105 protein-coding genes, 2 tRNA genes and 2 pseudogenes are annotated in these 115,343 nt (G+C 37.5%); 75 read left to right on the top strand and 34 right to left on the bottom strand.

Features of this window, described 5'->3' with window-relative positions; all coding sequences use genetic code 11:
- The first annotated feature begins 34 nt into the window (after positions 1–34).
- The 6 genes from JZO76_RS05415 (at position 35) to JZO76_RS05440 (ending at position 6,342) form a co-directional block, all read left to right on the top strand.
- A tRNA-Pro gene (locus JZO76_RS05415) sits at positions 35–108 on the top strand.
- A gap of 71 nt (positions 109–179) precedes the next feature.
- A tRNA-Arg gene (locus tag JZO76_RS05420) sits at positions 180–253 on the top strand.
- 407 nt (positions 254–660) lie between these two features.
- A complete protein-coding gene (locus JZO76_RS05425; protein ID WP_206903170.1) occupies positions 661–1,128 on the top strand; it encodes a CtsR family transcriptional regulator in 468 nt (155 codons plus the stop codon).
- Positions 1,129–1,133: 5 nt separating this feature from the next.
- Positions 1,134–3,632: an ATP-dependent Clp protease ATP-binding subunit gene (locus tag JZO76_RS05430; RefSeq protein ID WP_206903171.1), complete on the top strand. Its 2,499-nt coding sequence runs from the start codon at positions 1,134–1,136 to the stop codon at positions 3,630–3,632.
- Positions 3,633–3,887: 255 nt separating this feature from the next.
- Positions 3,888–4,811, top strand: coding sequence for a peptidase U32 family protein (locus JZO76_RS05435; protein ID WP_206903172.1), 924 nt, complete (start codon positions 3,888–3,890; stop codon positions 4,809–4,811).
- 286 nt (positions 4,812–5,097) lie between these two features.
- Positions 5,098–6,342 carry a peptidase U32 family protein gene (locus JZO76_RS05440; RefSeq protein WP_206903173.1) on the top strand — a complete coding sequence of 415 codons (1,245 nt, stop codon included), beginning with the start codon at positions 5,098–5,100 and terminating at the stop codon, positions 6,340–6,342.
- Positions 6,343–6,603: 261 nt separating this feature from the next.
- Here the strand turns inward: JZO76_RS05440 and gloA2 are convergent, their stop codons facing one another.
- A complete protein-coding gene (gene gloA2 / locus JZO76_RS05445) occupies positions 6,604–6,990 on the bottom strand; it encodes an SMU1112c/YaeR family gloxylase I-like metalloprotein (protein WP_206903174.1) in 387 nt (128 codons plus the stop codon).
- Positions 6,991–7,283: 293 nt separating this feature from the next.
- Between gloA2 and gor the strand changes: the two genes are divergently transcribed.
- Positions 7,284–8,633, top strand: a complete 1,350-nt coding sequence (gene gor, locus JZO76_RS05450) for a glutathione-disulfide reductase (RefSeq protein ID WP_206903175.1) — start codon at positions 7,284–7,286, stop codon at positions 8,631–8,633.
- A gap of 502 nt (positions 8,634–9,135) precedes the next feature.
- On the opposite strand, the gene JZO76_RS05455 is transcribed toward gor, so the two are convergent.
- Both JZO76_RS05455 and JZO76_RS05460 read right to left on the bottom strand, forming a co-directional pair.
- Complete coding sequence (locus JZO76_RS05455; RefSeq protein ID WP_206903176.1) at positions 9,136–9,870, bottom strand: ABC transporter permease; 735 nt, start codon at positions 9,868–9,870, stop codon at positions 9,136–9,138.
- Positions 9,867–10,574 (bottom strand): ABC transporter ATP-binding protein, encoded by a 708-nt coding sequence (locus tag JZO76_RS05460; protein WP_206903177.1) that lies wholly within the window; start codon positions 10,572–10,574, stop codon positions 9,867–9,869. The genes JZO76_RS05455 and JZO76_RS05460 overlap by 4 nt, the downstream gene beginning before the upstream one ends.
- Before the next feature lie 103 nt (positions 10,575–10,677).
- On the opposite strand from JZO76_RS05460, the gene JZO76_RS05465 reads away from it, so the two are divergent.
- The 4 genes from JZO76_RS05465 (at position 10,678) to JZO76_RS05480 (ending at position 13,492) form a co-directional block, all read left to right on the top strand.
- The gene (locus JZO76_RS05465) at positions 10,678–11,421 is read left to right on the top strand and encodes a polysaccharide deacetylase family protein (protein WP_206903178.1); all 744 of its coding nucleotides are present in this window, start codon (positions 10,678–10,680) and stop codon (positions 11,419–11,421) included.
- On the top strand, positions 11,421–12,389 hold the full coding sequence (locus JZO76_RS05470; protein ID WP_206903179.1) for an ABC transporter substrate-binding protein: 969 nt from the start codon (positions 11,421–11,423) through the stop codon (positions 12,387–12,389). Before JZO76_RS05465 ends, JZO76_RS05470 begins: the two co-directional genes overlap by 1 nt.
- Positions 12,390–12,545: 156 nt before the next feature.
- The gene (locus tag JZO76_RS05475) at positions 12,546–12,857 is read left to right on the top strand and encodes a PadR family transcriptional regulator (RefSeq protein WP_206903180.1); all 312 of its coding nucleotides are present in this window, start codon (positions 12,546–12,548) and stop codon (positions 12,855–12,857) included.
- Positions 12,857–13,492 carry a DUF2812 domain-containing protein gene (locus JZO76_RS05480; RefSeq protein ID WP_206903181.1) on the top strand — a complete coding sequence of 212 codons (636 nt, stop codon included), beginning with the start codon at positions 12,857–12,859 and terminating at the stop codon, positions 13,490–13,492. The genes JZO76_RS05475 and JZO76_RS05480 overlap by 1 nt, the downstream gene beginning before the upstream one ends.
- A gap of 107 nt (positions 13,493–13,599) precedes the next feature.
- On the opposite strand, the gene JZO76_RS05485 is transcribed toward JZO76_RS05480, so the two are convergent.
- The 4 genes from JZO76_RS05485 to JZO76_RS05500 all read right to left on the bottom strand — a co-directional run bounded on the left by JZO76_RS05485 (position 13,600) and on the right by JZO76_RS05500 (position 17,886).
- Entirely contained in the window at positions 13,600–14,586 is a 987-nt protein-coding gene (locus JZO76_RS05485) for a polyprenyl synthetase family protein (protein ID WP_206903182.1), read from the bottom strand.
- Between the two features lie 81 nt (positions 14,587–14,667).
- A complete protein-coding gene (locus JZO76_RS05490; RefSeq protein WP_206903183.1) occupies positions 14,668–15,216 on the bottom strand; it encodes a Gx transporter family protein in 549 nt (182 codons plus the stop codon).
- Between the two features lie 16 nt (positions 15,217–15,232).
- On the bottom strand, positions 15,233–15,652 hold the full coding sequence (locus JZO76_RS05495; protein ID WP_206903184.1) for a NusG domain II-containing protein: 420 nt from the start codon (positions 15,650–15,652) through the stop codon (positions 15,233–15,235).
- A gap of 206 nt (positions 15,653–15,858) precedes the next feature.
- Positions 15,859–17,886, bottom strand: coding sequence for an NAD(P)/FAD-dependent oxidoreductase (locus tag JZO76_RS05500; protein WP_206903185.1), 2,028 nt, complete (start codon positions 17,884–17,886; stop codon positions 15,859–15,861).
- 260 nt (positions 17,887–18,146) lie between these two features.
- Here JZO76_RS05500 and JZO76_RS05505 point away from each other — a divergent pair, with 260 nt between their 5' ends.
- The 4 genes from JZO76_RS05505 to menA all read left to right on the top strand — a co-directional run bounded on the left by JZO76_RS05505 (position 18,147) and on the right by menA (position 23,320).
- The gene (locus tag JZO76_RS05505; protein WP_206903186.1) at positions 18,147–19,301 is read left to right on the top strand and encodes a peptidoglycan-binding protein; all 1,155 of its coding nucleotides are present in this window, start codon (positions 18,147–18,149) and stop codon (positions 19,299–19,301) included.
- 353 nt (positions 19,302–19,654) lie between these two features.
- Positions 19,655–20,590, top strand: coding sequence for an extracellular electron transfer flavoprotein PplA (gene pplA, locus JZO76_RS05510; RefSeq protein WP_206903187.1), 936 nt, complete (start codon positions 19,655–19,657; stop codon positions 20,588–20,590).
- A 539-nt stretch (positions 20,591–21,129) separates the two neighbouring features.
- Positions 21,130–22,212: an FAD:protein FMN transferase gene (locus tag JZO76_RS05515; protein WP_206903188.1), complete on the top strand. Its 1,083-nt coding sequence runs from the start codon at positions 21,130–21,132 to the stop codon at positions 22,210–22,212.
- A gap of 151 nt (positions 22,213–22,363) precedes the next feature.
- Positions 22,364–23,320, top strand: a complete 957-nt coding sequence (gene menA / locus JZO76_RS05520; protein ID WP_206903189.1) for a 1,4-dihydroxy-2-naphthoate polyprenyltransferase — start codon at positions 22,364–22,366, stop codon at positions 23,318–23,320.
- A 144-nt stretch (positions 23,321–23,464) separates the two neighbouring features.
- Here menA and JZO76_RS05525 read toward each other — a convergent pair whose 3' ends face one another.
- A complete protein-coding gene (locus JZO76_RS05525) occupies positions 23,465–24,427 on the bottom strand; it encodes a biotin--[acetyl-CoA-carboxylase] ligase (protein WP_206903190.1) in 963 nt (320 codons plus the stop codon).
- 924 nt (positions 24,428–25,351) lie between these two features.
- On the opposite strand from JZO76_RS05525, the gene rpoB reads away from it, so the two are divergent.
- Together rpoB and rpoC are read left to right on the top strand one after the other, a co-directional pair.
- Positions 25,352–28,966 (top strand): DNA-directed RNA polymerase subunit beta, encoded by a 3,615-nt coding sequence (rpoB, locus tag JZO76_RS05530; protein WP_206903191.1) that lies wholly within the window; start codon positions 25,352–25,354, stop codon positions 28,964–28,966.
- Positions 28,967–29,089: 123 nt separating this feature from the next.
- On the top strand, positions 29,090–32,740 hold the full coding sequence (rpoC, locus tag JZO76_RS05535) for a DNA-directed RNA polymerase subunit beta' (protein WP_277988641.1): 3,651 nt from the start codon (positions 29,090–29,092) through the stop codon (positions 32,738–32,740).
- A gap of 301 nt (positions 32,741–33,041) precedes the next feature.
- Here rpoC and JZO76_RS05540 read toward each other — a convergent pair whose 3' ends face one another.
- Positions 33,042–33,758 (bottom strand): prepilin peptidase, encoded by a 717-nt coding sequence (locus JZO76_RS05540; RefSeq protein WP_206903193.1) that lies wholly within the window; start codon positions 33,756–33,758, stop codon positions 33,042–33,044.
- 139 nt (positions 33,759–33,897) lie between these two features.
- Here JZO76_RS05540 and JZO76_RS05545 point away from each other — a divergent pair, with 139 nt between their 5' ends.
- The 14 genes from JZO76_RS05545 (at position 33,898) to JZO76_RS05610 (ending at position 48,203) form a co-directional block, all read left to right on the top strand.
- Positions 33,898–34,605, top strand: a complete 708-nt coding sequence (locus tag JZO76_RS05545; RefSeq protein WP_206903194.1) for a DUF5105 domain-containing protein — start codon at positions 33,898–33,900, stop codon at positions 34,603–34,605.
- 189 nt (positions 34,606–34,794) lie between these two features.
- Complete coding sequence (locus JZO76_RS05550) at positions 34,795–35,262, top strand: Dps family protein (protein WP_206903195.1); 468 nt, start codon at positions 34,795–34,797, stop codon at positions 35,260–35,262.
- A 596-nt stretch (positions 35,263–35,858) separates the two neighbouring features.
- Entirely contained in the window at positions 35,859–38,519 is a 2,661-nt protein-coding gene (locus JZO76_RS05555; protein ID WP_206903196.1) for a pectate lyase-like adhesive domain-containing protein, read from the top strand.
- A gap of 8 nt (positions 38,520–38,527) precedes the next feature.
- On the top strand, positions 38,528–38,878 hold the full coding sequence (locus JZO76_RS05560) for an LPXTG cell wall anchor domain-containing protein (protein WP_206903197.1): 351 nt from the start codon (positions 38,528–38,530) through the stop codon (positions 38,876–38,878).
- A 28-nt stretch (positions 38,879–38,906) separates the two neighbouring features.
- Positions 38,907–39,575 carry a WxL domain-containing protein gene (locus JZO76_RS05565; RefSeq protein ID WP_206903198.1) on the top strand — a complete coding sequence of 223 codons (669 nt, stop codon included), beginning with the start codon at positions 38,907–38,909 and terminating at the stop codon, positions 39,573–39,575.
- A 62-nt stretch (positions 39,576–39,637) separates the two neighbouring features.
- Entirely contained in the window at positions 39,638–40,417 is a 780-nt protein-coding gene (locus tag JZO76_RS05570; RefSeq protein WP_206903199.1) for a WxL domain-containing protein, read from the top strand.
- A 19-nt stretch (positions 40,418–40,436) separates the two neighbouring features.
- The gene (locus JZO76_RS05575) at positions 40,437–41,138 is read left to right on the top strand and encodes a WxL domain-containing protein (RefSeq protein WP_206903200.1); all 702 of its coding nucleotides are present in this window, start codon (positions 40,437–40,439) and stop codon (positions 41,136–41,138) included.
- A gap of 178 nt (positions 41,139–41,316) precedes the next feature.
- Complete coding sequence (locus JZO76_RS05580) at positions 41,317–42,414, top strand: DUF916 and DUF3324 domain-containing protein (RefSeq protein WP_206903201.1); 1,098 nt, start codon at positions 41,317–41,319, stop codon at positions 42,412–42,414.
- A complete protein-coding gene (locus JZO76_RS05585; RefSeq protein WP_242595800.1) occupies positions 42,392–43,156 on the top strand; it encodes a class A sortase in 765 nt (254 codons plus the stop codon). Before JZO76_RS05580 ends, JZO76_RS05585 begins: the two co-directional genes overlap by 23 nt.
- 21 nt (positions 43,157–43,177) lie before the next feature.
- Positions 43,178–43,765, top strand: coding sequence for a hypothetical protein (locus JZO76_RS05590; RefSeq protein WP_206903203.1), 588 nt, complete (start codon positions 43,178–43,180; stop codon positions 43,763–43,765).
- Positions 43,749–45,224, top strand: coding sequence for a helix-turn-helix domain-containing protein (locus JZO76_RS05595; RefSeq protein WP_242595815.1), 1,476 nt, complete (start codon positions 43,749–43,751; stop codon positions 45,222–45,224). The genes JZO76_RS05590 and JZO76_RS05595 overlap by 17 nt, the downstream gene beginning before the upstream one ends.
- Positions 45,225–45,465: 241 nt before the next feature.
- A complete protein-coding gene (locus JZO76_RS05600) occupies positions 45,466–45,993 on the top strand; it encodes a GNAT family N-acetyltransferase (RefSeq protein WP_206903204.1) in 528 nt (175 codons plus the stop codon).
- 96 nt (positions 45,994–46,089) lie between these two features.
- Entirely contained in the window at positions 46,090–47,409 is a 1,320-nt protein-coding gene (locus JZO76_RS05605; RefSeq protein WP_206903205.1) for a putative DNA modification/repair radical SAM protein, read from the top strand.
- 41 nt (positions 47,410–47,450) lie between these two features.
- On the top strand, positions 47,451–48,203 hold the full coding sequence (locus JZO76_RS05610) for a TIGR03915 family putative DNA repair protein (RefSeq protein ID WP_206903206.1): 753 nt from the start codon (positions 47,451–47,453) through the stop codon (positions 48,201–48,203).
- Positions 48,204–48,843: 640 nt separating this feature from the next.
- Here the strand turns inward: JZO76_RS05610 and JZO76_RS05615 are convergent.
- The 4 genes from JZO76_RS05615 to JZO76_RS05630 form a co-directional block, all read right to left on the bottom strand.
- On the bottom strand, positions 48,844–50,208 hold the full coding sequence (locus JZO76_RS05615) for a hypothetical protein (protein WP_206903207.1): 1,365 nt from the start codon (positions 50,206–50,208) through the stop codon (positions 48,844–48,846).
- Positions 50,205–50,774, bottom strand: coding sequence for an RNA polymerase sigma factor (locus JZO76_RS05620; protein ID WP_206903208.1), 570 nt, complete (start codon positions 50,772–50,774; stop codon positions 50,205–50,207). Before JZO76_RS05620 ends, JZO76_RS05615 begins: the two co-directional genes overlap by 4 nt.
- A 414-nt stretch (positions 50,775–51,188) precedes the next feature.
- The gene (argH, locus tag JZO76_RS05625; RefSeq protein WP_206903209.1) at positions 51,189–52,580 is read right to left on the bottom strand and encodes an argininosuccinate lyase; all 1,392 of its coding nucleotides are present in this window, start codon (positions 52,578–52,580) and stop codon (positions 51,189–51,191) included.
- Positions 52,581–52,881: 301 nt separating this feature from the next.
- Positions 52,882–54,096: an argininosuccinate synthase gene (locus tag JZO76_RS05630; protein WP_242595801.1), complete on the bottom strand. Its 1,215-nt coding sequence runs from the start codon at positions 54,094–54,096 to the stop codon at positions 52,882–52,884.
- 462 nt (positions 54,097–54,558) lie between these two features.
- Here JZO76_RS05630 and rplM point away from each other — a divergent pair, with 462 nt between their 5' ends.
- Together rplM and rpsI are read left to right on the top strand one after the other, a co-directional pair.
- Positions 54,559–55,005 (top strand): 50S ribosomal protein L13, encoded by a 447-nt coding sequence (gene rplM, locus JZO76_RS05635; protein WP_303754245.1) that lies wholly within the window; start codon positions 54,559–54,561, stop codon positions 55,003–55,005.
- A gap of 15 nt (positions 55,006–55,020) precedes the next feature.
- Positions 55,021–55,413: a 30S ribosomal protein S9 gene (gene rpsI, locus JZO76_RS05640; protein ID WP_206903211.1), complete on the top strand. Its 393-nt coding sequence runs from the start codon at positions 55,021–55,023 to the stop codon at positions 55,411–55,413.
- Positions 55,414–55,504: 91 nt separating this feature from the next.
- On the opposite strand, the gene JZO76_RS05645 is transcribed toward rpsI, so the two are convergent.
- Positions 55,505–56,692 carry a tyrosine-type recombinase/integrase gene (locus tag JZO76_RS05645; protein ID WP_029487383.1) on the bottom strand — a complete coding sequence of 396 codons (1,188 nt, stop codon included), beginning with the start codon at positions 56,690–56,692 and terminating at the stop codon, positions 55,505–55,507.
- Positions 56,693–56,739: 47 nt separating this feature from the next.
- Positions 56,740–57,030, bottom strand: a complete 291-nt coding sequence (locus JZO76_RS05650; protein WP_003128904.1) for a helix-turn-helix domain-containing protein — start codon at positions 57,028–57,030, stop codon at positions 56,740–56,742.
- A gap of 218 nt (positions 57,031–57,248) precedes the next feature.
- Between JZO76_RS05650 and JZO76_RS05655 the strand changes: the two genes are divergently transcribed.
- The 10 genes from JZO76_RS05655 (at position 57,249) to JZO76_RS05700 (ending at position 68,044) form a co-directional block, all read left to right on the top strand.
- Positions 57,249–58,073 carry a helix-turn-helix domain-containing protein gene (locus tag JZO76_RS05655; RefSeq protein ID WP_029487384.1) on the top strand — a complete coding sequence of 275 codons (825 nt, stop codon included), beginning with the start codon at positions 57,249–57,251 and terminating at the stop codon, positions 58,071–58,073.
- A 187-nt stretch (positions 58,074–58,260) separates the two neighbouring features.
- Positions 58,261–58,608, top strand: a complete 348-nt coding sequence (locus tag JZO76_RS05660) for an ArsR/SmtB family transcription factor (protein WP_016173357.1) — start codon at positions 58,261–58,263, stop codon at positions 58,606–58,608.
- Positions 58,586–58,960, top strand: a complete 375-nt coding sequence (gene arsD, locus JZO76_RS05665) for an arsenite efflux transporter metallochaperone ArsD (protein WP_029487385.1) — start codon at positions 58,586–58,588, stop codon at positions 58,958–58,960. The genes JZO76_RS05660 and arsD (JZO76_RS05665) overlap by 23 nt, the downstream gene beginning before the upstream one ends.
- A gap of 34 nt (positions 58,961–58,994) precedes the next feature.
- Entirely contained in the window at positions 58,995–60,722 is a 1,728-nt protein-coding gene (arsA, locus tag JZO76_RS05670) for an arsenical pump-driving ATPase (protein ID WP_029487386.1), read from the top strand.
- A 91-nt stretch (positions 60,723–60,813) separates the two neighbouring features.
- Positions 60,814–61,872, top strand: coding sequence for an ACR3 family arsenite efflux transporter (gene arsB / locus JZO76_RS05675; protein WP_016173360.1), 1,059 nt, complete (start codon positions 60,814–60,816; stop codon positions 61,870–61,872).
- A 10-nt stretch (positions 61,873–61,882) separates the two neighbouring features.
- The gene (arsB, locus tag JZO76_RS05680) at positions 61,883–62,968 is read left to right on the top strand and encodes an ACR3 family arsenite efflux transporter (RefSeq protein WP_016173361.1); all 1,086 of its coding nucleotides are present in this window, start codon (positions 61,883–61,885) and stop codon (positions 62,966–62,968) included.
- A gap of 14 nt (positions 62,969–62,982) precedes the next feature.
- Positions 62,983–64,644 (top strand): FAD-dependent oxidoreductase, encoded by a 1,662-nt coding sequence (locus JZO76_RS05685; RefSeq protein WP_029487387.1) that lies wholly within the window; start codon positions 62,983–62,985, stop codon positions 64,642–64,644.
- Positions 64,645–64,938: 294 nt separating this feature from the next.
- A complete protein-coding gene (locus tag JZO76_RS05690) occupies positions 64,939–65,874 on the top strand; it encodes an ABC transporter ATP-binding protein (protein ID WP_016173364.1) in 936 nt (311 codons plus the stop codon).
- The gene (locus JZO76_RS05695; protein ID WP_016173365.1) at positions 65,867–66,637 is read left to right on the top strand and encodes an ABC transporter permease; all 771 of its coding nucleotides are present in this window, start codon (positions 65,867–65,869) and stop codon (positions 66,635–66,637) included. Before JZO76_RS05690 ends, JZO76_RS05695 begins: the two co-directional genes overlap by 8 nt.
- 339 nt (positions 66,638–66,976) lie before the next feature.
- Positions 66,977–68,044 (top strand): Fic family protein, encoded by a 1,068-nt coding sequence (locus JZO76_RS05700; protein WP_179189236.1) that lies wholly within the window; start codon positions 66,977–66,979, stop codon positions 68,042–68,044.
- Positions 68,045–68,907: 863 nt separating this feature from the next.
- On the opposite strand, the gene JZO76_RS05705 is transcribed toward JZO76_RS05700, so the two are convergent.
- The 5 genes from JZO76_RS05705 to JZO76_RS05725 form a co-directional block, all read right to left on the bottom strand.
- Positions 68,908–70,143: a tyrosine-type recombinase/integrase gene (locus tag JZO76_RS05705; RefSeq protein WP_137598940.1), complete on the bottom strand. Its 1,236-nt coding sequence runs from the start codon at positions 70,141–70,143 to the stop codon at positions 68,908–68,910.
- A gap of 68 nt (positions 70,144–70,211) precedes the next feature.
- The gene (locus tag JZO76_RS05710; RefSeq protein WP_048603186.1) at positions 70,212–70,487 is read right to left on the bottom strand and encodes a helix-turn-helix domain-containing protein; all 276 of its coding nucleotides are present in this window, start codon (positions 70,485–70,487) and stop codon (positions 70,212–70,214) included.
- A 16-nt stretch (positions 70,488–70,503) separates the two neighbouring features.
- Positions 70,504–71,535 (bottom strand): replication initiation factor domain-containing protein, encoded by a 1,032-nt coding sequence (locus JZO76_RS05715; protein ID WP_206903212.1) that lies wholly within the window; start codon positions 71,533–71,535, stop codon positions 70,504–70,506.
- On the bottom strand, positions 71,510–72,076 hold the full coding sequence (locus JZO76_RS05720; protein WP_242595802.1) for a hypothetical protein: 567 nt from the start codon (positions 72,074–72,076) through the stop codon (positions 71,510–71,512). The genes JZO76_RS05715 and JZO76_RS05720 overlap by 26 nt, the downstream gene beginning before the upstream one ends.
- Positions 72,077–72,561: 485 nt before the next feature.
- Positions 72,562–72,849 (bottom strand): hypothetical protein, encoded by a 288-nt coding sequence (locus tag JZO76_RS05725; RefSeq protein ID WP_206903213.1) that lies wholly within the window; start codon positions 72,847–72,849, stop codon positions 72,562–72,564.
- An 86-nt stretch (positions 72,850–72,935) separates the two neighbouring features.
- Here JZO76_RS05725 and JZO76_RS05730 point away from each other — a divergent pair, with 86 nt between their 5' ends.
- From JZO76_RS05730 to JZO76_RS05770, 9 genes and pseudogenes are all read left to right on the top strand, one after another.
- Positions 72,936–73,295 (top strand): hypothetical protein, encoded by a 360-nt coding sequence (locus JZO76_RS05730; protein ID WP_206903214.1) that lies wholly within the window; start codon positions 72,936–72,938, stop codon positions 73,293–73,295.
- Positions 73,292–73,750 (top strand): hypothetical protein, encoded by a 459-nt coding sequence (locus tag JZO76_RS05735; protein WP_206903215.1) that lies wholly within the window; start codon positions 73,292–73,294, stop codon positions 73,748–73,750. Before JZO76_RS05730 ends, JZO76_RS05735 begins: the two co-directional genes overlap by 4 nt.
- Before the next feature lie 202 nt (positions 73,751–73,952).
- Positions 73,953–74,360: a hypothetical protein gene (locus JZO76_RS05740; protein WP_173104006.1), complete on the top strand. Its 408-nt coding sequence runs from the start codon at positions 73,953–73,955 to the stop codon at positions 74,358–74,360.
- A gap of 263 nt (positions 74,361–74,623) precedes the next feature.
- Positions 74,624–76,030: a cryptochrome/photolyase family protein gene (locus JZO76_RS05745; RefSeq protein ID WP_137614762.1), complete on the top strand. Its 1,407-nt coding sequence runs from the start codon at positions 74,624–74,626 to the stop codon at positions 76,028–76,030.
- Positions 76,031–76,155: 125 nt separating this feature from the next.
- Positions 76,156–76,752 (top strand): TetR/AcrR family transcriptional regulator, encoded by a 597-nt coding sequence (locus JZO76_RS05750; RefSeq protein WP_173104005.1) that lies wholly within the window; start codon positions 76,156–76,158, stop codon positions 76,750–76,752.
- A gap of 17 nt (positions 76,753–76,769) precedes the next feature.
- Positions 76,770–77,834 (top strand): ABC transporter permease, encoded by a 1,065-nt coding sequence (locus JZO76_RS05755; protein ID WP_206903216.1) that lies wholly within the window; start codon positions 76,770–76,772, stop codon positions 77,832–77,834.
- A gap of 12 nt (positions 77,835–77,846) precedes the next feature.
- Positions 77,847–78,536: an ABC transporter ATP-binding protein gene (locus JZO76_RS05760; protein ID WP_206903217.1), complete on the top strand. Its 690-nt coding sequence runs from the start codon at positions 77,847–77,849 to the stop codon at positions 78,534–78,536.
- Positions 78,537–78,545: 9 nt separating this feature from the next.
- Positions 78,546–78,953 (top strand): DUF2871 domain-containing protein, encoded by a 408-nt coding sequence (locus tag JZO76_RS05765; RefSeq protein WP_137614766.1) that lies wholly within the window; start codon positions 78,546–78,548, stop codon positions 78,951–78,953.
- 283 nt (positions 78,954–79,236) lie between these two features.
- Positions 79,237–80,366, top strand: a pseudogene (locus JZO76_RS05770) (IS110 family transposase).
- Positions 80,367–80,541: 175 nt separating this feature from the next.
- Here JZO76_RS05770 and JZO76_RS05775 read toward each other — a convergent pair.
- A complete protein-coding gene (locus JZO76_RS05775) occupies positions 80,542–81,858 on the bottom strand; it encodes an ISL3 family transposase (RefSeq protein WP_206903218.1) in 1,317 nt (438 codons plus the stop codon).
- A gap of 243 nt (positions 81,859–82,101) precedes the next feature.
- Between JZO76_RS05775 and JZO76_RS05780 the strand changes: the two genes are divergently transcribed.
- The 5 genes from JZO76_RS05780 to JZO76_RS05800 are packed head-to-tail and all read left to right on the top strand — an operon-like array spanning position 82,102 to position 86,834.
- Entirely contained in the window at positions 82,102–82,509 is a 408-nt protein-coding gene (locus JZO76_RS05780) for a DUF2177 family protein (protein ID WP_137614767.1), read from the top strand.
- A gap of 5 nt (positions 82,510–82,514) precedes the next feature.
- Positions 82,515–84,296: a DAK2 domain-containing protein gene (locus JZO76_RS05785; protein ID WP_137614768.1), complete on the top strand. Its 1,782-nt coding sequence runs from the start codon at positions 82,515–82,517 to the stop codon at positions 84,294–84,296.
- Positions 84,293–85,066: a DUF1295 domain-containing protein gene (locus tag JZO76_RS05790; RefSeq protein ID WP_197745903.1), complete on the top strand. Its 774-nt coding sequence runs from the start codon at positions 84,293–84,295 to the stop codon at positions 85,064–85,066. The genes JZO76_RS05785 and JZO76_RS05790 overlap by 4 nt, the downstream gene beginning before the upstream one ends.
- A gap of 38 nt (positions 85,067–85,104) precedes the next feature.
- Positions 85,105–86,172 (top strand): ABC transporter permease, encoded by a 1,068-nt coding sequence (locus JZO76_RS05795; protein ID WP_206903219.1) that lies wholly within the window; start codon positions 85,105–85,107, stop codon positions 86,170–86,172.
- Between the two features lie 11 nt (positions 86,173–86,183).
- Positions 86,184–86,834, top strand: a complete 651-nt coding sequence (locus JZO76_RS05800) for an ABC transporter ATP-binding protein (RefSeq protein ID WP_206903220.1) — start codon at positions 86,184–86,186, stop codon at positions 86,832–86,834.
- A 4-nt stretch (positions 86,835–86,838) separates the two neighbouring features.
- Here JZO76_RS05800 and JZO76_RS05805 read toward each other — a convergent pair whose 3' ends face one another.
- The 4 genes from JZO76_RS05805 to JZO76_RS05820 all read right to left on the bottom strand — a co-directional run bounded on the left by JZO76_RS05805 (position 86,839) and on the right by JZO76_RS05820 (position 88,974).
- Complete coding sequence (locus JZO76_RS05805; protein ID WP_206903221.1) at positions 86,839–87,030, bottom strand: hypothetical protein; 192 nt, start codon at positions 87,028–87,030, stop codon at positions 86,839–86,841.
- 406 nt (positions 87,031–87,436) lie between these two features.
- The gene (locus JZO76_RS05810; RefSeq protein ID WP_170178040.1) at positions 87,437–87,613 is read right to left on the bottom strand and encodes a hypothetical protein; all 177 of its coding nucleotides are present in this window, start codon (positions 87,611–87,613) and stop codon (positions 87,437–87,439) included.
- A gap of 115 nt (positions 87,614–87,728) precedes the next feature.
- A complete protein-coding gene (locus JZO76_RS05815; protein WP_206903222.1) occupies positions 87,729–88,175 on the bottom strand; it encodes a hypothetical protein in 447 nt (148 codons plus the stop codon).
- Positions 88,176–88,431: 256 nt separating this feature from the next.
- Positions 88,432–88,974: a helix-turn-helix domain-containing protein gene (locus JZO76_RS05820; protein ID WP_206903223.1), complete on the bottom strand. Its 543-nt coding sequence runs from the start codon at positions 88,972–88,974 to the stop codon at positions 88,432–88,434.
- 329 nt (positions 88,975–89,303) lie between these two features.
- Between JZO76_RS05820 and JZO76_RS05825 the strand changes: the two genes are divergently transcribed.
- The 3 genes from JZO76_RS05825 (at position 89,304) to JZO76_RS05835 (ending at position 91,419) form a co-directional block, all read left to right on the top strand.
- Entirely contained in the window at positions 89,304–90,299 is a 996-nt protein-coding gene (locus JZO76_RS05825; RefSeq protein ID WP_137613986.1) for a sigma-70 family RNA polymerase sigma factor, read from the top strand.
- Between the two features lie 5 nt (positions 90,300–90,304).
- Positions 90,305–91,054 carry a hypothetical protein gene (locus JZO76_RS05830; protein ID WP_174784470.1) on the top strand — a complete coding sequence of 250 codons (750 nt, stop codon included), beginning with the start codon at positions 90,305–90,307 and terminating at the stop codon, positions 91,052–91,054.
- Between the two features lie 149 nt (positions 91,055–91,203).
- Positions 91,204–91,419 carry a hypothetical protein gene (locus JZO76_RS05835; protein WP_033918655.1) on the top strand — a complete coding sequence of 72 codons (216 nt, stop codon included), beginning with the start codon at positions 91,204–91,206 and terminating at the stop codon, positions 91,417–91,419.
- A gap of 314 nt (positions 91,420–91,733) precedes the next feature.
- Here the strand turns inward: JZO76_RS05835 and JZO76_RS05840 are convergent, their stop codons facing one another.
- The 4 genes from JZO76_RS05840 to JZO76_RS05855 all read right to left on the bottom strand — a co-directional run bounded on the left by JZO76_RS05840 (position 91,734) and on the right by JZO76_RS05855 (position 94,813).
- On the bottom strand, positions 91,734–93,029 hold the full coding sequence (locus JZO76_RS05840; RefSeq protein ID WP_206903224.1) for a site-specific integrase: 1,296 nt from the start codon (positions 93,027–93,029) through the stop codon (positions 91,734–91,736).
- Positions 93,030–93,094: 65 nt separating this feature from the next.
- Positions 93,095–93,370, bottom strand: a complete 276-nt coding sequence (locus JZO76_RS05845) for a helix-turn-helix transcriptional regulator (protein WP_206903225.1) — start codon at positions 93,368–93,370, stop codon at positions 93,095–93,097.
- A gap of 39 nt (positions 93,371–93,409) precedes the next feature.
- Entirely contained in the window at positions 93,410–94,255 is an 846-nt protein-coding gene (locus tag JZO76_RS05850) for a rolling circle replication-associated protein (protein WP_206903226.1), read from the bottom strand.
- Between the two features lie 207 nt (positions 94,256–94,462).
- Positions 94,463–94,813, bottom strand: a complete 351-nt coding sequence (locus tag JZO76_RS05855) for a hypothetical protein (RefSeq protein WP_206903227.1) — start codon at positions 94,811–94,813, stop codon at positions 94,463–94,465.
- Between the two features lie 178 nt (positions 94,814–94,991).
- On the opposite strand from JZO76_RS05855, the gene JZO76_RS05860 reads away from it, so the two are divergent.
- The 4 genes from JZO76_RS05860 (at position 94,992) to JZO76_RS05875 (ending at position 99,020) form a co-directional block, all read left to right on the top strand.
- Positions 94,992–95,855: a helix-turn-helix domain-containing protein gene (locus JZO76_RS05860; RefSeq protein ID WP_206903228.1), complete on the top strand. Its 864-nt coding sequence runs from the start codon at positions 94,992–94,994 to the stop codon at positions 95,853–95,855.
- Between the two features lie 243 nt (positions 95,856–96,098).
- Positions 96,099–97,082 carry an ABC-three component system protein gene (locus JZO76_RS05865; RefSeq protein WP_206903229.1) on the top strand — a complete coding sequence of 328 codons (984 nt, stop codon included), beginning with the start codon at positions 96,099–96,101 and terminating at the stop codon, positions 97,080–97,082.
- Entirely contained in the window at positions 97,069–97,299 is a 231-nt protein-coding gene (locus JZO76_RS05870) for an ABC-three component system middle component 6 (RefSeq protein ID WP_206903230.1), read from the top strand. Before JZO76_RS05865 ends, JZO76_RS05870 begins: the two co-directional genes overlap by 14 nt.
- Positions 97,290–99,020, top strand: a complete 1,731-nt coding sequence (locus JZO76_RS05875) for a DUF2326 domain-containing protein (RefSeq protein WP_206903231.1) — start codon at positions 97,290–97,292, stop codon at positions 99,018–99,020. The genes JZO76_RS05870 and JZO76_RS05875 overlap by 10 nt, the downstream gene beginning before the upstream one ends.
- A 425-nt stretch (positions 99,021–99,445) precedes the next feature.
- On the opposite strand, the gene JZO76_RS05880 is transcribed toward JZO76_RS05875, so the two are convergent.
- The 3 genes from JZO76_RS05880 to JZO76_RS05885 all read right to left on the bottom strand — a co-directional run bounded on the left by JZO76_RS05880 (position 99,446) and on the right by JZO76_RS05885 (position 102,144).
- Positions 99,446–100,495, bottom strand: coding sequence for a tyrosine-type recombinase/integrase (locus tag JZO76_RS05880; protein ID WP_147658564.1), 1,050 nt, complete (start codon positions 100,493–100,495; stop codon positions 99,446–99,448).
- Between the two features lie 105 nt (positions 100,496–100,600).
- Positions 100,601–100,798, bottom strand: coding sequence for a hypothetical protein (locus JZO76_RS14160; protein WP_002372025.1), 198 nt, complete (start codon positions 100,796–100,798; stop codon positions 100,601–100,603).
- Positions 100,799–100,887: 89 nt separating this feature from the next.
- Positions 100,888–102,144 (bottom strand): replication initiation factor domain-containing protein, encoded by a 1,257-nt coding sequence (locus JZO76_RS05885; RefSeq protein ID WP_071857949.1) that lies wholly within the window; start codon positions 102,142–102,144, stop codon positions 100,888–100,890.
- Between the two features lie 161 nt (positions 102,145–102,305).
- Here JZO76_RS05885 and JZO76_RS05890 point away from each other — a divergent pair, with 161 nt between their 5' ends.
- Positions 102,306–103,118 carry a helix-turn-helix domain-containing protein gene (locus tag JZO76_RS05890; RefSeq protein ID WP_147658565.1) on the top strand — a complete coding sequence of 271 codons (813 nt, stop codon included), beginning with the start codon at positions 102,306–102,308 and terminating at the stop codon, positions 103,116–103,118.
- A 220-nt stretch (positions 103,119–103,338) separates the two neighbouring features.
- On the opposite strand, the gene cadA is transcribed toward JZO76_RS05890, so the two are convergent.
- Positions 103,339–105,456 (bottom strand): cadmium-translocating P-type ATPase CadA, encoded by a 2,118-nt coding sequence (gene cadA / locus JZO76_RS05895; protein WP_147658567.1) that lies wholly within the window; start codon positions 105,454–105,456, stop codon positions 103,339–103,341.
- Positions 105,453–105,812 carry a Cd(II)-sensing metalloregulatory transcriptional repressor CadC gene (gene cadC / locus JZO76_RS05900; protein ID WP_002406511.1) on the bottom strand — a complete coding sequence of 120 codons (360 nt, stop codon included), beginning with the start codon at positions 105,810–105,812 and terminating at the stop codon, positions 105,453–105,455. The genes cadA and cadC overlap by 4 nt, the downstream gene beginning before the upstream one ends.
- Positions 105,813–106,072: 260 nt before the next feature.
- Here cadC and arsR point away from each other — a divergent pair, with 260 nt between their 5' ends.
- The 10 genes and pseudogenes from arsR to JZO76_RS05950 all read left to right on the top strand — a co-directional run bounded on the left by arsR (position 106,073) and on the right by JZO76_RS05950 (position 114,458).
- Positions 106,073–106,423 (top strand): As(III)-sensing metalloregulatory transcriptional repressor ArsR, encoded by a 351-nt coding sequence (gene arsR, locus JZO76_RS05905; protein WP_010750088.1) that lies wholly within the window; start codon positions 106,073–106,075, stop codon positions 106,421–106,423.
- Positions 106,401–106,766, top strand: coding sequence for an arsenite efflux transporter metallochaperone ArsD (gene arsD, locus JZO76_RS05910; RefSeq protein ID WP_061724874.1), 366 nt, complete (start codon positions 106,401–106,403; stop codon positions 106,764–106,766). The genes arsR and arsD (JZO76_RS05910) overlap by 23 nt, the downstream gene beginning before the upstream one ends.
- 13 nt (positions 106,767–106,779) lie before the next feature.
- A complete protein-coding gene (gene arsA / locus JZO76_RS05915; protein ID WP_206903232.1) occupies positions 106,780–108,507 on the top strand; it encodes an arsenite efflux transporter ATPase subunit ArsA in 1,728 nt (575 codons plus the stop codon).
- Between the two features lie 55 nt (positions 108,508–108,562).
- Positions 108,563–108,904, top strand: coding sequence for an arsenite efflux transporter metallochaperone ArsD (gene arsD / locus JZO76_RS05920; RefSeq protein WP_277988642.1), 342 nt, complete (start codon positions 108,563–108,565; stop codon positions 108,902–108,904).
- Positions 108,905–108,959: 55 nt separating this feature from the next.
- Positions 108,960–110,000, top strand: a pseudogene (gene arsB / locus JZO76_RS05925) (ACR3 family arsenite efflux transporter); the annotation flags it as partial.
- A 9-nt stretch (positions 110,001–110,009) separates the two neighbouring features.
- Positions 110,010–111,092, top strand: coding sequence for an arsenite efflux transporter membrane subunit ArsB (gene arsB, locus JZO76_RS05930; RefSeq protein ID WP_061724878.1), 1,083 nt, complete (start codon positions 110,010–110,012; stop codon positions 111,090–111,092).
- Between the two features lie 2 nt (positions 111,093–111,094).
- Positions 111,095–111,502, top strand: coding sequence for an arsenate reductase (thioredoxin) (gene arsC, locus JZO76_RS05935; RefSeq protein WP_010750094.1), 408 nt, complete (start codon positions 111,095–111,097; stop codon positions 111,500–111,502).
- 818 nt (positions 111,503–112,320) lie between these two features.
- Complete coding sequence (locus tag JZO76_RS05940) at positions 112,321–112,836, top strand: hypothetical protein (protein ID WP_206903233.1); 516 nt, start codon at positions 112,321–112,323, stop codon at positions 112,834–112,836.
- 306 nt (positions 112,837–113,142) lie between these two features.
- The gene (locus tag JZO76_RS05945) at positions 113,143–113,385 is read left to right on the top strand and encodes a hypothetical protein (RefSeq protein WP_206903234.1); all 243 of its coding nucleotides are present in this window, start codon (positions 113,143–113,145) and stop codon (positions 113,383–113,385) included.
- 53 nt (positions 113,386–113,438) lie between these two features.
- Positions 113,439–114,458: a hypothetical protein gene (locus JZO76_RS05950; protein WP_206903235.1), complete on the top strand. Its 1,020-nt coding sequence runs from the start codon at positions 113,439–113,441 to the stop codon at positions 114,456–114,458.
- Positions 114,459–115,343 lie beyond the last annotated feature (885 nt).

The following is a 115,343-nucleotide window of genomic DNA, read 5'->3' on the forward strand; positions in this document are numbered from 1 at the left end:
CTCCTCTTGGGCGCGTAGTCTTTTTATTTTTTATCGGGAAGTAGCTCAGCTTGGTAGAGCACTTGGTTTGGGACCAAGGGGTCGCAGGTTCGAATCCTGTCTTCCCGATTTTTTTATTTTAGGCTTTATTTCTAAATGAATTTAAGCTATAATGTTGTCAGACTTAATTTAATATTTATGCGCCCATAGCTCAACTGGATAGAGTGTTTGACTACGGATCAAAAGGTTAGGGGTTCGACTCCTCTTGGGCGCGTCTTAACGAAATCATATTAAGGATTTCGTTTTTTTGTATATCAAAATAGTTCTATCAAGGTCAAAATATTATTAGCTATGATAAAAAAATAATATGATTTTGTTTAAAAAATAGACAAGCTAGTAAATTATTTAGTGAATTGTAAGAAAAAATAGTATGTGATTAGCTCAAATTAATGTATGAATATTCATTGTGTTAGATTTTTTACTTTTGTGAAAGTTGCGGTAAAATAGAGAAGTAACTTTTATTTCCTATAAAAAAGTTACGAAGCAGTTCGTGTGTACGTGTTTTACTTTTTCTTCCGCTAATTCTTAAAGGAATGTTGTGATTCAGTCATGTTCCTTTAATTATCCAGCTAAGTTGGGTATAATTAAGGTCAGAATTAGTCAAGGGAGGGAAATCGCATTATGAGTCGTCACAACACTTCTGATTTAATTGAAGCTTATTTGAAAAAAATTTTGGAAGATAGCGAAATGATTGAAATCCGTCGCACCGAGATGGCTGATTTATTCAACTGTGTACCATCCCAAATTAATTATGTCATTAATACGCGTTTCACAATTCAACGGGGCTATGTTGTTGAAAGTAAGCGCGGTGGCGGTGGCTATATTAGAATTGAAAAAATCAAAATTTCTGACAATCATCGCTTTTTAGAGCAAGTAGATCAACTTTTTGTCGATACACTAGGTGAAAAAGATGCTTTAGCCATTATTCAAAAGCTATACGAAGAAGATATTTTAACCAAAACAGAAGGTAATTTAATTTTAGCGGCTTTGGCTAAAAGTACGCTGGGACGTTTTAAAAATGAAAATGAAATTCGAGCTGGCATGTTACATGCAGTGCTAGAGCGATTAAGTTATGAGGATAGGAAGTGAGTCAGATGGATGAATTATTTACAGAAAAAGCCAAGGCGGTCTTGACGATTGCTCAAGAAGAAGCAAAAACTTTCAAACATCAGTCAGTCGGTTCAGAACATCTACTGTTGGCTTTGATTATTGAACAAGATGGTATTGCTGGAAAAGTTTTACGGGAAATGAGCGTTACTGAAACAGATGTTAGAGAAGAAATTGAGCATTTAACTGGCTATGGCACGATGAAATCTTATCCGGCTGGAGTTTACTTACCGTATTCACCACGAGCAAAACAAATTTTTGCCTATGCAGGTGACGAAGCAAAACGCTTAGGCGCTCCGAATATTGGTACAGAGCACTTACTACTGGGACTTTTACGCGATGATGAAATTCTTGCTTCTCGCATCATGGTCAACCTTGGTTTGAGCTTAGCTAGAATGCGCCAACTTTTGAAAAAGAAAATGGGCGTAAGTGAAAGCAAGGCACCCAATAACGGGTTAGGAGGACGCCGCAGACAAGCGCCTCAGGGTACAAAAGGCATGCAGCAAGGTACGCCGACGCTAGACGGCTTAGCTCGGGATTTAACGAAGCTTGCCAGAGAAAACCGCCTCGATCCCGTGGTAGGCCGCAGTAAAGAAGTAAAACGTCTGATTCAAATCCTCTCGCGCAGAACGAAAAATAATCCTGTTTTAGTGGGTGAACCTGGTGTTGGTAAAACAGCTATTGCAGAAGGTTTAGCGCAACAGATTGTACGGGGCGAAGTTCCGGAAGATATGCAGCAAAAACGTTTGATGATGCTGGATATGGGTTCTCTTGTAGCGGGTACGAAATATCGTGGTGAATTTGAAGACCGGATGAAAAAAATCATTGATGAAATTTATCATGACGGGCAAATTATCTTATTCATCGACGAGCTGCATACTTTGATTGGTGCCGGCGGAGCTGAAGGGGCCATTGATGCTTCCAATATTTTGAAACCGGCTTTAGCTCGTGGCGAGTTACAAACAATTGGTGCCACCACGCTAGATGAATATCAAAAGTATATTGAAAAAGATTCTGCATTGGAACGTCGTTTTGCTCGTGTGCAAGTCGATGAGCCAACGCCAGAAGAGGCCGAAGAGATCTTAAGAGGCTTGCGTCCTCGTTACGAAGAACATCATGGTGTTGAAATCTCTGATGAAGCATTACATGCGGCTGTCCAGTTGTCTGTTCGCTATATCAATTCGCGGCAGTTACCAGATAAGGCAATTGATTTAATGGATGAGTCTTCAGCAAAAGTGCGTTTGGATAAAGCAGATGAACCTTCTGAAATTATCGGTTTGCAAGAAGACATTGCAAATCTGATGAGTGAAAAAGAAGAAGCAATTCAAAATCAAAACTTTGAAGCGGCAGCTCGTTTACGCCAAAAAGAGAAAAAGTTAAGTCAACGTTTGGCAGAATTAGCCTTTGCGGAAACAAAAGAAGCCTCTGGTTTTGCTGACCGTGTGACAGCAGAAGATGTCGCAACTGTCGTTTCTCAGTGGACAGGTGTACCGTTGCAACAAATGGAGAAAAAAGAAAGCGAACGCCTCCTAGATTTAGAAAAAATTCTCCATCAACGGGTAGTGGGCCAAGAAGAAGCAGTTAAAGCTGTCGCACGTTCGATTCGTCGTGCTAGAAGTGGCTTGAAAGATCCAAATCGTCCAATTGGTTCCTTCATGTTTTTAGGACCAACTGGTGTTGGGAAAACCGAATTGGCCAAAACGCTAGCAGAAGCGATGTTTGGCAGTGAAGATGCACTGATTCGCGTGGATATGTCAGAATTTATGGAAAAATACAGTACGAGCCGTCTGATTGGTTCTCCTCCAGGTTATGTCGGGTATGACGAAGGTGGACAATTAACAGAGAAGGTTCGTTCTAAACCATATTCTGTTATCTTGTTGGATGAAGTTGAAAAAGCGCATCCAGATGTCTTTAATATTTTGTTACAAGTATTAGACGATGGGCATTTGACCGACTCAAAAGGACGTAAAGTTGATTTTCGTAATACGATTTTGATTATGACCTCCAATATTGGAGCTACGCAAATTCGTGAAGAAAAAAATGTTGGTTTTAACGTAACGGATTTAACAAAAGATCATGGGGCTATGCAAAAACGTATTTTAGAAGAATTGAAAAAAGCTTTCCGCCCTGAATTTTTAAACCGAATTGATGAAACAGTTGTCTTCCGTTCATTAGGAGAAGCTGAAATTCAACAAATCGTGAAAATCATGAGTAAATCCATTATAAAACGCTTGGCCGAACAAGATATTCAATTGAAAATCACACCTGCTGCCAATGAAGTTATCGGTAAAGCTGGTTTTGATCCAGAATATGGCGCTCGTCCAATCAGAAGAGCACTGCAAAAAGAAGTGGAAGATCGTTTATCTGAAGCGTTATTATCTGGCCAAATTCATTTGGGGGATAATGTTACAATCGGTGCTAAAAAAGGGAAAATCACCTTAACAGTAAAAGAACCTACTGAAGGGAAAAAATTGCAAAACGTTTAAAAATGCAGCCTCCAAATGTTAGTAATTTTCTAACATTTGGGGGTTTTTGTGTTCAGTTCTCTTTTAACGATTTTTTAGTAAAGTTTTGTTTTATCCATTTTACTTTCAGGGGATAAATTACCAGACTTATTAGCGTTTTGTTGTATTTTTAAAATCCAATCAGGGAATCTTCTAAAAATAGTAGGATTTTTGATTGCTACTTCTAAAATTCCACACCCTGTGATAAGATAATTGAGTTATCAAAGGGGGAAGAAGATGATTGAATTAATCACAACGGTAGCCTCTGTTGACCAAGCCAAAAAATTACTAGCAGCTGGTGTGGACACCATCTACTTTGGGGAAGAAACGTTTGGTTTGCGGTTACCTTATTCATTTTCACGCAAAGAACAAAGGCAATTAGTAAATTTAGCCCATGCTGCCGGGAAAAAAGCAGCAATTGCCGTCAATGGCATTATGCATCCGGAAAAAATGAAGTTAGTACCGGAGTATTTAGCTTTTGTAAAAGAAAGTGGTGCCAATCAAATTGTGGTGGGAGATCCTGGTGTCGTCTATGTGATGACGCAAAATGAAAACTTGGCGACGCCTTTTATATATGATGGGGAAACCTTAGTGACCAGTGCGCGTCAAATTAATTTTTGGAGTAAAAAAGGTGCTGTTGGGGCTGTTTTAGCCAGAGAAGTACCTTTTGCGGAAATGGTAGAAATGGCGCCACAATTAGCGGTACCGGCGGAAGTTTTAGTTTACGGTGCAACCTGTATCCATCAATCAAAACGGCCACTTTTACAAAATTATTATAATTATACGCAGCAAGATGAGCGTACAAGTCGTGAACGCGATTTGTTCTTATCGGAACCAAAAAAACCTGAAACCCATTACTCAATCTTTGAAGATAGTCATGGGACGCATATTTTTGCTGATAATGATTTGGATTTGATGAAAGAAGTAGGACAGTTGGCCCAAACTGGTTTTACAACGTGGAAACTGGATGGATTGTTTACCGATGAAGCCAATTTTGTTGCCATTGCCGAATTATTTGTGGCCGCTAAGGCAGCCATCTTAGCTGGGACGTGGGACGAAGCACAAGCTGCAGCATTAGATGAAAAACTGCAGACCTTGCATCCTGAAAAGCGCGGATTAGACACTGGTTTTTATTATTTAGATCCAAAAGCGATTCGCTAAAAAGCAAGCGAAACTATTTACGATAAATGAAGTAAAAAAGGCCAGAAAGTTCAACAATAAGTAAAACTAGTGATAAGCAAAATGCGTTTACACTATTTTTGCCTAATTGCTCACTTTCTAAGCGAACCTTTTTCACATCTAAAGAAATCGAGTTGTCAAAAGTCCTGCCAACTGGGTATTAAGCCACCCAACGTGCATGCCAAAAGGCGGCATACAATTGGTTTTACTTAATACCAGTTGGCAATTCGGATGTTGACAACATCTAAAGCAGGAGTGACAAAAAGACATGACAAAGAGAGTCTTGAAGCGGCCGGAGGTTTTGGCTCCGGCGGGAACTTTGGAAAAATTGAAAACGGCGATTCATTATGGCGCCGATGCTGTTTATATTGGCGGGAACGCGTATGGTTTGCGAAGCCGCGCGGGGAATTTTAGTTATGAAGAAATGGCAGAAGGTGTAGCTTTTGCTAAAGAACACAATGCCAAAGTATACGTAGCGGCCAATATGGTTACCCATGAAGGGAATCAAGAAGGTGCGGGAGAATTTTTCCGCGAGTTGCGGGATGTCGGAATTAGTGCGGTGATTGTATCTGATCCGGCATTGATTGAAATTTGTGCAACAGAAGCGCCGGGTCTTCCGATTCACCTTTCAACGCAAGCCTCTGCCACAAATTTTGAGACATTGGAATTTTGGAAAAATGAAGGCTTAGAGCGGGTCGTTTTAGCACGGGAAGTTTCAATGGCAGAAGTTGCTGAAATTCGCAAAAATACTGAAATTGAGATTGAAGCCTTTATTCACGGGGCAATGTGTATTTCATATTCAGGCCGGTGTACATTATCGAACCATATGTCCATGCGGGATGCCAATCGCGGCGGCTGTTCACAATCTTGTCGCTGGAAATATGAATTATACGATATGCCCTTTGGTACAGAGCAACACCGCAGTTTAACGGATAAAGGAAATGTAAATGAAGAATTTTCCATGAGTGCTGTCGATATGACGATGATTGAGCACATTCCAGATTTAATTGAAAACGGCGTGGATAGTTTAAAAATTGAAGGGCGCATGAAATCTATTCACTATGTTTCCACCGTTTCAAACGTGTACAAAGCGGCGGTGGACAGCTATATTGCAGATCCAGAAAATTATGTTTGCAAACAAGAGTGGATCGACGAACTATGGAAAGTGGCACAACGAGAGCTTGCAACGGGTTTTTATTACCATACACCAACGGAAAATGAACAGCTCTTTGGCCCAAGACGTAAAATTCCGCAATATCAGTTTGTCGGCGAAGTCATGGCCTATGATCCTACAACAAAAATTGCTACGATTCGCCAACGAAATCACTTTTCTGTCGGAGATGAAATTGAATTTTATTCACCAGGCTTTAAACATTTTGAACAATCAGTGGCTTGTATGAAAAATGATGAAGGGGAAATGATCGACCGGGCCCCAAATCCGATGATGATTTTAACGATGCCTGTTGCCCAAGCTGTTGCGGTGGGGGATATGATTCGTAAGAAGAAGGATTAGGAAATAGGATAAAAGACAAGGCAGGTTATTTTGCTTGGCGGGAAAAATATCAGAAGCTTGACTTTGGTGTATTTTCCGCAAAGCAAAATTTCAGCTTATTGTGAATAAAACTAGTTCAACAATAGAAAAACTCCAGTCTAAATGGATGACTGTCACTAAGGTAGCTTTGATTGCTAACCTAAATGAGATAGCCGACCATGAATTAGACAGGAGTTTTTTTGTTCAATAGATTGGGTGCAGGTTAATTTGTTGCGACTTTATTTATTCATGCAATTCCAGCGGCAAGCCGTCAGGATCAAAGAAGAAAGTCATTTTTTCGTTTGTGAACGTGTCCCGCCGAATTTCTTCACATCTTACCCCCTGTTCTTTTAAGTAGGCGACTTCGGCTTCAATATTGGTAGTTTTGAAGGCTAAGTGGCGTAGTCCACAAGCCTCAGGAAAACTTGGTCGTTTGGGCGGATGAGTTGGGGCAAAGATTTCCAGTTGGCAATTATCTAATTGCAAATCGAGTTTCGTATCATTTTTTTCGGGCCGATAATGTTCTCTAATGATCGGTAGTCCCAGAATGTCCACATAAAAGTGTTTGGCGCTAGCGAGGTTGGAAACGATAATGGCAACATGATGAATTTGGGTAAATTTTAGCGGCATGATTTTGCTCCTTTATACGAAAATAACTATTACGCAAAAATTACTGGTTATATCCACGTAATCTTTAAGTAAGTTTAGCCTATAAACAGCCTACTAGCTTATCATTTTTCTTTCAAGTACAATACAGGTATTGGAAAAATTATGGGAATCCTAGTGTGTCTGAAAATGTAGTAGGCTTCAGATTTTAGCAAATTTTTTGAATGAAGACTAAAGGGTGACTGATAGGACAAAGGTCAAATTATCTGTCGTTGAAATTTTCAGACATATTCTAAAAGGATAAAGGGGAGAATTACGTGAAAAGTTATGATTACATTGTCATCGGTGGCGGTAGCGGCGGGATTGCATCGGCAAATAGAGCGGGGCTGCACGGACAAAAAGTTTTGCTAATTGAAGGCAAAGCTTTAGGCGGAACGTGTGTAAATGTTGGTTGTGTACCGAAAAAAGTAATGTGGCAGGCTAGTGAAATGCTGGAAATGATTCGTCGCGATGCACCAAGTTACGGTATTACAGCAGATATCAAAGCGTTTGATTTTACAGAATTGGTGACGCGCCGAGAAAAATATATTTCCTTTTTACACGGGGCTTACCAAAGAGGTTTAGACAGTAATAAAGTTGATGTAGTAACGGGCTATGGAAAATTTGTCGACTCCCAGACGGTAGTGGTTGGCGATGAAAAATTTACAGCCCCTCATATTTTGATTGCGACTGGGGGAAGACCGAGCCATATGAATATCCCCGGGGGAGAATATGCAATGGATTCAGACGACTTTTTTGCCATGACGAAAAAGCCGGAGAGTATGCTGGTCTTGGGAGCAGGCTACATTGCAGCAGAGCTTTCTGGTATGGCACAACAAATGGGCATTAAAACCATGTGGGCTTATCGGCAAGGGCGTCCGTTACGAACTTTTGATCCGATGTTAAGTGATAATTTAGTGGAAATGTACCAAGAAGCAGGCTTGTCTTTGTATCCTGAGTACGTTGCAACTGAAATTATTAAAAATGATGACGATACTTTTACAGTGACGTTTGAAAACGGGGCAAAGTTACAGGCTGAAAAAGTTCTCTTTGCCGGTGGACGTTTACCAAATACGCAAAATCTTGATTTAGAAAAAATCGGGGTGAAATTAGACCAGCGTGGGTTTATTGCGGTGGATGAATTCCAAAATACTTCGGTGCCGGGTGTTTATGCGGTAGGCGATATTATCGGGAAAGTTGATTTAACCCCAGTTGCAATTGCTGCCGGACGGCGTTTATCTGAGCGCTTATTTAATGGCAAAAAAGATCTGCATTTGGATTATGATCTGATTCCAACGGTGATTTTCACCCATCCGCCGATTGCGACAATCGGGTTAACAGAAGAACAGACTTATGAAAAATATCAAGCTGAAAAAGTAAAAGTTTACCGTTCCCGCTTTACCCCGATGTATTTTGCCTTAAATGATTATCGGCAAAAATGCGAAATGAAATTGATTTGTGTGGGAGAAGAAGAACGAATCGTGGGCTTACACGCGATTGGTATCGGCGTGGATGAAATGTTACAAGGTTTTGCGGTTGCCATCAAAATGGGGGCCACAAAAGCAGATTTCGACAATACGGTTGCGATTCACCCAACCGGTGCCGAGGAATTTGTCACAATGCGTTAAAATAAAGTACGACCTTTTAAGCAAACTTAAAAGGTCGTACTTTTTTTAGTGCTGATCATAAATTTTTTGAAAAATTTGAGGGTGAAAAAGAGAATTGTCCTCTCGTTTTAAAAAGAAATTCGCTTGGAGAACAAAGCGAAATTTTGGAAGCACCAAGTAATAACACGCAACATCAAGGCTATAAGCGTTGTGTTTTCTAGTCATTCCCTAAGTTTCCCCCTTAATGCTAGAGGTCTAAACAAGTTCGCAAAGTTTTTTTTAATTTAGCTTTTCGCACTAGTCCTCTGCGACATTAAGGCAAAATCTGGCGAAATTTGAAGAGCAATTTAGCCAGTTTCCGCCTTAATGCTAGAGGTCTAAACAAGTTCGTAAAGCTTTTTTTAATCTAGCTTTTCGCACTAGCCCTCTGCGACATTAAGGTAAAATCTGGCGAAATTTGAAGAGCAATTTAGCCAGTTTCCCCCTTAATGCTAGAGGGCTAAACAAGTTCGCAAAGCTTTTTTTAATAGCGGAACTTTTCTTCTAGTAGGTCCAATAAAAGGAATAATATGCCGCCTAATAATGCGATACAAAAAATGCCGGCAAACATTTCGGAGTAGGCCATTTTGGTCCATGCGCTTAAAATCAAATAGCCTAGGCCGTATTCTGTGGCGTAATTTTCGGCAAAGAATAAGGACGCTAAGGCAATGCCGATACTGACCCGTAAGCTGGTTAAGAGGCTTGGGATTAAGGCGGGCAAAATCAAATAATAAATCCGCTGTAAAAAATTTGCATGAAAGTTCGTCATCGTCTTTTGGAAGTTGGCTGGAATTTGGTGAACGCCATCGCGAATGGAGACGATTACCTGCAGTAAAATAATCGCAAAGAGCAAGAGTACCTTCGAAAAATTCCCCAAGCCCCAAAACAGCATAAAAATCGGCAAGAAAGCAACTTTTGGTAGCGGGTATAAAAAATAGATGAAAGGAGCTAAGATGCGATTGGCTCCTTTAGATAAGCCCAATACAATCCCCATGGGAACACCGACTAAAAGGGCCAACGCTAAAGCAGTCAACACCCGTAAAAAACTCGCACCACTGTGAAGCAGCAGTATTTTTTTCAAGGCCCAAAAAGTCGGCCAAGTAGCAAGGGGCGTTGGAATGGCGTGATTTTTCGTAATTAGGGATAATAGTTGCCACAACAAAAGATACATAATTCCACCCAGCAGCAGTTGACTTACGTGTTGTCGTAATGTTTTCATTGCCGCACCTCTGCTCTTAAAGCAATGCAAAATTCATAAAAGGCCAAACTTTCCCGTCGATTTTTAGTGGTAGCGGCAAATGTTGGGTTATCTATGACGATGAGTTGGGCATCTTTGACAATTAAAATAGTTTCACCCAAAAAGGCAGCTTCTTCAATATCGTGGGTTACGACTAAAAGACTGTTTTGGCGTCTTTGTTGTTGGGCGATGAGTAAATCTTGAATTTTTTCTTTACTTTGGGAGTCCAAAGAAGAAGTGGGTTCATCCAGTAATAAAAATTGCGGGTTAAGGGCCAAGCCTTGTGCAATGGCAACTCGTTGTAGTTGTCCGCCGCTTAAAGCTTTCGGCCGTTTATCTTTTAAGTCGGTAAGTTGCAACTCTCTTAAAAGCTGTGTTACTTGTTGGTTGCGTTTGTCCTTCTTTTTGTGGGCTAATTTTAAGGGCAGGTTTACGGCAGCGGCAACAGTTAACCAAGGAAAAATTTGATTATTTTGAAAGACGGTCATAATCGTGTCTTCATCTTTTGTAAGGGTGCCGTCAGTTGGGGCTAAAAAACCTTGCAACAGCTGCAATAAAGTAGTTTTGCCGCTGCCAGAAGGGCCAATGACTGCATAGCGGTGATAATTTTTAAAACGATAATTTAGGTTTGTGAAAATAGTTTGTTTTCCATAATGGAAGGAAACATTGTTTAAGGTAATAGGCATGTTATAGGTATCCTTTTCTAAGTAGTTTGTGCAGCTTTTTTCAAACCTTGTGTTATACTAATGGAGGTTTTCAATGAAAGACAGCTTTTAAGGAGAGAAAAAAATGTTTACAACTTTAGTGTTTCACGAAATCCGGCCACTTGCTGAGATAAAAGCAGGGATGCGCCCGATTCAAGTAGCAGATGGCTACGCCGATTCACTGCCGTTGCCTTTATACAATGATTTAGACAGTTTTACAGCCCAAATCGATTACTTAATCGCACAGCAGTATCATTTTTTAACATTGGCAGAAGTGGCAGCCTTTTATGCCGGAAAGTTTAGTCTGCCCAAAAAAAGTATCTTGTTAACTTTTGATGATTGTTACCAATCGCAACTGCGCTATGCTTATCCTATTTTACAACAACGCAAACTGACGGCGGTCTCATTTGTGCCAACTGGTTGGATCTTTGCAACGCCTAGTTTATATGCGCCGGAAGTTTCTCGTCCGGTGAGTTTCCCAGAACTATTGGGCATGGCAGATGTTTTTACTTATGCCAATCATACCCATCATTTTCACCAACGTAAAGGGACAACAGCTTCTAGAGCGATGTGGGAAAGTGAAACTGATTTTATTTTAGATTTAAAAAAGTGTAATCAATTTGTACCGGTGAAGGATGTTTTTGCTTATCCATTTGGGCTCTACGATGAAAAAAACGTAGCAACTCTGGCCAAGGAGGGCTTTAAACTAGCCTTTACCACCATTAAAGGCAGAAATGAAAAAGAGACAAATCCGTTGGAATTGCGCCGCAATGTGGTGCCGGCACAATTACCTTTAGCAGCATTTAAAGAAATCGTGGGGGAAAAATAATGAAAAAAATAGCGGCGAGTTTATTGGTTGTACTCAGTGTTTTAAGTTTAGCGGCTTGTGGTCAAAACAATACCCAAACAACGCCAACAACAACGACGAAGACAGCTGAAAAAGTAACTGGAAAAACAATTAATATGGGGATTTTACCAGCAGAATCGGCTATCCCGATTATTTTGGCGCAAGAAAAAGGCTTCTTCAAAGAAGCTGGCACCGATGTCGCAATTAAATCCTTTGCTTCACCAAACGATCGCAATGTTGCCGTTCAATCCAAACAGCTAGACGGCACAATTAGTGATGTTATGACCGAAGCAACCTTTAAGAAAAACGGAATCGATATGAAAATTACTTCCGGTATTTTGGAAGATTTTAAAGTGTTGGCTTCCCCTCAATCCAAAATTACGGAGATGAAGGGCTTAGCGGGGAAAAAAGTCACTTTAGTTCCTAATTTTATTTTGGAATATATTATGGACGACTTTGCCAAAAAAGACGGCTTTACTTATGAAGTTGTCAATATTCCCTCATTTTCTGCCCGCTCAGAGGCGTTATTAAATGGCCAAGTGGACGGTGCGGTTTATACTGAGCCCCAAGCCAGCATGTTGGCTAAACAAGGCGCAAAAATTTTAGGTAGTTCTAAAGAGGCGAAAATTAACGGCGGTACGTTGCAATTTACCGATGCCATTTTAAAAGAACGTCCCCAAGACATTACTGCTTTTTATCAAGGTTATAATCAAGCTATCGATTATATGAATCAACACAAAGCCAGTGAATATGCGGATATTTTAACCAAATATCAATTCCCAGAAGCTATGAGTACGTATTTGGATAAGCAGCAAAAAGATTATCCTCATGCGCAAAAAGTACCTAAAGATCAATTTGATGCCATTATCAAATGGGCCAAAGATAAAAAGCAAATTGATGAAAATTATAGTTATACTGCATTAACAGACTTTAATCATTTAACAAAATAGTCGCTGAAAATTGCTATTTTGTAGCAATTGATTAAAAAGTCTCCAAAATTTCTTCTCAGAAAAGAAATTTTGGGGCTTTTTTTTCTTGCCTATTATACAGTTGTACTATATAGTTTAACTATACAGTTTGACTATATAAAAACAGGGAGCACTTTTATGAAAACAGATCAATTACCACTAACGGAAACGATTTTTTATCTGCTGCTGGTATTTTCCGAACCGACTTATGGTTATTTGGCGATTAAAAAAATTGAAGAATTAAGTATGGGCAACGTCCGGATTGCAGCAGGTACGATGTATGGCGCGATCGAAAATTTGTTGAAGGCCGAGATGATTATCCAAGTATCGCCAATACAAGAGCGCAGAAAGATTTACCACATCACAGAATATGGGCGCAATATTTTGACAGATGAAGTGAATCGGATGAGGCACTGTACACAGCTTTTTGAAGAAATGGGGGAAAAATAATGAATCGCACAATTACAAAATTCCGGCTATTTTTTTCGCTAGAAAAAGAAGAAGTCTGGCTTAACCGCAAGTTAGCACAAGGGTTTCAGCTATTTGACATCACCGGCAGCGGGATTTTTTATCACTTTAAAAAAGTCAAGGATACCGACAAAGTAATTCAATTTGATTATCGTAAGTTTACAAGCAAAGAGGACTTTACCGATTATCTGCAATTTATGACCGATGCTGGCTGGGAGCATATTTATGGTCGTTACGACAGTGGTACCCAGTATTTTATCAGTGATCGCAGCCAAAATTTGCAATTGTTTTCAGATATTTCCTCTCTGATTGAACGGGAAAAACGAATTCGCAAGGGTGTCTTTGGCTCTTTGTCTTTTCTAGTCCCAATTTATGTGGCGCTATTTATGAGTAGCACTGACCTTTCTGTGTTGTGGCACCCACAAAAAGAATTTCTAACACCAGGTCTCTGGCAGAAAACGGGTAGTGAGTTTTGGCGCGCTTTTTTCTTTGAATTACCTTTTGCTTTGATGCGAATTTTGAATCATTTGGTAGTGCCGATTATTTTCTTGTTCATTCTTGCGGTCTTCCTTAATTCTTATTGGCGCATGCAGCGGTATAAGAAATTGGTGTATTAGTGAAACATTACAGGTCCAAAAAAACGACGTTAAAGTTCAAGGACGGTCTCTTTTCATTAGAGATAGTCCTTGAATTTTTAGCGTCGTTTTTTGTTTGAAATTGCCGTCTAATTGTTCCGTTCCAATATCGTCTGAGTTAAACGTAAAAGTGTCTCTTTGGTGTTTAAGTCATTTTCGGGCAACTTGTGAATCCCTTTTAGCGCTTTATCGGTGTAATCTTTTGCGTAGGCTTTTGCTTTTGCTACGCCGCCATATTCATGGACATATTGATAAAGCTGTTCAACTTCTGTATCGGTAATTTCAGCTTTTTTTTCTAAAAGCGGTAGTAATTTTTGTGGTGCTTTTTGTAAGGCCAATAATAAAGGAAGGGAGTATACGCCTTGGCGCACGTCTTCTAGGACCGGTTTTCCGATCTCGGTGGCATTTTTAGAATAATCTAAGATGTCATCGATGATTTGAAAAGCCATGCCGATATTTTGACCGATATCACCACATTGTTTGGCAAAACGCTCCCCAGTGCCACTTTCTAAAGCCCCAACAAAACAACTTAGGGAAAATAGTTCAGCCGTTTTTCCAGAAATATTTTCCAAATATTCGGCAATGGATACATCGGTCGCATAACGGGTGTCCATTTGTCCGAGTTCTCCGTTTAAGATTTTTTCCATACTACGGGAGTTGATTTGCAAGCTGCGCATGGAACCGGCGTAGTCGGCCATTAGTTTAAAACAGCAGACAAAGAGAAAATCACCAGCATAAACAGCCACAGCATTGCCAAATTCAGAGCGGATAGTTTGAAGTCCGCGGCGCAAATCAGCTTCATCGACAATGTCATCGTGGACTAACGTTGCTGTGTGCAACATTTCAATTGAAGCAGCCAAAGAGACAGCTTTCTTGCGGTCTTGTTCGGGCCCAAATTGTGAAAAAAGTAATTGATAAGCAGGGCGCAATAGCTTGCCGCCAGAGTGAATCATGCTTAAAATTGCTGTTGCAACAGGTTTGTTTTTTAACTTGATAGAATCTTCCATCAGCGTCAAAGTTTGACGCAATTCAGGTTGTAAGACAGGATAGTCCTGCCACAGTGGATGTAACTTCATAAAATTCTCCTTTAGGTTTTAAAAGGTGCAGAGGGTTCTTTTCCCTTTTATTTCCAACAATTGACACAAAAGATCAGCGTATTAGCGCCAACTTTGTTTTGTTTGATGTTCATAGGCAATTTGGAATTTTTGCAATGTTTGCACCCGCTGCAATAAAAAGTTTGCAGCAATACCAATGGCAATTCCAGATAAGATACCAAAAAACGAAAGAATCGGCAGGTACAACATGACCGTCCAAGATTGGGCAATAAAAGAAGCTGTTAAAAGCTGCCCAACATTGTGCATGAAGCCGCCGGCGGCACTAATGCCGATGATGCTGATGCGTTTTGGTCCCAAAATGCGTAAGCAGGCCATCGCAAAATAGCTTAGCATAGCACCGCTCATACTATAAAGAAAAGTTGAAAGTGTGCCCCCTAATAAAGTAGTTAAAATTAGGCGCATCCAAACTAGAGTAAAGCTGTCTTTTTTTGGCATGGTGAAAAGAGAAATAATGGTAATTAAATTTGCTAAGCCCAGTTTGGCACCAGGGGCAAAGGCAAAGGGGTAGGGAATCATATTTTCAATTAAGCCAATGACTACACCTTGTGCAACCAAAAGCGCAATATAAATCATTTTTTGTGTACGACTCATTTTTTGGGACGTCTAATTAATAAATTAAATCGTCGCCGTCACCTCCTGAATTTTGGCCTTGTACCTCAATGACCAGTTTATGAGGCAAACAGACAATCGTCTCGCCATTTTTTTTGGCCCAGCCCCGCCGCACACAGACCTGATCGCCGCAATTTGCTTCTTTGATACGGATTTTGTCGTCTTTTACCTCGATTAAATTATAATCTCCATCAGGATCTTCGTAACGATACGTCTCAATTTGTCCCTTAAAAAGTTTAAAGGTCTTGATCTCTTTGCCGTCAACCCGCAAAACCGCTACTTTGGTCGTAACAGGAGCATCTGTTTGCTGCAAGCCAAAAATAAGGGTCGGGATAAAAGAAGCAATAATCAAAATAATAACGATGATAAAATCCCAGGGTTTTAATTTACTGGCTTTAATAAATTCTTTTAGTTTCAAAAAGGTCACCTTTCTAAGTCTTAAAGGGTTACAAACGTGTGCTAAAAAACATTTGAATACAAAGTTAGTGTAATTTTTGCGAAAGCGTGAAAGGTCACTTTCCGCTTTTCTTTTGTCCTTTATTTTACCATAGGAACTTGGTTGGTAACTAAGAAAAGACCCAGACAAAAACTGCCCGGGTCTTTTTTACATGCCTAACAGCAAGTTTATTTTTGATTGTAAAGAGATTTCGGCTTGCCGTACCACCAGCCGCCTAGTTTTTTCTGAATCCATGGGATTACCCAACGGTCTAAACCGACTGCGCGACCAGAGCCGTTCATTAAGGCAAAGGCAACCGGGATGAACCAGATGTTAACCCAGTAGAACATACCAGACATACAGAACATGGCAACTAAGATGATTGTTGTACCACTCATTAACCAAGTGAACAAACCAGCCATTAAACAAAGTGCAATTCCGATTTCAACGAAGACCATCATTTTTTGGAAGAACATCGCAACGTCCATATTTGGCATCATCACTTTCATGATGCTGCTGAACCAGTCAGGTGCTTTGTCTAAAACAGCCATTGGTTGTTCGCCGTAACCGTAGCTTAAGCCAAAGTGGGCTGCATGTGCCGCAGCTTCTGCACCACCAGATGAAGCTGCATTTGTTGCTGCATCGGCTGCACCAGAAGAAACAGTTGCAGAAGCACCACCGACAGCGTCGGCTACGCTTGAAGCAGTCGTTGCCGCGGTAGCCGAAGCACCAGAAGCAGCGTCAGCGCCAGAAGATGCGGTTGTCGCAGCTTCTTTAGCATATTCCCAAGTCCAAGGGAAGACAGAGTTACCTGTAAACCAAGAACCTTCACCAAACCAAGTAGATGGTTTTAATACTTCGCCGTTTCCGACGATTTTTTTGAAGGCTTCAATAAACCAAACTAAACCGTAGAAAACGCGTAATGGGACACTCCACAAAACATTGCCGTAACGAGAAGAATGACCTCGTGTTACGTTGCGGTCGTCTTTGATGTGGAAGAATTCGTGCATCATGTATTGGAACATATAATAGCCAGAACGAATATCAAAGAAGTATTTCAAGTTGACGATGTGTTTCATAATGATTGCTAAGAAACCACTTAAATGGATTTTGCCGAATAATTCCGCAACGCCCCATTTCGCACCAACAGAAACCATGAATCCTTGATAGTTACTCTTGAATTTGTGTTTTTGACCGTCACCTTTAATAGCAGATACTACGTTTGCTGCCGCACAGTGACCGGTTTGTTCAGCCGCTTGTACGATTTGCGGTGTTGGTGTATTTGGTTGTTCTTCATAGTAAACCAAATCCCCAATAATATAGATGTTTTTATCTTCGTAGCCTTTTGCTTCCATATATTCATTGGCAACTAAACGGTTACCACGAGCTGCTTCTAAACCAAAGTCAGCTGCGTCAGAGGTTGCTTTAACACCGGCTGTCCAAATTAAAGTGTGAGTTGGAATAGTAGAGCCGTCTTTTAATTTAATATGATCTGCGTCAACTTCAACGATTGGTGCATTTAAAACAAGTTCAACATTTTTCTTTTCCAAGTAACGAACAGCTTTGTTGGCATCGTTACGATTTAACATATTTAAAATTGTTGGCATTGCTTCAACAACTTTTAATGTAAATTCGCTTTTATCTAATTTGTAGTCTTCAGCTAAGCGGTCTTTCCAGTCCACTAATTCACCGATCATTTCAATTCCGGTAAAACCAGAACCACAGACAACAAATGTCAACATTGCTTTACGTTTTGTAGCATCAGGTTCAATTGCTGCTTTGGCAACGGTGTGTTCAATGTGTTCGCGAATGCGGACAGAATCTTCAAAAGACCACAGTGTGAAGCCGTGTTCTTTGACACCAGGGGTACCAAAATCATTTGGTTCGCCACCCATACCAATTACTAAGTGATCAAATGGATAGCTGCCAGCTTGTGTTTTGACAACTTTTTGATCTTTGTCGATACCAACTACAGTATCTGTTACTAATTTGACGTTCTTCTTACGGGCAAACAAGCGTTGTAAGTCATATTGAATAGCAGTTGGTTCCACGCGGCCGCCGGCAACTTCGTGTAGTTCTGTCATCATGGTGTGATAAGAATGACGATCGATTAATGTGATTTCCACATCATCTTTCTTCAATTTCTTGGCCATGAATTTAGTAGCGGCTACACCTGCGTAACCCGCACCCACAACGACAATGTTTTTCTTTGTCATTGAAAATTGCTCCTTAAAATATAAAAATAGTATGATAATTATTACACAATCCACACCATTATACAGACTTGTTCGCCATTTGTCTATTCTAAAAACTTCATTAGAATGAGGTTTTTCGCTGAAAATGAGCTTGTGAACATAGACCATTATTGTGAATTTTTCTCAAAGCTGTAAACGGTTGACTTTTACGTCGCTTTAATTACAATGTAATGTGCATCACATGCTTGTCACGTGAGAAGAATATGAAAAGGGGAAATACCATGTTAAACAAAAAATTAGTAGCAGGGTTTACAGTCTTGACGTTTTCTGCCTTAGTATTAGGCGCTTGCAGTCCAGACAAAAAAGATGATAGCGCGGCTAGTTCATCTGCTAAAACAGAACAAACAACAGCTTCATCCAGCAAAGCGGCAAATGCTGACGTTAAAATTGCCGATGGTAAAACAGAAAATGCAGAAGTTCCTGGAGCAGGTACAATTGTGATGCGTCAATTATACACAGCCCCTCACGGAGACAAATCATTTGCAGTTGTCAATGTAACATTAGATGGCGACAAAATTCTTTCTGCCCGGATGGATGAATTCCAATACGTTGAAAAAGGTGACGACTGGACTGGCGTGCCAAATTCAGACGGCAAATTGGGAGAAAACTTCCCGAAAGGTAATATTTTAGTTGCAAAAGAAGAAAACAGCAAAGCATACTCTGCTATGATGAAAGATCATGGTGGCGCAACGCAAACTTGGGATGCTAGCATGACAGCAATCACAAACTTTGTTAAAGGTAAAACAGTTGCAGAAGTAGAAAAAGCTGTTAAAGATTTAGAAGCACAAGGCAAAGATGCAAAAGTTGCCGATGTTGTTTCTGGGGCAACGTTTGCTGATACTAAAGGTTACTTGCAATCAATCGTAGATGCTGCTAAATCAGGTATGGTTTCGGTTGGCGAAAAAACAAGCAACACTGATTTGAAAGAAGCGATGATTTTAGCTGCTCCTCATGGCGATCAATCATTTGCTACTGTAACAGTTGCTTTAGACGGTGACAAAGTAGCTGCAACCTTCGTTGATGAATTCCAATATGTTGACCCAGCAGACTTCGGTGGCGTGCCAAACTCAAATGCTGCATTTGGCGAAGGCATTAAAGACAACTTGGTTTTAGGTTCTAAATATGCTAACAATGAAGCATACTCTGCTATGATGAAAGACCATGCAAAAGCTACACAAACATGGGAAGAAAATATTCACGCCGTTGATGCCTTTGCAAAAGGTAAAACAGTGGCAGAATTAGAAAAAGCTGTTAGCGACTTGAAAGGTCAAGGCGAAGACGGTAAAGTTTCTGACGTTGTTTCCGGTGCGACATTTGCTGATACAGCGGGTTACTTACAAGGAATTATCGACGCTGCTAAAAAAGCTGCAGAATAATTTTTATTAAAAAAAATTTTTGAACTTCCAGTCTTTTACGACTGGAAGTTTTTTTGTGAAAAAAAGGCGGGGCAATGCTTTTTCAAATAAAAACACAAAAAGAACAATAGTTGTCAGGACACAGCTTTGCCAGTTTTTAGAAAAAGAAAAAAATGACAGCTTTTCATGTGAAATTTTTTTCAAAATGAAATGAAATTAAGAAAAATGGCGAATCCAAGATACAATAACAGGCTTTGTGAATCGTTAACAATCATGGAAACGTTTGACTTTTATGTAAGATTAATTACAATGTAATATGTATCACATGCTTAGTATGTGACAAGAATAAGTGAAATGAAGAGGGGAAATACAAAATGAAATCAAAAAAATTAGTAGCGGGTTTTACAGTCTTGGCGTTTTCTGCTTTAGTATTAGGCGCATGTAGTGCAGACAAAAAAGATGACAGCGCAGCAAGCTCATCTGCTAAAACAGAACAAACAACAGCTTCATCTTCAGCAGCAAAAGAAGAAGCAGCTAAAGTTATCGCTGGCGGCGAAATGAAAGACGGTACTTACAAGTTAGAAGAAAAGAACTATTCAAACGGCTACCGTGCAACTTTTGAAATTACTGTAAAAGACGGTAAAATTACTGAATCTAAATACGATAACATCAATGAAGCTGGCAAATCAAAAACTGAAGATGCTGACTACAACAAACAAATGAAAGACAAAGCTGGTATCTCACCAGAAGAATTTATTCCTAAATTCAACGAAGAATTAGTTGCAGCACAAGATCCATCAAGCATGGACGTTGTTACAGGTGCGACACATTCATTTGAATCTTTCCAAAACTATGCACAACAATTAATCCAAGCTGCTCAAGCTGGTAAAACTGATACAATTGAAATTGACAATGGTGCAGAACTTAAAGACGGCACATATGCATTGAAAGAAAAAAATGACAAAAACGGCTACCACGTTGACTTTTCAATCGTAGTTAAAGACGGTAAAATTACTGAATCTAAATACGATAACTTAAACGCAGACGGCAAATCTAAAAAAGATGACGCTGACTACGAAAAGAATATGAAAGACAAATCTGGCGTTGGTCCTAAAGAATATATCGAAGACTTAAACAAAAACTTCTTAGCTGCAATGGGCAAAGAAGACGGTTCACCTGCTGATATGGACGTTGTAACTGGTGCAACACACAGCTCACATACATTCATTATCTACACTGAACAATTAATCAATGCCGCTGAAAAAGGCGACACAACTCCAATCGAAGTTGACAACATTGTAACTGAATAATCTATCACCTGATGAAATCCCGGCTGCTTTTTTTAGCAGTCGGGATTTTTGCGACTTCAACTAGGCGCTCTCTGCCGTAGTTGAATCGTAAGCGTGACGAGGAAAAATTTTTCAAACTTTGAAAAAAATACCGAAGATGCGAGCCGGTAGCGACTTCAACTAGGCGTTTTTCTGCCGTAGAAAAATCCTAAGGGAAAGTAAAGTGGTCACTGGTCAAGTTTAACTATATTTCTACTTTTTTTTGATTATAAAATAATGAAAGCTGTTAGAAATGCCACTTTGGTTAAAAGAAAGTGATAGTTTTCATTTTTTGCTAATGTAACGAAAACCATTGTGAAAAAAATGGATAAAATAGTTATTAACTTTGACGGATCACAGCTTTTTCCAACGGTTTAATTTGCACAAAGGAATTTTTATTTTATTTTGTTATTTCATTTTCTTAAAAAAATGAAATATTCCGCTTTTTTTATAAGCTTGTGACTTTGCAAACAAGTTAAAAACCGCTATGATGTAAACGTTGATTTTAAGGAGGAAGGAACATGAAAAAATATTGGCGCCTGCTGTTTATTGCCTTTATCGGCATTTTCTTTTTAGCTGCTTGTGGCAAAGGCGACAGCGAGAAAAAGACGGCAAAATTACGAGAAGAACCTTATTACCAGGAAAAATTTTTAATGGGAACCTACGTTAGAATTCGCGTTTACGACGAAGGAAAAGAAGACGCGATGAAACCGGCTTTTGATCGGGTAAAAGAATTAGCTGACAAGATCACCATTAATCAAAAAGGATCAGAAATTGATGCGATTAATGCACAAGCTGGTATTAAACCGGTGAAAGTAACTTCGGATATGTATTACTTGTTAAAAGAAGCCTACAAATATAGTGAAGAAACAGATGAAGCCTTTAACATGACCATCGGTGCGATCACGCAATTGTGGCGGATCGGCTTTGACGATGCCAGAAAACCAGCCCAAAGCGAAATCGATGCCGCTTTGAAAAAAATTGATTTTCATAAAGTGAAATTCAACGACCAAGATCAAACGGTTTATTTGGAAGAAAAAGGAATGATCATCGACCTTGGTGCGATCGCCAAAGGCTATATTACAGATGAAGTAGTAAAAGTTTTACAAGATAAAGGTGTAACGTCTGCTATTGTTGACCTTGGCGGGAACGTTTATGTTTTAGGTCATAGCAACCGTGGCCAAAAAGATCCGTGGAATGTCGGTATTCAAGATCCTAATAAGAGCCGCGGCTCCATTGTCGGCAGTATCAAAGAAAAGAATCGGACGATTGTAACGTCTGGTATTTATGAACGCTTCTTGGAAGTGGATGGTAAAAAATATCACCACATTTTTGATTCTAAAACAGGTTACCCTTATGATAACGATATTGCTGGAGTCTCTATTATTACGAATAAATCCATTGACGGCGATGCCCTATCAACTTCTGTATTTGCTATGGGGGTTAAAGAAGGGTTGAAATTTATTGAAGAACATGAAAAAGGCAGCGATGCAATTTTTGTTACCAAAGACGATAAAATTTATGTGACCGACGGAATTAAAGATAATTTCAAAATTGGGAAAGACTCTGGTTATACCATGGGAAATCGTAGTGAATTAAAATAAAAAGGTGGGGCGGTTCTAAACGCGTTTAGTTACAGGTGATAAGCCAAAATTTTGCACCAGTTTTCTAAAATTAGGAAAATTGCGGCTAAATTTGGCTTATTATTTTGAATTGTTTATTGCCGCCTTTGAGATGGAAAAAGGAGTTTGTGGTATGTCTTTAAAAGTATTTTTGGAAATCGTGGAGATTAAGACTAAAATTGCCAGTGTTTTCCCCTTCTTAGTTGGGGCACTGTTTTCAGCTGCGTTTTATCATTCCTTTCATTTTGGTTATACGCTATTATTTTTTATTGCCATGTTAATTTTTGATATGACGACAACGGCAATTAACAATTATATGGACTTTGAAAAAGCCCATTCACAAACCTATAAGTTTAACGAAAATGTGATTGGGCGGGAAAATGTGTCGCCTAAATTGGTGCGACAAATGATTGTAGGAATGATTTTAACCGCTGCTCTTTTAGGTTTTATTCTAGCCTATCAAACAGGCTGGTTATTGCTCGTGTTAGGTTTGGTGTGCTGTTTTATCGGCATTTTTTACACCTATGGCCCAGTACCGTTATCCCGGATGCCATTGGGAGAAATTTTCAGTGGTGTAACAATGGGATTGGGGATTACTGCTATGGTAGTTTATATCAATACCATGAGTAGCAACGTGATGTATTTAAGCGTTGATTTTGCGAGCGGTAAGTTTTCTTTTGACGGAAATTTCTGGCTGATTGCAGCGCTAGTTTTAGCTGCAATACCTTTAATTTGTACGATTGCCAATATCATGTTGGCAAATAATTTGCGAGATTTGGAAACAGATATTAAAAACCATCGCTATACTTTGGTTTATTACATTGGCCGCGAGCACGGAATTCACTTGTTTTCGTATTTGATGTATGCCAGTTACGTGGCAATTTTGGTCGGTGTGTTACTGCAAGTCTTCTCTTGGCCGCTGCTTTTGGTCTTTTTAACTTTGCCAAAGATCCGCCAAAATTTAATTGCCCACAAAAAAGAATTGCCTGCACCCCATAGTTTTGTTTATTCCTTGAAAAACATGGTGCTCTTTAATAGTGCCTATGTTATCTGCCTAGGCTTATCTTTAATCTGGCAATTGCTACGCTAACAGATAAAATCCAACCAAATAAACGCCCATCAAAGCAGACTAGAATTTTCTAGGAGGACTTTGATGGGCGTTTTTTATGTCAAAATAAATGTGCGTTACTTTCACAAAAAAAGTTAGTGCTCTTTTTAACTGAACTTTTCTGCCTTATTTGCCAATGGAGCTGAGACTGATCTCGCCAGAGTTTAAGGTGAAGGTTTGTTGTGGCGTAGCTACGACTAGCTGGCCTTCATCGGTGATATCTTTAGCAATACCGGAATACGTTTTTCCGCCCTGCGTAAAGCTGACATTTTGCCCCAAAACAAAAGAGCGCTTGCGATACTCAGTTAAGAAATCTTGCTTGGGTAATTGCGCTAATAGGTCAAAAAAGTGCCGCCAAATTTCATTGATTAATTGATTACGTTCAAAAGGTGGCGTACCCCCTTCGGCAAAAAGGGAAGTGGCTTTTTGTTGCAGGTCACTTGGAAAATCTTTTTGTGGAATGGCAAAGTTAAAGCCCATACCGATAATCACGTGGGAAATAATGCCAGACTCAAAATCGCTTTGGGCTTCTGAAAGGATGCCGCAAATTTTACGACCCTCCAAATAAATATCGTTGACCCATTTAATTTGTGGTTTGCGGGTTGTTAATTTTTCAATCGCCTGGCAAACAGCCACAGCCGCCAAAACGGTATACTGGGGTAATTCCGCAAAAGATTGGTTAGGAGTTAGTAATAAACTCATGTAAATGCCTTCGCCTTTTTGCGCGAAAAACGGGCGGTTAAAGCGGCCGTGCGCCGCTGTCTGCATATCGGCTACGACTAAAAAGGGTGCTTTAATACCACTAACTTGTGCAAGTTTGGCATCTTTCATCGTCGATTCCGAGATGTCTTTTGTCGCCACTGCTAAATCAGGTAAACCAGCGGCAATGGCTACATCATCCAAGCGATCTTGTGGTAAATAACGGTAACCTGTTTTTAAATGCTCAAAAGTATAACCGACTTTTTCCAATTCTTTAATTGCTTTCCAGACAGCAGTGCGGGAAATAGCTAATTCTTGGGCAATTTTTTCTCCGGATAAAGTGGCGTTATTTTGTTTTAAAAGTTGTAATACGCGGTCTTTTGTCGTCAAGAAAAAACCTCCTATCTATTTTTATGGTCATATAAAAGATAAAGGATTAATGCTAAAAAAGAAACAAAAAGACAGCCAATTCGTATTAATAAAATCGTTGGGGACTCAAAATGCCGGTGATTCAGCACTTGGCTGAAGAAAAATAATAATAATAGCAGCAAAACGGCTAAGATTATTTTGTGGCGGTCCCACTTAATAAAAAAGGCAGCAATAATTAGAAAAAGTAGCACCGGTACCCAAAAAATGAGGCCGCTAATTTTCTCCATACAAAACACTCCAAATAAAAGATTCAATTTTTTGCTGTAAAGCCAGACAGCTTCAGCTTAATGCCAAAAGACTAATCGAGTTCATTTGGCTTTCCTATTGTGTTAGCTTCATGAACTAACTTTCTACGGCTTTAAGTTAAAACTTCAAAAAATTTGAAAAACAATTTATTGCACTTCCACCTTAAAGCTTGCAAGTTAATCAAGTTCATTTGGCTTTCCTATTGAACTATATTTTTTTGTAGAAAGTCACGAAAAAATTGTTAATAATTGAACAAGAGCGGCTAAGTTTTTTCAAAGGAAAAGAATTTGTTTCACCATTTTGAAAAGAATCAAATGAAAGAATGAATCTTTAACAAACTATTAAGGAAAGCCGCGGGCACTGGGAGAAACCATTGACAAAATGGTATTTGGTCTGTATAATCGACAGAGCAAAAACTATCTGATGAAAAGAAGGAAGCAGGAACGATCTATTGTCCGTTTCGGCTTTGCCATAGGAAAACAAAAGTAGAAAGGTCAATTTGAACGTTCTATCTTTTGGTTTTTTTTATGCCCAAAAGCCGCAAAAAATGCTTTTTGTTACGAAAGTTTAATATTTGTAATCTTTTTGTAACGAAAGTTGGATAGCCTTTTTGAAAGAAATTTTTGAGGGGTGAAGAGCTTGGCTGGACACGTAGTAAAATACGGGAAACATCGCGAACGTAGAAGTTACGCTAGAATCAGTGAAGTATTGGAATTACCGAATTTGATCGAAATTCAAACCGACTCTTACCAATGGTTTTTAGATGAAGGTTTACGTGAGATGTTTGAAGACATCTTACCAATTGATGATTTTAACGGTAATTTGTCACTGGAATTTGTTGATTACGACTTGAAGGAACCAAAATACACAGTTGAAGAAGCTCGCGCGCATGATGCAAACTATTCTGCGCCACTACATGTTACTTTGCGTTTGACAAACCGGGAAACTGGCGAAATTAAATCACAGGAAGTTTTCTTCGGTGATTTCCCATTGATGACCGAACAAGGTACATTCATCATCAACGGTGCTGAACGGGTTATCGTATCACAGTTGGTACGTTCACCAGGTGTTTATTTCCACGGTAAAGTAGATAAAAATGGTAAAGAAGGCTTTGGTTCAACTGTTATTCCTAACCGTGGTGCATGGTTGGAAATGGAAACAGACGCCAAAGATATTTCCTATGTACGGATTGACCGCACACGTAAAATTCCATTAACAGTATTGGTTCGGGCGTTAGGTTTTGGCTCCGACGATACAATTCTTGAAATTTTTGGCGAAAGCTTATCATTACGCAACACAATCGAAAAAGACTTGCATAAAAACGCAAGTGATTCTCGTACTGAAGAAGGCTTAAAAGATATTTACGAACGACTACGTCCAGGAGAACCAAAAACTGCGGACAGTTCTCGTAACCTTTTGAATGCCCGCTTCTTTGATCCAAAACGTCACGACCTTGCCAATGTCGGTCGTTACAAAGTAAACAAAAAATTAGACCTTAAAACACGTCTATTGAACTTAACGTTAGCTGAAACTTTGGTTGACCCTGAAACAGGTGAAATCATCGTTGAAAAAGGCACTGTTTTGTCTCACCAAGAAATGGACAAATTAGCACCTTTCTTAGATAACGGTTTGAATGCTGTTACGTATTATCCTTCAGAAGATGGTGTCGTGACAGAACCAATGACAGTTCAAGTGATTAAAGTATTTTCACCAAAAGATCCAGAACGAGAAGTTAACGTAATCGGTAATGGCTATCCTGACGCTTCTGTGAAAACAGTTCGCCCGGCAGATATCATTGCTGCTATGAGCTACTTCTTCAACTTAATGGAAAGTATCGGCAATGTTGACGATATCGACCACTTAGGTAACCGTCGGATTCGCTCCGTTGGTGAATTATTACAAAACCAATTCCGTATCGGTTTAGCCCGGATGGAACGTGTGGTAAGAGAACGGATGTCTATTCAAGACACTGAGACGCTAACACCACAACAATTAATCAATATTCGTCCAGTTGTGGCAAGTATCAAAGAATTCTTTGGTTCTTCTCAGTTGTCACAGTTCATGGACCAAACAAACCCATTAGGTGAGTTAACCCACAAACGTCGTCTATCAGCCTTAGGGCCTGGTGGTTTGACACGGGATCGTGCCGGCTATGAAGTTCGAGACGTTCACTATTCTCACTATGGTCGTATGTGTCCAATTGAAACGCCTGAAGGTCCAAACATCGGGTTGATCAATAGTTTGGCATCATACGCAAAAGTAAATAAATATGGCTTTATTGAAACACCATATCGTCGTGTGGACCGTGCGACTGGCCGTGTAACGGATCAAATCGACTATTTAACAGCCGACATTGAAGACCATTACGTGGTTGCCCAAGCAAACAGCCCATTAAATGAAGATGGTAGTTTCAAAGAAGAATTAGTGATGGCCCGTGCAACTTCTGAAAACTTAGAAGTAACGATTGATAAAATTGATTACATGGACGTATCGCCAAAACAAGTAGTTGCAGTTGCGACTGCATGTATTCCTTTCTTAGAAAACGATGACTCCAACCGTGCCTTGATGGGTGCCAACATGCAGCGTCAAGCTGTGCCGTTGATTAACCCTAAATCACCATGGGTTGGGACTGGGATGGAATATAAATCAGCTCATGACTCAGGTGCTGCTTTATTATGTAAAAACCCAGGTGTCGTTGAATTTTGTGATGCATCTGAAATTCGTGTTCGTCGTGAAGACGGGGCATTAGATGTCTACTCCGTTACAAAATTCCGTCGTTCAAACTCAGGTACTAGCTACAACCAACGCCCATTAGTAAAACTAGGGGAAGAAGTTGAAAAAGGCGATATCCTAGCTGACGGACCTTCCATGGAAAACGGGGAAATGGCCTTAGGACAAAACGTTTTAATTGGTTTCATGACTTGGGAAGGTTACAACTACGAAGATGCCATCATCATGAGCCGTCGTTTGGTTAAAGATGATGTTTATACTTCGATTCATATTGAAGAATACGAATCAGAAGCTCGTGATACAAAATTAGGACCTGAAGAAATTACCCGCGAAATTCCAAACGTTGGGGAAGATGCATTGAAGAACTTGGACGAAATGGGGATTATCCGCATTGGTGCCGAAGTAAAAGACGGCGACTTATTAGTTGGTAAAGTAACGCCAAAAGGTGTAACGGAATTATCAGCTGAAGAACGTCTATTACATGCTATCTTCGGTGAAAAAGCCCGCGAAGTTCGCGACACTTCTCTTCGTGTTCCTCACGGCGGTGGCGGTATCGTCCACGACGTGAAAATCTTTACCCGTGAAGCTGGCGACGAATTATCACCAGGGGTTAATATGTTAGTGCGCGTTTACATCGTGCAAAAACGTAAGATCCATGAAGGGGATAAAATGGCCGGTCGTCATGGTAATAAAGGGGTTGTATCCCGGATTATGCCAGAAGAAGATATGCCATATCTTCCAGATGGTACACCAATTGACGTGATGTTGAATCCTTTAGGGGTGCCATCACGGATGAACATCGGACAAGTATTGGAATTACACTTAGGGATGGCTGCCCGTCAATTAGGTATTCATGTTGCAACACCAGTCTTTGATGGTGCAAATGATGAAGACGTTTGGGCAACTGTTAAAGAAGCAGGTATGGCAAGTGATGCCAAAACTGTTCTTTACGATGGCCGTACTGGTGAACCATTTGATGGTCGTATCTCCGTTGGGGTTATGTACATGATTAAACTAGCCCACATGGTTGACGATAAATTGCATGCCCGTTCAATTGGACCTTACTCACTTGTTACCCAACAACCATTGGGTGGTAAAGCGCAGTTTGGTGGACAACGTTTCGGAGAAATGGAAGTTTGGGCACTGGAAGCTTACGGTGCAGCTTACACCTTGCAAGAAATCTTGACTTATAAATCAGATGACGTTGTGGGTCGTGTGAAAACATACGAAGCAATCGTTAAAGGTGAACCAATTCCAAAACCTGGTGTACCAGAATCCTTCCGCGTATTAGTGAAAGAATTACAATCATTAGGTTTAGATATGCGCGTCCTTGATATCGAAGATGAAGAAATTGAACTTCGTGACATGGATGACGATGATGATGATTTAATTACAGTAGATGCTTTGACGAAATTCGCCGAACAACAATCTGCTAAAGAAGTTGAACAGGCAGCTGCCGCTGAAGAAAAAACTGCAGAAGAAGATTTGAATCAAGAAATCGAAACTGCCGAAGACGTTGAATAAGCTTTAATTTAACGGAGCATTTGGCACTTTTCAGTCATCGACTGTCAAGTGTCAAAACTCCCTTAAAAGCTTACGTTTATATTCAGTTGCAACCCGCTAGAAATGAAATGGAGGGAACCCCTTTTGATCGATGTAAATAAATTCGAAAGCATGCAAATAGGTCTGGCATCTCCTGAGAAAATCAGAAGCTGGTCATACGGGGAAGTTAAAAAACCTGAGACCATCAACTACCGCACGCTAAAACCGGAACGGGAAGGTTTGTTTGACGAACGCATCTTCGGTCCTACTAAAGACTGGGAATGTGCTTGTGGTAAATACAAACGCATCCGTTACAAAGGCATCGTCTGTGACCGTTGTGGCGTGGAAGTAACACGCTCAAAAGTACGTCGTGAACGTATGGGTCACATTGAATTAGCTGCTCCGGTTTCACATATTTGGTATTTCAAAGGTATCCCATCACGGATGGGCTTAGTTTTAGACATGAGCCCACGGGCATTGGAAGAAGTTATTTACTTCGCTTCTTATGTCGTAATCGATCCAGGCGATACTTCACTAGAGAAAAAACAATTATTGACTGAAAGAGAATACCGTGAAAAACGGGAACAATACGGTCAAACATTCACTGCTGCGATGGGTGCTGAAGCAATTAAACAATTGTTAGACAGCGTTGACTTAGACGGCGAAGCAGCTGAATTAAAAGAAGAATTAAAAACAGCTTCTGGTCAAAAACGGACACGGGCAATCCGCCGTTTGGATATTTTGGAAGCATTCCGAAAATCTGGCAACAAACCAAGCTGGATGGTTATGGATGTTATTCCTGTAATCCCGCCAGACTTACGTCCAATGGTGCAATTAGAAGGTGGCCGTTTTGCAACGAGTGACTTAAATGACTTGTACCGTCGTGTGATTAACCGTAACAACCGGTTAAAACGCTTATTGGACTTAAATGCACCATCTATTATCGTGCAAAATGAAAAACGGATGTTACAAGAAGCCGTTGATGCATTGATTGATAATGGTCGTCGTGGCCGTCCTGTGACAGGACCAGGTAACCGCCCATTGAAATCACTTTCTCACATGTTGAAAGGGAAACAAGGTCGTTTCCGTCAAAACTTGCTAGGAAAACGTGTTGACTATTCTGGTCGTTCCGTTATCGTTGTTGGACCTTTCTTAAAAATGTATCAATGTGGTTTGCCAAAAGAAATGGCAATCGAATTGTTTAAACCATTTGTTATGAAAGAATTAGTCCAAAGAGAAATCGCTTCAAACATCAAAAATGCAAAACGTAAAATCGAACGCATGGAAGATGAAGTTTGGGACGTTTTAGAAGACGTCATCAAAGAACATCCAGTTCTATTGAACCGGGCACCTACTTTGCACAGACTAGGTATCCAAGCCTTTGAACCAGTCTTAGTTGAAGGTCGCGCAATCCGCTTGCACCCATTAGTGTGTGAAGCCTACAATGCCGATTTCGATGGGGACCAAATGGCTGTTCACGTACCGTTAAATGACGAAGCGCAAGCAGAAGCGCGGATGTTAATGTTAGCGGCACAAAACATCTTAAATCCAAAAGATGGTAAACCAGTTGTAACCCCTTCTCAAGATATGGTCTTAGGGAACTACTACTTGACGATGGAAGAAGATGGCCGTGAAGGTGAAGGTATGATCTTCCGCGATATGGATGAAGCTGTAACTGCATGGCGCAATGGCTATGTGCATTTACACTCTCGGATTGCGGTTAACCCAAGAACTCTAGGGGACAAACCATTCACTGAAGAACAAAAAAATCGTTTGATGGTAACGACGGTTGGTAAAGTTATTTTTAACTCCATTATGCCACCAGAATTCCCTTACCTAAACGAACCAACTGATTTCAACTTGACAATCCAAACGCCTGACAAGTACTTTGTTGAAGCAGGAACAGATATTCCAAGTTTCATCAAAGAACAAGAGCTCGTTGGACCATTCAAGAAGAAAAACTTAGGAAATATCATTGCAGAAGTCTTCAAACGTTTCAAAGTTACAGAAACTTCTAAAATGTTGGACCGCATGAAAGACTTAGGTTACAAGCACTCTACTCATGCCGGTATCACTGTAGGAATCGCTGATATCATGGTTTTATCTGAAAAACATGACATCATTGAAAATGCCCACAAACAAGTAGAAACAATCACTAAACAATTCCGTCGTGGTTTGATTACAGATGATGAACGGTATGAACGCGTTATTGGTGTTTGGAATGCAGCCAAAGATGAAATCCAACAAAAATTGATGGAATCTTTAGATGCGAAAAACCCAATCTTCATGATGAGTGACTCTGGAGCCCGTGGTAACATCTCCAACTTTACGCAGCTTGCTGGTATGCGTGGTTTGATGGCCGCTCCAAATGGTCGTATCATGGAATTGCCAATCATCTCAAACTTCCGTGAAGGACTTTCCGTCTTGGAAATGTTTATCTCTACTCACGGTGCACGTAAAGGGATGACCGATACTGCCTTGAAGACTGCCGATTCCGGTTATCTTACACGTCGTTTGGTTGACGTGGCTCAAGATGTTATCATTCGTGAAGAAGACTGTGGTACCGATCGTGGTTTAGATATCAGCGCAATTCGCGAAGGCAACGAAATCATCGAATCCTTGGAAGAACGCTTAGTAGGACGTTATACACATAAATCTGTCGTAAATCCTGAAACGGGCGAATTAATTCTTGGTTCTGATGACTTAATCACCGAAGATATTGCACGTCAAATCGTGGACGCTGGGATTGAAACTGTTTCAATTCGCTCTGTCTTCACATGTAATACAAAACATGGTGTATGTAAACATTGTTATGGTCGTAACTTGGCAACAGGTGCTGAAGTTGAAGTTGGTGAAGCAGTTGGTACAATCGCTGCCCAATCAATCGGTGAACCAGGTACTCAGTTGACCATGCGTACATTCCATACCGGTGGGGTTGCCGGGGACGATATTACCCAAGGTTTACCTCGTGTCCAAGAAATTTTTGAAGCCCGTAATCCAAAAGGGCAAGCTGTCATCACTGAAGTTACAGGTGAAGTCATTGAAATCGCTGAAGATGCTGCAACACGCAGTAAAGAAGTGACAATCAAAGGTACGACCGATACACGGACCTACACTGTTCCGTATACAGCACGTATGAAAGTGACAGAAGGAGATTACATCCATCGTGGTGCACCTCTAACTGAAGGTTCTATCGATCCAAAACAATTGTTACAAGTTCGCGATGTTTTATCCGTTGAAAACTACCTATTACGGGAAGTACAACGTGTTTACCGTATGCAAGGGGTAGAAATCGGTGACAAACATATCGAAGTTATGGTTCGTCAAATGTTGCGTAAAGTTCGCGTAATGGACCCAGGTGATACTGAAATTTTACCAGGTACATTATTAGATATTGCCGACTTTAAAGACCAAAACTACAACACATTGGTTGCTGGTGGCGTACCTGCGACATCTCGTCCAGTGTTACTAGGGATTACAAAAGCATCATTGGAAACAAATAGTTTCTTATCTGCTGCGTCATTCCAAGAAACAACACGAGTGTTAACAGACGCTGCAATCCGTGGTAAACGTGACCCATTACTAGGCTTGAAAGAAAATGTTATCATCGGGAAAATCATTCCTGCTGGTACTGGTATGGCACGTTACCGCAATATGGAACCAAAAGAAGTTACGGTTGCTTCTGAAAATGTGTATAGCATTTCAGACATCGAAGCCCAAATGGCGGCAGAAGATGCCTTAAACAACCAAGACTAATGCGTTAGTATTAAAAGTCGCGGCAGAACGCTTGCGAAAATGCCGTTTATTTTTGGAAATGAGTCGGGACAAAATTTTTGTCCTGGCTCATTTTTTTTGACTATAAGAAAAGTAGGGATTGTCGTAGGAATAAATTGTCTTTTTTTTTCTAAGCCTGCTTGTACCGCTAGAAAATAGGCAGGATAAATAAACCTTAGCCAAATCAGAAATTTAGCAGCTAGGTGTAGGATTTTTATAATCAATTTTTTGAAAATGAAGTTAAATTATGGAATTTTCAAAGTCACAAGGTTAAAAGATGCCGTCAAGGGAGCTCCCATGCTAAAATAAAGAGAGCATGTATCGTTTTGTTAAAGTGTAGGACGAGGAAAAGCCCACAGCTTAAAAAAGGGATAAAGGGCAATCTGTCACTATTTTTTTGCAGTAGTTTTGCTACGATAAAGTACAAAAGTCCGAAACTACTGCTAAGAAAAAGCAGCATAGAAAATTGCCAGAAAGATAACCAAGGGCTCCACGCCAGCAATAATAAAAGGTCACCAACCCCCAATTTCTCACGGTAGTAATAACTAAAAAGCGCGGCAAATAGGAGACAATAAAGGAATGTCTGCCAATGAAAAGGCATCTTTAAATAAGACTGCCCAAGCCATAGCACAAGACTTGTTACCAAGAAGATACTGGTTTCTAAAATTTTGAAATAGTAGTCGGAAATACTCAAAAGCCAAGCAGAATATAGCCAAAAACAAGTGATGATCGGGTTTGCCGGCGAATAATTTAAGCATAAAGTAAAGAGCAGTCCGCAAGTAATTTCTGCAATAAGGTAATCCAAGGGGATTTTTGTTTGACAGTGACGACAGCGTCCTTTTTGTAAGAGAAAGCTTAACAGTGGAATCAATTCCAACCAGCTAAGACGCGTGTTACACGCCTCGCAATGAGAGGGAGGAAAAAGTGAACTATTTTTAGGCAGACGCGTCGCGAGAAGATAACCAAAAGAGCCAAAGCAACAGCCAATAATAAAAGTCATAACCATTCTCCTTTCAAAATAAATTACGCAAAAAATGTGTAACTTATTTATGAAAAAATATATGATTTCATCAAAGCAAAAATTTTGTTTTAATGTTTTAAAATTAGCAGCTATTTATCAAAAGATTGGGAGTGTTCGTATGAAAAAAATCTGGATACCACTTATGCTAGTGGCATTATTTGTTTTAGCGGGGTGTAATAAGGCTATTCCTGCCAAAGAGGCGGGTGAGCTGTTCGTTGATCGCGTCGTCTATGACGAAGATACGAAAAAATTTACAGAAAACTTTGCGAATGGAGAAGAATTGAATAAAGGCTTTAAAGAAAATGAGGCCAATTTCAAAGATAATTTTACAGCGGGGTTAATCAGTGTCGGTGATGCCGTTTCCAAAGATGAAGCCAATGAATTAACGGAATTATTAAATCATCAAATCAAAGAAGTTACCTCCTATGACGTAAAGGTAAAAGAAGCAGGTAAAATCTCCAATGTGACATATGAAGTGAAGGGTCTAGATTTTGCTGCCATCATGAAGGAAACTTCAAAAGGGATTACGCAAAAAATGATTGCAGATAATAAACTAGCCAACGATCAAAATAAGATTATTGAAGAAACGTTACAACTGTTAAGAGAAAATATTAAAACAGCTAAAGCCAAAGAAACAGCTGTTCCGATTATGATCGAAATGAAACCTGAAAAAGGAAAGTGGACTATTGTTAGAGGACAAAGAGACCAAATTAATAATTTATACTTTGCCTTTGTAGCGGGTGTTAAAGATCAAGAAACACTGACAAGTGATTGGAATAAAGCGATGGAAGAAGTCGCAAAAGAAGTACAAGCAGAATTGAAATGATCCAATGACCTCTTGTTAAAAAACAAGAGGTCATTTTTAAAACGGGGGATTTTCAGTAAAGATTCCGCAAATTTACTTATTTTTTAAAAGTATGACAAAATTTGAAATAACGCCAAAGAGTGTTTTGTTGTACTTTTTTCCGATTTCATACTATCATTTTAATGTAAACAATTTGAAGGAGGATGAAAAATGAAATTTGCAAAAACAAAAGAAGTATTAAACCAATTAGTGGCAGACTTAAGTCAAATGTCAATGGTTATTCACCAAACTCACTGGTATATGCGAGGACCTGGTTTCTTGACATTACACCCAATGATGGATGATTTCATGGATGATGTGAACGACCAATTAGATGAAATTTCTGAACGCTTAATCACATTAGATGGCGCTCCTTTTTCTACATTGAAGGAAATGGCTGAAAATACTAAAATTCCTGATGAAGTAGGTCGTTGGGACCGTTCAATGGAAGAACGCTTAGCTACTTTGGTTGAAGGTTACCGCTATTTGGCTGACTTATACCAAAAAGGGATTGAAGTATCTGGTGAAGAAGGCGACGATCCAACGCAAGACATCTTCATCGAATTCAAAACAGCAACAGAAAAACGCATTTGGATGATTCAAGCACACTTAGGCAAAGCGCCTGAAATTGATGCTTAATATTTAAATACTATCTAAAAGATTCAGCGATGTATGTCGCTGGATCTTTTTTTGTTTAAAAGAAAAGCCCCTTACTCAAAAAGCAGCTTTTTAAGTGAGGTCTCATTTTGTTTTAAATGAGTGTGTTAGTAAACACTGAAAAATGAATATCACAGATTTTTATCGAAAACGAACTTTTCTTAAATTGCGTTTTTCACTGGACGAAAATGTATGTATCAAAGTTGTGGAAAGCGTTTTTAAGAAACATCTATCATAAATTCATAATATTTTTTACTAAAAATTAATATTATTTTGGTATAGACAAAAATTTAAAATTAAAACTAGAATCTGCTTTTTATTTCATAGTTATTTTTTGTTTTTGATTTAGTTTTTATAAAAAGGTATTTTAAATAAATTTTGACAAAATATATTATTTAATAATGTAATATAACGATTATTATCATGAGCGATTTGATTAAAAAAGACTCATTTTGGTTTGGGCTTTTTGCGACTGTTTTCTTATTTATTATAAGATAATTGTCATTTTAAACGAAAAAAAATATAAAAATAGAAGAATTATCGTGCTATTATTTAGACCGTGAAGGAGGTGAATGAAAATGGTGCGGCGCAAAATGAAAATTTTTTTATTATTCACTATTTTGCTTTCTAATTTGATTGCTCCGCAAGTACAGGCAGTTCAAGCAACTTCAACAGATGAAACAAAGGTCACTACAGCCACGAGCGATGAAGGGAACCATGAATTTTCGACTAGCCAAAATGAGATTATCGACTCTGCAGAAAAAGCAATCTCCACAGAGGAGACCAAAGAAACAGCAGCCGGTGAAAAAGAGCCAACAGAAGTCACTACGCAAACCGAAAATAAGGTACAGGAGAAGACGACAAGTAGCAGCGAGCAGGTTGAAAAAAGAACAAATGCGTCTGCAAGACTGGCAGCAAACGAAGCAGAAGTAAGCAATTGGGCGGATTTTGTTAGTGCAATTCGTAATGAAACAATTACTAAAATTACTTTAACAGCAAGTTTTTCGAATCCGAATTTTTCGGATACGACGCTTTCCTCCTATCCAAGAAAAAATGATTTAGAAATCGACGGTAAAGGCAATCGTGTTGATTTTAGAGACTCTTCTATTTATCTGACTACACCGCAAAATGCAATCGGGAACTTTCACATGCACGATATTACATTGAATCAAACCTACGCCACAGCTAACTCAGAAGACATTGTCGGCAATCGTCTTGTATATGGTGCAAATTGGCGATATAGATTTGGGAATATCACCACAGAACCCGGGGTACAACGTTTAGCTCGAGCTCCTTATTCAGAAGTGCGTGTTTATGGCAAGATGAACATCAGTACGCGAGCAGAAAACTTTTATTTGGGCAGTATGATTATGGAAGATGGTACGCAATATGTAGGCACTGTTACTGTTTATGATTATTCCGTCTTTTGGTATAACGTGCCGCCGGTTGCAGGAGCAACAGGTGCGTCTCAAGAATTTACTATCGGCAAGAATTGTCGCGTAGATGTTGGTCAGGTGCAAACAGCTGGCCGGACATATCCAGCAGTTTATCTTTATTATAAGGCAATCACAGTCGGGGAAAATAGCGTCTTTAACGTGGATATGCCAGGTAATGCGGTTCGGTTTGACAACGAGGGTTCTGGCATGACGATAAAAAAAGGTGCGATCGTCAACTTGACGAGTAAACAAGTGGCGGGGTCAATTGTCGCGTTTAGTAACAACAATACCTATTTAACTGCAGAACCCGGTAGTTATTTTTATGTAATTGGCACAAGTAATCAGCCGTTAATTAATCTTTCGGCTGACGGCGCGGGAACAGCAAGTGTTGTCCGTTCAGGAAATAGTTTTACTTTAAACAGCCCTGCCCAATATGATTTACGAAATTTGAATGATACACAAACAGCGGTGAGTGTTTCATATCCAAATGTGGCGAACAATAATTTTACTATTTTAGATTCAGATATTGACTTGTGGAATGTTGGGGTACCCGTTTTAGGACCATCTAGCGAAACTTACGCGAAAGTCTCAAGTCTAGTTGTAACGGGTAATGGTACACAAGAAGTGGTGAACACGTCTGACAGTAACTTACAGCAGTTTAAGCAAGCGAAATATCGGCGGATTTCAGGGATGAATCAGAATCCTAAAATTGAATGGACACCGATAACGGATGCAGATAAAACGATTAAAGGGCGAGTGGTAATTGGGGAAGTACCAGATAATAACGGTTTAGTTGATGGGGAAATCAAATATATTCCGGTGTATGCTTCAGAAAATCAAGCGCAAGTTACATTGACAGACACCCACGGAAATGTTCGGGCTAATCTTGCTACTGACGATAATGGTTATATTACGTATACGGATACGAGTGATCCAACACAGTATCAAATAGCTGGCAAAGAGATAACGGGTATCGCTACAAGAGGGCCTTGGGTTACACCAGCAGCGATTGCAACGATAGTTATTGATGCTACACCACCAGAACCCGCTAAGGTGGATAATGCAAACGACATTCAAAGCATTACACCAAAATTAACGGGAACTGGGGAGCCTAACAGCATTATAACATTAACAGTAAATGATCAACCACAAACAATTCCAGCACAAGTTGTTTCAGCTGATGGAAAATGGGAAATAGATTTATCCACTTTAAACCTTGTAAAAGGAGATGTCCTCCAAATATTTTTGCAAGATCAAAGCGGATTAATTACACAACTCAGTGAGGCACAACGACCAAGTACAAACGACAATATTGGGAATATCAATCCTAAAAATGATATGAATTATCGCGATGCAACCTTCAAGGCGGCTACAAAAGTTACGCTGGTAGGCTATTTGTCTTTAGCAACGGTACCGGATTTACTTGAGTTTGGTGCAAATCAAATTTCTAATCAAAGCCAAGCCTACCATCCTACGGTTAGTGGTCAATTGACCATTTCAGATTCAAGGAGCGACGGTAAAAAACCATGGCGTTTAACACTGAAACAGTCAGATACGCTAAAAAATGGAGCAGTTTCATTGGAAGATGACTTAACGTACACTTCTTCACTTGGGGAAAAACAAATTACAACTGCGACTCAAATAGTGGAATCTGGTGAATTTGCCACAGACGGCACCAAAGATATCTCTGCAGCGTGGACAGGAAATCAAGGCTTCAAATTAACTGTTCCTGTCGAAAAACAACGTATCGGCGACTATACAGGAAAACTATCATGGCAGTTAGAAGATGTCCCAGGAAGTTAGGTGAGTAGATGAAACGAGTATTAATAAACGGCGTACTAGCGATATTGCTACTATTCACTGCGGTACCGGTTTTTGCGGCAGAGGCTAACTATGATAGTAATAGCGTTACTTCTTTTTATGGCAAATATGAATATAAAAAAGAAGATACTAACAAGAAGAAGGAAGTAAATTTGACACCTGGTGGCCAAACGACCAATTATGCCAGCACAATACCTACTTATAAGGGCCAGGAAGTGATTATTCCATTGACAGGTGATACTTCTTACCACTTTGCTTCCATTCTTGGGTTAGTACTGTTAGTACTAATTTTTTTCAAGCTAAAGGAGGTCGAGGACACTGAAAAACATTCAAATATTTAGTTTCCTTTGTTTGCTCTCTTTTACGCTAATGCAAGGAGAAGTATTGGCAGCCGATACAGGTACCCATATGAATTACCAAAGTAGTAATGATGTGACCGTTAAACCACTAGATCCACTTTTACCAGACCCTGCAAAACCAGTAACACCAATCGATCCGACTGATCCAAGCGGGCCGGTCGCTGGGACAGGTGGCAGTCTTTCATTAGATTTTGCGTCGGGATTTCAGTTTGGGGAACAGGCAATTTCTACCAAAAATGAAATATATTATGCACAACCGCAAAAATATGTTGATTTTGACGGAGTAGCAAAAAAAGGGCCCAATTATGTGCAAGTAACAGATATTCGTGGCACGGGGGCTGGTTGGAAATTGACTGTTAAACAAGTCGCGCAATTTCAGACAGATGAAGGCCAAGTTCTAAATGGTGCAGAGCTTTCCTTTAGCCAAGGGGAAGTGATTTCAAACCTCGCCACTGACTTGTCGCCGACAGCAGTAACCTCCTTTACACTTCCTATTAATAGTGAAGTGCCTGTTGTTACGGCAAATACAGAAAAGGGTGTTGGGACTTGGCTTTATCGTTTTGGTTCAGATGAAATATCTGGTGGGAAATCGGTTGTATTGCAGGTTCCAGGGAAAACGGTTAAGTACGCTAAAAAGTATCAAACGGCGCTAACTTGGACTTTAAAGGACGTGCCATAAATTTATAAAATTAAAGAGAAATAATAAAAGGAAAATAACTCAAAACGTTAGGAGTAATAGACATGAAAAATATCCGCTTTATGACAGTGGCAGCTCTAGCAGCTTTATCACTTTCTATGGCTGGTGGGTTGGTTTCTCACGCAGCTTCAGTAGCTTATGATTCAAACGGGGTGGTGGAATTTATTCCCAATCCAGATCCCACCAAACCAGTTGATCCCACCAATCCAGATCCTACCAATCCGGTTGAGCCAGTCGATCCAACAGATCCAGACGGTCCAAAACCTGGTACCGATGGCCCATTATCCATTGACTACGCTTCTTCTTTAGACTTTGGGATAAATAAAATTACCAATAGTGATCAAGTGTATTATGCACGGGCACAACAATATAAAGATGGGACAGCCGCAACACCGAATTATGTGCAAATCTCAGATAATCGCGGGAATAACGCCGGCTGGACTTTAAAAGTAAAACAAAATGGTCAATTCAAAGCTGCAAGTGCGTTAAATGATACATTGACTGGTTCAGTAGTGAAATTAGTGAGCCCGACAGTTGCGAGTAATTCAACTGCGGTTCATCCAACCGCAGCCAGTGTGATTGAATTAAATCCAGATGCCAGCGAAAGTTTGGTTATGTCGGCTAAAGCAGGTGAAGGTGCCGGAACTTATGTTGATCGTTGGGGTAGTGTTGAGACTGTTAAAGAAACAGACAAAGATGGGACACAAGTAGATGCGCAAGTAACCAAAGCTATTACGTTATCTGTGCCAGGTAGCACCCCAAAAGATGCGGTAAAATACAGCACGACATTAACATGGAGTTTGTCTGACGTACCAGGAAATTAATAAAAAAGGAGCAATTACAATGAAAAAAATTGGTTATTTATTTCTAACAACAAGTATTTTAGCAGGCGTGGCTCTAAGTGGTACGACAGCTTTAGCAGCCGATGGCGCCAATTATGATTCAAATGGGATTATTACGTTTACACCAAACACAGATCCTACCAATCCCGTTGATCCAACAGATCCAGCTGGCCCAAATCCAGGAACTGCTGGCCCATTATCGATCGATTATGCTTCAAGTTTAGATTTTGGCTCGCAAAAAATTACGTCTAAAAACGAAGTCTACAAAGCAAAAGCACAAAAATATGTGGACAAAGATGCCGTAGAAAAAACAGGACCTAACTTTGTGCAAGTAACAGACAACCGGGGGACAGAAGCTGGCTGGACGTTACAAATGAAACAAAATAATCAATTTAAAACAGCTGATAATGAAGAATTAACTGGGGCTGAAATTGTTTTTAAAAACGGCCATGTCGTAACGGCTTCTGATTCAGCAGCGCCTACTGGTCAAGCGACTATTATTGCTGATCCAAGTGGTGCTTTGCAAGATGTAATGTCTGCAACAGCAGGGCAAGGTGCCGGGACCTACTTACTAGATTGGGGTACAGATGCTACCACAGCAGCAGAAAGTATTGAATTAAGCGTACCGGGGGCAACAACGAAATACGCTAAAAAATATACAACCACCTTTACTTGGGTGTTAACTGACGCACCAGGAAATTAAGTTTTAAGACATGGGAAATAGAATAAAAAATTAAAATAAGACAAAATACCCGGACAATAGTAGATAAACGTGCTAAAAACGCTGTTTATGACGTGATTTTTAGCATAGAGAAATGTCTCAATTGTTCGGGTAATCTGTTTTAATTACTAACTATTTTTTCATTGAAAGGATTATAGAAATGAAGGTAAAAAAAATAATCATGTTGCTAGCAGCCGTTTTTTGCTGTTTGTTATTACCACAGCCGAGTTTTGCCTCGGAGTTTAACTTTGCTGTGACACCAAAGACTTCTGCTAATCAAATTGATAAGACAAAGACGTATTTTGATTTATTGTTGGCACCAAACCAAGCAGATGAATTGTCCGTTGCATTACGCAATGACACGGATCAAAAAGTAGTCGTAGAAGCTCAAATCAATAGTGCTACTACTAATGGCAATGGGGTTGTTGAATACAGCCAAAATGAGATCAAAGCAGATGAGACGCTGCAATATAATATTAAAGACTTTGTAAAAGCACCAAGTGAGATTAGCTTGGCGCCTCATTCTGCAGCGGAATATAAAATTAAAATACAGATGCCCAATGAGAAATTTTCTGGTGTAATTGCCGGGGGCATCACGTTTAAAGAAAAAGCCGCAAAGACAGATAATTCCACTGCCAAGCAAGAAGATAAAGGCTTGGCAATTAAAAATGAGTATTCCTATGTTGTGGCGTTATTGATGCGCCAAACTACAGATAATGGCGCGCCGGACTTGAAACTAACGAAGGTCGCCGCAGATCAGCGCAATGCACGAAATGTCATTCAAGGGAATTTACAAAATCCTAATCCTACCTATTTAAATCAATTAGCGACAAAAACAACGATTAGCAAAAAAGGCAGTGATACAGCACTTTATACGTCAGAAAAAAAAGGCATGCAAATGGCACCAAATTCCAATTTTGATTTAGCGGTAGCATTAAATGGTGAAGCTTTAAAAGCCGGTAAGTATACCATGAAAATCGAAGCCTATGGGCAGCAAGATGAAAAAGGACAGTTTAAATTTATTGGAGATGGTCATAAAGAAACCAATTATCACTACCATTGGTCATTGTCAAAAGACTTTGAAATTAAAGCTGAAGTAGCCAAAAAATTAAACGACTCAGATGTCACCATCAAAAAAGACTATACCTGGGTATATATTTTAATCGGTATTTTATTGCTGCTCTTGTTAATTTTGTTCTTTATTATTTGGCGCAGAAAGAAAAATAAAGCAGATGATGAAGCAAAAAGTTCAAATTAGTCTGATTTTATTGTATGTCCTAGCAGTGACCCTGCTTTTTTTACCTTTTTTAAAGCAGGCATTGTTAATTTATCAAACCGATAATGTCACACTTAAAACAAGTCCTTTGCATACAAGTGAAGAAAGTGTGGTTTTAGAAGCTGTGCAGCCACCAGATTTAGCTGATGTTTTAGCATTTAAGAAAACGGCCGTCTTCAAAGAAAGCGGCGGGATAACATTACCGGCAGTAGGAATCAGCGTGCCTGTTTTTAACAGTGTGACCAACCAAGAACTATTAGTAGGCGCAGGTTCGCTTTTTCCAGAGCGCTCGCCACAAGATCATAATTTTGTCTTGATTGGTCATCATCTTGGGCGTGAGAACTTGCTGTTTGGCAAATTACTCCAGGTGAAATTAGGCGATAGCATTTATTTACGCTACGAAAATAATTTTTATCATTACAAAGTAAAGGAAACAAAACTCGTGCATCAAAGTGAACTGCAAGTTCTGGATGATCACAACCAAACAGAGATTACACTAATCACCTGCGATAAACCAACGCAAACGCAATGGCGCTATGTGGTGTACGGCAAGCTGGTTCAAAATAATACCCAGTCGCAAATAAAGGCACAAATGGTAAAACAGGCAAAAACGATTACGCGAAAAAATCAGCAACAAAATCGCTGGTATGGCATCGGCGTTATCGTATCGTTTTTACTTTGCTTGGTACTGGGAATTATCATCATTAAAAAAATCAGTTCATAATTTTAGAAAAGGGGTGATGTAATGAGAAAAATGACGCGTTCGGTCTTTTTAGCAGTAGGGGCTTCAATTTTCTTGTTTTCAGAACACGCCTTAGCCAATACGGTTATTTATGATCCATTAGATCCGCATAATGCGATTACACCAATCGCAAATGAAGAACAAAAAATTGAAACCAATAACACCCACAAGACAGATGGAAAATTAGCATTGGAAAAAGAGGCAGACAGGTCACCTATCGTTGTCTCGCCAAAATCTGATAAAAAAATAATAGAGGCAAAAAAAGTGATGCAAGACGTAGTGCCAAAAGACGCTTATTTATTAGAGAAACAACAGACAAAAAGTAAAAAAACAGCTGTCTTTCCAAATGAGCCTTACTACTTATCACCTTTACAAGGACGGAGAAAAAATCAAGTTTTAATGCTTAATGACGAATTTTTTGCCCCCATGGAAATCGCAGCGTTATTGCCAGAAGGAAATGCAACTGGAGGAGATGATGCCGATGAATGGACAGAAATTGCGCAAAGTGCCTATGTATTATCGGGGTTGGTATTGTACGGTCAAGGAAATGGGAAATTAGAAGCGAGAGTGAGTGATGACTTTGCTGGCTAATTTTTTAGCAAAAGAAGAGTGGCGTAAATATCAGCTCTTGAAAAAAGTAGAACGTAGCCCGTATTTTGCTTTAACAAAAAAAGAATTAATGGAAGAATTAGGAATTTCCAACTATGTATTAAAAAGCCTGATTGATCAGCTGATTTTAGATTTGGAACACTATCAGCTGGCACCAGAAATAAATCTTTTTGTCGAGGAACCTTTTTTGCAACTGGAAATTACCGGAAGTGCAAGTTCTGAAACGTTGTTAGAAAAATACGTGGCAGAATCAACGAGTTTTCAAATTTTAGCAGGGGCTGCTTTAGGGCAGTTCAAATCCTTGAATGATCTTTCCGAAAAAAAGTTGATCAGTTACCCAATTGCCCATAGCAATTATAAAAATTTGAATACGTATTTAAAAAATTTCGACATCACGATTGATAAAAAGTTTCGTTTAACCGGTAAAAGTGAAAAGAACGTGCGCTTATTTTTAACCGAGTTATTTGCCCGGATTTTTAAAAATGATCAAGATATTTATCCTGTGGCCGACCAAAATATGATTCAAACGAAATTAGAAGCGCTGGATTTAATCAAAATGACGATGCATCAAAAAATGAAGTTGATGCATTACTTACACGTAACCAATTTACGTATTCAGCAAAAAAAGTATGTAGAGTGGCAAGACTTAAGTTTTCTGTTGCCGGAAAATTTGGAAAAAGAAATGCAAACAGCCTTTTTTTATCGGGTTCCTTCGCAATGCCGGGAGGCTGAAGCGGCGGCGTTTTACTGTTATTACGGAGCGCGTTCCAAAGAGATCGGACTAACATTTGCACTTGCAGAAAGTCCACAGATCAATCAATGGAGTCAAAACTTACTTGCGCAATTAATTCAAACTTTCCCAAAATTGATCAAGGAAACGGAAAGTTTGGCCGGATTTTTGACCCGTAGCCGTTATTTACATTTTCAATTGTTAGAGACAAGCACGGCATTTGAAAGTATTCAGCCGGAAATAAATATTATTTATTTTCAGCAAAATTTTCCGCGCGTATTAGCATTTTGCAGGCGGTATATCAGCAATCTTAAGCAAACAGCACCTGATTTGTATCGCAAGAAAAAACAGCTTTTACTGCAGTATCTCTTTTTAATTTTGGATTCGTTTCCTAAAAAATTGATTTTGGAAACGATCAATGTGTATGTCGATTTTTCATATGGCAATTTGTACAACCAATTTATCGTAAAAAACCTCGATTTTTTTAAACAGATCGGCGCAAATGTTGTTCCGACAATCAAGGATGCGGATATTCTACTGACAGACTCACGGGAGTTAGGGCAGGATTACCAAAAAGATTGTGTTGTCTGGTTAGCACCGCCACGACCTTTGGATTGGGCCAACTTGGCTCAAAAGGTAATTCAAAAAAGAGAGGCCAAATACAATGGGGAGAATTTAACTGCCACAGGGACTGGTGGTACTTACAAATAATAGTAGCAAATTTTTTGGGGAAGTTTGCTACTATTATTTGTGCTTTTCAGCAGTAAAGAGGCCGCTAATTTTTACTCCAAAATTGATTGATTTCCTAAGATTATCACTGTTAAGAGACGTAAAATGGTAGAAATTAAGCTCAAAAGCTGCAGTTATGGCAAAACATTTCTGCATTTTAGCTTCGACAATGGTATAGTTGAGTTAAGAAAATACTTAGAAATTTGGCTAAGAAGGTGAGCAGATGGCAGTAAAAACGCGTTTGGCAAACGAGGCTGAAAAAGAGGCGGTCATAGCTTTTTTTAACAAAGGAATGGCACAAATCAATTATCCAATCGTAAGTTGGGTACCAAAAATCTACCCACTGGTAAGTGATATGACAGCCGCCTTGTCTAAAAAAGAACTTTATGTCGCAGAAATTGACGGTCAAATTGTTGGTAGTGTTATTTTAAATCATGAGCATGAAGTAGAATATTCCGAAATTGCTTGGGAAAATCAACACCTTTTGGATGAAGAGTTTTTAGTCATTCATACGCTATTGGCAGATGCTGATTTTAAAGGTCAAAATATTGGGCGTAGTTTGTTAGCGTGTGCTAAAGAAGTTGCGCTAAAAAAAGGCTGTCAGGCCATTCGCCTCGATGTCTTTGCGGATAATTTACCGGCAAAAAGTCTCTATGAAAAATGCGGTTACTTATGGCGGGAGCGTAAAGAATTGCGTTCTTTTGATGACCGGGGCACAGATACGTGTGATTTGTACGAATTGCTACTCTAAAAAATTTACAGCAGACGTCTTTTGACAGGCGTCTTTTTTCTTGTTAAAATACAAACATACGTTCGGTTTGTCTTGTCAGAAAAGGTGGTGCCCAAAATGGATTTAACGAAAAAAATCGGTATTTTAGCGGATGCAGCCAAATATGATGTCTCTTGCTCCAGCAGTGGTGTGAGTGATACGAGTCGCAGTGGGACAATCGGCAGTACTGAAGCTGCTGGAATTTGTCATTCCTTTACCGCAGATGGACGCTGCGTGTCGTTGTTGAAAGTGTTGTTTAGCAATGCTTGTATTTTCGACTGCCATTATTGTGTCAATCGTCGTTCCAATCAGCGCCCGCGAGCTACGTTTAAACCAGCGGAATTGGCGAATTTAGTGCTTGATTTTTATCTGCGAAATTATATTGAAGGCCTGTTTCTAAGCTCGGCGATTGTAAAATCACCGGATTATACCTGTGAGTTGATGATTAAAACACTGGAAATTTTACGCTTTGAAAAAGGCTTTCGCGGTTATATTCACGTCAAAGCGATTCCTGGGGCGGATAGCCTTTTGATCGAGCGCTTGGGATATCTGGCTGATCGTATGAGTGTAAATGTAGAGCTGCCTTCAAAAGATAGCCTGCAGCTTTTGGCACCGGATAAAGATCCTTATGAATTATATAAGCCGATGAAACAAATTGCCCTAAAAAAAGAAGAGCAAAATTTACTGCCCGCACTTTACCGTCACAAGACGCCTTTTGTGCCAGCAGGACAATCTACCCAGATGATTATCGGGGCGAGCCCGGAAACAGATCGTGCAATAGTAAAAATTTCCGGCAATTTGTATCAAAAGTATCAGCTAAAACGCGTTTATTATTCTGCTTATATTGCGATGAATGATGATTCACTCCTGCCCGCTGTAACGCAAAAGCCGCCTTTGTTGCGGGAGCATCGTCTGTATCAAGCCGACTGGCTCATGCGGTTTTACAATTTTACCCCCGATGAAATTTTGAAAAAAGAACAACCCAATTTCAATTTATATCTCGATCCCAAGGCCAACTGGGCAATTCAAAATTTGGATCGTTTTCCTGTTGATGTGCAAACCGCAGATCTAAATACGCTTTTGCGCATTCCTGGCGTAGGGCCAAAGAGCGCCCGCAATATATTACGCGCCCGCAAATATTATCGGCTTCATTTGAGTGATTTAAAAAAGTTAGGCGTGGTTGTAAAACGTGCCCAATACTTTGTCAGCTGCAACCACGAAAAATTTCCCGGCTTAGTGCAAGATCCCCAGTGGATTATTGAAGCCTTGATTTCAAAACGCCAATTTAAACAGCTGCAGGCTCTTAATACCCAAAGTTTTGGTGAGCAGATGAGCTTGTTTGATGTCGAACGTTTTGAGCGGCAAAAAGGCCAGCAGCACCAATTTGCGTTGCAATAAGACAATATACAATTTAAAGCATCAGAAAGAAGGGATTTGTGATGGTGTGGATGAAAGAAACGATCGACATTTTGGAATACGATGGGACATTGGCGGGTTTTTATACCGTCATTGACCTATCATTTCGCCGCCATCAATTTCCGGCTGTCGTGTTAAATCCGACTACAACGGAAAATAATTTATTTCCGCCGGAGTGGATTAAAACTGATGAAAAAAAAGCCGAAAAGATTGCCCGTCGCCTGCAAGAAGTTCTAACGCCAAATAACTATGTATTTCTTCACGACGGCTTTAATACGAGTTTGGAAAACAAGGAGACCTACTTGCTTCACGCCTTACATATTGGCCTTGATACCAAAGATAATTTGCAGAACTTTATTGGTAAACCTGAAATTTTAGCACTAGATACAGCAGTCCGTGCTTTGTATGGTGAGGCCCACCAGTACAAAGGTTTTGTTCGATTTGAATATGTGGAGGACGTTTTGTTTGCTAAAATTACGCCAAAACACTACTGTCTGCCGTATATTTGCCCACACTTTGCAAAGCGTTACGCCAATGAAAAGGTCATGATTTACGATGAAACCCATCAATTATTAGCCTGTCTGGAAAATGGCAGCTATCGTTTATTAGAAAATATCACGCTGCCCAAAGATAAATTTTTACAAGGCAATGATATCGTAGGGGAGCAGTGGCGCGCCTTTTTAGCCGCTGTGACGATTAAAGAGCGCATTAACCCTAGCGCCCAACGCAATCACTTACCATTGCGTTTCCGCTCTGAAATGACAGAATTTCAATAAATTTTTTTGAGAGCTCAGTGGAAAAATTACGAAAAAAGCAGTCAGACCCCAGTAGGGCCTAGTGGAAAACTTGCTGAAAAGCAAAGAGGAAAAAACAGTCAAGAAACGTTGTAAAAACCAAGTAAAACTAGTAGAAAAACCTCCTGAAAAAGCTAAAAAGCAAAAAAGCAGGCGACCCATCTTTTAAGTTGAAGATCCAAATAAATTTGGGGCCTTTCACTTAAGCGACATGGAAGTGGTGCGCTGCTTTTTTTGTTTTTCTATTTTAAGGGAAAAAATGAAGTTTTCAAGAATTAGAGCGACCATAAGGCAAAAACTTGAGAAATTAGAAAAAATTTATCAAGCTTCTGCCTTATAACTAGCGAGTTGACCAAGTTTGTTCCGCTTTTCTTATTGTCTAGCTTCACAAACTAGCTCTCCAAGAAATAAGACGAAATTTCTAAAAATTTGAGGAACAATTTTAAGAAATCCCGCGCTTATTTTTTGAGAGCTGATTGTAGTTTGTTCAGCTTTTCTTATTGTCTAGCTTCACAAACTAGCTCTCCAAGAAATAAGACGAAATTTCTAAAAATTAGAAAAACAATTTTCTGAAATCCCGTGCTTATTTTTTGAGAGCTGAGGACAGTTTGCTCCGCTTTTCTTATTTTATTTTTAATTTTTGCTGGTTAAAGGTGATGCTTTTGATTTCTTTGTTATCTTTTAGACCAAATTCGTAACGAAAATTTTCGGCTTTTTTGTGATTGAGCTGATCGGCATGTTCAACGGTGGTTGCAAATTTTGTGCCATCTTCATAGTTTAATGTAATCGTCGTACCGCTTAAATTGCCGGTGTAGTTAAAATCAAGGGCGATAGGTGAAAGCTGGATGTTATCTAATTTCAACTCTCCTTGTTGCGTTGTGAGCGTTTGAGAGGAGATTTTGGTTAACGGAAGTTCTTTGGCTTTTTTCAGTTGAATGGCCCAATCTCCCTCTTGGTAAGTTTCCCACCGCCAACCTGTTAAAACAAGTTTTGCCTGAGTTAAATCGGCTTTTTTAACTGGGAAAATGTACTCTTGATAATCTGCGCGACCAGTTTTGTTGTTATGGGTGCCATAATCGACGCTAAAATCAGCGAAAGAATCAATTTTTTTATCATTTATTACTAACTGCGGGAAAACTGCCGCCATTTTGGGTGTATTGGGTATTTTTAATTGCAGATGGAGTAAATCGTCTTTGTAGGCAATATTTGAAATTGTAAACTGGTTATCTAATTTTTCGTTTACTTGTGAAGGTTTAAGGCCAGTTTTCACCAGTTCATTCCAAGACACACCATAATTTTTGGCAACTTCTTCATTTAGACCGCCTCCTTGCGCTTGTTGTTTCGTTAAATCAATCCAGCTCTTTTTGGCTTGTAGTAAGTTTTGCCAATTTGGCTGATAGGTTGTCGCAAAGTCTTTTTTTCCACTGGTAAAGGCCGTTAATTGAAAACCTGAATTTGGCGTATCATCAGCGCCGATTGCACTGGTTACTAAAGTCGCCGTTTTGGTGCTGGCATCATAATGGGTCATTTGGGTATTCCCGCCGCCAAACATTTGCCAACGATCAATCATGGTGCTTTCGTCCAAGCGTTCGCCGGTTAAATCGGTTAATTGACTGACAAGATATTGATTACTTCCGTCTTTAAAAGAAGCGACGGCTTTTAGTTCTAATCCTTGATCGGTAACGTTTTGACTTAACTTATCAGAATTTAATAAAAGGAGTTCTGTTTGATTGCCAAAGCGTTTTTTGTAAGCCACCGATAAATCATCTCGGAAAGTAAAGCCGACTAATATTAAAGCTAAAGCAGCTGTGGCACCGCTGATTAGCCAGCGTCGGCGTCGCTGGTTTCTTTTTTTAACCAAAGCTTTTTTTGTAGCAAATTTTTGGTGGATGTTATTTTTATTTTTTTTATCAAAGGGCTGTTCGTTATAATGTAACAATTCGTCTAACTGGGTATCGTCTAAGTATTCTAAAGGATGTTTTTTCATGTATTTTCCACCTCTCTGAAAAAGGAATTGCGTTCTACCAAACTGCGTAATTTTTTTCGTCCCCGATACAACCGGTTGTCGACTTCTTTTGCCGGCAGTCCGGACTTCTTGGCGATTTCGTGGGGCGTTAGTTCGTAGAAAATTCGCCAAAGTAAAATTTGGCGCGTTGGCTCATCAAAAGTCATAATAAGACTGTAAATTTCCTGCCAAGCCGCTTTTTCTTCCAACTCACTGCTAACTAACTCATCTGTGTTTTCCTCAATGTTCGCTAGTGTTTCGTGTTGACGCCGGCGTGCTTGTTGTAATTTGTTTTTTGTCATACTTTCAGTCATGATGCATAAATAAGTTTTTAGACTCCCTTTTTTTTCATCAAATTTTTCCGGCTGTTCCCACAAGCGTAAGAAGACATCGCTGACTACTTCTTCTAAATCCATACCGTTTGCCGCGCCGCTGCGACTAGCCACTGCCCATAATAATTTACTGTAGGCGGTAATTAATGTGTTAAAGGCCGCTTCATCGCGTTTTTTCACCCTGCGATAAAAGAGGGTGTTTTCAATTTCTTCCATTACTTCACCACCTCGTTAAGATACGTTGCAAATTAAAACTATTTTGTTTGCTTTTGGTATTTCCTGACTTCACTTATACTACAAACCCAAAAGATTAAATTCCTCACTTTTTTTAAAAATATGTAGTTTTTTGTTTTGAAAAATTTGCTGGTGCTTTACGTTTAAATTTGAAAAACAAATTATCAAAATTTTGTCGTATTACGCGCATTCGCGGTACCTTGAGTTCATTTTATTGTTCAATATAAAAAATACCTGGATTAAGAAGTTTGCCGCAAAGCTCACAGTTGCAAGAATGGGGCGATTACTTTTGGTGCTGAAAGCAAGGGACCAAAAGTTTTCTTCTATAATACAGATATTTTAACTTTTTATATGATAAAAATTGTCAGGACTATGTTAAATATTGACGCCCGTAGTTTAATCGGCAGCTTTTTCTTTTTGCAGTTGTATTTTAGCGGCTTTGATTTGTTTGTCTACTTGATCAAAACCGGTCCCACCATAAGAGTGGCGGTTTTTAACGGCGTTATAAGAAGATAATTTTTCATAAATGTCCGATTCAATGACAGGTGCGATTTGCTGGTATTCTTCCAGCGGCACATCTTGGAGGAAAATCCCCCGTTGAATGCAGGCTAGGACTAACTTGCCGACAATTTCGTGGGCTTCGCGGAATGGCACGCCGTGGTTGGCTAAGTAATCGGCTAGTTCTGTTGCATTGGAAAAATCCGATTCAGTGGCTTGCGCCATATTTTCTTTGTTAACTTTCATGGTATCAATCATGCCTGCCATAATATCCAGGCTAGTTAAAATCGTTTCCGCTGTATCAAACATGCCTTCTTTATCTTCTTGAAAATCCTTATTGTAGGCAAGGGGCAAGCCTTTCATAACGGTCAAAAGACCAAATAAGTTGCCGTAAACGCGACCAGTTTTACCGCGAATCAACTCGGCCATATCGGGATTTTTCTTTTGAGGCATAATTGAGCTGCCGGTAGAAAAGCTGTCGGTTAATTCCACAAACTTAAATTCATGGGAGCACCACAAAATCAACTCTTCGCAAAAGCGGGAGAGATGCATCATCATAATGGCGCTGTTGCTTAAAAATTCCAAAATGAAATCACGATCACTAACAGCATCCAAACTGTTGGCATAAATATTGCCAAAATCTAGTTCATTAGCCGTAAAAAAGCGGTCGACTGGAAAAGTCGTACCCGCAAGTGCAGCACTACCTAGTGGCATGCTATCAATTCGCTGTAAGTTTTCAGTAAAACGCGTTTGATCGCGGGTCAACATTTCATAATAAGCCAGCAGGTGATGGGCAAAAGAAATAGGTTGTGCATGTTGCAAATGCGTATAGCCAGGCATGACGGTGTGGACGTTTTCTGCTGCTTTTTCCACTAAAACATTGCGAAAATGCTGAATTTTTGGTAGCAATTGTTTGACGATATCTTTTAAATATAAATGCATATCTGTCGCCACTTGGTCGTTACGACTGCGGGCAGTGTGGAGCTTGCCGGCAACCGGCCCGATTTCTGCGGCCAAATAAGATTCCAAGTTCATGTGGATATCTTCGTTTCCAATGGTAAATTCTAATTGTCCGGCTGCTAGTTTTTCTTGCAGTTTTTCTAACCCCCGCTGGATTTCAGCGGATTCTTCAGCGGTAATGATTTCTGTTTTGGCCAACATTTTAACATGGGCCAAACTGCCCTTGATGTCTTGTGTTGCCATTTTTTGATCAAATAAAATCGATGCGCCAAACGCGTCAATCCATGCTTCGTTTTGACCGTCAAAACGGCCACCCCATAATTTTGCCACTTTCTCCACCTCGTTTGTCAGTTAAAAAAGCTGCGACATAAGTTGTAAGAAAACTCTGGGATAAATCCAACCGGAAATAACTACAGTCCGCTGGATTTGTAACGAATCTTGGGGCTGTGAATTAATATAATCACAGCGCTTATTTACGGATAAACGAGGGTCCAGCAGTAGCTTTTCTAAGCTGAACACGTCTATTCCAATCTCGATTTGTTAAATTTTAGAGTTTGTATCGTTACCTAACTTATGGCACAGCCATTTGTCTTAAAGTTGATTGTCGGTAAAATAAATATCCTGTTTGTCTTTATTTTACCAAATTTTCTGCTTGCATTTGTGTTTGAACCTCAGCGTGAACTTTGCTGGGCAGGCCCCACAATTTAATGAAGCCAACCGCTGCGTCTTGATCAAAGGTATCAGCAGATGTGTAAGTCGCCAAGTTTTCAGAGTATAAACTATTTTCAGATTTACGTCCTTCCACAATCACGTTGCCTTTTAGTAATTTAACGCGGACGATACCGTTGACATATTTTTGCGTTTCTTTTAGAAAAGCAATTAAAGCGTCAGTTAGTGGATTGAACCATAATGCGTTATAAATAATGTTACTTAATTGTTGTTCAATCATCGGTTTGAAATGGGCTACTTCACGGACAAAAGTTAAGTCTTCCAATTCTTTATGTGCCTTCATTAAAGTCACTGCGCCGGGACATTCGTAGACTTCGCGGGATTTAATGCCAACCAGACGATTTTCCACGTGGTCGATTCGCCCCACGCCATGTTTGCCGGCAATTAAATTTAATTCCATAATAATGTCAGCAAAATTGTAGGTTTCACCATTTAATGCCACCGGAACGCCTTGATCAAAGGTAATTTCCACGATATCAGCTGTATCAGGTGTATCTTCAATGGCAGTGGTAATTTCGTAAGCTCCTTCAGGCGGTGTTGCCCAAGGATCTTCAAGGATGCCGCACTCACACGCACGTCCCCAAATATTTTGATCAATCGAATAAGGATTATCTAAATTCGCTGGAATTGGTACACCTTTTTTGGCGGCGTAAGCAATTTCTTCTTCACGAGACCATTTCCACTCACGGACAGGTGCAATCACTTTTAATTCTGGCGCTAAAGAATTGATTGCAACTTCAAAACGCACTTGGTCATTTCCTTTACCAGTACAACCATGTGCAACCGTTGTAGCGCCAGTTGATCGGGCTAGTTCAACTAATTTTTTCGCAATTAACGGTCGGGATAGTGCAGATACTAAAGGATAAGACTGTTCGTAAAAAGTGTGGCCTTGCAATGCAATTAAGGCATACTCTTCGGCGAACTCGTCTTTAGCGTCGATGGCATAAGAGGCGATTGCCCCCACTTGCAACGCTTTTTCCTTAATAAACGCCGTATCTTTTCCTTCCCCAATATCTAAACAACACGCGATGACGTCATACCCTTCATCGGTCAACCACTTAATGGATACGGAGGTATCAAGTCCTCCTGAATATGCTAATACAACCTTCTCTTTCATAATAAATACGCCCTTTCTGTTGTGCTTTTTTCAGTGTGAGTAAAAATGTGTTGACGCTATCGTATCAAATTGAAAATTAAAAAGCAAGCAAAAATATAAATATTTATACAAAATATTTTTAAAAAAGCATAAATTATACAAAAATAGCTGGTTTATAAAGTTTGGTTTGTATAAAAGAACAAAATCGCTTAAAGAAATCTAAAAATCATTTTCTGAAAAATGATGGAATAAAATGTAACAAGGACTGTTTGTTGAAAATGTCTTTTTCAAAAAAATTTGATTACTATAGTAGGGAAATAATGGCAGGAAAAAATAAAGTTTAAAAATACTGGGAAAAGCCGCGACTTTTGATTGACTTTGCGCAGTTTTACCGTTATTATGTTAAATGGTATTGTTTACCCCACAAAGAGCCCCGGAAACTCAAGTGATTGTAAACATTCGAAATTGAAATTGGAGGAAAAAATCTTGCGTACAACATATATGGCCAAACCAGGCGAAGTAGAACGTAAATGGTATGTAGTAGACGCTACTGATGTTCCAATGGGACGCCTTTCAGCAGTCGTTGCTTCAATCTTACGCGGTAAAAACAAACCAACTTTCACCCCCCATGTGGATACAGGTGATTTTGTAATCGTCATTAACGCTGACAAAGTGAAATTAACAGGTAAAAAAGCATCTGATAAAATTTACTACCGTCACTCAAATCATCCTGGCGGCTTGAAACAAGTTTCAGCTGGTGAATTGCGTGCTAAAAATTCTCGTCGTTTGATCGAAACTTCTGTAAAAGGTATGCTTCCTAAAAACACTTTGGGTCGCGCACAAGGCATGAAGCTACACGTTTACGGTGGCGCTGAACATCCACATGCAGCTCAACAACCAGAAGTATTAGACATCACAAACTTAATTTAATAGGAGGGAATTTCATTGGCACAAGCTCAATATATCGGCACAGGCCGTCGTAAAAATGCAGTAGCTCGCGTACGTTTGGTACCAGGTACTGGTAAAATTACTATCAATAAAAAAGACGTTGAAGAATATATCCCACATGCTGACCTACGTTTAGTTATCAACCAACCATTTGGCGTAACTGAAACAACTGGCGCTTACGATGTAATCGTAAACGTAAACGGTGGGGGCTATGCTGGACAATCTGGCGCAATCCGCCACGGTATTTCTCGTGCATTATTAGAAGTTGATCCTGACTTCCGTCTTGCATTAAAACGCGCTGGTCTATTAACACGTGACGCTCGTATGGTTGAACGTAAAAAACCAGGTCTTAAGAAAGCCCGTAAAGCTTCTCAATTCTCTAAACGTTAATCGTTGTTATACCAACGATTTCAAGCACTTTCCATTCAGTTGGAAGGTGCTTTTTTTATTTTGGTTACGAGTTTGGTTACGACTATTTTTTTCAACTTGTTTTTTGCCGGTAATCCTCCAAGTGCTTGACGGTTTCTTTCTGAACTTCTGGATTTACATGCCCGTAAACATTTCGTGTAATCTCTGACGTTTCCGCATGACCGACTAGAGATTTTACGATTAAATCATCCACACCATTGTTTAAAAGGTCACTGACAAAAGTATGTCGTAAGCCGTGGGGTGTTATTTTTGGAAGGTCAAATTTCTTTGAAAGGGCATCAAGTTTATTGTTAAGGTAGTCTGGATGCAAAGGTTGATTCAGTTCTCCCTTTTGAGTTGTATAAGTGAAGATAAATTGATCATCGGTTGGAAAAATATTGACTTGTTGAAGTTCATTAAATTGAACCTTTTTCCATTTTGCCAATAGATTAATAACGGAATCTGCTACTGGAATCGTTCGAAATCGATAGGAGTTTTTCATCCCTTTTACACGTTCGTATTTTCCGGTAGCTTTATTTTTCACCAATTTATGCATGAGGGAAATCGTCTTGTTTTTGAAATCAATATCTGACCAGACCAAGGGATAAATTTCTCCTTTGGCTGCCCCTAATTGATAAATCAAAGAAAGTAACGTATAGTCTCGCACCCCATATTCTTGCTTCATCAAAGTTAACACTTGTTGGATGAGTTCCTTAGAATAGTACTTTTGCTGACGTTTTTTTTCCTTTTTGTTCTTTAGGTCTGCATTTACAGGCATCTCCAACAAATCATAGGGATTCTTTTGGATATAACCTTTCACTAGGGCATAGCGTAATACTTGTTTGGTGTAGGAGACACAGTGTTTATAGTTAGCATAAGGTTTAATGCCTTTTTCCTCATTGCCAAATGCCCACAAAATTTGGGTATCTTCTAATAGGTCATAGGTAATCTTATTAATCGGAACATCCCCTAAGTAAGGAAGAATTCTCTTCTCAAAGCAAGTCTTAGTTCGATCCAAAGTAGACTGCTCATGATGTTGTGTAACGGTGTATTTCTTATCCCACCACATTTGGTAAACCTCTTTGAATGTATAAGAACCTTTCTTCTTTTTCACTTCTCCTTTCAATTTTTTTAGTTTTGCTTCTGTTTCTAAAATCTCTGCTTCATGTTTGCTGTCCGCATAAGCCACATATCGAGAAGCATCCGCCCCCATATAAACATTGACTTTATACGAGCCATTTTCCATTAGACTAATTGCCATTTCTATCTTCCTTTCAAAAATGGCATATCAGTATCACTACACACTCATCATACAGCGCCTTGCTGTGCTTTGGAATACTCCCTTAGCCATTTATCTATCTCTTCTCGCTGGAATCGTACAACACCCCAAAGATGTATCATGGGAAGTCCTGCATCAATCCATTTATCAAGCGTGTTGTTGGCGATACCTAAATACTCACAAGTCTCTTTTTTTGATAAATAGCGATTCTCTAAATGTACGGCTATTCGTGCGTTTCTCACTTCATCTACCATTAAGGTATACATATATTCTCTTAAACTCGTCTCTTGATCAGGCGAAAGTGTAATTTCAACTGCCATTGATTGATCTACCTCCGATCTAGAAGTGAAAAGAAGAAAGGTACTATTCAGTTTTCAAAGGGCATTTCAAAAGTACTTATAAAAGTACTTTTGTTTATCGTACACCCAATTCGATAGAATGTCAATAAAATAAAGTTCGAAAATAAGTACTTTTGTATTTCGATTATTAAGAAAGTTTGATATGATTAAACTAGAAAAATATCGGAGTGATGAGGACTATGAAAGTTGATCAACAAAGAGTAGCAAAAAAAATCCGTGAAATAAGGACGGATTTAGGCTACAGTATGGCTCAGTTTGGTGAGCTAATCAGTAATTCTCCCAAAACCACAGTTAATAATTGGGAGCGAGGAATTAATCTGCCCAAAGAAGATAAACTAAAAAAAATCGCCTTATTGGGTAAGACGACGGTAGAAGAGCTATTGTATGGGACGCCAGAGGAAGTACTAACAAATTTATTGAAGGACCATTTTCAGTTACAAGTGAATCCAGCATTTCTACAACAAATGTTGGTATTCTTGAAACAGCAAAAAGTGGATGTCTATGATGAAATGACGATTATGGAGTTTCTGCAAGGAATTATGGATTCCGGTATGTTAGTGGAGAGAAATGATCCGTATCTAACGTATTCCAAAGTTGAAGGAACAGATTCTCTTTATACGGCGGCCGCGGCTAATGACCCATTGGATCCATCACCACGTTATTATGCCTATGTAGACGTTAAGAACAACCGAGTTCATTTGTTGCCTTATACATTTGCGAAGCGACAAAAATATCTATACCATAATTTTCCGGATTTAAGGAATCAAATTGAAATTGATTATTTTACACGAGCTTTTCCAATGCTAGGTGTAGACTTAACTAAGTCTAGAATTATTTACTATGGCTTTGAACGTGCGCAGGAAAAATTGAATATTGTTGAGTATAGTTATAACAGCCAGTCAAAACGATTTGAAGTTAAGAACGAAGATACTACGAATTTTATATACAAGGCTTTTAAATCTGAGGCAAGTAGAATGCAAATTTATTTTTTAAAATTGAAATAGTGCGGTTGATACGTATAATTACTTGATAAATACCATCTATTACTTTTTGAGTGATAGGTAGTATTTACATTTTTGCAGTAAAGGTTTCAAAGTAAAGTAAGAAATAAAAAGACAGAAGCGATTGACAATACATAGATGTTCATCTATATTATTCATAGACATCCATCTATGTAAAGGAGTAGAAGATATGAATTATGATGAAATATCGATAATGCTTAAGGCTCTTGCTGATCCAAAACGTTTAAAAATCATTGATATATTGTCTTGCGGTAGTTTGTGTGCCTGCGATATCTTAGATCACTTTGACTTCACTCAGCCAACTCTTTCACATCATATGAAAGTATTAGAAAAGGCTGGGATTGTCACAGTGACTAAGGATAAAATATGGCATCATTATCAATTAACGGAAAGCTTCGCCGATCAATTTATGGGTTCAATGATGCAATTGTTTTCTGATAAAGATGATTGCATTTGTAATAAACTAAATTGTAATTGTAAAGGGGAAAAAAATGATGAAAAAATTGGAGCTATTTGAACCAGCAATGTGTTGTTCAACAGGAGTCTGCGGTCCATCAGTTGATGAAGAATTACTAATGGTAACCTCAGTATTTGAAAATTTCGAAGGACTGGATTCAATTGACGCTTCTCGTCACAATTTAACCAGTGATCCAGATGCTTTTGTCAAAAATCCAACAATCTTGAAGTTGCTTCAAGAAAATGGTAATGATATTTTGCCGATAACCTTATTAGATGGAAAAATTGTCAAAGAAGGTTCTTATCCAACCTTAGAGGAATTCGGAAAGTATGGAGAGGTTCGCTTTGTAGTTCAATCAGCTAGTTCTGGTAGCTGCTGTGGAGGGAATAATGGGAGCGAAGGCTGTTGTTAATAGACCTCTTTAAAAGGGAAAGGGAGGAGATACAATGCTTCAATATATACCAAAAAAGATAGAATTAACTAAATATCTGTTTTTCACAGGTAAAGGTGGGGTTGGGAAAACGACTACGGCTTGTGCCACGGCGACATCTTTAGCGGAAGACGGCAACCAGGTTATGCTAGTCAGCACAGACCCGGCTTCAAACCTGCAAGATGTTTTCCAAACAAAATTAACAAATAAACCGACTACGGTTGACGGAATTAGCCATTTGAAAGTTGCAAATTTTGATCCAATCACAGCGGCAGAAGAATACAAAGAGAGTATTGTCGGTCCTTATCGGGGAATCTTACCAGATAGTGCACTAGTTAATATGGAAGAACAATTATCAGGCTCTTGTACAGTAGAGATTGCTGCTTTTAACGAGTTTGCGAACTTTTTAACTGATAAAGAAGTTGCAGAGCAATTTGATTATGTAATTTTTGACACCGCCCCCACTGGGCATACGCTAAGAATGCTACAATTACCTTCTGCTTGGAATAATTATCTGGATGAAAATACAACTGGAGTTTCTTGCTTGGGACAATTATCCGGATTGGGTGATAAAAAAGAGATATATGAAAAAGCAGTGGAGACACTTACAGATGCAACCCAAACATCTTTAATTTTAGTGACCAGACCGCAAAAAGCACCACTAATTGAAGCTGAACGTGCTTCCGAGGAACTATTGAAATTAGGGATTAAGAATCAATTACTAGTGGTTAACGGATTATTGAATAATCCTGATGATGTGATTTCTCAGGTAATCTACGGTGAACAACAAAGTGATCTAGAAGAAATGCCAAAGCCTTTGAGCAAATTAGAAAAGTACTATATTCCACTTCGCCCATATAACGTTGCAGGAATAGATAAGCTTCAAATTTTATTGAGTAATCAACAGCCAGCTGTTCACCAACATGAACAGGAACCGATTGAGTTTCCAACGTTAGATTTTATTGTGAGTGAGTTTATTCGAACGAATAAAAAGATTATTTTTACGATGGGAAAAGGTGGCGTTGGCAAGACAACTGTTGCTATTCAAATCGCAGAAAAATTGGCACAATCAGGTAAAAAAGTTCGTTTAGCGACAACGGATCCTGCCGATCATCTAAATCTTTTTATTTCGAATGAGTTGCCAATTTCAATCAGCCATATCGATGAAGAACAGGAACTAGAATCTTACAAAAAAGAGGTTCTTTCAAAAGCTCGTCTGACGATGAATGCGGATGATGTCGCTTATGTCGAAGAAGACCTTCGTTCACCTTGCACGCAAGAAATTGCAGTATTTAGAGCATTTGCGGAAATTGTAGATAAGTCAGAAAATGAAATTGTGGTAATAGATACCGCTCCAACAGGACACACATTGCTTCTTTTGGATTCCACGCAAAGCTATGCCAAAGAAGTTGAAAGAAGTTCTGGCGAAGTGCCATTGTCGATTCAAAAGCTATTACCAAGATTACAAAATAGCAATGAAACGGAAGTATTGATGGTTACTCTGCCTGAAACAACGCCAGTGTACGAATCGATGCGTTTAGATGAAGATTTGAATCGTGCAAAGATTGCTCATACTTGGTGGCTAGTCAATCAAAGTATGTATGCTACCGATACGTCCAATGAAGTATTAAAGGCGCGCGCTACAAATGAAATTGAGTGGATCAATAAAGTAAAAGATCTTTCAGATGGGCATTTTGCGGTAACAGAGTGGGTTCCTAACTTTGACGCAAAATTAGTTCATTAATTTTTTGACCTATATATAGATAACAATCTATATATAGGTTCATCTATTCGTTTGAGGAAAATAAATTTTTTATTCTGCTGGAGATGGAAAAATGAATCAAGTAACTAAGAAATTGTCTTTACTAGATCGATATTTGACATTATGGATTTTTATTGCAATGGCAATTGGTATAGGAATGGGGTATTTTTTTCCCAATATTCCTAAAGTAATAAATCATTTAGAAGTTGGGACGACTTCGATTCCAATTGCAATAGGTTTAATTTTGATGATGTACCCACCACTTACAAAAGTAAAATATGAAGAAATGTGGCGTGTTTTTAAGGATTGGAAGGTACTCTTACTTTCACTAGTTCAAAATTGGATTGTCGGTCCAATTATTATGTTTGTTTTAGCAGTAGTCTTTTTGCACAACTATCCAAGTTATATGGTTGGGTTAATTATGATTGGGCTTGCTCGATGTATTGCTATGGTAATCGTCTGGAGTGAGCTTGCCCAAGGAGACAACGAGTATACAGCTGGATTAGTAGCATTTAATTCTATTTTTCAAATTGTATTTTACTCATTATTTGCATATATCTTTGTCACAGTATTACCGAACTGGCTTGGTTTAGAGACACATACGATTAATATTACAATGGGAGAAATTGCCAAAAGCGTTTTTATTTATCTGGGAATCCCATTTATTGCAGGTTTTAGTTCAAGATTTATTTTGATCAAAATGAAAGGGAAAAAATGGTTTGAAACTAAGTTTATCCCTAAAATAAGCCCAATAACTTTGGTTGCATTACTATTTACAATTATCGTAATGTTTTCCGTAAAGGGTGAAAAAGTGATTGAGTTGCCATTAGATGTAGTTCGAATTGCTATCCCACTACTATTCTATTTTGTAATTATGTTTTTTGTATCATTTTTACTCTCAAAAAAAATGGGCACAAGTTATCCAATCGCGGCGTCGTTATCTTTTACGGCTGCAAGTAATAATTTTGAACTAGCGATAGCCGTAGCAGTAGGTGTATTTGGGATCAATTCGGGTGAAGCATTTGCGGCGGTTATTGGCCCCTTGGTCGAAGTTCCAGTTTTAATTGCTTTAGTGAATGTTGCTTTAAAATTTAAACAAAAATATTTTTCGAAAGAAGGCGCAAGCCATTAGGAGGAAATAAATGAGTTCAGAGAATGAAAAACAAGGATTAGGTATTTTTGAAAAATATCTGACGTTATGGGTAATTGTGTGTATGGTTATTGGGGTGCTAATTGGAAAATTTTTGCCGAGCGTTCCTGACACCTTAAGTAAGTTTGAATATTATCAGGTATCAATACCTACAGCAATTTTGATATGGTTAATGATTTATCCAATGATGTTGAAGATTGATTTCACTAGTATTGTTAGTGCAGCCAAAAAGCCTAAAGGATTAGTTGTTACCTGCGTGACAAACTGGTTAATCAAACCTTTTACAATGTATGCTATATCCGCTTTTTTCTTCTATGTGATTTTTAAGAATCTTATACCTATAGAATTAGCAAAAGAGTACGTTGCTGGTGCTGTTATATTAGGTGCTGCACCTTGTACAGCTATGGTATTTGTATGGAGTTATCTAACGAAAGGTGACGCAGCATACACTCTGGTACAAGTAGCGATCAATGATTTAATTATTTTGATTCTATTCGCACCCATTGTAGCGTTTCTACTTGGTGTGGACAATGTTGTTGTTCCAATGGGAACATTGCTATTATCTACAGTTCTTTTTGTAGTAGTGCCACTACTTCTAGGTTTCGTTACTAGAGTAATGATAATAAAAAATAAAGGTAAGTACTATTTCGAAGATGTCTTTTTAAAGAAATTTGACTCTGTTACAATCATTGGATTATTGCTAACGTTGATTATTATTTTTTCTTTTCAAGGTGAAAAAATATTAGCCAATCCAATTCATATTTTATTAATTGCAATTCCACTAACCATTCAAACGCTACTAATTTTTACTATTGCCTATGGGTGGTCAAGGTTTTGGAAGTTGCCTCATGAGATTGCCTCACCAGCTGGAATGATTGGTGCGAGCAATTTCTTTGAACTAGCGGTTGCTGTTGCGATTTCACTTTTCGGCCTACAGTCTGGCGCGACTTTAGCAACAGTTGTAGGAGTGTTAGTTGAGGTACCGATCATGTTGCTATTAGTAAAGATTTCCAACAATACTAAGTCATGGTTTGTTAAGTCAGGTGATACTAACCAAATTGAAAATCTATATGAGTAGTTGGGGTGCATAGTATGAAAATAATAATCATCGGGTCTGTTGCAGCAGGAACAAGTGTTGCTGCAAAAGCGAGAAGGAACACAGAAGAAGCGGAAATCATTCTATATGATAAAGATATCGACATCTCATATTCTGTTTGTGGAATTCCATATGCTGTTGGAGGAGAAGTTGAAAAATTCGATGAATTGACTCCACGGAATGCTGAGTGGTTCAAAAAGAGATACAACGTAGATATTCATACTTCGCATGAAGTACAACGTATTGACCATAAAAAGAAACGTATTTACGGACTAAATTTGATTACTAGAAAGTCGTTTTCAGATGATTATGATGCATTAGTATTTGCAACAGGTTCAATTTACAATACACCGGCTATATTCTCTAATAGACAATTTGAAAATGTATTTCAAATCAAAAATGTTTCCAGTGGTAAAAATATTCACAACTTTATTAAGACTAATAAAGTAGAAAAAGCTGTTATTGTAGGTGCTGGATATATTGGGTTAGAGATGGCTGAACAATTACAGAGACAAGGAATAGCTGTTTCGTTACTGCAACGAGGCAACCATCCAATGTCTCATTTAGATTGGGATATGGCTATAAGAATAGAGAACGAAGTAGCAAAACAACAGATTGATTTTAGGCCAAAAGAAACGGTTGTTGAATTAGTAGGTGAAGAACAACTAACTGCTGTTAAGACTTCAAAAGGGAATGAATTATCAGCCGATTTATTTGTATTGGCAACAGGAGTAAGGCCAAATACAGAATTGGCTCAAACCATAGGAATAGAGTTGGGCAAAACGGGAGCAATTAAAGTAGACAATAGAATGGAAACCAATTTGAAAAATGTCTATGCAGTAGGGGATGTAGCAGAAAGCTACAATCGCATTACTCAACAACCAATCTATCGTCCCTTGGCTTCGACTGCGAACAAGATGGGTAGAATTGCTGGTGACACAATTACTGGTGGCTCTTTACGATTTAAAGGAATATTAGGAACCGGTATTTTGCGCTTTTTTGATTTAGCCATTGCACAAACGGGTCTTACTGAAAAGGAAGCTCTTAAAGAAGGATTAGAAGTTGCCGTTTTATACAATATAAAACCAAATAAACCTGATTACATGGATGGCAAAGAAATGGTCATCAAAGCAATAGCAGATAAAAGCAGCGGTAGAGTTCTGGGTGCCCAAATTATCGGTTATGACGGAGTAGATAAAAGAATCGACGTGCTTGCTACGGCTATTTCCTTTGGAGCATTGGCGGAAGAACTGTTTGATTTAGATTTAGCTTATGCACCACCATTTTCAACAACCAAGGATCCCGTTCATTATACTGGAATGGCCTTAGATAACGCGGTGAAGAGAAGAGCGCCTTTGATGTCCCCGATTGAGTTAATTGAACGACAACACAGAAAAGAAAAGTTACAGATAATTGATACAAGATCCAAAAAGCAATTCGAAAAATCAAAGGTTAAAGGAGCTATTCATATTCCATTATCTGATTTGAGGACACGCTACGATGAGTTAGACAAGAATGTTTTGACAATTACGTACTGTAATAAAGGTGTTACCGGGAATGCTGCACAAAATATACTGTTAAACGAAGGATTCAAACACGTGTACAATCTTTCCGGAGGAAACAAAAATTATCAAGAAATTTATGAGAATATTGATTAAATAGTAAATTGCTGAGGTAATATAATTTATGTCTGAAGAAAAGAGAGCCGTTGCTAGATTATTTGGGATGTCACTGGCATTTATTCTAGCTAAATTACTAAATTATCCAATTAGTATTGGAATATTTATCAACTTTATTACGCTAATTTTGGTATTCTATTTATTGGCCAAAAGGAAAGAAAGACAAAGTAAGAAAAAATAAGGTCATGTGGTCAATTGACCACATGCCTTTTTACAGTATAAAAGTTAGAGCGACTTCTAATTTAAGAATTGTTTTACGAAAGGAAAAAGTATATGGAATATGCACTTGAAATAACGAATTTAAAAAAAATCTATGGAACAGGTGTTGAGGCATTACGTGGAATTGATCTCCAGGTTGAAGAGGGTGATTTCTATGCCCTTTTAGGGCCCAATGGTGCTGGGAAGTCGACAACCATTGGTATTATTACTTCTCTTGTCAATAAAACATCTGGAATGGTAAAAGTTTTCGACTACGATCTTGATAAAGACTTAGAAAGAGCAAAGCAGCAAATTGGTCTTGTACCACAAGAATTCAACTTCAATCCATTTGAGACTGTTCAACAAATTGTAGTGAATCAGGCAGGTTATTATGGTGTTCCGAGAAAAGAAGCATTGAAGCGCAGTGAGAAGTATTTGAAGCAATCAAATTTATGGGAAAAACGTAACGAACGTGCTCGGATGCTCTCTGGCGGGATGAAGCGCCGGCTGATGATCGCTCGAGCACTAATGCACGAACCAAAGCTATTAATTTTGGATGAACCAACCGCTGGGGTGGATATTGAACTGAGACGTGAAATGTGGTCCTTCTTAAAAGAATTAAACGAAAATGGAACCACTATTATCTTGACCACTCATTATTTGGAAGAAGCTGAAATGCTTTGTCGACACATAGGGATCATTCAATCAGGAGAATTGATTGAAAATACTAGTATGAAAGAACTTCTATCCAAATTACAATTTGAAACATTTATTTTAGATCTAGCACCTCATGATGCAGTTCCTAAGATAGAAGGATATACGTATTCTTTAGAAGACGATCTGACTTTATCAGTGGAAGTTGAACGAAATCAAGGAGTAAATGATATTTTTAATCAACTCAGTGATCAAGGGATGAAAGTTTTATCGATGCGGAATAAATCTAATCGTTTAGAAGAGTTATTTTTGAAAATCACCGAAGAAAAAAGATTCTTGGAGGAAACCAATGCGTGATATTTATCTTACTGCTTTAAAAAGTCTTGCTATTAAGGAAACTAACCGTTATCTACGTATTTGGGTACAAACTCTGGTGCCACCAGTTATAACGACATCGTTGTATTTTATCATTTTTGGGAAAATGATTGGTGGCCGAATTGGAGATATGGGTGGGTTCACTTATATGGAATTTATCGTACCCGGATTAATTATGATGTCAGCAATCACAAGCTCATACGCTAATGTATCTTCATCTTTTTTCTCTCAAAAGTTCCAAAAAAATATTGAAGAGCTATTAGTTGCTCCAGTACCAACACATATCATCATTTGGGGATTTGTTATTGGTGGGTTAGGACGAAGTATTCTCGTAGGATCACTTGTAACGATTATTTCCTTATTTTTTGTGCCACTTAATGTTCATTCATGGATTATTGTTATTCTCACGTTATTAATGACTGCAATATTATTTTCATTAGCTGGTTTGATAAACGGTGTTTTTGCTCAATCTTATGACGACGTATCGATCGTACCCACCTTCGTTTTACAGCCGTTAACTTATCTAGGAGGAGTATTTTATGCGATATCGATGTTGCCCCCATTCTGGCAAGGTGTTTCAAAAATAAATCCAATTGTTTATATGATCTCAGCGTTTAGATATGGATTTTTAGGAACAACCGATGTACCAATAGCTATGTCGATTACAATACTTATTTTATTTATTGTTGTTCTTTATTCTATTTGTTACTATTTAGTCGATACAGGTAGAGGGTTAAGAAGTTAATGCTTTTACAATGATATCCCATTTAAAAGCTACAAATTAACATCGAATAGTTGTTTTTTTGAAGATCAGTCACAACTGATAAAAGCAATATCAACATTTAGAGCTTTAATTGTAGCTCTTACGTAGAATTTACTCTTTTTCCTAAAAAATCTACCAGTTAAAAGAAATTGGATTATCGAAGCTCACTAAAACTTAGTTTATTTGAATTGAATTTGTGAAATACTTTTAGGGCTTTTTGTATTTGAATAGTAAAACTAATGTGATGATGAAATATAGTTTTCTCCGCCATTATTTGTTTTTCTCCGCCAAATAAGATAAAATGGCGGAGAAAAGAGGTGGATGGCGGTGAAAGAATTTAATTATCGTGAGTTGAAAAAACTCTCTCTTAGTCACGATTTGTTGAATATGATGACTAAGATTCATGAGTATAAGGGAAAGCAAGAACTCTATATTGCGACCAAACCAGAAATTTTAAGTAAACTGACGGACTTGGCTTTGATTCAAAGTACAGAGGCTTCCAACAAAATTGAAGGAATTGCGACGACAGATGGCCGCTTGAAGCAAATCGTGGCAGAAAAGGTCAAACCTCGTAATCGAGACGAAGAAGAAATTGCCGGTTATCGGGATGTTTTGAAACTGATTCATGATAGCTACGAGTACATTCGCGTAGTGCCAAATGATATTTTAACGTTACACAAGAACCTCTATAATTACTCAGCTAAAAGTTACAAAGGTAAGTTCAAAAGTGGTGATAATGTTATTACGGAAAAAGATCTGGATGGTAAGGAGCGAGTTCGGTTTGTACCAGCTCCTGCTTATTTGACACCTGATTTAATTGATGAGTTGTGCTACCAATACAATCAAGCCATTCAGAAGGCTGAGATTGATCCGTTACTGCTGATTCCTTGCTTTGTTTTAGACTTTCTCTCGATTCATCCATTCAGTGACGGGAATGGGCGGATGTCGCGCTTGTTGACGCTGTTATTGCTATACAAGTCAGGCTATTTAGTCGGCAAGTACATCAGTATTGAAATGTTGATTGAAGAATCGAAGCAAACCTATTATGAAGCGTTACAGGCAAGTTCTGTAGGATGGTTGGAAAATGAGCAAGACTATACGCCTTTTGTTCGCTATCTTGTCGGAATCATTTTGCGAGCGTATGAAAACTTCTCAGAGCGTTTCGAGATTATTATCAATCGTGAGCTAACACCTGCAGAGAGGGTAGTAGAGGAACTAGAAAAGTCCTTTGAACCTTTGAGTAGAGCTAATCTGGAGAACTTATTGCCGGATATTAGCCAGCGAACGATAGAACGTGCTTTAGCTGAGTTACAAACAGAGAATAAGATTCAAAAAGTCGGGCAAGGCCGTTCGACTAAGTATCAGCTAATAAATGAATTCAAATCGTAATATAATTCACGGGCCATCAATAGAAGCATAAAATCGGTAATTTAAAAATCAACGAGGCTAATTGAAAGTTGAATAGCTAAAAATATCAGTTTGATGCGCTATTTGAAACTCGTTAGAACCAGTGAAAACAAAATGTGAACTTTTTTAAATTAGTTTACACTTGTCAATAAGTGCTTATTTCCTTGGTATAACAGTGTTTGTACGTAGCTTTTCAATTGTTTTTCGTGTTTTTGTACCCCCCTGTTAGATAGGGGGGGTGAAACAACACTCGCGGGCTAGCGCCCACTCGTGTTCAAGGCGAACTCTTTACGAAGGGGAATTCGCTTGAGGCGAACCCCTCCGCAAAGAGCGCCTAACATTTGGAGGATTTGTTCTTTTATCTTTGACTTTGCAACGTTAAAAAGACCACATGGGTTTACCATGCAGTTTCTTCAATGGAAAGATAAAAAAGAAGTGTAGTAGATACTGATATGCTCTGAATTTGTCGTAACCAAATTGTCTTACGTTCAAAATTGGTTACGAATCGTGGTTACGAGTGCCTAAAATCGACTGAAATCCAGTACAAATCTTGAGGCGAAAAATACTGATAAATCAGCATTTTTGATATTCATTGATTTAAAATAACACAGTTGAACTGCCAACCAGGTCTTAAGAAAGCACGTAAAGCTTCACAGTTCTCTAAGCGTTAATATCCTTTATATATCAACGTTTCTGGCACTTTCCGATTTTGGGGAAGTGTCTTTTTTTGTACGCTTAGGTACGAAAAAATGTACGAGATTTTGAATTGGCTGTTTTTAAGACCTAGGTCGGACACTATATAATCGTTCTTTTTAGTTTGTTTGATTGTTATTTTAAATAGTTATTTATTTTGCTTTTCGAGCTTCATCTAGGCGTTTCTCGAATTTTTCATAAGTGGAAAGATCGACAACATTTGGGGTATTAACGTATATTTCTGTCGTTTTGATATCCGAATGGGTTAAGGCTTGAGAAATTTGCGCCATTGTTGCACCGCCTTCACGAGCTAACGTACTAAAGGTATGGCGTAGTTTGTGAGGGTTTGTCTGAACCAGTTCCTCATGTCTTCGGCGAATGGATTTTAGCCGATAATTTAAGTAATCCACATGAACCGGAATATTTACTTCGCCACTTCGATTGGCATAAGTGAAAAGAAATTGTTCTTTCGTCTGTTTAATGCCCAACTGTAGCAGTTCTTCCTTTTGTTTTTGCTTCCATTCTTTCAATAGTTTAATAAGGAATGTCGGAATCTTGAACTTCGTGGCTTTGCGCCCTTTTGTGGATTTTAAATTGCCAAACTTATCCTTACTTTGAATCAAACTGACATAACCATTTTCAAAATCAATATGCTTCCACTGAAGGGCATAGGATTCGCTCTTGCGGTCCCCTAGGTTCAACGTTAGCATCAAGAGAACATAGTCTTGCATGATTAGAGAACCATTGCTGTAATCCTCATTCGCTGCGTCTAGCCAATCAATCAATTCTTCGGCTGTCAGTGCTTCACCGTTTAGCTGACGTTCCGCCTTTAGTTGCTGTTTCTTAGGATCACCCACATACCGAATCACTTTTTCAATCCGATTGTATTCGATATACTCTAATAGCTCCGCAATATCAAAAATCTGGTTGACGTAACTTTTGATGATTTTGATATTGGCATAAATTTGGGACTTTTTCATCAAAGCACGAAGCACAAAGTCTTTATTGTCGTTTAAGAACTTGATGGAATATTCACCAAACATCGGTAGAATATGAAGACGGAAGACATCTTTCGTATTGCTAATGGTTGTGGCAGTTGGTATTTGCCTAGATCGTCCAGTAGAACCAGCGATATACATATCCAACCAAACTGTTTCATAAAACTCTTTGAATTTGATATGCCCGTTTAATTCAAATGAACGAGCACTCTTTTCATTAAGCACACGTTGAATTTTTTGAGACAGGTCTTTTTCAGCTTGTTCCGCTTCTTTTTTCGTCCTAAATGTTTTGCGGTAGCGTTCGGTAGTGACACCTAGAATTTGTCGCACCTCCTTGGGGTAAAACACCTCCAATTTGTAGTGGTTGTTTTTCAGTTTAGTAATTGCCATGTTCCTTCCTACTTTCTTATACGCAAACCAGAACGTAGGAATGACTACGTTCTGATTATAAACCGCTTCTAGCGAGTATAGCAATGGAGCCATTCGTCTATAGCTTGCCGATCAAAACGCACAACACCTTGAATCGTGATTTTTGGCAGTCCTTGTTCGACCCATTTATCCAAAGTGTTGTTCGCAATATGGAGATATTGGCAAGTTTCTTTCTTGGTTAAATAGCGTTTGTCGATCGCAGTATCTTGTCGTACTTGATTCACATTGTTTAGAAGAAGTGTGTACACACTATTTCCTAGCTGTTTCATCTGCTCATCGTTCAGTAAAAATTGAACTTCGTGCATAGGTAACCTCCTTTCTCTAGTAAGAATCTTCATTTTCCAATTCCAGTATTTTTTGTTCGATAAAGGTCTGATCTGTTTCCGTGAATTTTTCTTTTCCTTTGGCTAGTAATTCTCTCAAATAAACTTCTGCTTGTTCTGGGCCATAGGCTTGTAGAAAAGCTTCATAAATCATGGCGAGCGATTTCGAAGTGGCATTTTCTAACCATGCTTTCTTCTTGGAAAAGGTTGGCTTTTCACGAACTACACGTAAGGGGATTTTGGGAATACCCCCCACAAATTTATCCCACCATTTCATGTTCGGCCAACGAGCTTTGTTGTGATAGTTGACGGGGCCTTTGGGTTTGGTCTTGAAGCTGTAGTGGGAAGCTAAAATGCCACGAATTACCGTATTGAGTGGTATTCCTTTCGCAAGCTTTTTTACGGCTTGCCGAGCTTTTTGATCGGTTAACTCCAATTCCCAGCGAACCCACTCGTTGACTTGGGCAATTTCTCCCGTTTTATCGCGTATTTCTTGCTTTTTGTCATAAATCCGCAGTAGTTGTGGCTGAGCGCCAATGTAAAGCGTATGACCAGTCAGAATGCCTTCCTGTAGTTGCCCACTGTTTACTTCCCGAAAGTGGCGGCTTTGAGAGCTGAGTTGGCCGTTCCTCACGTATTTTTGCAAAGTAGATACAGGAGGAGAGGAGCCGTCAAATAAATCCATTGCCAAGTCGGCACGAGTAATGGTTCCTTTGGCTTTTAAAATGGTGGCTAAGAATTTCTGCCAATGCCAACCCTCCACACTAGACATATATTCTTCGTATTGGCGACACCCTTGACCCGATAAGTTTACTAAGAGATTGTGGTGGTGGTCACTTTGGTGAATGATAATATCTGCAAAGGAATAGTGAGAATCGTAAGTGGGAAAAGGACTCCCTTTCTTTTCTGAAGTAAAGTCAGGAAGGGCAATTCCCAGTAAGTCCGCAACTTTTTCCATCGAAGCATCCGGTAATGAAAAACGCAGAAAATCGATCAGACATTCGTTACTTTGCCGGTGTGTTTGGTTCATTCACTTCTCCTAGTTGATAGGAGGTGGCACTGATTTTCAATGCTGCAAATTGCCAGGTGTCAATCATTGGTTGACCTTCTCCCACAAATGACTTTTTCTGAATTTTTCGGGGATAGACATTTAAACCATTAAAACGAATGGGAATCAACTCGCCGTCTTCATAGTTATCTAAAATGGGTAATTCTTCTTGATGCTCGACCACAATGGTAATCGGGGAGCCGAGTTCTGTTCCGCCGTTACTCAGAACCAGTTCGACAAAAGCCCGATCATAGACTTTGAAGGTGAGGGTCATTAGCCCGGTTTCTACACGTTCGCCCACATGGTTCTGTTCACGTTCCATCCGCATTTGAATATCACTTTTGGCTACAACAAAACGTTGCGGGAGTTTGAATTGTTTGAGATCGAAACGTAGACTGGCTAGATTGACAGTTTCTGAATCGTTGAGTGAGATACTGGTTCCTTTTTGGATCATTAATTTTTTTGACATGTGTATTTCTCCTTTGATTTTGAATTTAGTCTTTGTTTTAATTGGTTGAAACAAAGTAGAGTGGGTGCACGAATCAGTTGCATAAAATTTCCTCCCTTCACTAACAAGAACAATTTGGAACCCCCTATTTTCCAAAAAATGTGGAATCTCTCATAATTTTCTTTATGGATGATTTCTCTTCCATTACTACTACAATCTGAGTAGGGCAATTTTTCGAAACAACAGGCAATTGAATTAACTTGTAAGAGATTCTTAAACTATTTGCTCCTTAATCGCCTCATTTCGAAAAAGTTTCTTTTTTGATAAAACACAAAAAAGACGTGTAAACGAACTCGGCTCTGCCGCTGGCAGCCGGTCCGTTCACACGTCTTTTGGTTTTTTATTTAGCTAATTTTGACAAAAATCGAATCTTTGAAGAATGCTCGTGAAGCCTTTTGTAGCAACCATCAGAGGGATTTCCAATGAGTTTGGTACCCCCGTGTTACTAGCGGGGGGAGAAACGTTGCGAGATTGATTGGATTTAGTTAGAAAAAATCTTTTTACTTCTTACTATATTTTTTGTCTTTTTGAATTATTTCTTCAATGTTTTTCTTCGTAACAACTGTTTTTCGAACTTCGCTATCGTACTTAGAGTCAGGATGTGAAATTGAATATCTTACTATATCTAAGTAGCTGTTAACTTGAATTTTTTCACCCTCAAGAGTGTTAATTTCTACACCATCTCCTGAAAGATAGGAAATATCTGCAACATTATTTAGATTAATTTCTTTATTCTCATCACTATAAAACTGAAAGTAGAACTTAAAACCAAAAAACATAATAATCATCGATAAGATTATTAGAACCGATAGACAATGAATATTATGACGCTCTTTTTAGACGTAATAATATTTATTCTAATGATCCATCCAAATTGAAAAAAGGACAAGCGAACTCTCAGCAAGTTATTCAAGATGCTATTGATGATGTACTGAGAGATAAAATGATTACCTCTTTTGAAAAATTTTCAGATACTTTAGCGAAAAATCATGACATAGAAGTTTACAAGTTTTCTAAAAACAGCAACAAATTAGGTTATGTGTTGTATAAAAAAGAAGCAAACTTTTATGAGAATAGAGAAAAATTTATTTTTCTAGGTAAAGACAAAGCGTCACGAAAAATACGTGAACCGTATGTTGAAAAAACATTTAGTGCTAAAAAATTAGGTAAGAGTTATGAGTTAGAGTCGATAGAAAAAGAGCTTGATTATAAGAAGAACAGTTTATTATTTTGAATCAAAGAATTAATAAAACAGGGGAACTAGAAGAACCCTTTGTAGAATTAGATGAAATCGCACAACGTCAATTTAATCGAAAAGGTGCGCATCATTTTATGAAGTATGACAATTTTTTAAAGTCAGTTGATAAACATTTTGCCACATCACTTGGTTCACTTGATGATCAAGAGTACGAAATAAAAGTACATTTGAAAGTGAACAAACAGACTTTAAAAAGTACTGAACATAAAAAAGTTGCAGTCAAAAAGACAGAAAAAAAACAGTACACGTCCCTATATTTTGGTGCAGGGAGTTATACTCATACGCCAAATGCACGAGCCTTGCACCATCAAATTAGTAAAGCTATTAATGATGATGTGAAGATGTATCGTGCTAAAAAAGACTATGAATTTATGCAACATAAAATCGAAATGGAGCAACAAAGAAGACAAGGATTTGAAATGGATTTTTAAAGTATCTTGCCAGGAATTAAATTAGAAAGTTTAATATGGTGAGATTATTTTTTTAGACATACGCGAGCTACCCACTGTCTTTCCAGATAGAGTAGCCATGCTGTCGCAGGCTACTCTATCTGGAAAGGTCAATGGTGGCTCTCAATTCCTGAGGGAGCACGCTCCCTACAGACTCCCTGAATAAAATGAAGAGGTGGACAATATGAAAAAATCAAAAAATACCGAAACAAAAAAGATAAAACGAGAATTAAAAATAAAAAAAGAAGCAAAAATTTATGAGGATATTGAGCAACGTGTTGCATGGCTATATGAAAATAAATTTACAAAGATTGATTCAGAAGTTGTATTTGAAATTAATTTTTACGAGGATGTTTATCAAGAAGATATTGACGAATTAATGTTGTTTCATGCAAAAAAAGTTTTTATGGTGGAAAAAGATGATGAGTATTATTGTGGAATAAGAGCTAATCATTTTGTGATTGAAGTTGGTTATTCTGAAATGAGAGCCGGACTAATTTATTTAGTAACAGCTAATCATAAGGGAAATAGATGTGTAACAATGATAGCAGAAGAGAATGAAAAATATTTAGAAATATGTTCAATGGAATAGATAATAAAAAATGAAGCTAGTACTTATGCTACCTTAAAGGAATCGAATACTGACAACCGTTATTCAAAAAAATATCTTCTTTTGCTTTTTAATCTAATAAAAATAAGTATCTTTTGATACCTCCCCAAAAACCTATGAAAACAAGCAGAGCAATGGATGTTTCGTTAAAACCATCCGTTGCTCTGCTTGTTTGTTATGTATAATAATGCCATAATTTTTTTAAATCACGTATACTAGATAAAAACAAGTGGGAGGAAATGACGATGACTTCAGTAATGTGGTTTCGTAAAGATTTACGACTTTCAGATAATAAAGCACTAGCAAAAGCTTGTGAGGAATCAGAGGAATTGATTTTATTTTTTCAATTAAATCCAGAACAATTTATCGAAGGAAGTCCTAACCATCAGGCCTTTTTTTCAAGTGTAGCGTATCTAAAAAAACAAATCGATCAACATCGCCACTTGCATGTTCATTTTGGAAATCCTAAAGATTCATTTAAAGAACTATTGAAGGCTGTGCCAGAAATTACAGATATTTATTTTAATACTGATGAAACGGGATATGGTGCTACTCGTGATCAAGAAATGCGTACTTTTTTTAAAGAACAAAAGATCCAAGTCCACGAATTTATGGATGGGTATCTGCATGGAGCAAGAGAAATTACACGAAATGGTAACTATTACAAAGTCTATACACCGTACTATAAAAAATGGATCGAGCAAGTGAAGGAAAGTCCAATCGAAGTGAATTTAAGCAAAACGACAGTAAAAAGTCAGCTGATTTTTGAAAAAGAAGAAGCGCGATTCAAGACGTTTTGTGAGCAATTACCTGTGCTTGACGATCAGCCTTTAGGTGAAGCCTATGCAATAGAACGACTGAAGAAATTTGTCAAAGAAGATCTTAAAGTATATGATCAAAAGCGCGATATTCCTGAAGCAGATCAAACCAGTCGCTTGTCTCGTCACTTGCGTACCGGTGAAATTTCGATTCGTACAGTTTGGCAAGCAGTTCAAAAGGCACCGAATTCGACCGGTAAAACGACATTCGAAAAAGAATTGTGCTGGCGTGATTTTTACCACATGATCTACGTAGCTTTTCCAAAACAAAAAGAAGAAAGTATCCAAGAAAATTATCGATATGTCGAATGGGAAAATAAACGAGCTGACTTTAAAAAATGGCAAGCTGGTCAAACGGGGTTTCCAATCGTGGATGCGGCGATGCATCAGTTGAATGAAACCGGCTGGATGCACAATCGTTTGCGGATGATCACAGCTTCTTTTTTAACTAAGGATCTTTTAATCGATTGGCGCTGGGGTGAAAAGTATTTTCAGCAGATGCTAGTTGACTATGATCCGGCAAGCAATATTGGCGGCTGGCAATGGGCGGCTTCGACAGGTACCGATGCAGTTCCTTATTTTCGAATTTTCAATCCGACTACGCAATCCGAAAAATTTGATCCAAAAGGAGACTTTATTCGAACGTTTGTACCAGAGTTAAAAGCAATACCAAATAAATTTATCCATCAACCTGAAAAAATGACCGAAGCACAACAAAAAGAATATGGGATTCAGTTAGGTGAAACGTATCCGTTGCCGATAGTGGACCATAAAGAACAACGTAAAAGAGCACTTGCAAAGTATGAATTTAGTAAAGAAAGAGCACAAGAATAGTATTGCGAAAGGACTTACAGTACTGTAAGTCTTTTCTTTTTGTTTAATTCTTGACTTTAAAAAATAGTTCGATTAGAATAATAAATAAGAAGTGACGAAATGTCACTTTTGAAGGAGCGAGTAAAATGCCAACACAAACTTTTTATAATTTAGCCGATGAAAAACGTATGTTGATTGAAGGAAGCTTAATCGATTTGTTCAATGAATTCCATATTAGTCAAGTCAAAGTAGCGCAAGTCGTAGAAACGACTGGAATCTCACGAGCAGCGTTTTATAAATACTTTGTCAATCTAGAAGATGCTCATCGGTATATTGTCCAAAAATTTGCCAATCAGATCCATCATGATATTTTAGATGCAGTCATGGCGACACCAGAAGACATATTCTTTGGTTTGAAAGAATATTTGATAACCAGTCTGACGCTCGATCGTTTGAGCCAAGAATTCAAAGGATTACACTTATTGCTTAAAGGAGAGACGACGACTTTATATAAGCGCACAACAGTCGACGAGAGTAAACACTTCATCGGTCAGTGGATGCGTTTATTAAAACAAAACCAATTTAACATCGAGACGAAAGAAGAAGCACATGCGTTTTTATTCTTTTTAATGGATCTGGTGACAGATTCCATCACTTCAGCGCTCGTCAATGAATGGACTGAAGATGAACTAGTAGCTGATTTTGATTTTCGAACACAATGGTTAATTAAAGGCTTAAGATAAAATTGGAGCGATAAATGATGTTTTTAGCTTTAAACGAAATTCGACATTCAAAACTACGATATAGTTTAGTGATCGGTGTGATGTTTCTGATTGCTTACTTGGTCTTCTTTTTAACAGGCCTATCTTATGGGTTAGCGCAAGAATTTCAAATGTCGATTGATAAATGGAAAGCCGATAATGTTATTTTAACAAGTGTTTCAAATGATAATTTAAATATGTCGATGATTACGCAAAAAGAATTCGATGCTATTAAAGCAAGTGATAAAGCAGGCTTAGTTCAAAAACCAGGTATTTTGGTCAAAGGTAATGATCAAGATGATAAGGTAAACGTTACGTTTTTTGGAATCGACAAAGAGCAGTTTATTGCGCCAAATATTATTGAAGGGAAAATGTTTAGCGAAAAGAATGAAGCAGTGGCCGATGAAAGTGTGAAAAAACAATATAACATCAAACTGGGGGATACAGTCAGTGTAGCTGGGACAGATGAAAAAGTAAAAATCGTTGGATTTACAGATAAAGCAAGTTACTCTGCCTCACCTGTTCTTTATGTATCGTATGCCACAACGACCGATTTAGGTGGTGCACCCACTAAAAATAACGAACAAATATATAATGCAGTTGTGACCAGAGGGACTGTCAAAGATCTACCAAAAGGTTTAGAAAAATTAACGATCGCAACATTTATTAATAAACTGCCAGGATACAACGCACAAGTATTAACATTTAGCTTTATGATTGGCTTTTTAGTCGTGATTGCTGCTGTCGTGATTGGGATTTTCGTGTATGTACTTACGATGCAAAAAATCAATATCTTTGGTGTGATGAAAGCTCAAGGGATCTCAAGTGCCTATATCGCACGCTCCGTAATTGCCCAAACGTTCTTTTTAGCTGTCGTAGGAGTCGTTGTCGGGTTGCTTGCAACACTAGGTTCTGCATTGTTATTGCCTCAAGCCGTACCATTCCAAGTGAATACGATGTTCTTTGTAGGTATTAGTGTCTTGATGGTGGTCATTGCGATCTTAGGTGCCGTGTTCTCAGTACGCACGATCGTGAAAATCGACCCGTTGAAAGCCATTGGATAAGGAGGAGATTAGATGAAAGCTATTGAATTAAAAAATGTAACCAAATATTTTAAAGACGGCGACGAAACGATCGAAGCCTTGAAACCCACTAATTTTTCGGTTGAAAAAGGCGAGTTTGTTGCAATCATCGGTCCTTCTGGTTCGGGAAAAAGTACCTTTTTAACGATCACTGGAGGCTTGCAATCACCTTCTGAAGGAGAAGTATTGATCAACGGACAACCATTTAGTGATAAAAAAGAAAAGGAACGTGCTAAATTACGATTTGATGAAATTGGTTTTATCTTACAAGCATCAAATCTCGTTCCATTTTTGACGGTCAAACAACAAATGAAGCTTGTGGATAAAGTGACACGGGCAAAATCTAAAATCGATGTTGAACAGTTATTCAAACAATTAGGCGTAGCAAAATTAAAAAATAAATATCCAGAAGAATTATCTGGAGGAGAGCGTCAACGAATCGCGATTATCCGAGCGCTTTACAATGATCCAACGATTATTTTAGCCGATGAACCAACTGCGAGTTTAGATACAGAGAAATCGTATGAAGTGGTTAAAATTTTAGCAAAAGAAACAAAAGAAAAAAATAAAGCAACGATTATGGTTACACATGATATTCGTTTAGTTGATTTTTGTGATAAAGTATACGTGATGAAAGATGGCGTATTGACACAAAAAGATCATGTAAAAGCCGAGGAAGTTTAGGGGGAAATGATGAAAAAACTAGTCAGAGTAAGTATGTCGTATATGATCATTGGATTATTATTTGGGGTTTATTATAGAGAATTGACTAAATGGTTTGATTTTAGTGGGAAAACACAACTAAGTACCCTACACACACATACGTTAGTCTTGGGGATGTTTTTCTTCTTGATTGTGTTATTATTAGAAAAAAATTTCCATATTACAGCACATAAATGGTACAAGCGATTTTATATCACGTACAATATCGGTTTGGGAATCACCTTATTACTTATGTTGATCCACGGAACAATGACCGTGATGGGGATTGAAAGTTCAGCAGCGATCTCAGGTATTGCCGGTCTAGGACATATTATCATGACGATCGGGTTAGGTTTTTTCTTTGCTATATTATTTGGTTCAGTAGAAGAGCATGCGTAGAGCATGTTCTTTTTTTGTCATAAAAAGTGGTTCTTTGTCAAACGCACATGAATTCGCAAACTCATTCACCCTGAAGAATGAAAGATAGAATTGTAGTATAATTATGGTGGAAAGGAAAAAAGCCGCCACCATTTTGGAAAAGAATGTTATGCCGATTGTCAAACTGGCTTGCTTTATTTCTCGAGAACCCTGAAATATTGCCAATGAGCATGTGTATAAAAATTTGATTTTACATGAAATAAAGCACTCCTTTCCGAAAATTATGTGAAAGGAGTGTCTTTTTATGGAAATTATTTACGAATGCTGTGCTGGATTAGATATTCATCAAAACAATGTTGTTGCTTGTATTTTACAAGGGCCGCTTACTTCTACCAGACCAAAAAAACATCTACAAAAATTTGATACGACCACCAAAGGATTATTAGCCCTGCATGAATGGCTAACGGATTTTAATTGTGAAATTGTCGCTATGGAAAGTACAGGTATTTATTGGAAACCGATTTGGCACATTCTTCAAGGGAATTTCAACTTAATTCTGGCTAATCCGTATAAAATTAAAAATATTCCTGGTCAAAAAACGGATAAAAAAGATGCAAGTTGGATCGCTAAATTGCTGCGAGTAGATTTGATTCCTAAAAGTTTTGTTCCAGAGGAACCCATACAAGATTTGCGTGAACTAACACGGCTAAGAAAAATGTGGATCGAATCTAGAAATCGGGAAAAGAATCGTGCACACAAAGTTTTGCAGACTGCCGGTATTAAAATAACTTCCTACATGACAGATGTATTCGGATTGTCTGGAAGAAATTTATTAAATCTACTGATTAATGAGGAAGATATTACTGCGGAAAAAGTTGAAGCGGTTGTTTACACTTCTTTAAAATTTAAAGTGCCGGAACTACTGGAAGGACTTACTGGCTTTTTCAGAAATCATCACAAGTTTTTATTGGCGCAAATTTTAGATGTTATTGATATGTATAACAGTAAGATTGATGAATTAGAAACCAAAATAGCTGAATATTTACTTCCTTACCAACAACAGGTTGACAATTTATTAACGATCCCAGGAATTAGTATGGATTCAGCTGCTGTAATTATCTCTGAGTTTGGATCAATATGAATCAGTTTTCTTCTGCAGAAAGATTAGCCTCATGGGTTGGCCTTTGTCCTGGAAACAACGAAAGCGCTGGGAAAAGACGCTCTACGAGAATTTCAAAGGGAAATACTTATGCAAAGAGGATTTTATGCCAATGTGCCTATTCAGCTTGTAAATCTAAACATCAGAGATTCAAAAATTATTATCAAAGAATCTGTAGAAATCGAGGCTGTAAGCGTGCAACAGTGGCAGTTGCGCATCTTATTACCAGAATGATTTACTATATGCTTATGAGAAATGAAGTCTATCACGAATAGGAACTATTGCTCTTTGAAAATTTTAGACTCTAATTTTTTACAGGGAGGGTAGTTTTTTTTCGTTTTTTTCTTATTTATTTCATACATAAGTGCGGTGAAGCTTTCGTATAAAAATGGTGTTGTTTTGATCAAATCACACTTTAGGAAATGCTTTGGCATTTCCTTTTTTGCGTTATTAAATGATTTCACAGATATTTTGTTGGATGAGGATTCGTAGTCTCAGGTGACGAAAAGTCCGAAATCCAAATGCTATTCTTTTGATTACTTTGATGAGGTTATTCTTTCCTTCTAGCTTTCCATTTGAATAAGGGTATTTTAGAGAGTTTATGATAGCTTCTTGGTGCTTTTTCAGATAGCTAAGGGCTTTTTTAAACCCATCATTCAAGGAATGTGGTAATGATTCAATCAAGTCAAAAAACTCGGTGAAATCTTTTGCATCAAAAGCAGCCAACAGTTCTTGATAGACCTCATAGCTTTGCCGTAGTTGGTCGTCTATAGAAAGCAGGTAATCTAACACCTCAGATTCTGTTAAGTATCTTCTTTGAAAGAGAGGAAACTGCTTGAAGGAGGTGTAGTTTATCTTTGAATTTTTCTTCAAAATTGTTCGCCAATACTTTTTCAACTTTCGGTAGTCTTTTTGAGCTTGTGGATCGCTTTTCTTCAGCTGATTCATTGCCTGAATCCGTTGTTTATTAAAGGCGCGTGTCATTTGTTGGATGATATGAAATCGATCAATGGAGATTCGGGCGTTTGGAAAGACTTCTTTGGTCATCGCATCGTAAGAGGCGTTCATATCCATTACAATATGTGTGACCTGTTTTCTTGCTTTTAAGGTAAATCGCTGAAAGTATGCTCGTAATTTAAAGTTTCGTCGATCATCTAGGATATCAAAGATTTTACCAGTATCTGCATCACTGACAATAAAGCACATCGCTCCTTCACAATCGCTAGTCCCTTTAAATTCATCAATCAGAAGATGCTTAGGAAGGTAAGTTAGCTTTTTACGAGGCTCTTCAAAGAAACTATCTAAGACCCGCTCAACGGTTTTTGTGGAAACGAAGTATCGTTTGGCGATATCTTGCATTGAAATCTTTTTCTTCAAATCCACAGCTATCGCAAATTTTAAAGCTTGTGAGATGTAACAATTCTCCGCTACATAATAGGTTTTGGCAGAAAACGTATGGTGACACTGGGTACAACGAAAACGCTGTTTATATAGATGAAGGTAAGTGGGTACTTCTTGATAAGGAATCAATTGGATCCAACTATCTTGGTAGGCATGACGAATAATTGAATCAAAGCCACAATATTCACAACGATTCGCTTCTCCAGTTAATAAGCCGGTAAATACATTGGCCATCCGGCCATGAACAATCTCTTTACTAATCGCGTCTTTAGAGAAAGTAATGTGAGAATCCTTGATATTCAGGATTTGTTTGATTGATTTACTTGTATTTTCATCAGTACATTTGATATTCTTAACTATGGACATTTGGTTATCCTCCTATGATTGGGTTTGGCGATTTAATTATAGGGCAACCAAATGTCTTTTTGTTATAAAAAAATATTTGGTGTCCTTACTCGGTTGAGAGTAACAACACCAAATATCATAGAACCTAAAAAGTAACGTGTTATTTAATTAGTAGAAAAAAGCGCTTGAATTTGAGCGAAAATCTAGGCATGAAAATGGAAATATGCTACACTTTGCTTATCAAGTGATAAGGGGGAGAAAGGCATGTCACAATTTTTCAAATTATTTTTAACAAGTGCGATTGTCTTTTTGATTTTTGACTTATTTTGGTTGTTGGTGGTATCGAAAAAAATGTATCAACATTTTATTGGACAACTAATGGGAGAAGTAAAATTGGCTCCAGCAGTGATTTTTTATGTGCTTTATGTGATAGGTGTTGTCTTTTTCGTATTATTACCAGGAGTCGAAAAACAGAGTATTCTTTATACAATCGGTGCGGGAGCATTATTTGGGTTGATTTGTTACGCAACGTACGATTTGACAAATTTAGCCACGCTTAAAGATTGGCCAGTGAAGATGACGATTATCGACCTTGCTTGGGGGACTGGTGTAACCGCTGTGACTTCGGCAATTGTTTATATGATCCAAGCGAATTTTTTTAAGGGAATGTGAATGAAATGAAAGAATCAGAAGGAACCAAGTTACTCGAAGGTTTTTTGAATGGGGCTAAAGAAGTTGTCAATCAAAAACAAGAATTGAATCGAATCAATGTATTTCCTGTAGCTGATGGAGATACTGGGAGTAACTTGGCTGCTTTGATGCAAACGATCTTAGACCAAGTTTCCATACAAACAAACAGCATCAAAGATGGATTGAACCAATTATCAGAAGCGGCAATGATGGGTGCTAGAGGAAATTCGGGTATGATCTTTGCTCAATATTTTTATGGGTTAAGTACTAGCTATGATGATGCACTCGTAGCAGAAAAAGCACTTGTTTATGCAGCACAAGAAGCGTCAAAAAAAGCATATCAAGCTGTCTTGGAACCAAAAGAAGGTACGATTTTATCAGTTATGCATGTGTGGTCAGAACATCTCGTTGAGCAGATCGAACACGGAAATACCCTGATTGAGGCGTTGACGGTTGCAAAAAGACAGACTAAAGCAGCGTTGGAACAGACACAGTTCCAAATGGCTGTACTGAAAAAGAATAAATTAGTCGATGCAGGTGCAAAAGGATTTTATTATTTTATTGCCGGTCTAACCGAATATTTTTGTAATGGGGATGTCTCTCACTATGAAAAGATGCAAGTAGATCAACAGGAAGCAATCGAAGAACATTTTCTAAGCGAGGCACCTAGATATCGTTATTGTTCAGAATTTTTAGTCAAACAGTTGACGATAGAATTTGACACATTTAAAGCACAACTGGCACACTATGGTGATTCTTTGGTTTTGATTGGTGATCAAACACAAGTAAAGATACATATCCACACTAGTGAACCTGCACGATTGATGTCTTATTTAGTATCTAATGGTCAAGTGACGTATCAAAAAGTCGACGATATGCAATTGCAATATCAAATTGGACAAAACGCAAAAGCAAAAATTGCGATTGTAACCGATTCGATCGCAGACTTACCAAAAGATTTTAGCTTGGAACATCAAGTACATGTGTTACCGATGAATCTTTTACTAGATGAAGAAACATTTTTAGACAAATTGACTATCGAACCAGATTATTTACAGCAACGACTAAAAATAGCTAAAAGTATGAGTACTGCGCAACCGAATATAAAAACGGTCGATACCTTGCTTTCGTTTTTAGAAGGGAAATATGATCATGTGTTGGTTATCAGTGTAGCGGCTAAATTAAGTGGAACGTATCAATTGATCACCCAACGCATAAAAGAAAAACAGCTCTCTTCTAACTGGATTCAAGTAATCGATTCGAAGCTCAATTCGATTGCCCAAGGATTACTTGTCAAACGAGCCGTAGAGTTAGTTGAGGCAGATAAATCATTTGAAACAGTCGTGAATGAATTGCAGTCCTTGCGTGAACGTATTTTTATATATGTAGCAGTAGCGGATTTAGATCCGATGATTCAATCTGGCAGAATTCCCCAATTCTTAGGAAAAATCGCTCAAAAAGCCTCTGTTCATCCAATCGTCAGTCTAAATGAAGAAGGCGATGGCAAGTTGATTGGCGCTTCTTTGAGTCAAAAACAAAGTTTGAAAAAAATCACAAAAAAGGTCAGCGGATTTGCTAACAAACAGCGTTTAGAAGCAGTTTATGTCACACATGTGTTTAATGAACAAGCAGCACTTGATTGGAAAACGAGCTTAAACGCACGAGCGATACCAGTCGATGCGATCGTAGAAAGCTCAGCAGCGATTGCGATCAGTGCGGGACAATCAAGTTTAGCGATTGCCGGGGTATTAAAGGAGGAAGAAAAATGATGTATGGGATTGTTGCATTTGCATTACTCATCTATTTTATTTGTTGGTTTATTATTTCAAAAGGTAAACGCAAGTATTCGTTAGTCGATATTGCTTGGGGTGGGGGGTTCGTTGTAGTAGCCTGGGTCGGTTTGATTGCTACAGATTTGATTACATTACAACAATTAGCCATTTTAGTACTCGTGACATTATGGGGTGGAAGATTATTTACCCATCTTGCTCGTCGCAATTGGAACAAGCCAGAAGACTATCGCTATGTGAACATGCGTAAACGCTGGGGGACAAAATATGTCGATATCAAAGCGTTCTTAAATGTATTCGTCTTGCAAGGCGTATTATTATTTATTATTGCGCTACCGATCACGTATACATTTGCTAACCCAAATGAATCCATGATGTGGTGGCAATGGCTTGGCGTTTTGATTTGGTTGATTGGCTTTATTTTTGAAGTTGGCGGCGATCGTCAATTAGAACAGTTCAAAAAAAATCCACAGAATAAAGGCAAATTACTAACAAGTGGTTTTTGGTCGGTAACACGTCATCCAAATTACTTTGGTGAAGCCGTTTGTTGGTGGGGTGTATTTTTAGTTGCGCTGACAAGTTGGTCGACATTATGGCTGATTTTAAGTCCAATCTGTATTACATTGTTGTTATTATTTGTTTCAGGAGTTCCATTATTAGAAAAGAAATACCACTATCGTCAAGACTTTAAAGAATATGCAGCACATACTGCAAAATTCTTTCCAATTATTGGGAAAAAAGGGCTATAAGTTTAGCCTTTTTTTTCTACCAAAAAGGGGGAAAATCGATGTTTTTAGCATTAAATGAAATCAAACATTCTAAATTACGTTACACATTAGTCATTGGTGTGATGTTTTTAATTGCCTATCTGGTCTTTTTTTTGACAGGATTAGCTTACGGATTAGCCCAAGAAAATCGAATGGGAATCGATAAATGGCAAGCAGATAATATTTTATTATCCAGTGAAGCCAATGATAATTTGAATATGTCGATGATCGATCCTAAAGATTTTGATAAGGTTGATGTCAAAGACAAGGCTGAATTGTCACAACTTTCTGGTATCGTCTATCGTGAAGGGGATAAATCAGAAAAAGAAAATGTCAGTTTCTTTGGAATCAATCCAGATCAGTTTATTACTCCAGAAGTTACAGAAGGAAAATTATTTACAAAAGATAATGAGGTCGTTGCCGATGAAAGTTTAAAAATCAATGCAGGGTATAAAATCGGCGATACGATCATCTTAGCAACAAATGAAGAAGAATTAACTATCACAGGATTTACAAAAAATGCAAAATTTAATGTGGCACCAATCCTGTACACAACGCTAGATACGGTCCACAAACTAAAATACGGTGAACGTGCGCAAATGCAACCGATGAAATTAAATGCCATTGTGACAAAAGGGAAACTAACGGATGTACCAAATAGTTTACAACGTTTAACGATTTCAACATTTATCAATAAACTTCCGGGATATAATGCCCAAGTGTTGACTTTTGGTTTTATGATCGGCTTTTTAGTCGTCATCGCTGCAGTAGTTATTGGGATCTTCATCTATGTTTTAACGATGCAAAAAACGGCGATTTTTGGTGTGATGAAAGCCCAAGGAATCTCTAGTAGTTACATTGCCCGCTCTGTTATTGCCCAAACGTTCTTTTTAGCGGTTGTGGGTGTTGGGATCGGGTTGCTTGCTACGATCGGCTCAGGACTTGTATTGCCAGAAGCGGTACCGTTTCAAAGTAATGCGTTATTTTTTGCCGCAGTCAGTATTATGATGGTTGTCGTTGCAATCATTGGAGCCTTTTTCTCAGTTCGTACTATTGTCAAAATCGATCCATTAAAAGCCATTAGTTAGGAGGAAAATAGATGAGCGCGATAGAAATGAAACACGTGACCAAGCAATTTCAGGATGGTGATGAGACGATTCATGCGTTAAAAGAAACGAATTTTTCAGTAGATAAAGGAGAATTTGTAGCTATTATTGGACCATCGGGATCTGGAAAAAGTACATTTTTAACCATTATCGGAGGCTTACAGAGTCCAACTTCAGGTGAAGTTTTGATCAACGGCCAACCATTTAGTCAGAAAAAAGAAAAACAACGAGCGGCTTTACGTTTTAAAGAAATCGGCTTTATTTTACAAGCATCAAATTTTGTTCCATTTTTGACCGTCAAAGATCAATTGAAATTAGTCGATAAAGTCACGAAACAAAAAGCACGGTCAGTTGGAACAGAATTATTTACCCAACTAGGCGTCGAAAAATTAGTTTCAAAATATCCAGAAGAGCTTTCAGGAGGAGAACGTCAACGAATCGCTATCATCCGTGCTTTATATCATGATCCTACGATTATTTTAGCTGATGAGCCCTTTGCAAGTTTAGATACGGAAAAAGCCTATGAAGTGGTCAAAATTTTAGCAAAAGAAACGAAAGAAAAACAAAAAGCGACGATCATGGTCACGCATGACCTCCGTTTAGTCGACTATTGTGATAAAGTATATATAATGAAAGATGGATAGCTTTTTAGTTATTAATAATAAATTTATTATCGTTAGAAGTTTCATCTTTAGAAAAGTTTGGATCAATTTTTCGTCTAATAATCTTTGCTTTTCCGGTACCAACAACCTTTCCGTCTTTAACAGTCTTCATTGTTAACTCATCTTGAAAAAATGAACTATTAGGAGAATTATTCGAGGACCGCTTCGTATCATCCATGGAAAGATTCTTCTTTAAAGTAGTTTGATTGTAGATTATGCTTAAAGACAAAATTAGGGAGACGGTAAGAATAGAAAAAACAGTTGCTTTCTTTTTTTCATAGTAGGTACCCCCTATTTCATTGGCGTGGATAATAGAGCTGAAGATTGCTTGTACATTGTGCCTGAGTAGTATCCAGTGTTTCGATATTGTTTGTAAATTTTCAATCTTCCTGCATAATGATCGTAAATCCATTTTCCTTTAAGTCCGTCGTAGTAGTTTTTTACGTCAGCTGTTACATTGATATAGGTAGGCATTGGTTTTAGTGGATCTGCTCCCCAGTCAATATAAGTATACGAACTTACATAGTATGATGAGGGATTAGATCGTAATCTAGAATCTGGTTCTGGTAGTAAAGTATTATCAATCAAAGTGTCACTGTTACTCTGATTTTATCTGGTGAATCCGTTGATCCGTTAGAATCAACAGTAAAATTACCAGTTAGACCTGAAATATCTGAATTTTCAGCAGCAGAGGCTACAATTTGTCCAGTCCCGCAGAGAAGACAAGTCATAGCTAAAATACCAATAATTACTTTTTTCATGACAAAATACTTTCAGAATGTTTTTGCTATTTGAAATTTTGCTATAATTTTTTGTGGTCAATTTCACTAGATAGTACTAGAAACTTCATGTTAAACTTTTAAAATCTTGTATATTTTATCGTATTCTTGGAATCTTACCAGCATAATGGCAATTATATCCGCCGTGAGTCCCTCCGCTTTGAACAGATTTTAATGGAATATTTCCTGCATATAACCATATCTTACCAGACATATTTTTTGAAACCTCACGATATACTTGGGATGGGTAATTCGAAGTGTAGTACGTGATAGTAGTAGAGGTTGATAAATAATATCCTCCAACTGCTCTCGTAAGATTTCCGTCAGGTTGTTCGATAATTTGATTGACTACAAAGTCGACACCTTCAGTACCAACATAATCTTTCAATACTAGGAAGCTTCCATCAGATAATTCAATTCTTGTATCTGTAGAACTAGCTGAATCACTTTCTTCTGTCGCAGCAGAAACAATTAGCGGGGTGTAAATCCCACTACCAACGAATAAGCTCAAAGCAAGTACTGAACCAAACATAATTTTTTTCATAGCAATTCTCCATTCATTTAAGAGGACTCAATGCTAATACTGCGTGAGTAACTTAGCAACTTTTTGCTTGATATGTTTTGTAACTAAGGCTGATTTTATTCTGCTACATACTGTAGCAACCTTGATATAGCAAGGTTGCTTAGTCGATACTCCAAATCTTATTTTGTTCAAAATCATCGAATGTTTTGTTTGGCGAACCAAACTCTCCATTAACAACCACTATATTTTTCAATCTGTTTAGCTCATTATTGCTGTGTTATGAAAGATTAATTTCTATGTTTTCTGATTGCTTTTTATTGCCCTTTTCGAAATTAGCTAATAATGAAATATATAAAGTATCATTTTCAATTGCTTCAGTATAACCCTGATATTTGAGACCTTGAGGAACATCAAAGGATAGCTCAATTTGCTCTGTATTGGTTAATTCGTCTGGGATACTAGCTGCGGTTACTATGTTGGGAGACATGTAGGTTATCTTTTGCTCTTTGTATCTTTGACCTGCTAGAAAAGAGATAGGAATGCAAATGATTAATACTAGTGCGATTATCCATTTTAAATTTCTACCCTTCCTAATATTTTTGCTTAAATCTTTTGTCATGGTGTTGTCCTCCCTTAATAAAGTATCAAGAGAAATTTCGAAAAGATCGCTTAGTCGAACAAGAGATTCTAAGTCTGGGTAAGTTCGCCCTACTTCCCAACTTGAAATTGTAGACCTAGAAACTTGTAGTTGAGAAGCAACATAGTCTTGTGTCCATTTCCGTTGTATTCTTGCTTCTTTTAGCTTAACTCCAATCTTCATGTAAAATCCCTCCTGAACTTTATTATCACTGGATGAACATTATAATCCTAGCGCTGAAATTAAGAATTCATCATATAATGTGCGACAAATCTACACAAATGATTTTTTCTTTATTATTATGACATTTTGTTCCGATTAGATAGTTCTTCTGCTTACTATAACTCTATCCTAGATGATTTAAATTGAACAGAATAATTCTGATTTTCCAGTAATCTGTTTTTACTTTTAGTTATTATAAAATTAACAGACACGAATTATCAAAACGGTTGTAAATTATCAAATGCGGTGATAAAATTTGCTTATCATGATAAAACGGTAGGTGAGTTAGATTGAACGAAAAAAAAATCTATAAAGTATTTGAAAAGATTGCATTGCCAGTTCAACTAAAAAATGTAGTTGTTAATTTGCCTATAGCTTTTGAGTATCGATATGATTATCTAGAAATGACGATTTTAAATGAAAACAAACGATTTGTATTAGTTAAAGAAAAAAGGACAGGGTCGATTGAATCATTTATAAACCAGGCGGATAAAATAGGTGAAATTATCGGACAAAAGATTATTTTAGTATTTACGGAGATACCTGAAAAAACTAGAACATTATTGTTAAAAGCTCGAATTCCTTTTGTGGATTATAAGGGGAATTTGTTTATCCCGGATCTTGGAATGTCCCTTAAGAGAATTCAAAATATAGAGCTAGGCTTAAAAGATAAATTATCTCCTAGTGAACAAGCAGTACTTATAAGTATTTTACTTAGAACAGGAAAAGGATTTACACCAAATGAAATAAGTGAAATAACCGGCGTGTCTATTCCGACCGTCTATCGAGGTTTAAAAAAATTTAGTTCGTTTAAATGGATTGAATCAGAATATGGAAGTTATTCGTTCTTACTTTCCAAAAATGACGTTTTTGAAAAAGCTGCTTCTTTTTTTACAAACCCTAAAAAGCAAAGTGTATATTTGAAGCACAAAGATATTAATCAATTAAGTGAAATAGAGACAACCAATACTAGGTTAAAAGTTGCTGGACTACCGGCATTGAGTAGAATATCAAATTTAGCAAATACCGAGGAAGTATATGCCACTTCACTAAAAGTGTTTAAGGAGTCAATTGAAGATTCAATAATGAGTAACAAGGAAGTATTTGAAGTGAATATTGGTAATAGGGTTGAACTAGAATTATGGAGTTATTCCCCATTTTCCCTTAGTAATGATCGATTCGTTGATCCAATATCGTTGTATTTTAGCCTTAAAGATAGCGATGATCCAAGGATTGAGATGGAACTGGATGAACTACTTTACAAAATAAAACAAAGTTTGGAGTAATTGAGATGCCGTTAAATAGTAATGAAAACTTTCTAGAAGCCTTTAAAGATTATTCGGATCGTTATGTGATAATTGGTGGTACCGCTACATCACTTGTTTTACATCAAAATGGATTGAATAGTCGTTCAACAAAAGATTATGACTTAGTGGTTATCGAAGAAAAGAAGGATTGGTTGTTTTATCAGGCATTTGTTGACTTTATTTATGCGGGTGGGTACACACCAAATAAAATGGATGAGAAGGGAAAACTATATCGCTTTAAAACAGATAATCCAGATTATCCAGCAATTATAGAGCTATTTTGTGTAACGCCAAATTGGTTCAGTAGTACATTAAGAACTGCTCCGGTACATTTTGATGAGGATATGAGTTTATCTGCACTATTACTTGATGAAGATTATTATGATCTTCTCGTAAAAGGAAAAATTATTGTAGATGGTTATTCAGTGCTGGATAGTAAATATCTTATTGTGTTTAAAGCAAAAGCCTGGTTGGACTTAACTAAAAAACGTGAACAGGGAACCATGCGAGTGGATAGTAGAAACATCAAAAAGCATTTAAACGATATAGCAAGACTATTAGGTTCTTTGAAAAATCTCGATTCGTTGCCCCTTAATGAACGTGTGCAAGAAGACATGCTGGAGTTCTTAGATGAATTACAGACACGAATAAATGAAATTCCTCAAAATGAGGATATTCCTTTTGATAAAACGCAGACATACGAGATGTTAACTGTATTGTTGCAATCTAAATAATAATCCCACCCTCAAAGGATTTATTATAGCTTTAATTACTTTAAACTACTATGTAATCAAAAAGGAGTAATTTTATACAGAAAAAATTGATATGAAGTCGCTTTGTATCAGCATTTTATTAGTAAGCAACCTCTAAGGAGTCGTAGGGTATGAATGATGACGAACATTATATAAAATACACCACGAAAATTGAGCGAGAAAAACTTCGAGATACTGCTTTGGCATACTCAGCATTAGATGCAGCAATGCCTTCCGAAGATACGATGAAATTAGTAGAAGAATATGTAGATGGAAATATTGAAATTATTGAGATATTAAAAATAGTCATTGAGAAATATCGCTCGTCTGAATTTGAACGCGAATGAGATATGATGTTGTTCACGGTGACAGTAGATATTCCTAGGTACGATATGTCAAATATAAATAATTGTTGATTTGTTATTTATATTGAGTAGTCTTGTTCTGGTTTGCGTATTTTTTTGATGTACGTTTTGATGTGCGAGTTGCTTGAAATCAGTTGAAATTGATTGATATAAAGATTTTTAAAAAATCTATAAAACCCTTTAGATTAAACGATAAACAATCGATTTGTGTTATTTATAAGCAAAACCAGGTTTGAAGAAAGCCCGCAAAGCGAGCCAATTCTCAAAACGTTAAAAACAGCTTCATATCAGTACTTTCAGGCGTTTCGCAAGTCACTTTGCGAAGCGTCTTTTTTTGAGTTGACACCACTGTTGACACCATTCCGGTCTGCAACATTTTGAGACAATTTGCGATAGGCAATTTCTCCAATCGGCATTTGAATGACGTTAGGTGTATTTACATAAGTTCTTGTGATGTTGGTATCGCTGTGAGTCAAGGCTTCTGAAATCTGTTCTAGAGCGACACCAGCTTGTTTAGCTAAAGTTGCCCCAGTATGCCGTAACTTGTGCGGAGTCGCATGGGTAAGGTATTTATGTCGTCGCTCAATAGATTTCATACGGTAGTTCAAATAATCTGTATGAAGCCTTTGATTGATATTCCCTTTATCATCAAAGAAGGTAAAGAGTAGCTGTTCTTCGGTTTGTTCGATTTCAAACTGAGCTAGTTCTTCTTTTTGTTGGACTTTCCACTGTTGAAGTAATTGCTTTAGTTCACTTGGAATATGGAAAATCGTTGTTTTGTTTCCTTTAGTGCTTTTTTCATTACCGAATTTATCTAAGGCTTTGCCAATCGTAATCTGGGAGGTAGTGAAATTCACATTCTTCCATTTGATGGCGTAAGTTTCTGATTTGCGATCAGATAAAAAGAAGGTAGTCAGAAATAATACATAGTCCTGTAAAGTCAGTTGTCCACTTTCATAATCGCTTTGGACGGCAGTTAGCCATTCTTGAAGTTGCTCAAAGGAGAGGTATAAATCTTCTTCATTCTTAGCTTCTTGTAATTGATTTTTCTTAGTAGCATTGATTCGTTTAAGCGATTTTTCTAGTTTGTTTCGTTCAATGTATTCAAGTTCTTCTGCCCAATCGAAAATAGAATTAACGTAGCTACGTAGTATTTTGAAGTTTGCGTATTCGGCAGCCTTTTGAGTCATGATTTTTAAAACAAAGGCTTTGTTTTGATTCAGATAGTTCAATGTGTATTTTCCGAACATTGGTAAGATGTGAAGTCGAAAAATATCTTTTGTATTCGCGATTGTGACAGGAGTAGGAGACTTCGTGTTTCGAGAAGTTAAGCCAGCTGTATAAGCATCAATCCAGATATCTTCATAGAAATCTTTGAACAGTGCTTCGCCACCTAGTTCAAAAGCGTTCTTTTCTTTGTTTTCCCGTAGCTCTTTAATCTTGGCATAAAAATCAATTTCTGCTTCTTTTGCCTCCTTTCTAGTTTTGAAAGTTTTGGAATAAAGTTTGTTTACACCTATCATCTCTTGGATATCTTGTGGATAGTAAAGCCGTAAACGGTAAGTCTCATTTTCTGTTTTGCTAATTGCCATAGTATTTCCCTCCGAGTTTGCGAGCCGAAATCAAATACTATATATGGAGTATAACGATGTCGGAATTATTTTGCTAGGCTTGCCAGCCATTGATCAATGGCGATACGGTCAAATCTATTTGATCCGTGGATTTGAATAAAGGGTAAGCCCTCTTTAATCCAGCCATCTAACGTATTATTGGAAACTTGTAGATAGTGACAAGTTTGCTTTTTATTCATATAGCGGTGTTGCAGGTTTTCCTGTGTCTTAATTTTTTCGATTTCAGTTGTGATTAAATCAGATAGTTGATTAGAAATAATGCCCATCTGATCATCACTGAGTAAAATTTTCATTTCGGTCATATTCTCACTTCCTTTGAATTTTGCGTAGGGAATAATGAATCATTTTTTTATCTTGGTATAACGAACAATGCTTTCTTGAAAATCCATCACTTGTTCTGGATTCCCACCTTCATTTACAGCACTGTAAAATATCGGGCGTCTTACAAGATACTCATAGGTATAAAGTACGTCTTGATTTGTGGTATCAAAGGGTTGCTCCACGAGTTGTTTTGTGACGCTAGGCACTTTGAGGTTGCGTGATTTGAAGAACGCTTTTTTCTTATGCTCTTTCATATCTAAATCTTTATCGAAGTACTTGCTGATGTAGCGCCCACGATTTTCGATACTATCCACATCAATCTTGTTGATTTTGACAAATCCGTGTCTCCAGATGCTAGTAAGACGATTGACGGAGATAAAAGGAAAATCAAATAAAATGATGTGGTAATGGATGGCACCTCGTTCTTGTTTTTCCCACGTGGCAAGGTATTTTAGGTTTGCCTTTTTTGTATGGTAGAGTTCGTAGTTTATTCGTTTGATAAATTTTTTAAATTCATTATTCGCATAGGCAATGTCTTGAATGTTTTCTCTGAAAGTAAGGGTTAAAAATTTTGTCTGATTGTCGAAGTTCATATCCACGAGTCGAGCAATTTCAAAACGCATATTTTGATAGTATTTTTGTTTTCGTTTTAAGCTGTCATATTGTCCTTGAGCGGATAGTTCATCATAGTTTTTTCTTTTATCAGTAGTTATATTTTCTTCTTCATAAAGCCAAGCTAATTCTTTTTTTCGTTTTGGATTGATTTCACATTTTTCTGATTTTTGTTTAGGAGTAATGATTGCTTCATAATCATAAATTTCAAGGTACGTGGGAGTTTCAATGATTTTCTGATTATAAGCTTTCAAAAATCATCACTCCTTGATGTGTATTCAGTTGTCAAAGAACCATCATTTTTCGCCTGATGTTGTTCTATAAATCAAGTTAAGGGGAAGTCCTGCAAAGCAGTCCTTCCAGCCTATGTGTTTATTGGGCGGTCTTAACGGACAGAAACGGCTCTATGGGCGCTGCCCCGCCGTTTCCGTCCTAACCACCCAACAAAACCCACAGGGGAATTAGTTTTGTGCAGGGTTCCCTTGTTTTCTTGGAATCAAAGTTGCAATATCTGCCGTGGCCGATAAGCCATAACTGACAAATTGACCGTTAGAGCGCCCCCAAGGCGCAATTACTAAATTGGTAAATGTAACCATGGCTAAACCTTGTTGGGTAAGTTCTTCCGGAGTAATTACGGGATTTTCAGATTTGACTTTGACACTGATTTTCTCGTATCGGAGTTTAGGTAAGATACATTCATAACTCCATCCAAGAATCTCGCCATCCTTTTGCCAGCGAGTAACATTGACAACTTGGTATTCTTTTTCGAGTTTTTCTTTTGGTAAAGTGAAATCATTGATTTTAATTGGCATAATAGCCCTTCTTTCTTTTATACGATATTTTATACGTTTCTTTTAAAAAAATAGATGGCCGTCTACATTTTATATTTTATACGATAATTTATACGGAATCAAGTGTTTTTCACAAAAATATATACGAAATTTTATACGAGTGGTATAATAGGTAAAAATGACAAGGAGGAAGTAATCTATGTTTGATTTATTACAACCTGACAAAGTGAAGGTAGGACAACGAATCAAAGAAATCAAAGAGAGTATGAATCTGTCCTTTACAGAGTTGGGCAATCGTTTGGGTATAAAGAAACCAACAATCAGCTCATATGTTCAAGGATATGCATTGGCCCCTGAAAGTGTCATTAATCAATTATCGAGTATTAGTGGGAAACCAGTAGGTTGGTTTTACTTTGGTGATATTGAAGAATATATTGCGGACTACTTGCAGTTAAAAGGGCAGAACAGGATTGTGCAAGAACATCCAGAAGTTGTAAAAGAAATTAAAGAAGAGTTTTACACTGGGAAGTTTAAAAATCCTGCATGGGAAAATGAAGTTGGTTATCCATGTGAGGAGTTTATGGATGATTATTTTTATGAACTGCAACAAGAAGTCATTAAAGAAGAAATTCAAAAAATGGTACGTGATCAGATAAAAAATTTACCGATTGCCGATGAATTATCTAAACAGAAGAAAGATGAGGCAGTCACCGTTATTACGAGCGGTATCATCGAATACATGGATGTAGCTGGCGAGTTTAATTATGAGGATAAAGAAACAATGAAGAAATTGGTTGAGGAAGAAGTTTTGAAATTTGATTTCTTTACCAATCGTATTTTTGATGATCGCTATTTGATTGGTAAATTAATTAATATTCTTGCCGACCCACAGCAAACGAGCCAATTCATCAACCAGTTATCCGAAAAATTAACAAATAAATCTTTCACAGGAAGATTTGGTGGAGATGAGCTGATTGAAACAATTCAGACTTTGCGACCGGCATTGATCAAATTATACAAGAAAGCTAGTACGGATGAGTTGGAAGATTGGTTTGAAGAGTAGCGAAATATTTGACTATATAATAAAAGCCGAACTGCTATTTTTAACGCTGGAAATCATTGTAATTTTTGCTGTACTCACATTGATACACTATAGTTGGAGTAGGCAATATTGAATAACTAGTGAGTAGTAATTATCTATTGATCATGCTAAATAAATTTCTCGTTTAGCTTCTTGTTTATATATACCGCCAAAAATGGTAATATTTGTGGAGAATCAAAATTACCAAATGATGAAAGGACTTCTATGATGAACTCTCAAAGATTATTTAACAATATTTCCGAAAAATTGGAGATATTGGCCAATCGAATAAAGACGAATGGAAAGCTAAATATATTAGACCTAAACATTCATGCCGAAACATTTTATAGAGATTTAATCAACTACGTCTTTGTTTATAAATTAGAATCTGCTAATGATTTAGTTGCTAATTTTGAAGCAATCGATTTGATTGACGATGAGAATAAAATCATTGTACAAGTTACTTCAACAGTAAGCAAGGCAAAAATTGAGTCAACATTGAAGAAGAAGTCAATGAAGGAATATGCCGAAAAAAAATACAAAATTCAGTTTATGTTTATCTCTGATGAGGCAAAGTCCTTAAGGGGTCAGTCATTTGCTAATCCGTATGAAATCGATTTTGATTCTAAAAATGATATTTTAGATAAAGTACTTTTAATCAGCAAGATTTCTCAGCTGAATGCTGGTAGAAAAGCGCTAGTGAATGATTTGTTTGAAAGCGAATTTGGTCAGAAACCTAACCCGATAAAAATAAATAGTAATCTGGCTACCATCATCAATATTCTTTCGCAAGAGGATTTAAATATCACCTCCAATCCAACGAATTTGGATGAGTTTAACATTGATGAAAAGGTGAAGTTCAATGATCTATTAATGATCAAGGAAACGACAATTGATGAATACAAAGTCTACTACAATAAAGTTGATTCTGTGTATAAAGTATTTGATCATGAGGGCCAGAATAAGCGGATATCTGTATTACGGAAAATTACTTCTATATACGAAAAGGAACTAACCAAGCCTATCGAAAATGTTGAGAAGTTTTTTAATGTGGTAAATTCAGTTGAAGATTATATTCTGAGCAGTAGTAACTATGAGAATATTGAAGAAGATGTTTTGGAAATGTGCGTAAAGATTATTGTAGTAGATGCATTCATTAGGTGTAAGATTTTTAAGAATCCGGAGGAGTATAAGTATGTTATTACCTGATGAAATAAAGCCAGAAACTAGTATTTATTATTATGCCGCTATGCTTCTTAAAAAGGTAAAACAAAGTATTGAACCTTTCGAGATAGTGGAGCTATACTATATTTTGAAGGAAACAACAGATATCTCGCTTAAAAACTATGCATACTGTTTAGACTGGCTATATTTAATTGATGCGGTGAAAATCAATGAGGAAGGAAGTGTTGTTTTATGTACTTAAAAGAAATGACAATTTCTTCGAATACTGGGATTATCCGTAGACTAGAATTTCATTATGGAGCTAATTTAATAGTTGATGTAACTAGTGGTATTAAAGATATTGAGACAGGGAATAATGTTGGTAAAACTACCGTTCTTGCTTTGATTGATTACTGTCTTGGTGGAGATGCAGATGTCATCTATAAGGATCCTGAGACAAGAAACGAAATATCCTATGTGAAAAAATTCCTAATTGATAAAGAAGTTACCATCTCTTTAACGCTTAAAGAAAGTTTGGAAGATTTGGATTCAAAAGAAGTTGTAATAAACAGAAACTTTTTAAGTCGAAATAAAAAAATTATGTCAATAAATGGGAACAACTATGCAAAGGGTAATGGGAAAGAATTTATCCCGGTTTTAAGTACTTTGATTTTTGGAGAGCGAGAGTCGGAAAAGCCTTCTTTCAGACAGCTAATTGCCCACAATATCCGGTATAGAGATAGGGAAATAGAAAACACTCTGAAGTTTTTGAATCATTTTACGACCCTATTTGAATATGAGAGTTTATTTTTATTTATGCTAGGCTTGCCAGTATCGGATAGATCTCAATTGAACAAGCAGATAAAACTTGAAAGAGAATACAAAAAACGGTTAGAAAAAAGCCGATCTGCTACAGAAATAAGATTTCAGATTGAAATTATAAAAGAAACTATCGATAATCTTGAAGCAAGAAAAAGTAGTCTCAATATTAATGAAAATTACGAGCAAGAGCTAGATACGTTAAATCAACTGAAGCTAAGGATTGCTACCATCAGTTCAAAAATAAGTGAGTTGGAATTAAGAAAGCAATTATTGAAGGAAACTGAGAAAGAGTTGAATCAAGAGTTTTCGAATGTAGACAATAGCGAATTAAAAGAACTATACTCTACCGCTAAAAAAGATGTCTCAGGTATTCAGACTACCTTCGAAAAAATGGTTGAATACCACAATAAGATGATTGTAGAGAAGATTCGCTTTATTACGCAAGATATTCCTAGAATAGAGGAAGAAGTCCAAGTTTATAGTGACCGATTGAGAGTACTATTGATGGAGGAGGGAAAATTAGCTCGAAGCATATCAAGTAGTGATACGTTTAAGGATCTTGAAGACATCATAGAAAATTTAACAAAACAGTACCAGCACTTAGGAGAATTAACTGTAGCGCTGAAACAAATCGATGACTCTAAAGCGGTTATCTCAAGACTAAACAATGAGATCAAACTATTGGATGGTGACCGTTTTTCAGAAGAATTTAAAGAGAACCTTACTCGAAAAATCATTGAATTCAATAAAATTTTCGCTGCTGTATCAATGGAGTTGTATGGTGAACAGTACGGTATCTCCTATGAGATTCGTGAAGATAAGAAAACAAAGCAGAAGTACTATTATTTTGAGAGTTTTAACACAAATACTAGTTCTGGGAAGAAACAAGGCGAGATTATTTGTTTCGATATTGCTTATATACTATATGCAAGAGCTGAAAATATTGCGCATTTAGACTTCTTGCTAAATGATAAAAAAGAACTCATGCATGGAAATCAGTTAACAAAAGTTAGTAACTTTGCTGAAAAAAATAGAATCCAACTTGTGTTTTCTATTTTGAAGGATAAGCTTCCTTCTGATCTAAACAATGAAGAACATATTATTCTTTCACTTTCGGATAATGACAAGTTATTTCGAATAGAGGCCGATGAAATAGAATAGCCACATAAAGATATGAGATATAATCGACTTTTAGGGTTGGAATCTCTTTGGTAGGAAAATATCTCACTATAATATTTCTTTATTTTTTTCGTAATCGAAGATGAGGATATATTTGATCTGCCTGTTTGGGTTAGGCTAACTCTTAAGTTTCACTCGATGTATTATATGAAATTAAGATAGCAAAGAGTCGGCTCGCAAGTAATTAGTTGACACCATTGCTTTCAAATAATTTGAAAGTCAATAAAATTTTTCATGTTTCAGTCTCTCTAAATCGTTGCTATTAAAGCATTATGAAGCTGTTTGAAAAAATGGTTGGGCTAACCAGGTCTTAAAAAAGCTCGTAAAGCTTCACAATTCTCAAAACGTTAATCAATTCCTTATTGTATCAACGTTTACAAGAATTTTTTGGTTCAAGTTGGTTCAAATTATAAATTTGACAAAGAATTTAAGAGGTTTAAAGCATCAGCATCTTGCTGGTGCTTTTTTTCTGGCATCAATTCAAGATAATAGTTCTGCGTTGTTTGAATATTGATATGACCTAAGCGTTTTGATACATAGGCAATATCAATATCTTGTGAAAATAGAAAAGAAGCATGAGTATCTCTTAGGCCGTGGAAGGTAGTTTTTGGAATATCTAGTTTTTTCAGTAATCTGGCGAGCTTAGCAGATTGTTGAAAGCCGTCAGGATCAAAAAAATATCCATTATCTTTAATCGGGACAGATTTTAGAATATCGTAGACTTCTTGGTTAATGGAAATATCTCGTCTTGAATTTTTTGTTTTTAACGAGGTATCTTCAGAAGTTGGACTAAGGGAACGTCTGACATGGATACCATATTCAAAGAGGTCTTCGGGACGTATACCTAAAAGCTCTCCGCGTCTCATGCCAGTTTCTAAGGCAAGGAGTACAAGAATGTTAAACTCATTTTCTCGATGATTAATGACATAAGTACGCAGTTTCTTTAATTCGGTAATAGAAAGTGCACGGTTTCTATTATCTAAAACTTTCCCTCGTGTTTTGACTAAATTTGCAAAATCGGTAGCAAGATAGCCACGAGCATAAGCATCACGTAATGCCGTTTTGATTTTCAATAGTACTTCATGAGTGGTTTTACGAGAATGAGTTTCTGCATACTTATCTATTTTTCGTTGTACTACAATATCGTTCAAATCCTTTAACTGTATATCGCCAAATAATTTCTTCACCACTTGAGAAGTCCTTTGATAATTTTGAAAAGTCGTTTCTTTTACATCGTTTTTCTTTATGATATGAATCCAGTTTTCAAAGAAGTCAGCAAATGTTGTTGTACGCTCTGCTAATTGTTTTCCATTTCCTTTCTCCAATTCATTTTCCAAAGCCCAACGAGTTGCTTCCTTTTTAGAGCTAAATGATTTTGTCAATTTCTTATGTTGACCATGATTGTAAAGTGAGATCTGAGCTCTATATGAGTTACCACGTTTAATTATACTAGGCATTTATAACAAATCCTTTCACTGAAAGATGGTTGATAAATGCTAGTTGAATACACCGTCATTCTACATGGCGAAAAGCATCTAATCAACCATCCTACGATATTTTAGCTAGATAGAGTGCGTCTTAATAAAATTAATGAGGGAAGTGACAGTGTATCGTTCTTGTCTTCCTATCATAAAACGCTCTAACTCATCGTTTGCGCGAACGAATTTATCAAAAGATTTTGGATCGATCCCTAAAAAATGAGAAGCTTGTTCTCTAGTAAGTAGATAGGGCAATTCATAAGTAGTTATTGTATTTTTCATAGTTTATTTCCTTTCCAAAAATGTTTTTTGGCTGACACAAGGAAATGTGCTATACTCAACTTGTCTAGGGCGGAGTACGTTTATACATTTTAATGTGTAAGCTGTGCTTTGCTTTTTTTGTGTATTTTTTCTGCCTTCATATTTTGAAGACACTGGATATAAAATTCTACTTCTTCCTGATAATAATCAGGCTCAGCAATCAAATTTTCTAATATTTTTTGCTGCCTTGAACTAAGTTCCCCACAGCTAATAATCTCGTTAATCAAATTTGAATCAAAATGATTATCTACCTCTTGAATAAATGCGAGGGTGGGAGAAACGCTGTGAATTAACCAATTCATACTTTTCTCAAAGCTTTGAGGAATTGTTTCTAAAGAAATGGTGATTGCGCCATGATTGCCAATAAAGGCTGCCCATTTGGCATCGACTTTTGCACCTGGATCATTTGGAGCACGGTCATAAAAACAAATTGCCCCATTAAGTAACTCAAAGAATAGTTTGGTTAAATCATGGGTTTTTGAAATAATCTTTGCCAAGCTTTGCGCTTTCTCTTTTCGATACCGTAGTTCAAAGCGATTTTTTACTTCTGCTTCTTCTAAAGAAATTCCTCGTCGCTTTCGTTGTTCATAATCCTTCTGATAAAAGCAAAAGCGACACTGACTCTTCTTTGAGCCTAAATACAAGGTCTCACCATTTGATTCATTGTTTATGATATCCGTACCGCCATGAGATTCACTCACTTGAAAAGTGGTCCACACATGGCCTAGTGTTACCTTACGCTTCAGTTCTGGAATGCTGAGACTCCCCACAAAATCATCTAAAGTAAAATCAATCCGTGTAAAGTTTCCCTGATAATCTAATACCTTACGGAAGAACTCTTGCCAGTTTGATTTTGCGGTCTTCAAACGCATGGCAAGATGTTTACAGCCTTGACCTGAAAACTCCATTACGGTTCCTTTTACCGTATCGTCAATGGAATACCGAATCGTGATTACTTGATTCCAAACATATTGCCCAATATAGCCCTTTGGCGCATAATCCAGTTCCTCAAAGCGTTCAATAGGCATGCCAATAATCTCTTCAATCAACTTTAAATGTTGATTCGAGAAAAAGTGAATGGTTAGATAATCAATCAAAACACGATTAACTGGAACAATCTCTTCTTGCAAACTATCCAATACAAGATTCAGTTTTTCTGCACTTAATCGTCTCGTTCCTTTTTCTACCTTTGATAGTAACGACCTCGAAATCCCCACTTTTTCTGCTAAATATCGCTGGGTCCACCCCCTTTCTTCTCGAGAAACTCGAATGGCTTCCCCGAGATCATGTTGATTGACTTGGTTCATAGAAAAACCTCCTTCTGCTATTAAATTGTCAAAGAACCATCAGACTTATTTTAAGTACAAATCGATTGTACGCCTGTATTTATTTTAAGTCAATACATTTTGACTTTTTTTAAGTACAAGCGTATACTGAATTTAAGAACTTATCATGAGGAGGATTTTTCATGGAGATAGACAAGCAAGCAGTGGGCAATCGAATTCGGCAGATTCGTCAAGAGTTAAAGTTGAGTATGGAGAAATTTGGCAAACTAATTGGTGATTTACCGCGAAGCACTGTCAATAATTGGGAACGCGGGATTAATCTTCCAAAAACCGAAACCCTTCACCAAATTGCAGAGGTGGGTCATGTCACCAACGAATATCTTTTGTATGGTGATCAAGAAAATCAATACATTTTAGAAATGCTTCAAAAAAAGGCTGGTAAGCTTGACCCTAAGATTGAAGGACTGATAGTAGACGAAATGAAACAAGCCGGTCTTGTTAGTGAAAAAGAAATGGATCGGATGATTGAATTTTTTATTACAAACCTCATTCCACCAACTGAACAAGACCAGTTTACTTTCCAATGTATTGATGAGGAAAAGCAGCTTTACCTGGGTTCAACCAACTTTGGCAAAGAAGCGCAACTCTATTTACAACATGATAATCAAAATCATATTCTGCATATGATGTCCTTTACCTTCTCCAACTTTAGTGTGGATCGCTTACTAGTCTATTTAGCAAATCAAGAATCCTATTCCTATTTTGGGAAACATTTGCCCAAGAAACTTGTTGAAAAAGCCATCCTTCTATACTCGATCAATCAATCAACCGGGGATGTGCGAATTGCTCCGTTGGTCTATTCAAAAGAAACAGCTTCTTATCAGTACACAGAGGACAATCAATATCTACTAGAACAACGATATCTTTATCTACCATTCGTGATGGAAGTCGAGAAAGAACGTCTGTTAAATGCAGCGTATCCATCATCAAAATAAAGTGACAAGCTTGATAAGCATGTGACAAAGAAAACACTGCTAGGACACTCCCAAATGGGTAGTTGTCACAGTTTCCTGTTCTTTGTTAGCCCCCTGTTAGAAAGAGGGGCTTGCCCATGCCGTCCGGCTACGCCGTCCTGCAACAGCATTAAAAAGAGGAAAGACTAGCTTATACGGCGCTGCCGTCGCTAGTCTTTCCTCTTTTTATGCTACTACTTGTCTATTTAGATTTAACTTTCATCAGTCGTAAGCCGTTCAAAGTAACTAATATAGTTGCCCCCATATCAGCTAAGATAGCAATCCACAATGTTAACCAGCCGGGAACTACAAGTAATAATGCTAATAGTTTGATTCCCAATGAGAAGGTAATATTTTGCTTAATGATTCTCAATGTTTGGCGACTTAATTTAACAATAAAGGGAAGTTTCTGTAAGTCATCACCCATTAAAGCAACATCAGCTGTTTCTAAAGCTGTATCTGTTCCAGCACCACCCATTGCGATACCGACTGTTGAGGCAGCTAATGCTGGCGCGTCATTAATACCATCACCAACCATGGCAACTTTTCCATAGGTTTCCTTGAGTGATTTAATATAATCTAATTTATCTTGAGGCATCAAATCGCCTTTTATTTCAGTTACACCTGTTTGTTTTCCAATTGACTGAGCAGTTGTAGCATTATCACCAGTCAGCATTATCGTATGCTCGATTCCTAAATCATGTAATTTTTCAATGACTGCTTTACTTGATTCTCTTAATTCATCAGCTACCGCAATGACTGCCAAAATTTGTTTATCCGTCCCTAAGAGCATCGCTGTTTTTCTTTGTTGCTGAAGTCTTTGGTAAGTTTCAATAATCTTCGAGTTATCTGTTAAAATAGATTCAAAAAGCTTTGGACTCCCTACAAGATAGGTAATTCCCTCAATGTTTCCTTGTATTCCTTTTCCAGTAATTGAAGTAAACTCGTCAACAACTACTGATTTATAAGAAATCGCTCTATTATCAGCTTCTTTTAAGATTGCTGACGCGAGAGGGTGTTGAGAATATGATTCTAATGCTGTAATAATTGAGAAATATTTCTCTTCGTCTTTTGAATCAACTGTAGTGAAATCTGTTACCGTTGGTGTTCCTTTAGTTAATGTTCCTGTTTTGTCAAAGGCAATGGCCTTGAGGCCACCAATTTCTTCAAGATAAATACCGCCTTTTACCAAAACACCATTTTTAGCAGAGTTTCCAATTGCTGAAACGATAGACACAGGTGTTGAGATTACTAAAGAACAAGGACAGCCAACAACTAATAAAGAGAGCCCTTGATACAACCAAGTATTCCAATCTCCGTTAAAAAATAATGGGGGAACAATGACGATTAATGCGGCAATCACCATAATGGTGGGTGTATAATATTTCGCAAATTTATCGACAAATGCTTGAGCAGGTGCTCGTTCACCCTGTGCTTCTTCAACCAAGTGAATAATTTTTGCAATAGTCGTATCATTTACATGTTTTGTTACTTTGACTTCAAGTGCACCTTCTTCATTAATCGTTCCTGCAAAGATATCATCATTAATATTTTTTTCAATAGGGACAGATTCACCGGTAATCGCAGCCTGATTCACTGAGGAATGGCCTTTAATGACTTGACCATCCATAGCAATTTTTTGTCCAGGCTTAATGATCATAATATCGCCTACTTCGATTTTTGAAACATTAATCATTTGTTCAACATTATTTCTTCTAATTAATGCTTCTTTCGGAGCAATATCCATTAGGGAACGTATTGATTGTCTTGCTTTATCCATTGAAAATCGTTCTAAAGCCTCGCTAATTGCAAATAAGATAACAACGATTGAGCCCTCAGTCCATTCACCAATAATTGCAGCACCAATGATTGCAATTGTCATAAGAGATTCCATTGAGAAATCCAATTTAAATAGGTCTGAAAATCCTTCTTTAAACAAACTAAATCCGCCGATAATAATCGCTAGTATAAATAATCCTTCTGTTAATAGCGCATCTTCACCGTTAACTACTTGAGATACTAATGCCAAAATAATTAAAAACAGTGAAACCAATAGGTTCCAGTTTCTTTTCACAAAAGGCTCTTTTGTTTCAATGCGAGGTTCTGTATCATGTTCGGACTGAACTTTCAGATTCTCAAAAGCTCCTGCAGCTTCAATTTCTGCAATAGTCGCTTCGCCTTCGATAGAGACTTTTCCGGCACCAAAATTTACTTTTGCATCGGTAACTTTTGGTATTTGAGAAACATTTTTTTCGAATTTTGCCGCACAATTCGTACAGCTCAATCCTTCAACCCGATAGACTTGTTTTTTTTCACTCATACTAGCACCTCATCTTCTAAATATAGTTTGGAATTTAGTAGTTGGACAAATTTATCATTCTTGATAGAGTAATAAACCAATTTCCCTACTTTCCGACTCACAACAATTCCATTCTTTTTCAATGATAATAAATGGTGTGAGGTTGTTGCCACGCTTGCTTCAATAGTTGCTGCGATATCACATACACATAATTCATCCTCATAACTTAGGGCGTAGATAATTTTTAAGCGATTCTCATCAGCTAAAATTTTGAAGACACTTTTCAAGCTCGAAATATCTTCAGTTTGTAACTTTTCTTTTCCTAGTAAAACTTTATCTTCATGAACACATGAGATTTCACAAATTTCGTTTTTCATACAAGCTCCCCCTTTATTCTAATTGCTATTTGAATGAAGTGTATCATAGATTATTATTATATTCAAGTTATCATTTGAATATACAGGGAACAGTAAAGATTGAATGATGAATCTATAGAGTAGTGATTTTCAAACTTGGTTTAATCGAGCCCAAAAGAGTAACTAAGTAATTTGAGCTGAAAGACAGAAACATTTGACAAAACATAGATGATTATCTATATTTTATACATAGATAGTTATCGATATGAAGGAGAAAAGCTATGAACTATGAAAAAACATCATTATTATTAAAGGCTATGGCTGATCCAAAACGGATGAAGATTGTGGATCTTCTTTCTTGTGGCAGTCTTTGTGCATGTGATCTACTGGATCATTTTGACTTTACTCAGCCAACACTATCTCATCATATGAAGGTGCTAGAACAAGCTGGAATTATTTCAGTCAGTAAAAAAGGGAAATGGCATCATTATACGTTACAAGAAGAGTTTGTCAGAGAATTTTTGGGTTCAATGATGCAACTGCTGTCTAATGACGAGCAAACGTGTATCTGTCAGAATAAAGAATGTGTAGAAAAAGGAGAAGAAGTACATGAAAAAATTAGAACTATTTGAACCAGCAATGTGTTGCTCAACCGGTGTTTGTGGTCCCTCAGTGGATGAAACATTGCTCATGATTACCTCAGTTTTTGAAGCGCTACAGGGAGTCTTTCAAATTGAAGCGACTCGTCACAATTTGACCAGCGACCCAGATGCGTTTGTCAATAATGAGACTGTGTTGAAGGTGATGCAAGAAAAAGGCAATGAAATCTTGCCAGTTACAGTGATAGATGGTGCCATTGTTAAAATGGGTGCGTATCCAACAATGGATGAACTTTCTAACTACACTGGGTTGGTATTTGTTAACCAAAATTCTGAACAGACAGGCGGTTGTTGTGGCGGATCTGGCTGCTGCTAAGGGAGATGTAAATATGCAACGATATGAATTAAATCAACTGAATCCGACAAAATATTTATTTTTTACTGGTAAAGGTGGCGTGGGTAAGACAACGGTTGCTTGTGCGACAGCGACAAGTTTAGCAGATAATGGCGCGAAGGTGATGTTGGTTAGTACGGATCCTGCTTCGAATCTGCAAGATGTATTTCAGACAGAATTGACCAATAAACCAAAAACGATCGACAGCATTCCTAATTTGAGAGTAGCTAATTTTGACCCAGTGACGGCCGCAGCTGAATATAAGGAAAGTGTTGTTGGTCCTTACAGAGGGATTCTACCCGATAGCGCATTAGAAAACATGGAAGAGCAGATGTCTGGTTCATGTACCGTGGAGATTGCGGCTTTTAATGAATTTGCAAATTTTTTGACAGATAAATCTGTTGAAGAAGCCTACGATCACATCATTTTTGACACGGCTCCGACCGGTCATACATTAAGGATGCTGCAGCTGCCTTCTGCGTGGAGTAATTACTTAGATGAAAATACGACAGGTGTTTCTTGTCTAGGACAGTTATCTGGTTTAGGCGATAAAAAAGAGATGTACGCTGAAGCAGTTAAAACGTTAAGCCAAGAAGAATTGACTACACTAATGTTAGTGACTCGCCCTCAAAAAGCGGCAATAATCGAGGCGACTCGAGCGTCTGATGAATTAAGTCAACTAGGTATTCTTAGCCAAAAATTAATTGTTAATGGATTACTTGAAACAGCGGATGATCCTATTTCACAAACGATTTACGACCAACAACAAAAAGATTTAAGTGAGATGCCCGCAGGATTAAAGAAATTTGAGCAATTCTATGTTCCGTTACGAGCGTACAACGTAACAGGTATCCAGAATCTACGGACTTTACTTGATAAGAATCAACCACCGATTTCAGAACAAACAAATCCAGCGATTGAATTGCCTACACTCAGTGAGATTGTCGCTGATTTTATCGCAACAGATAAAAAAATTATTTTTACAATGGGTAAAGGTGGCGTAGGGAAGACCACTATTGCGATTCAAATAGCGAAAGCTTTGTCAAAAGCTGGCAAGAAAGTTCATTTAGCGACAACAGATCCGGCCGATCACTTAAGCCTTTATTTAGCAGAGACTAAAGAAATTTTTGTGAGCCATATTGATGAAGAAAAGGAATTGCAAGCTTACCAAGAAGAAGTTTTAGCCAAAGCAAGAGAAACGATGAGTGCGGATGATGTTGCGTATGTGGAGGAAGATTTGCGTTCCCCTTGTACCCAAGAGATTGCCATATTCAGAGCCTTTGCTGAGATTGTCGATAAGGCTGAAAATGAGATTGTTGTGATAGACACCGCACCAACCGGTCATACATTGTTATTATTAGATTCTACCCAAAGCTATGCAAAAGAGGTCGAACGCAGTGCTGGTGAAGTTCCAGCATCTATCAAAAAACTGTTGCCGCGTTTACAAAATAAGGCTGAAACTGAAGTATTAATGGTCACCTTACCTGAAACGACGCCTGTTTATGAATCATTACGGCTTGATGCGGATTTGGATAGAGCAAAAATTGCTCATACATGGTGGCTAGTCAATCAGAGTATGTATGCGACAGACACATCGAACGTAATTTTAAAAGCTCGGGCAGCCAATGAGATTGAATGGATAGAGAAAGTGGCTGAAGTATCCAACGGGCATTTTGCAGTGGCTGAATGGGTGTCTGATTTTGAAGCAGAATTCGTCCACTAAACGTTTTACTTTTACGATAGATGAGTTTCTTTCTTAAAGGGACTTATCTATCTAAATGGAGGTTATGATAATTATGAGAAAAATTGAAATTTATGAACCGGCAATGTGTTGTCCTACCGGCGTGTGTGGTCCCTCTGTGGATCAGGAGTTATTGACAATTACGGCAATCACAAAAGAAGTCAATGCGTCTGAGGAAAATCGAATCTATAGAAGAAATTTGTCACAGAATCCACAAGCCTTTGTCAGAAGTGAAGTAGTCAATCAAAAATTGAAAGAATCTGGAGTAGAAGGATTGCCGCTGACTCTCGTAGATGGACAAGTTTATCTGGAAGGGAAATATCCAACTATCGAACAAATACGTGAATTGACAGGATTGAAGTTAGAAGATATAAAATAAATTCTAGAAACTTTGGAGATGAAATAAGTGAATCAAGTAACAAAAAAATTATCATAAATTATCATTATTAGATAGATATCTAACCTTATGGATTTTTATCGCAATGGCTGTAGGGATTGGCCTAGGTTATTTCTTACCCGGCGTACCCAAGATGATTAACCATTTAGAAGTCGGTACAACCTCTATCCCTATTGCAATCGGTCTAATATTGATGATGTATCCCCCTTTAACCAAAGTGAAATATGAAGAAATGTGGCGTGTATTCAAGAATTGGAAAGTTTTGTTGCTTTCCTTAGTGCAAAATTGGATCGTCGGTCCCATTGTTATGTTCGTACTGGCGGTAGTTTTTCTTCATGACTATCCAGACTACATGGTCGGACTGATCATGATTGGTATTGCTCGATGTATTGCGATGGTCATTGTCTGGAGTGAACTTGCTCAAGGCGATAGTGAGTACACGGCAGGCTTAGTTGCCTTTAACTCGATCTTCCAAATTGTTTTCTATTCGCTATTTGCCTATATATTTGTGACTGTTTTGCCGACATGGTTAGGTTTAGAAACACATTCGGTAAATATAACTATGGGTGAAATTGCCAAAAGTGTCTTTATTTATCTAGGAATTCCTTTTATTGCTGGGATTAGTTCAAGATTTCTTTTACTTAAATTCAAAAGGAAAACGTGGTTTGAAACAAAATTCATTCCTAAAATTAGTCCAATTACATTAATTGCTTTGTTACTTACAATCGTGATTATGTTTTCTGTTAAAGGGGAAAAAGTCATTGAATTACCTCTTGATGTTGTAAGAATTGCCATTCCATTATTTTTATACTTTATTATTATGTTTTTTGTTTCATTCTTCATTTCTAATAAAATGGGCACGAGTTATCCAGTCGCAGCTTCGCTCTCTTTTACCGCAGCAAGTAATAACTTTGAATTAGCGATTGCTGTGGCAGTAGACGTCTTTGGGATTAATTCGGGGGAAGCTTTTGCAGCCGTTATCGGTCCACTAGTTGAAGTGCCCGTACTCATCGCATTAGTGAATGTTGCTTTGAAATTTAAGCAAAAATATTTTACGAAAGAAGGCGTAAGCCACTAGGAGGAAAAAATGAGCGCTGAAAATAAAAAACAAGGATTAGGGATTTTTGAAAAGTATCTGACTTTATGGGTTATTTTATGTATGGCAGTAGGTGTGTTGATTGGGAAGTTTATTCCAGCTGTGGCAGACACATTAAGTAAGTTTGAGTATTATCAAGTCTCTATTCCAACCGCGATATTAATCTGGTTAATGATTTATCCGATGATGTTGAAAATTGATTTTACTAGCATTGCTCGTGCAGCAAAGAAACCCAAAGGACTAATTATCACCTGTGTAACCAATTGGTTGATTAAACCATTTACTATGTATGCCATTTCAGCCTTCTTCTTTTATGTTGTCTTCAAAAATCTAATTCCCGTGGATCTAGCTAAGGAATATGTTGCCGGAGCAGTCATTCTCGGCGCAGCACCATGTACCGCTATGGTTTTTGTCTGGAGTTATTTAACAAAGGGAGACGCAGGTTATACCTTGGTTCAAGTAGCTATCAATGATTTGATTATTCTATTTCTATTCGCACCTATCGTAGCGTTCTTACTAGGTGTTGACAATGTGGCCGTTCCAATGGGGACACTCTTACTATCAACGTTGCTCTTTGTGGTTGTACCGCTATTATTAGGCTTCTTCACACGCGTGATAATTATAAAAAATAAAGGCTTAGCGTATTTTGAAAATGTCTTCTTAAAGAAATTTAATTCGGTTACCATTATGGGGTTATTATTAACATTGATTATTATCTTCTCTTTCCAAGGAGAAAAGATTTTAGCTAACCCTATGCATATTTTACTTATCGCGATTCCATTAATTATCCAAACCTTTCTTATTTTTACAATCGCTTATGGATGGGCTAAGCTTTGGAAGCTACCGCATGATATTGCATCACCAGCAGGTATGATCGGCGCAAGTAACTTTTTTGAATTAGCCGTTGCAGTAGCTATTTCATTATTTGGGTTACAATCCGGCGCTACGTTAGCGACTGTAGTTGGCGTTTTAGTCGAAGTACCAGTCATGTTACTGTTAGTTAAAATATCTAATCGCACAAAAAATTGGTTCATTCAAAATCCATCAGAATTGTCTGATATCGGAGGGAATTAACAATGAGAAAAATTTACTTTTTATGTACAGGCAATTCTTGTCGTAGTCAAATTGCAGAAGGTTATGGAAAAGCTATTTTGCCAACTGCTGAATTTGAAATTAAAAGTGCCGGCATTGAACAACATGGGTTAAATCCTAGAGCTGTTCAAGTAATGGCTGAGGAAGGGATAGATATCTCTACGCAAACATCTGATTTGATCGATATGGATTATTTTAATCAGGCAGACCTAATTATTACGCTATGTGGTGATGCCAAAGACAAATGTCCAGTAATTCCAAAAGGGATTGAGCATGCTCATTGGGATTTGGAAGATCCAGCCAAAGCAACTGGAACAGAAGAAGAAATCATTAATAAATTCAGAGAAATTAGAGATGATATAAAAAGTCGTGTAGCGAATTTGCTAGATTAAGTAGCAACTGTCATCTATCTCGGTAAAAGATAAAAAGACGTAAAATGTCCTTTTGATAAATTGGAAAATTAAAGTAAAAGCCGTGCGAAGTGAAACATAAATCTTCGATGGCTCTTACTATTTTAAGAGAAAAGGATCTGCTTTTGGCGTAAAATTGGATTTATCTATCTGACATACTGACGAGTATTTTTTGACCCTATATTTGACCTTCTCAATCACATTTAAGTAGGTGTGACCGGCTTATACAATTATTTGAGAATCTAGTAGCTTAGCTAATTCTGGCCTTGAAACCCCTATTAGACAGCTATCCAGCCATCAATACGGTCTCAAATAAATAAGAGGGGAGGAATAACTCTAAAAAAGATTGATAAACTAGTAAGAAAATTGTATTCAACTACCATTCATCTTTGGTTCAAATTGGTTCAAGTAATATCAATATTAATCCTATTTTATCCATATCAAACTGTTTTTTAGATGTTTGTAATGTTGATATAATTGGATTTCTATTGATAGAAGTACTTGTAATAAGTACGAGTCACATCTCAAAACGTTAATATACCTTATATATCAACAATTTCAGGCACTTTCCATTTTTTGGAGGGTGTCTTTTTTTATAAATTGGGACGATATCGGGGATGTATAATGTAATTTGTTCATATGGAATATGCAAATAGCTATTTGCATTGAGAAATATATTTGAAGTTCATGATTTTATGGTATATATTTATGTTGAGATTAAATGGAGAATCAGTTGGGTGGAATAGGTGTAATTAAAAATCTAGCTAACAAATAAAGATATCAACTTAGAATAGGAGATGGTGAAAATAGAATTACAAGTTAGAATTGCTTATGAAACAGCAGAAATGCTTGAATTGCTGAAAGAATATTACCAAGAGCATAACGAAATTAATTTTACTAAGGGTGAAGTATTGTCAAAAGCAATTTTAGATACTTATGATACATGGAAAGAAACTGATTGGAACAAGATACTTAATTTACCAATAACTCTTGATAAAGAGTATGAAATTTCTTCTGGGGCATTACGACCTAAATTCCAAATCTCTAAGAATATAGAACCTAAAATTGAAGAATTAAAAAAAATGATACAAAAAAGTGTCAATACTAATTATGTAACTATTGGTTCAGCGATTAAATTTGTTTTACGACTGGCCATATATGAATTTCAAAATAAAAATGATATTTCTGTAGAGACTGTAATTTTTGAAATATTGGATAGTTTTGACCAAAAAGATATATCTGCAGAAACTAAGAATGTGCTCAAAGAATTTGTTAACGAAATAATGATCAAGCTTGAAGTAAATGATTTATTATAGTTTTGTAATTTCCAGAACTCATTAGGAGTTCTTTTTTTATTCAAAAAAACGTCAATTAAATGGAGAAATAGATGTTGACAACGGTTTGTAAGAAGGTGTATTATTCAGATATAAAAAGGAGAAATAAAGGAGAATTTCAGGATGGCGATCTTTGACAACTGAATAGATACTCGCTAACAAACTTCTTCAATATTTTTTAAGAAATACACTAACTACGGTTATAACGGAGATATTTATTATGTCAGTAGATTTATTTACACGTAGCACAATAAAACAAACCGTTTATGCAACGGAACTTATGAAACTTTGGGAAACTATAATTTCAGTTATGTTTTTAATGATGAGCATGAGGTTGAAGATAAGATTGAAGATCAAGCAATAGAATTGTTGCAAGATTGCAATAAGTTTGCTAAAGCATCGAGCAAGCCAGAACTGTGTAGCCTTTATGATGTTTTTACGTTAGAGCAAGACGTGGTGATTATCTACTACATGATTGTAGAATACCTAATGAAAGAAAAACAACAGATCAAACAATTAGATTTACGATAAAGGAAAAGGCAATCAAGCGTTTTCTTTTATATAAATGCAAAGGAGAAAATACGATGGAAAGTGCTGAATGGGTAAAAAGATGGTTAAAAACTTGTGATGAAAATGGAATTCCACCATGGAAATTTGACTTTAAGCAATTTTACAAGAGCGAAATGTTTCCGAACGCTGATACTGATGATACTTCTCACTTAAAATCATGGCTAAAATACAAATATACGAAGGAGTTAAATAAAGCTAAATCTAATCCATTTACCGATTCTTTAAAAAAAATATACGAAGATGAAAATATTGAAAAGGGTATGGATAAGGATACAGATAGAGTAGTATTTCCAATTTATCAGGTATTGGAATGGCAAGATGAAGAAAAGTTTGTAATAAAAGGAGATCATATGAATTCCTTTTTAACAACTTTTACACCTTTGTTATTAACAAGTCCAACAAAAAAAATACCCTATGCTCCCTTCGGCAACGAAAACAAAAAGACATTTAACGAGAAACCTAAAATAGCTAATAAGTTAAGCGAATGGGCGGAGGAAGCAGATTCAGGTCTGTTAAATATTACAGAATTTGAATTTTATAAAGAACAATATAAAATTTGGGGTAATTTTAATTTATTTGCTCGAATGACTGATACTTTGGGTAATTTTACAGTTATTCCAAGTAAATTAAATATAGCACGTGGATCGAGTGAAGCATTCCGCGACTATTGGGATATCACGCTTCGAGTACTATATGATTTGTTCATGGCAATAGGTATTGAAGGAGAAGAGGCTTGGAAAGCATTTATTAATAAATATTTCTTACAGACATATGTTAACAAAGATTATTCTGTAGGAGAACTTTGGAAAGGACATCTAGAAGATAAAGAAGGCATTTTTATAAATGGAGTATATCCCCAAAAAATAGATGACTTTGAGCAATTTTACCGGAATGTCAATTTGCTAATTGAAGAACGAGGAAAATGGATGACTAAAATACTTTGTGAGAAACTTGACTTAACAAATTTAGAATTTTACAAGGATGATTTGGTGAACATGGAAAAAATTCGATTTTTTAATGACATTATTAAATAGACAAACTTAGCAAGGTAAAAAAATGACTTTGCTTCCTTACTTGAAAATAATTGTTGTGCTAGTAAATAAAATAAAGGGATTTTTAAAATAAGCGATAAATTTTAAGAAAATATAGTCTTTGTATTCGCTGTACGACTAATTTTAACGATTGCTTTACCACAACAAAAATACTTTTTGGAACTACAGGAGCAATTTTAGCAGTACTTGTTCTATATTTTGAAGTAAAAGTCATATTAAAAATATAATCGCATTCTTTCGTGGACAGTAGAAAGAAATGAGATTCTATTATCTGCTACAAGAATGTATTAAAAGAAAAACAAATTTCTCTTCTCTTACCTCAAACTTTCAAAAAAATAAGGATAACTTTTAAAAATATCCTAGTTTATTACAATGTTTTAGATTTTTAATAGTAATCGCAGCTGCTAGCTTGATTATTATTTCGTTTTCTTTTAAGGATGTAATAGTAATTTTGTTAACTTAGTCTGCTTGTATAGTTATATTCATAAAATAGTTTTTTGACTGAAAAAGTTAATGTGATAATTTTAAAAAGAATTTTACATTGACTGGCTACTTTTAGAATTTATGGTGGCGATAATCTATACTTTGAAAAAATATGTAACAATTTGTCTCGAATCGAAAGAAAAAAAGGACTTTCGGGAAATCAGAGACTGATGGCATTCAGCGCAGATGTAGAGTGCCTTAAAGCACTGTCTAGTGCTTATTTTGAGATTGTTGGAAATGCTAATTGAAGAGGACATAATTTCAAAGAGACATAAGCACTCAAAGTATAAGTATGATAAGAGTGAGTATATCTCTATAGCTAATTTTAAATACGATAGTATCAAACAAGGCAAGAAGATTCGATCGAGGATCAATCAACTTGAA

The sequence above is a fragment of the Candidatus Enterococcus myersii genome, from assembly GCF_017316025.1.
Lineage (GTDB): Bacteria > Bacillota > Bacilli > Lactobacillales > Enterococcaceae > Enterococcus_C > Enterococcus_C montenegrensis.

Bases quoted from the DNA above. Each gene is read 5' to 3' on its own strand.
- JZO76_RS05425 (WP_206903170.1), top strand. From the start codon at position 661: ATGAGTCGTCACAACACTTCTGATTTAATTGAAGCTTATTTGAAAAAA.
- JZO76_RS05430 (WP_206903171.1), top strand. From the start codon at position 1,134: ATGGATGAATTATTTACAGAAAAAGCCAAGGCGGTCTTGACGATTGCT.
- JZO76_RS05435 (WP_206903172.1), top strand. From the start codon at position 3,888: ATGATTGAATTAATCACAACGGTAGCCTCTGTTGACCAAGCCAAAAAA.
- JZO76_RS05440 (WP_206903173.1), top strand. From the start codon at position 5,098: ATGACAAAGAGAGTCTTGAAGCGGCCGGAGGTTTTGGCTCCGGCGGGA.
- gloA2 (WP_206903174.1), bottom strand. From the start codon at position 6,990: ATGCCGCTAAAATTTACCCAAATTCATCATGTTGCCATTATCGTTTCC.
- JZO76_RS05455 (WP_206903176.1), bottom strand. From the start codon at position 9,870: ATGAAAACATTACGACAACACGTAAGTCAACTGCTGCTGGGTGGAATT.
- JZO76_RS05460 (WP_206903177.1), bottom strand. From the start codon at position 10,574: ATGCCTATTACCTTAAACAATGTTTCCTTCCATTATGGAAAACAAACT.
- JZO76_RS05465 (WP_206903178.1), top strand. From the start codon at position 10,678: ATGTTTACAACTTTAGTGTTTCACGAAATCCGGCCACTTGCTGAGATA.
- JZO76_RS05470 (WP_206903179.1), top strand. From the start codon at position 11,421: ATGAAAAAAATAGCGGCGAGTTTATTGGTTGTACTCAGTGTTTTAAGT.
- JZO76_RS05475 (WP_206903180.1), top strand. From the start codon at position 12,546: ATGAAAACAGATCAATTACCACTAACGGAAACGATTTTTTATCTGCTG.
- JZO76_RS05480 (WP_206903181.1), top strand. From the start codon at position 12,857: ATGAATCGCACAATTACAAAATTCCGGCTATTTTTTTCGCTAGAAAAA.
- JZO76_RS05485 (WP_206903182.1), bottom strand. From the start codon at position 14,586: ATGAAGTTACATCCACTGTGGCAGGACTATCCTGTCTTACAACCTGAA.
- JZO76_RS05490 (WP_206903183.1), bottom strand. From the start codon at position 15,216: ATGAGTCGTACACAAAAAATGATTTATATTGCGCTTTTGGTTGCACAA.
- JZO76_RS05500 (WP_206903185.1), bottom strand. From the start codon at position 17,886: ATGACAAAGAAAAACATTGTCGTTGTGGGTGCGGGTTACGCAGGTGTA.
- JZO76_RS05505 (WP_206903186.1), top strand. From the start codon at position 18,147: ATGTTAAACAAAAAATTAGTAGCAGGGTTTACAGTCTTGACGTTTTCT.
- pplA (WP_206903187.1), top strand. From the start codon at position 19,655: ATGAAATCAAAAAAATTAGTAGCGGGTTTTACAGTCTTGGCGTTTTCT.
- JZO76_RS05515 (WP_206903188.1), top strand. From the start codon at position 21,130: ATGAAAAAATATTGGCGCCTGCTGTTTATTGCCTTTATCGGCATTTTC.
- menA (WP_206903189.1), top strand. From the start codon at position 22,364: ATGTCTTTAAAAGTATTTTTGGAAATCGTGGAGATTAAGACTAAAATT.
- JZO76_RS05540 (WP_206903193.1), bottom strand. From the start codon at position 33,758: ATGACTTTTATTATTGGCTGTTGCTTTGGCTCTTTTGGTTATCTTCTC.
- JZO76_RS05545 (WP_206903194.1), top strand. From the start codon at position 33,898: ATGAAAAAAATCTGGATACCACTTATGCTAGTGGCATTATTTGTTTTA.
- JZO76_RS05550 (WP_206903195.1), top strand. From the start codon at position 34,795: ATGAAATTTGCAAAAACAAAAGAAGTATTAAACCAATTAGTGGCAGAC.
- JZO76_RS05555 (WP_206903196.1), top strand. From the start codon at position 35,859: ATGGTGCGGCGCAAAATGAAAATTTTTTTATTATTCACTATTTTGCTT.
- JZO76_RS05560 (WP_206903197.1), top strand. From the start codon at position 38,528: ATGAAACGAGTATTAATAAACGGCGTACTAGCGATATTGCTACTATTC.
- JZO76_RS05565 (WP_206903198.1), top strand. From the start codon at position 38,907: ATGCAAGGAGAAGTATTGGCAGCCGATACAGGTACCCATATGAATTAC.
- JZO76_RS05570 (WP_206903199.1), top strand. From the start codon at position 39,638: ATGAAAAATATCCGCTTTATGACAGTGGCAGCTCTAGCAGCTTTATCA.
- JZO76_RS05575 (WP_206903200.1), top strand. From the start codon at position 40,437: ATGAAAAAAATTGGTTATTTATTTCTAACAACAAGTATTTTAGCAGGC.
- JZO76_RS05580 (WP_206903201.1), top strand. From the start codon at position 41,317: ATGAAGGTAAAAAAAATAATCATGTTGCTAGCAGCCGTTTTTTGCTGT.
- JZO76_RS05585 (WP_242595800.1), top strand. From the start codon at position 42,392: ATGAAGCAAAAAGTTCAAATTAGTCTGATTTTATTGTATGTCCTAGCA.
- JZO76_RS05590 (WP_206903203.1), top strand. From the start codon at position 43,178: ATGAGAAAAATGACGCGTTCGGTCTTTTTAGCAGTAGGGGCTTCAATT.
- JZO76_RS05595 (WP_242595815.1), top strand. From the start codon at position 43,749: ATGACTTTGCTGGCTAATTTTTTAGCAAAAGAAGAGTGGCGTAAATAT.
- JZO76_RS05600 (WP_206903204.1), top strand. From the start codon at position 45,466: ATGGCAGTAAAAACGCGTTTGGCAAACGAGGCTGAAAAAGAGGCGGTC.
- JZO76_RS05605 (WP_206903205.1), top strand. From the start codon at position 46,090: ATGGATTTAACGAAAAAAATCGGTATTTTAGCGGATGCAGCCAAATAT.
- JZO76_RS05610 (WP_206903206.1), top strand. From the start codon at position 47,451: ATGGTGTGGATGAAAGAAACGATCGACATTTTGGAATACGATGGGACA.
- JZO76_RS05615 (WP_206903207.1), bottom strand. From the start codon at position 50,208: ATGAAAAAACATCCTTTAGAATACTTAGACGATACCCAGTTAGACGAA.
- JZO76_RS05620 (WP_206903208.1), bottom strand. From the start codon at position 50,774: ATGGAAGAAATTGAAAACACCCTCTTTTATCGCAGGGTGAAAAAACGC.
- JZO76_RS05630 (WP_242595801.1), bottom strand. From the start codon at position 54,096: ATGAAAGAGAAGGTTGTATTAGCATATTCAGGAGGACTTGATACCTCC.
- JZO76_RS05645 (WP_029487383.1), bottom strand. From the start codon at position 56,692: ATGGCAATTAGTCTAATGGAAAATGGCTCGTATAAAGTCAATGTTTAT.
- JZO76_RS05650 (WP_003128904.1), bottom strand. From the start codon at position 57,030: ATGGCAGTTGAAATTACACTTTCGCCTGATCAAGAGACGAGTTTAAGA.
- JZO76_RS05655 (WP_029487384.1), top strand. From the start codon at position 57,249: ATGAAAGTTGATCAACAAAGAGTAGCAAAAAAAATCCGTGAAATAAGG.
- JZO76_RS05660 (WP_016173357.1), top strand. From the start codon at position 58,261: ATGAATTATGATGAAATATCGATAATGCTTAAGGCTCTTGCTGATCCA.
- arsD (WP_029487385.1), top strand. From the start codon at position 58,586: ATGAAAAAATTGGAGCTATTTGAACCAGCAATGTGTTGTTCAACAGGA.
- arsA (WP_029487386.1), top strand. From the start codon at position 58,995: ATGCTTCAATATATACCAAAAAAGATAGAATTAACTAAATATCTGTTT.
- arsB (WP_016173360.1), top strand. From the start codon at position 60,814: ATGAATCAAGTAACTAAGAAATTGTCTTTACTAGATCGATATTTGACA.
- arsB (WP_016173361.1), top strand. From the start codon at position 61,883: ATGAGTTCAGAGAATGAAAAACAAGGATTAGGTATTTTTGAAAAATAT.
- JZO76_RS05685 (WP_029487387.1), top strand. From the start codon at position 62,983: ATGAAAATAATAATCATCGGGTCTGTTGCAGCAGGAACAAGTGTTGCT.
- JZO76_RS05690 (WP_016173364.1), top strand. From the start codon at position 64,939: ATGGAATATGCACTTGAAATAACGAATTTAAAAAAAATCTATGGAACA.
- JZO76_RS05695 (WP_016173365.1), top strand. From the start codon at position 65,867: ATGCGTGATATTTATCTTACTGCTTTAAAAAGTCTTGCTATTAAGGAA.
- JZO76_RS05700 (WP_179189236.1), top strand. From the start codon at position 66,977: ATGGCGGTGAAAGAATTTAATTATCGTGAGTTGAAAAAACTCTCTCTT.
- JZO76_RS05705 (WP_137598940.1), bottom strand. From the start codon at position 70,143: ATGGCAATTACTAAACTGAAAAACAACCACTACAAATTGGAGGTGTTT.
- JZO76_RS05710 (WP_048603186.1), bottom strand. From the start codon at position 70,487: ATGCACGAAGTTCAATTTTTACTGAACGATGAGCAGATGAAACAGCTA.
- JZO76_RS05715 (WP_206903212.1), bottom strand. From the start codon at position 71,535: ATGAACCAAACACACCGGCAAAGTAACGAATGTCTGATCGATTTTCTG.
- JZO76_RS05725 (WP_206903213.1), bottom strand. From the start codon at position 72,849: ATGATTATTATGTTTTTTGGTTTTAAGTTCTACTTTCAGTTTTATAGT.
- JZO76_RS05740 (WP_173104006.1), top strand. From the start codon at position 73,953: ATGAAAAAATCAAAAAATACCGAAACAAAAAAGATAAAACGAGAATTA.
- JZO76_RS05745 (WP_137614762.1), top strand. From the start codon at position 74,624: ATGACTTCAGTAATGTGGTTTCGTAAAGATTTACGACTTTCAGATAAT.
- JZO76_RS05750 (WP_173104005.1), top strand. From the start codon at position 76,156: ATGCCAACACAAACTTTTTATAATTTAGCCGATGAAAAACGTATGTTG.
- JZO76_RS05755 (WP_206903216.1), top strand. From the start codon at position 76,770: ATGTTTTTAGCTTTAAACGAAATTCGACATTCAAAACTACGATATAGT.
- JZO76_RS05760 (WP_206903217.1), top strand. From the start codon at position 77,847: ATGAAAGCTATTGAATTAAAAAATGTAACCAAATATTTTAAAGACGGC.
- JZO76_RS05765 (WP_137614766.1), top strand. From the start codon at position 78,546: ATGAAAAAACTAGTCAGAGTAAGTATGTCGTATATGATCATTGGATTA.
- JZO76_RS05775 (WP_206903218.1), bottom strand. From the start codon at position 81,858: ATGTCCATAGTTAAGAATATCAAATGTACTGATGAAAATACAAGTAAA.
- JZO76_RS05780 (WP_137614767.1), top strand. From the start codon at position 82,102: ATGTCACAATTTTTCAAATTATTTTTAACAAGTGCGATTGTCTTTTTG.
- JZO76_RS05785 (WP_137614768.1), top strand. From the start codon at position 82,515: ATGAAAGAATCAGAAGGAACCAAGTTACTCGAAGGTTTTTTGAATGGG.
- JZO76_RS05790 (WP_197745903.1), top strand. From the start codon at position 84,293: ATGATGTATGGGATTGTTGCATTTGCATTACTCATCTATTTTATTTGT.
- JZO76_RS05795 (WP_206903219.1), top strand. From the start codon at position 85,105: ATGTTTTTAGCATTAAATGAAATCAAACATTCTAAATTACGTTACACA.
- JZO76_RS05800 (WP_206903220.1), top strand. From the start codon at position 86,184: ATGAGCGCGATAGAAATGAAACACGTGACCAAGCAATTTCAGGATGGT.
- JZO76_RS05805 (WP_206903221.1), bottom strand. From the start codon at position 87,030: ATGGATGATACGAAGCGGTCCTCGAATAATTCTCCTAATAGTTCATTT.
- JZO76_RS05810 (WP_170178040.1), bottom strand. From the start codon at position 87,613: ATGAAAAAAGTAATTATTGGTATTTTAGCTATGACTTGTCTTCTCTGC.
- JZO76_RS05815 (WP_206903222.1), bottom strand. From the start codon at position 88,175: ATGAAAAAAATTATGTTTGGTTCAGTACTTGCTTTGAGCTTATTCGTT.
- JZO76_RS05820 (WP_206903223.1), bottom strand. From the start codon at position 88,974: ATGAAGATTGGAGTTAAGCTAAAAGAAGCAAGAATACAACGGAAATGG.
- JZO76_RS05830 (WP_174784470.1), top strand. From the start codon at position 90,305: ATGCCGTTAAATAGTAATGAAAACTTTCTAGAAGCCTTTAAAGATTAT.
- JZO76_RS05835 (WP_033918655.1), top strand. From the start codon at position 91,204: ATGAATGATGACGAACATTATATAAAATACACCACGAAAATTGAGCGA.
- JZO76_RS05840 (WP_206903224.1), bottom strand. From the start codon at position 93,029: ATGGCAATTAGCAAAACAGAAAATGAGACTTACCGTTTACGGCTTTAC.
- JZO76_RS05845 (WP_206903225.1), bottom strand. From the start codon at position 93,370: ATGACCGAAATGAAAATTTTACTCAGTGATGATCAGATGGGCATTATT.
- JZO76_RS05855 (WP_206903227.1), bottom strand. From the start codon at position 94,813: ATGCCAATTAAAATCAATGATTTCACTTTACCAAAAGAAAAACTCGAA.
- JZO76_RS05860 (WP_206903228.1), top strand. From the start codon at position 94,992: ATGTTTGATTTATTACAACCTGACAAAGTGAAGGTAGGACAACGAATC.
- JZO76_RS05865 (WP_206903229.1), top strand. From the start codon at position 96,099: ATGATGAACTCTCAAAGATTATTTAACAATATTTCCGAAAAATTGGAG.
- JZO76_RS05870 (WP_206903230.1), top strand. From the start codon at position 97,069: ATGTTATTACCTGATGAAATAAAGCCAGAAACTAGTATTTATTATTAT.
- JZO76_RS05875 (WP_206903231.1), top strand. From the start codon at position 97,290: ATGTACTTAAAAGAAATGACAATTTCTTCGAATACTGGGATTATCCGT.
- JZO76_RS05880 (WP_147658564.1), bottom strand. From the start codon at position 100,495: ATGCCTAGTATAATTAAACGTGGTAACTCATATAGAGCTCAGATCTCA.
- JZO76_RS14160 (WP_002372025.1), bottom strand. From the start codon at position 100,798: ATGAAAAATACAATAACTACTTATGAATTGCCCTATCTACTTACTAGA.
- JZO76_RS05885 (WP_071857949.1), bottom strand. From the start codon at position 102,144: ATGAACCAAGTCAATCAACATGATCTCGGGGAAGCCATTCGAGTTTCT.
- JZO76_RS05890 (WP_147658565.1), top strand. From the start codon at position 102,306: ATGGAGATAGACAAGCAAGCAGTGGGCAATCGAATTCGGCAGATTCGT.
- cadA (WP_147658567.1), bottom strand. From the start codon at position 105,456: ATGAGTGAAAAAAAACAAGTCTATCGGGTTGAAGGATTGAGCTGTACG.
- cadC (WP_002406511.1), bottom strand. From the start codon at position 105,812: ATGAAAAACGAAATTTGTGAAATCTCATGTGTTCATGAAGATAAAGTT.
- arsR (WP_010750088.1), top strand. From the start codon at position 106,073: ATGAACTATGAAAAAACATCATTATTATTAAAGGCTATGGCTGATCCA.
- arsD (WP_061724874.1), top strand. From the start codon at position 106,401: ATGAAAAAATTAGAACTATTTGAACCAGCAATGTGTTGCTCAACCGGT.
- arsA (WP_206903232.1), top strand. From the start codon at position 106,780: ATGCAACGATATGAATTAAATCAACTGAATCCGACAAAATATTTATTT.
- arsD (WP_277988642.1), top strand. From the start codon at position 108,563: ATGGAGGTTATGATAATTATGAGAAAAATTGAAATTTATGAACCGGCA.
- arsB (WP_061724878.1), top strand. From the start codon at position 110,010: ATGAGCGCTGAAAATAAAAAACAAGGATTAGGGATTTTTGAAAAGTAT.
- arsC (WP_010750094.1), top strand. From the start codon at position 111,095: ATGAGAAAAATTTACTTTTTATGTACAGGCAATTCTTGTCGTAGTCAA.
- JZO76_RS05950 (WP_206903235.1), top strand. From the start codon at position 113,439: ATGGAAAGTGCTGAATGGGTAAAAAGATGGTTAAAAACTTGTGATGAA.